The following is a 115,343-nucleotide window of genomic DNA, read 5'->3' as shown; positions in this document are numbered from 1 at the left end:
GGCATGGCGTTATTTTATGGCGACTTCTTCGCGCGGGACTCGAAAAGCGGCGGCGCGTGGATGGGGAATTTTGTCGAGCAATCCACACTCAATGAAACCCGGCCCGTTATATACAATGTTTGTAACTATCAGAAACCGGTTGATGGGCAGCCTGCATTACTGCTTTGGGACGACGTTATTACGCTCTTCCATGAGTTTGGTCATACGTTACATGGTTTGTTTGCCGTCCAGCGCTATGCCACGCTTTCAGGTACCAATACGCCCCGCGACTTTGTCGAGTTTCCCTCCCAGATTAATGAGCATTGGGCGAGCCATCCACGCGTGTTCGAACGCTACGCGCGTCATGTCGACAGCGGTGAAAAAATGCCCGCTGATTTACAGGAAAAAATGCGCAAGGCGAGTTTATTTAATAAAGGTTACGATATGACTGAATTGCTCGGCGCCGCATTGCTGGATATGCGCTGGCATATGCTGGAGGAGAGCGTAGCAGAGCAGTCTGTCGCTGAGTTCGAGCAGCAGGCGCTGGCCGCCGAGCATCTTGATTTACCGGCAGTTCCGCCCCGCTATCGCAGCAGTTATTTTGCCCATATCTTCGGCGGCGGCTACGCAGCGGGATACTACGCCTACCTGTGGACGCAAATGTTAGCGGATGACGGTTATCAATGGTTTGTAGAGCAGGGCGGCCTGACGCGTGAAAACGGGCAACGTTTTCGTGATGCTATCCTTTCCCGGGGGAATAGTACTGATTTAGAAACGCTTTATTCAGCCTGGCGTGGACATGAACCGCATATTGACCCCATGTTGCAATATCGTGGGCTCGATCGGTAAGCTGATACGGTTGTTCGGCACTGTCGAACAACCACCTGAAAATGAATCCTGCACTTCTGATGACAGCCAGTTAAATTTATGGGGTTAAATTGTCTGAATATAAAGAGGGCGTGCATTCGGATTTTTCTACTTATTTCCCCGTGGTGGCTTGATTGCCAAAGATTTATTACCGCTTCGCTGTTGATGTTTTCAAAAAATATATTTTCCGCTATGTGGTGGTATTATGTAAATAATGCAGAAATGAATTTGACACTGCGCACAGGGCGACTAGATTTAGAACTGTATCACATGATATGAGAAGACATATCATATTTAAAACGCAACATCATCATGAGGATTATATTATGGCAGAACATCGCGGCGGTTCCGGTAATTTTGCAGAAGATAAAGAGAAAGCCTCAGAAGCAGGTCGTAAAGGCGGCCAGCATAGCGGTGGGAACTTTAAAAACGACCCACAGCGTGCATCTGAAGCGGGTAAAAAAGGTGGCCAGAACAGCCACAGTGGCGGACGGAAATCCGGCAATTAATTTTACTCCTGATATTTCGTAAATATATTCTGAAATATTGCGCATACGATGCGGGCCATAGGCTCGCATTTTTTATTCTGACCGGGAGTTATTCTGACCGGTCAGATGAAATTATTGTTTATGCTTTCTTCGTTAACAGAAAAAGCAATTCAGCGAGGGCGAAGCGTACGCATTTTTCCAATACTTCCTGACAATCTCCGTTGAAATGTTGTCGGCTTGTAAAAGTTGTATTGTTAATATTCCAGGCAAACCAAACTGTGCCCGCCGGCGTGCCATCTTCGCCGCCTTCCGGACCGCCATAGCCGCTGATCGCTATGCTGATATTGACCTCAGCCTGATCCTTAGCGCCCTGTGCCATTTCAGTAACGACCGCTTCGCTGACGGCGGTATGTTCGGCAAGGCTGTGGCGTTGTACGCGTAAGATTTTTGCTTTGGCTTCATCAGTAAAGGTGACATAACCCACACCGTAAAATGAGGGCGTATCTTCTGCTGCGCACAATGCTGAAGCCAGTTTCCCGCCAGTGCAGGATTCTGCAGTGGTCAGACGGAGTTTCTGGTTAACCAGTAAATCACCAAGTTTTTTTGTCAGGCTATCGACGGATTCGGCTTCATCAAGGGTGACAATATCGTGCTGTTCTAATCTCATCGTTTATTTTTCCGTTACAGAGACAAATGAAATCTGTTCGTTCTTCTCAAGTATGGCATATTTATTTTATGACATTGTCAGTGAATGATTATTTTATCCAGTTACCAACAAACCCGCTGTTGCATAACTTGCTTACTTTCTTGCGGCGATGACTGTCATTGATTATGCGTAAGGCCATTATCCTCAAAAAATAAAGCCGATTATTCTGAATTGCTATCCAGATGTTGATGCATATGACTTCAGCTATGTGGCAAGTTCTCTATTACGCCGTTACGCTTTCGCGCTCACCGGCGCTGATGTCGGTTGCATATTAATCCGGATGGGTTGATTTTATTGCTTAATATTCTGTGGGTAAATTCATGTTTGTAAAAACTAAAAATAGCGGCCAGACTTAATACGTCAAATAGACGTTATTAAGGAGAGAGCATGAAACTACAGGTGGCTGCATTTTTAAGTTTTCTGATAATGCCTTACGCGCTAGCGGATGATCAAGGGGGATTAAAAAAAGACGTGGCACCGCCGCCGCCTCATGCTATTGAGGATGGTTATCGTGGTACGGATGATGCAGAAAAAATGACCATCGAACAGGCAAAAACCCTGCATGATGGCGCGACCGTTTCGCTGCGCGGCAACCTTATTGATCATAAAGGCGACGATCGCTATGTATTTCGTGATAAATCCGGCGAGATTAACGTGATAATTCCTTCCACCGTATTTGATGGGCGGGAAGTTCAGCCGGATCAAATGATCAACATTAACGGTAGTCTGGACAAGAAAGCGAAGGAACCGCTTGTTCGCGTGAACCGACTGCAAAAATAACGCGCGCTAACCGGCAATATCCAGGTCAGCCATACGGGGCATGCGGCTGGCCTGATACCATGGGTCTTGTAAAAGCGCCTGGGGGACAAAAGGTCCCATAATGTCTTATTCAGGTCTGGTTGCGTATCGTTTAAGCTTCATTGATATTGACGGTGCTACAGTCGTTAGCGATCCGTTATCCTCGCAAGAATTTGCCCGGTAGCGTATAAGCAAAACACAAATCTATCCATGCAAGCATTTACCGCTGGTGAACCGGCGGTTTTTTTTGCCTGCCATCCAGACAAAAGCGGCCCCTTGCGCAACGATGCAGCAAGGGGCCGGCTCTGCGAGGGATTATCTCCGTTCATTAATCATCCCATTTGTGACTGAACCAGGCTGCCAGAAATCCGGAAAATAAAATAATTCCTAATACAACGATAAAAAGGTTAATATTGCCTAACATCTCGTTTCTCCTTATTTTAGCGTGCATCCTCTTTTTTTAAAACCTCGTACAGACTATAGTACTAATTTATACTTAAGCAAAGTCTGAATTGCGTATTTATTTTACTGGAAGGGTAAAGCATTAGAATATTTTCGTCAGCGCCCAGGAATATTCCTGAATTATCGCAGTGACAGCAGATAATTAGCCTGCAATATATAGGGTTAACCCGGTGCGCCAGAAACGGCGCACATCACTGGCTGCAGATAATTAGCAGGTGATAGCCTGTTGCGTAGGGGTAATCCGCATTCCTTTTAACATCAGTGCCCAGGCGAACACAATGGCGATTATCAGGACAACGAAAAGCGACCAGGCGGGAAGCGTCGTCAGGATGACGCCGCTGGCCAGCGGGTTTACCGCCGCACCCAGCCAGCCCAGCGATTGCGCTGAAAAATAGCTGGCTTTCATCCCGGCAGGCGCAATGTTGTCAATTAACATATATTCGCCGGGGGCATAAATAATTTCGCCAATCGTGAATACTGCCGCTGAAAGCCCCCAAAAAAACAGATTGTCGCCTGAAAAAATAAATCCGATGAGCCCGGCGATAAAAAAGACGGTGCCGGTCGTCATCATTGGTCGAATATTGACGGCGGTAAGTCGACGGCCCACGGCGTATTGCAAACTGACCACAATAACCGCATTAACCGGCAGGACGACGGCTACCACTTTTTCCGCGAAGCCGCTATCGGCAACGACCATAACGTACTGTGAAATACAGGACGCAAAGGCGCCCCCCACAAAGGAGGCCAGAAATGCCGAAAGCGTAAACCACAATAATGCTTTGTCACGCAGCAGAACGGAGGGAGACCAGATAGCGGCATTTTTCCCCTCGCTGGCGGCAACCGATCGTGTCACCCATACCTGAATAAAGACCAGCGGGAATGCGGAACAGATGGCGGCAAGCCAGAAGGGTAAATTGATGCTTTGCATCACCAGCAGCGTGCCGAGCGGCGGGCCAACCGTCCAGCCGATATTGAGTACGGTATAGTTGAGCGAAAAAATCCGTGTTTTTGTTGTCGCGGTGAGATTATCGGCGAACCAGGCCTTCAGGACGGTAGAAAAAACCGAATAGGCGCAGTTAATAAGCGCAAAAAGCAGGACAACCAGTACGACATTATGCACCATTGGGATGGCGATAAATCCGCAGGCGAAGGCGATAATCGCGAGTAACATGTAGCGCTTTTTATCAAACTTGTCCGCCAGAATCCCAAAGCCAAGACTAAAGACGACGCCAATCGTTAACGCGCTGGTCAGCGCGTAGCCAATCAGATCCACGCCTAAACCGTACTGACGGTTAAGATAGATGGTCATAAAGGGGAGCGTGGCACCGCGTCCAATTGTCAATAACAGCGATGAGGCGAGTAGAGCCAACGTCGAACGTCTCAATCCTGGATTCATTTTTCCTGCCTGAAATGGAGGTTACGTATCGGGACGTTTTAATCTACCGTGCCCGCAAAAGCATGATGTTTATACGCTATAGCGTAGTCTTAACATACCATAACGCAGGATTTTGCCCATCGTGTGTTGTTCAATGCCATGCTCACGGTAAAAAGAAAAGTCCTGTTATGGCGCACTGATTTCCGATAACTTACCTTTTTACAAAATTTTAATAATGACAGGGGCCGATGATGTCGCGTAAAGACGGTTTTTTGGCGTTACTGGTGGTTGTCGTATGGGGGCTCAATTTTGTTGTCATCAAAGTAGGCCTGCACCATATGCCGCCATTATTGCTGGCAGGATTACGATTTTTACTGGTGGCGTTTCCGGCAATTTTCTTTGTCGCCCGGCCTAAAGTCCCGCTTACGCTGTTGCTGGGCTATGGGCTAACGATAAGCTTTGGGCAGTTCGCCTTTCTCTTTTGCGCGATAAAGTTTGGTATGCCCGCAGGACTGGCGTCGTTGGTATTACAGGCGCAGGCCTTTTTTACCATGGCATTGGGGGCGTTTGTTTTTAGCGAGCGGTTACAACGTAAGCAGTTGGCGGGGATCGCCCTGGCGATTATAGGTGTACTGGTATTGATTGAAGCCAGTCTCAACGGACAACATATAGCGATGTCGGGATTTATGCTGACTCTGGCGGCGGCATTTAGCTGGGCCTGCGGCAATATCTTTAATAAAAAAATTATGCAACATAGTCCGCGCCCGGCGGTGATGTCGCTGGTGGTCTGGAGCGCGCTGATCCCGATCCTGCCGTTCCTGCTGTCATCGCTGCTACTGGAGGGGGCGGATCACATTACGCAAAGCCTTATTACCATCGATATGACGACGATATTGTCGCTGCTTTATCTGGCTTTTGTCGCCACTATACTTGGCTACGGCATCTGGGGCACGTTACTGGGGCGCTATGAGACCTGGCGCGTGGCGCCGTTATCATTGCTGGTGCCGGTAGTCGGGCTGGCGAGCGCCGCGGTGTTACTCGGGGAAACGTTGACCGGGATGCAGCTTGCGGGCGCAGTACTGATTATGGCTGGACTCTATATCAATGTGTTTGGATTTCGTGTGCGCCGTACTGCGCGCGTCAGGGGATGAGGCATTATGTTACTAAGAAGACAAGCGCTAATTTCAGACCATGCCGCGAGGTAATAGCGGCGGACTTGTCATCGCCAGATGGTACTAAAAAAATGCCCCGCAAAACGGGGCAAAGAGGTTAAAGGTGTTGGTCGTTATAATAGGGCACGCCTAATTCATCTGACTTATCGCTGTTCACGCTCACGGGGTGAAGGTCATTTGGCGGATCGCCTACACAGGGCAGCAGCATCACATCGCGGCTATTTTGCGCCACAGGTAACAAAGTTTGTTCTGCAATGCCATATCCGGAGGCGATAAGTAACAGACCCGGCAGGGCGGGAAACAGCATTTTCATGGTGCTCTTCGCGTGGCGCATAAACAAACTAGCAGTTGCCATGGTTCAGCGGCAGCATATACCGTGATTCGCCATGCATATTGGTGATCCGGTATTTGTGTGGCGGCACATCAAAATAGTTTTTGAACGTCCGGGTCAATGTTTGCTGTGACTCAAAGCCATAGCGTTCCGCCAGATAGAGAATGGGCTCGTTGCTCTCTTTTAATTTTTGCGCGATTTCCGTCATTTTACGGCTGCGGATGTATTGGCCTAATGAATGACCGGTCTCTTTTTTAAACATCCGTTGCAGGTGCCATTTGGAATATCCTGAACGCTCAGACACTTTTTCCAGTGAGAGCGGCGACTCCAGGTTATCCTCGATCCAGTCCAAAATGCTATGAATAGTAATAGCGTCAGTGTTGCGTCTGGACATCGTCATACCTCTTTTTTGTCTACGGCAGAATTTTCTTGAGCAAATACTCAAGCGTTGCCACTTCGTCCGCCGTTAAGTTTTTTGTTAATTCCTGATGCAGGTCTTGCCCTGGTCGTTGATGACATTGCTCACAAATTGCCGCGCCGTCCGGCGTTAGCTTCACCAGTACGCCGCGTTTGTCATTAGGATTCGGCAGTCTTTCGATCCAGCCTTTGCACAGCAGGCGGTCGAGCATCCGCGTCAATGCGCCGAGATCGACAGACAGCACTTTTTTAAGTTCAACCGGGGTAATACATCCCGCGCAGCGTATCGAGCAAAGCACTTTAAACTGTGTTGCGGTGATATCCAGCGGGGATAAATAGTTATTTAACAGGCGATCTTTTTTTTGATTTACCATGTAGATCAAGCGACCCAGCGGAATGATTTCATTGAACAGATCACTGGTGCTTTTCAAAATGGTTGCCCCGGCAAGTAATTAATTTCGTCAGATACTATTGCCCAGGCAAGTATAAGTCAACTAAATGAATTGGCCGATGCCACGATTTGCTAAAAGGCGTCCGGGGTATTGTGCTGTGATAACTTGTAACTAATTGATAATTACAGGTTATATGTTGTAGAGGATATTAATTTGCACACTGGCGAAATGGCGCGCCTGGGCAATTTCACTTTATACTTCCGGTTCATGAAACGCTGATGGGTAAGAGATAGTATTATGATGGATTTGTTTAAAGCGATTGGATTGGGGCTGGTCGTACTGCTCCCGTTAGCCAATCCGCTGACCACCGTGGCGCTGTTTCTTGGCCTTGCGGGCAATATGAATAGTGCGGAACGCAACCGGCAGTCCTATATGGCTTCGGTTTATGTCTTCGCTATTATGATGGTGGCGTACTATGCCGGGCAGTTAGTCATGAACACCTTCGGTATTTCGATCCCTGGGCTACGGATCGCCGGGGGGTTAATCGTGGCGTTTATCGGCTTCAGAATGCTTTTCCCGCAGCAGAAGGCGCATGAGTCGCCGGAAGCGAAAAGCAAATCGGAGGAACTGGCCGACGAACCGACGGCCAATATTGCGTTTGTTCCACTGGCTATGCCAAGCACCGCAGGACCGGGGACCATCGCAATGATCATCAGTTCCGCTTCCACGGTACGTCATGGCGGTGAGTTTCCCGACTGGGTCATTATGGTCGCGCCGCCGATTATTTTTCTTGCCGTGGCGGTGATTCTGTGGGGATGTTTACGCAGTTCTGGCGCTATTATGCGGCTGGTGGGTAAAGGGGGGATTGAAGCGATTTCCCGCTTAATGGGATTCCTGCTGGTGTGTATGGGCGTGCAATTTATTATCAACGGCGTGTTGGAAATTATTAAAACGTACCACTAAGGCGTATTTTTCGTCTGCCGGAAACCTGTTCCCGGCAGACGAAGGTCTTAATACGGTTGTTCTTCCAGCGTCACTGGCCATTTGCGGAATATGAGCACAGCCCATACCAGTGCGGCACAGGCGGGTATGGTGCCAATATAGCCGATGGCCGACATTGACCAGTGCAAACTCACCTGATTGCCTACCAGCGCGCCAGCGCCAATACCAATATTAAAGATGCCTGAAAATAGCGCCATTGCGACATCGGTCGCGTCCGGGGCCAGCGCCAGTACTTTCACCTGCATACCGAGTCCTATCACCATAATCGCGATGCCCCAGAAAATGCTCAGTATGGCCAGATGCGCTTCGCTATCCGCCGCAGGCAGCAGCAGAAGCAGACAGACAACCAGCAGGGCAATAGCCATACTGACGAGCGACGAGGCATGGCGATTACCCAGTTTACCAAACACGAGGCTGCCGATGATCCCGGCGCCGCCGAGGATCAGTAACAGGACGGTAGCAAAATTCGCACTGAGCCCGGCGACATTCTGAACGAACGGTTCAATATAGCTATAAGCTGTGTAATGCGCAGTCACCACAACGACGGTCAGTACATAGAGGCTCATCAGCGCCGGGCGTCGGAATAGCAAAGGTAAACTTTTTAGTGAGCCGGAATGCTCGCTCGGCAATTTCGGTAGAAGCTTAATCAGACATAGCAGCGTCATTAATGCGCCCATGCCGATGGCAAAAAAGGTGGTGCGCCAGCCAAAATACTGACCAACAACGCGACCTATCGGCAGCCCAAGCACCATGGCCAACGCGGTGCCGGTCGCTATCAGACTTAATGCCTGCGCGCGTTTCCCGGCAGGGGCCAGGCGGATCGCCAGCGAGGCGGTTATCGACCAGAAAATAGCGTGGGCGAAAGCGATGCCAATACGGCTAATGACCAGCACGGTAAAGTTCCATGCCAGGAAGGAGAGCACATGGCTGGCAATAAACAAAACAAACAAACAAATGAGTAGCTTACGGCGCTCCATTTGGCTGGTAAGAAGCATAAAAGGCAGCGACATGACGGCAACTACCCAGGCGTAAATGGTTAGCATGATGCCGACCTGCGCGGTTTGCATATGAAAGCTTTCAGCAATGTCTGACAGCAAACCAACCGGCACAAATTCTGTGGTATTGAAAATAAAAGCGGCAATAGCAAGCGTAACTACCCGTAGCCACGCGACCTTGCGGGAAACTGGATTGATTGTCATAAAAATATTTCGGGTTAGTTGCGAGAAGGTGAGGCCGCGATCTTAAAACGTTTACTGGCGAAAAGACAATCATTTTGTGACCTGCTTCTCATTTACTTCGCAGGCCGTTTCGTCTTCAGTCGACGCTCGCCAGTTGGGCGTTAAGTAACTCGATAAAGGCCTCAAGCTGGCGCGTCATCGCCCCGCGCCGCCACATTAGCCATGTGTTAAGCCAGCGCCACTTCTCCGCCAACGGCCAGGCTTCCACCTGATGATGTCCTGGCATACTGTTGAGCATACTTGCTGGCATCAGCGCAATACCTGCGCCGGCAATTACGCACGCCAACATTCCATGATATGACTCCATTTCGTGAATCGTACCGGGGGTTGCGCCATCGGCATGAAACCAGCTTTCGAAATGCCGTCGGTAAGAACAGTTGGCGCGAAAAGCATAGATGTTATAACCATTCACCTCGCTGGCCCGCGAAACGACGGAATGGCCGTGTGGCGCGACGATCATCATCTCTTCCTGGTAAGCCGGTATACCTTCCAGCCCCGGATGCATTAGCGGGCCATCAATAAAGGCGGCGTTCAGCTTTCCTTCGAGCACGCCATCCAGCATGGCGCCGGAAGGACCGGTCGTTAACGCGAACTGAATTTTAGGGTAACGCTGGTTATAACCCGCCAGCAGCGCGGGGATACGTACGGCGGCAGTACTTTCTAACGCGCCGAGTGAAAACAGTCCTTGCGGTTCCTCTCCGGCAACCACCATACGGGCTTCATCAACCAGCGCCAGGATCTGCTGGCTGTAACGTAAAAAGTTATGCCCGGCTGGTGACAGCCTGAGTCGCTGGTTTTCGCGAATAAACAGAGAGACGCCCAGGTCGGCTTCAAGCTGACGGATACGCGTGGTCAGGTTGGACGGAACGCGGTGTACTTTTGCCGCCGCCTGCGTGATGCTGCCCGTCAGAGCGACAGCGTTAAACATTTCCAGTTGCGTCAGGTCCATGATTTTCTCAATTCGTGAATAGTCTGGTTAATATTATTCATTTTTCAGAAAGGGTAAAGGGCGTCATGATGGTACAACTCCCCTGATAACGAGAGAAAGAACATGACCATGATGACTGCAACACAGGCGTTATCCGTGAATCCTGCGACCGGCCAGACGCTGGCGGCAATGCCCTGGGCTAACGCGCAAGAGATTGAACATGCGCTGAGTCTGGCGGCGAGCGGTTTCAAAAAGTGGAAAATGACATCGGTAGCGCAACGGGCGCAAACATTACGCGATATTGGTCAGGCGCTTCGCGCTCATGCAGAAGAGATGGCGCAATGTATTACGCGTGAAATGGGTAAACCCATAAAGCAGGCGCGTGCGGAAGTGACGAAATCCGCCGCGTTATGCGACTGGTATGCGGAACATGGCCCGGCAATGCTGAATCCTGAGCCTACGCTGGTAGAAAATCAGCAGGCGGTGATTGAATACCGTCCGCTGGGCGTCATCCTGGCGATAATGCCGTGGAATTTTCCTTTATGGCAGGTGTTACGCGGGGCAGTGCCGATACTGTTGGCGGGGAATAGCTACTTGTTAAAACATGCGCCCAATGTCACGGGTTGCGCGCAGATGATAGCCCGAATCTTGACGGAAGCCGGTACTCCTGCTGGCGTCTATGGATGGGTGAACGCCAATAATGAGGGCGTGAGTCAGATGATTAACGATCCGCGAATCGCGGCGGTGACGGTGACCGGTAGCGTGCGCGCCGGCGCGGCGATTGGCGCTCAGGCTGGGGCGGCGCTGAAAAAGTGCGTACTGGAACTGGGTGGCTCGGATCCGTTTATTGTACTCAATGATGCCGATCTCGAGCTGGCGGTAAAAGCCGCGGTTGCCGGACGCTATCAAAACACCGGACAAGTCTGCGCCGCCGCCAAACGTTTTATTGTCGAAGAGGGCATTGCGCAGGCGTTTACCGATCGCTTTGTGGCGGCTGCCGCAGCATTAAAGATGGGTGATCCTCTGGTTGAAGAGAATGACCTGGGGCCGATGGCGCGCTTTGATTTGCGTGATGAACTCCATCAACAGGTGCAGGCTTCCGTCGCCGAAGGCGCACGGCTACTGTTGGGCGGGGAGAAAATCGCCGGGGAGGGCAACTATTATGCCGCGACCGTTCTGGCGGATGTCACACCTGACATGACGGCATTTCGTCAGGAACTTTTTGGGCCTGTTGCCGCCATTACCGTTGCAAGAGATGCGGCGCACGCCCTCGCGCTGGCGAATGACAGTGAGTTTGGCCTGTCGGCGACGATCTTTACCGCCGACGATACGCTGGCCGCGGAGATGGCGGCGCGTCTTGAGTGCGGCGGGGTATTCATTAATGGGTACAGCGCCAGCGATGCGCGTGTGGCATTCGGCGGGGTGAAGAAAAGCGGCTTCGGTCGCGAGCTTTCACACTTTGGTTTACACGAATTTTGTAATGTGCAGACCGTCTGGAAGAACCGCGTCTAATCGCCCTGACGTCGCGTGGCGCCCTCTGCTATACTCGCAGGCCTTTTCAGACCTGCGAGCAAGGAGCATGTTGTGGCCAGGGCCATGGATAATGCAATTTTAGAGACGATTTTACAGCGCGTTCGCCCCCTCATTGGCCAGGGCAAAGTCGCTGACTATATTCCGGCATTAGCGTCCGTCGAAGGTTCAAAGCTGGGGATAGCGATTTGTACCGTGGACGGGCAGCATTATCAGGCGGGCGATGCGCACGAACGCTTCTCTATTCAGTCTATTTCGAAAGTGCTCAGTCTGGTGGTGGCGATGCGTCATTATCCGGAAGAGGAGATCTGGCAGCGCGTCGGAAAAGATCCTTCCGGCTCGCCATTCAATTCGTTGGTTCAGTTAGAGATGGAACAAGGCATCCCGCGTAATCCATTTATTAATGCGGGCGCGCTGGTGGTATGCGACATGTTGCAAGGCCGGCTTAGCGCGCCGCGTCAGCGAATGCTGGAAGTTGTGCGCGCGCTTTGCGGTGTATCGGATATTACATATGACGCTACGGTCGCGCGTTCTGAATTTGAGCATTCCGCCCGTAACGCCGCTATTGCCTGGCTGATGAAATCATTCGGTAATTTTCATCATGATGTGCCTACCGTGTTGCAAAATTACTTCCACTACTGTGCGTTGAAAATGAGCTGCATGGAACTGGCGAGGACGTTTGTCTTTCTGGCGAATCAGGGCGAGGCGTTTCATCTCGACGAGCCGGTAGTTACCCCCATGCAGGCCCGGCAGATTAATGCGCTAATGGCGACCAGCGGGATGTATCAGAATGCCGGAGAGTTTGCCTGGCGGGTGGGATTGCCCGCTAAATCCGGCGTGGGCGGCGGTATTGTCGCCATAGTGCCGCATGAAATGGCGATTGCCGTCTGGAGTCCGGAGCTGGATCCTGCGGGAAACTCTCTGGCAGGTATCGCCGCGCTTGAGCAATTAACACAAACGTTAGGACGTTCGGTATACTGATGAATGCGCTTGAACCGCTCTTTGCCCGCCTGGCGCGATCGACATTTCGTTCGCGTTTTCGTCTCGGGATAAAAGAAAGACAATATTGCTGGGATAAAGGCGCGGAGGTGATTGATAAACACGCCGCCGATTTTATCGCCCAGCGACTGGCGCCAGCTCACCCGGCGAATGATGGTAAGCAAACGCCGATGCGGGGCCATCCGGTATTTATCGCGCAACATGCGACGGCAACCTGCTGTCGCGGGTGCCTGGCGAAGTGGCACCAGATACCTCAGGGAGAACCGCTGAGCGAAGCGCAGCAACAGTATATTGTCAGCGTTATCCATTACTGGCTGGTCATACAAATGAATCAGCGGTAGAGCAGCGCGTCGTTGCTGACGCTTTCCCCGATAAATCACCCTATACCGCTGATAGCAGCCGTTGACCGTCATATATCTCATGTGCTGAAGTGTCTTTTTAGTTACAACATACATTTGGTTGTTTTTTTTCAATACCTGTCAGCACCGTGCAAAAAAATGTTCTACAGGGCAGGGAACCCGTGTATCACCAGAAGCTTGCAACCTTGATCTGGATCACGTTTAATGACAGTGCTTTTTTACCTGCTGAAGATAATCATGATCGTTAGACCACAACAGCACTGGATTCGCCTGATATTTGTCTGGCATGGTTCCGTGTTATCTAAAATCTTTTCACGACTGCTCCTTAACTTTCTTCTTTCTATCGCCGTTATTATCATGCTGCCCTGGTACACAATGCTGGGTATTAAGTTTACCCTTGCGCCGTTTAGCATACTGGGCGTCGCTATCGCCATTTTTCTGGGGTTTCGCAATAATGCCTGTTATGCGCGTTACGTCGAAGCCCGACATTTGTGGGGGCAGTTGATGATCGCTTCACGCTCAATACTGCGTGAGGTGAAAACAACCTTGCCTGATGAACGCGGTATCGAGGATTTTGTTCGGTTACAAATCGCTTTTGCCCACTGTTTGCGTATGGCATTGCGTCGACAGCCTCAAACGCAAGTTCTGGGCAACTATCTTGACCAGGAGGCGTTACAGAAAGTTGTCGCTTCCCATTCCCCCGCTAACCGTATCTTATTGCTGATGGGAGAGTGGCTGGCGATTCGCCGCCGCAGCGGAAAGCTTTCCGATATTTTATTTCATAGCCTCAACAACCGCTTAAATGATATGTCGTCAGTATTGGCCGGCTGTGAGCGCATCGCCAACACGCCGGTGCCTTTTGCCTATACGTTAATTTTGCATCGTACGGTTTATCTTTTCTGCATTATGTTGCCATTTGCACTGGTGGTTGATCTGCACTATATGACGCCGTTTATTTCGGTGCTTATTTCTTATACGTTTATCGCGCTGGATGCGTTGGCGGAAGAGTTGGAAGATCCGTTCGGTACTGAAAATAATGATTTACCGCTGGATGCGATATGCAATGCGATAGAAATCGATTTACTGCAAATGAATGATGAAAGGGATATTCCGGCAAAACGGATACCGGATAAGCACTATCAACTGACCTGAGATCGTCTTAACTGGCGCAGAATGTTCATCTGCGCCATAACCTGAAGAGCAAAGCTTAATAGCCTTCTCCAACGCCGGTTTTGGCTGGACCGGAGTAGTGGACATGAACGATTCGCCATCCTGTGTTTGGTATCTTCGCCCACACCTGGCTTTCGCGGCCTGTCGTGTGTTGAGTCTGCCCATTATCACGGCGTACCGCGGTAAAATGCCAGTCGAACTCTGCAACGGCGGCATTGCCATACACATGAATAGCAGGGGGAGCGTCCAGTTTTAATGTGCGTTTACTGAAAGTTTTACCCATAGTGGTGCCATAAAAATTTTCAGCGATCTGCGACCATCCGCGTTCGTGACCGCGTGGATGAATAAAACTGGTTTCCGGTGAAACATAAAAGAGCTGCTTGCCTAACGTTGGGTCTGCCTTATCTATTGAATAAAGGTAACGGTTAATGCCTTCTGTAATTTCTTGTTTAACGGTCGACGTAGCTTCATTTTGTGCGGCGGTTGGCGTTGCCGCTGATGCCGATGACACCATCAGAGTTAACGTTATCGCGGCGGCCGAAAACAATAGTGACGTTTTTTGCATAATAGTTATACCCATATGGTCTGTTTTTGAGACGCTTTATCTTTCCTGTTACGTTCACTTTTATACTAAAGGAGCATGGCTCACGAACAATAAAAAACATCCTTCTATAAAACTACCCCGAAAAGGGAGTAGTGCAATTAAGAATATCGTATTTGTTTGTAACGACATGACTCAAAATATCAACATTTAGAGTTTCAGTATTGTTGTTGTCCATTGACTTACTTTTATGTTTATTACCGCTGGTAAATAGTTAATCTTATGAATAGTGATATGCAAATGACCGTTTGCGCTATGTGATAATTAACCATAGCAAAAATACACGAAGCGAAGAAGTGCTATTTCAGTAGTACTGATATTTTCATAACGCTAATTTAGAAATAAATGTAAACGTAACAAATTATACACAAAAATAAGAAGGACTGTGGCCTCAACTGACTTGATTATGATTCCGTCTTAACGAATGTCAGCCGAGTGTTCAGTGCCATTCTCGCCCTGGCATCCCCGACCGTAAGCCAGTTCTCTACTGGTAACCCCCTTGTTATTACAGCAGAAAACAGGGCATATCATTGATGTAGTCATGCTTAACTTGCATTTTAACATCACTAATACATAGCAAGCTAATATTACACTTTGAAACTTAACGCACGGTAATTGTTAGTGATATTGTCCTGGACAGTTCCGCGAGCAGGTTTTGCGGAAAGTCCAAAAATAAGACAAATAAGGCATATAAAATGAAAAAAGTAGTGGTGTTATCTGCGGTAGCCGCAGCCGTAATGATGGCTGGAGCCGCCAACGCAGCAGAAATCTATAACAAGGATGGCAATAAGCTGGATTTGTATGGCAAGGTCGACGGCCTGCATTATTTTTCCAGTAATCATAGTACGGATGGCGATCAATCTTATATCCGTATGGGTATTAAAGGCGAGACTCAAATTACCGATCAACTAACCGGTTTTGGACAGTGGGAGTATCAGGTCAACGCCAATCGTCCGGAAGATGGTGACTCCAGCGGTTCCCCGCAAAGCTGGACGCGTCTCGGTTTTGCTGGTTTGGCATTTGCCGATATGGGGTCTGTTGATTATGGTCGTAACTATGGCGTGTTATACGACATTGGTTCATGGACTGACGTACTGCCTGAATTTGGTAATGATTCGTATGAAGCTTCCGATAATTTTATGACCGGACGCGCGAATGGCGTTCTGACTTATCGCAATAATGATTTCTTTGGTCTGGTTGATGGTCTGAATATTGCGTTGCAGTATCAGGGTAAAAATGACGGCCTGTCGAAAGAAGGCGATCCTTTAAGTAATAATGCCAGAAAAAGTATCGCATACCAGAATGGCGATGGTTTCGGGGCATCAGCGACATATGATTTGGGCATGGGGGTGAGTCTGGGGGCAGCCTATACCAGTTCCAAACGCACGCTTGATCAGATGACGCAAGATAAATACGACAATGGTGACCGCGCTGAAGCCTGGACTGGCGGCGTGAAGTATGATGCCAATAATATTTACCTGGCGGCAAACTATACCCGTACTTATGATATGACCTATATGGGCGATACATTGGGCGGCTTTGCACATAAAACCGATAACTGGGAAATGGTAGGGCAATATCAATTTGATAATGGCTTACGCCCGTCACTGGCGTTCCTGCAATCCAGAGCCAATGATGTTAATGGACTGGGTTCGTTCGACCTTGTGAAATATATTGATGTGGGTTCCTATTACTACTTCAATAAAAATATGTCCGCGTATGTTGACTACAAAATCAATCTGCTAAAAGATGGCAACCCATCGAATCCTAATACAGACAACACCGTGGCGCTCGGCTTAGTCTACGAGTTTTGATAAAACTTGCTGATTAAGACAGTTTAGGGATACCCTCCTTTTCCCAAAACTGTGTCACTGCTTAACCTTTATTATTGTTAATTTATTCTTTTATTATTTCAGGACGCTTCTGGCGTCCTTTTTTATTGACTATTCGTTGACTATTCGACTTCGATCTCGCGAATGCGCATTCTGCTACTGTCATCTATCTGCACTTTGCCTGAATGACAAAAGGGACAACAGAGTGTGGATGTTTGAGAGGTAAAGGGTTGATTACAGGACAGACACCAACCTTGCGCCGGTGCGATAGTAATGTGGAAACGCGCATTGTCAGCAAGGGTATGACGAGCGGCGACATCCAGGCCAAAATGCAGCGCCGGCACCTCAACACAGGCCATAACGCCAATCTCCAGCCAGACTTGCTTTACCTTGCTGAACTGGTGATTTACTGCCTGTTCCTCCAGCAATTCGATAATATTTTGCGCCAGGGCTAATTCATGCATGGGCCAGCTCCTTCATTCAACAATATTTACGGCGACACAAGGATCAATTACCTGTAACTGTTGCGACCACAATGAGAGTGGAATAGTGGCCAGTTCGCGAGCAATGACGCCGTCAGATTGGGCGTGACGTGTGGTAGGCGAGATAATACGGTAATCAAGAATATTGCCTGACGTCGTCAGTCTGGCCTGATGAACTAACCATCCTCGCGCGGTTTCCACTACCGCTATTTTCCATTCGCCATCATCAAAACGATTCCAGCGCAGGGTAGGAAGGGCGCTCAAACTTCGGGCGAGCGTAATGCAGCGGGCCAGCAGACGTAGCGCAGTCGTTTTTCCGCTAAGACAACAGGCTGACAGTAGCGGATATTCGATAGCCAGAGGCGAGACATCCAGGGGACCAGGGGTTATTAACGTATGGTCCGGGGACGACGCCATCGGTAGTGTTGGTGTAATGATATTCTGTACTGCCGCCAGCCAGCGGGCGGTTTCAGAACGCTCTTGCAAAAACCAGGCTTCCCAGCCCTTTACGCCAGCGGCAAGCCAGGTCTGAGGATCATCGTCAAAAAAGATTGTGCTTGCCAGCGGGGATAACTCTCCGCGACGTAACAACGCCCATTCTTCAGCGGTTGCCTGTCGGTGGCTAAACAGGGGGAGCCAGTCTGTCAACGCGCGACGGAGCGTTTCTCGCGCCAGCTCTTGTTGTGCGGCCTGCATATCTGGCTTCTTTTCAGGAAACAACAGTAAAGCCGCCGCCGCGCTGTGCGCCTGAGCGCACAACGTAAACAAACGTGAAATAAGCGTTTTTGCGTATACCGGCGTTGCGCCCTGTAACAAACGACCGATCGGCGCCTCCTGCCAGATAATCCGTAGCGGGTGAGAATAGACGGTCAATCTTTGCACGAACTATTACCTTCATCGATCACCATAAACCCGGACTTACTGGTTTCGCAAACCGGACAGCACCAGTAATCAGGTAACTGGCTGAAGGGCACGCCGGGTGGAATTTGCCATACATCATCGCCCAGCGCAGGGTCGTAAACCCACCAACATACTTTGCACTCCATGCGCACCACTGGCTCATTTTCTGTGACTGGGTATTCTTTCAACCATTCCAACGTATTTTTTAGCCCCGCGTAGGCATCTTCGATATCGTCGATGCCTGCAACGGCGATATCAGGAATGTCCGCTATCTCAATCATATCTTGCAGTAATGTGTTCATATCATTGAAATAATTGACCCGCCATACGCCGGGAAAATGCGTGCTTACAATCCGGCATTTACCATATCCGCGTGAAAAAATAGCGCTACACCCTTCGCCTAAAAAATGATCCAGATACTCGCGATCGGCATCGTTTACTGGCAATAGCGTTAAGTTAATGATATGCGGCTCTTTTACCGGCTGTTTTACGCGCTCGGCTATTTCATGCGCGATAAAGGCGCCATTCATCAATCCCGCCGGTTGCGGCGGCAATTCTGGCGTAATCGGCGGCTGCGGATGCGTCTGCCAGATGCTCTCCGGGATCGGGCCAATGATAATTTCATCGGCAACCCGTTGCTGGTCAGCGTTATATTCACGTACACGCCAGACGCCCGTAAAAACCGTCTCCTGAATACGCTGTTCTTTTCCATCGGATAATAGTACCCGGGCGGAGATTTCACCTTCGCCGAGCAGTTGATCCAACAAACCGCTATTCTGTTGCTCAGTGGCATTCAGCTTATAGCTCAGGGGAAAGGGGAGCGTTGCCACCGGGTTATCCATATCGCGAATAAGCGTAGTCAGGATGTGTCTGGCAACACGAAGCTCAGCGGGCAGCGCCTGTTCCGGTAAAACCGGCGTCAGTGGGAGATTAATGCCGGCGGGGATAGGAAGAAAGTTAAAGTCTTCCTCTTCTGGCTGCGAGCCTGGTCCGGCAATATTAACGACTGGAATAGTTCTGGAATGATTCACGTGTGTTACCTTTCATTCTATTGCGTGATAACGGGAATATCCTGACGATAGCCCGGTGTGGTCAGCAATGCGGCCACCCGCTGAGAGTATTCTTGCCAGCTATATAATCCCGCCAGACTGCCGACAAAACGGTGCTGGCGAAAGAAAAGCAGCGCCGGATATTTCAGAATGCGATACTCCCGGGCGATCAGTTCACTCTGTTCGCTATCCGCAAATGCCGCGGTATAAGACGTCGCCGGAAATTGCTTGAGGAGCTCCGGGATGATGACCCAACTGTCGGCGACTTCCGGATGTTTGTTGGGGTCGCTTTGCAGCAAAACCAGCAGAGTCGGATGCGCATTAATCAACGACGGGAGCGTTTGCGCATCGGTAACCAGAAAGCCTTTATCCGCCAGTGGACAAACAGGATTTTGGGGTGAGATAGTCATTTTTTTAAATGCTCCGGTAATTCAGGCGTGCGAGACAATAAATCGGCAAAACCGGTCAGCGGATCGCTTTGCGTGAGCATGGCCTGTTCCAGCGAGTCCAGCGCCGCCAGTACCTCAACGGCTTCCGTTTCGTCCATTTCTCGTCGTGCTGCGCCGCCAAATGTCAGCAGCCATGCGCCTGCTAAGGGGGGAGCCACAAGCCGAATATCAACGTCGATAAGCTCGCCGTGTCGGTCGCGGCATTTGGCGAACCACTGACCGGGTGAAATAACCTGCACAGGAACGCCGATACACATTATGATTTCTCTCTCTGTAGCACCCGAATATCGCCGACCCGGCAAGCGCTTTGCGCATCTGGCCGTTCATCTTCGTAGCGTTCCATACACAGGCTGTAATGATTGAGTCTTTCAGTGGGCAAGGCCGCTGAAGAGGCGGTGATACCCCATTGCGCCAGCACTTCCTGCGCGAGACAGACCGCAGGCATCAGTTGCGCCTTTACCTGCGGCGTAAGACTCCCGCCATAGTCATCCAGACATTCCGGCTGCACGCCAATCAGCACAATCTCCGATAACTGGCCGCCGGTTAATTGCAGCAATGCCAGCACTTCAGAAAAACTGGTCTGATGTAAACTGAGTTTTTTCGCCGTCAGATAGGCGGGAACCTGTTCATCACGAAACATCGCCAGCGAACCTGGCGCCATACCAAAATCGATAGCATCCATGATTAACAGTTTTTCGGTTTGTTGCAGCCAGGGCAGCAGTGCCAGCCCCTGCGTACCGCCATCAACAACGTCAACTTTCTCGTTATCGGCATACTGTTCAAACAGCTTTTCCGCCGCTCTGACGCCAAACCCTTCATCTGCCCAAAGCAGGTTGCCAAGCCCTAAGATTGTTACTTCTGCCATTGTTATCACCTGAACCAGCGCCAGCCGCTTATCATGACGGAAATCACGCTTTGTCGGCTCATAATGTCTTCACGGATAGCGGTATAAACATGCGCAATGACGAAGGCGATAATGAACCACATGCCCAGCCGGTGCCAGAAATGTAGCGCGAGGCTATCGTTGCCAGTCAGGCGAATCATCCAGCCAAACCATTGATACGCCCAACTGTCTGTTCCAAGCCCTTCGCCATAGAGCGCAAAGCCGCTACACACCATCAGTACGGACATCCAGAAATAGAACATTACCGCCAGTCCCGCTACCGGATTATGTCCATAGTAACGATGGGCCTCTTTTTCGAGGAAAAAATACCAGCGGATTTCGCTGATAACGCCTTTGCGCCAGGCGCGGCGCCAGAACGGAACCAGAAACATCTCCCTGGCGTACTCATTGCCGACACATGCCCAGTAAATACGAAACAGCAGCGCGACAGTAAAAATATACGCCGTGGTAAAATGGATCAGTCGTATCCAGCCCATCCAAAACATAAAGGTCGCTTCACCTTGAATCGATGGCAGGGGGCGGCCAATGAAATATCCTGTAACAGCCAGGACGACAATGGATAACGCCGTGATCCAGTGCCATAAACGGACCGGCGCTTCATAGATATAGTACCCCTGGCTGGTTATTTCTTTGAGATGCATTGAGACCTCCGAATCGTCGTCATCGTACCTGAACCCTGACCAGCTCCCCTCCATGATTATCAATAACATGGGTGGAGCAGGCCAGGCAGGGATCGAAGCTGTGCAGAGTACGTAAAATCTCCAATGGTTGATCGGGAACGGCGAGTTTAGTCCCCATTAACGCCGCTTCGTACGCGCCAATTTGACCTTTATCGTCACGTGGTCCGGCATTCCAGGTTGTCGGTACCACACACTGATAGCTGTCGATTTTCTGATTTTCAATTTTTATCCAGTGCCCCAGCGCGCCGCGCGGCGCCTCGCTGAAACCAACGCCTTTTGCCGATGTAGGCCAGGTATCGGGTTCCCAGAGCGTGACGTTTGCCGTCGCCGTATCGCCGGACTTGAGGTTACGCATCAGACGATCGAAGAAATATTGCAGCGTATTGCCTGCCCATACGGATTCCAGCGCACGCGCGGCAGTACGCCCTAATGTAGAAAAGAGCGCTTCTTTAGGCAGCTTTAATACACTAAGCAGTTGATCCACAGGTTCTTTAAATTCCGGTTTATTTTGATGATATCCAATCAGATAACGCGCCAGCGGACCTACCTCCATCGCATGTCCCTTCCAGCGCGGCGATTTAATCCATGAATATTTAGCGGACTCATCCACCTGTTCGATAAAGGTTTTTGTGCCTTTATAGTGTTCGCCCATGACCAGTTGCGGTTCGGTCAGACCATCCCACGGATGCAGGCCCTTATCGTTATTGCCGTTACCATAGGTATACCAGGAGTGAGTGACAAACTCCTGAATTTCATCGGGGGCGGTTAAATCGACAGGATGAATTTCGTCGAAACGACCGTTAATGATAGCCCCACGCGGAAGCAGAAGATTACTGGCGGAATAATCGTTAGGGTTATCCGGAAACTCGCCATAAGCCAGCAGGTTCATGCTCGATAACCCGCCGCCGATTTTTGCCCAGTCTTTGTAATAACTGGCAATCAGCAAGACGTCCGGAAGATAAACCTGTTCGCAGAACTGGCGAGCTTTTTGGATGATGGAACTGACAAGGTTCAGGCGTTCCATATTCACTGCGCCGACCGCGCCCGTTTCGTCAAGGTTGATGGCGCAAGGAACGCCGCCCACCAGCCAGTTAGGGTGCGGGTTTTTACCACCGAAAACGGTGTGAATTTTTACGATCTCTTTTTGAAAATCGAGCGCTTCAAGATAGTGGGCGACCGCCAGCAAATTGGCTTCCGGCGGAAGTTTCATCGCCGGATGTCCCCAGTAGCCATTACGGAAAGGGCCAAGTTGACCGGACTCGATAAACCGCTTCAGTCGATTTTGCAAATCGCGGAAATATCCCGGCGAGGATAGCGGCCATGCGGAAAGGCTTTGCGCGATGGCGGAGGTCTGATGCGGGTCGGCTTTCAGGGCGGCAACTACATCAACCCAGTCCAGCGCGTGCAGATGATAAAAATGCACCAGGTGATCGTGAACGTGTAACGTAGCCTGCATCATATTACGGATACAGTTTGCGTTGTCCGGAATCGCGATTCCCAGCGCATTTTCTACGGCACGGATTGAGGTCAGAGCGTGTGTACCGGTGCAGACGCCGCAAATGCGTTCAACGAATGCCCAGGCGTCTCGCGGATCGCGACCTTTCAGGATAACCTCCAGGCCGCGCCACATGGTGCCGGTCGACACGGCGTTAGTAATGACATTATTACTGTCGATATTCACTTCGCAACGCATATGCCCTTCGATGCGAGTAACCGGATCGACCACAATTCGCCGTCCGCTATTGTCCAGCGTAAAACCCTGAGTCTGATAAGGATATGCCATAATTATTTTTTCTCTTCCGGAGCGTTTTCTGATGACGTGTTGTTTTTATTGCGGGCATGTTTTATGGCGCTCACCGTGGCGTGAGCGATGGCGGCAGCGCCCGCGACGCCGGCAACGCCCAGTCCGATTTTATCGGCGGTAGCCTCAATGCCGGTTTGCGGAATGCCCGTTGCCCGGCTGTAAAAAGAACCGTAATCCCAGAATCCATCTTCCGAACATCCGAGGCATCCATGACCCGACTGGATAGGAAAAGAAACACCATCATTCCAGCGAACGGTTGAACAGGCGTTATAGGTGGTCGGGCCTTTACAGCCCATCTTGTACAGGCAATACCCTTTTCTGGCGCCTTCGTCATCCCACGCTTCCACAAACTGACCGGCGTCGAAATGCGCGCGTCGGTAGCATTTGTCATGAATTCGCTGGCCATAAAACATTTTTGGTCGTCCAAGACGATCAAGGGGAGGGATGCGATCAAATGCCAGCATATAGGTGATAACGGCGGACATCACTTCAGGTATAGGCGGGCAGCCTGGCACTTTAATAATGGGTTTATCGGTAATTAATTTGTGAACCGGCGTGGCTTTAGTTGGGTTGGGACGGGCTGCCTGCACGCAGCCCCATGATGCGCAGGACCCCCAGGCGATAATCGCTTTAGCATCCGCGCTGACGCGTTTTAACTTCTCCAGGAACGGCTCGCCAGCCAGTATGCAAAACATCCCATCTTCATTCAGCGGCGCGTTACCTTCCACGGCAACGATATAATTTCCTTTGTACTCACGCATCACATCCGCCAACGCCTGCTCGGCTTGTTGCCCTGCGGCGGCCATAATGGTGTCGTCATAATCCAGGGAAATGAGCGACAAAATGGCATCTTTTGCCAACGGGTGCGCAGAGCGAATGAAAGATTCGGTACAGCAGGTACATTCAAGACCATGCAGCCATATCACTGGCGTACGCGGTTTATTCTCCAGGGCATAAGCTATCTGAGGAATCATCGAACTGCTCAGGCCTAAAGACGTTGCGGTAAGGCTGCAAAACTTGAGGAAGCTACGCCTTGTCACGCCGTGTCTACGCATAACTTGATAAAATGTATCTTGTGTTTGCATAACGTTTATCCCAAACCACTATAGTTAGTGTGGGCATCATATGTTGCATTTCTTGTCTTTCTCAACGTGTTTTAGTAGCAATTATGTTTCTAATTCGTAACAACTGATTACATGTGTGCTACTCACATTACTCAAAAACATAAATTAATTTAATGTTATTGGTGATGTTGAGTAAATATAGCGTTGTGATGGTATCTGTTAATGTTGATAAGATTTATTTATAACATGATGGGATTTTTTAAAATGGTCACACGGATAACGCGTTTCATGTTAGTTCGCTGTGTTTAACTCTCCTTTAAACCCGTCAGTTAAATTTATTAGCTTGTAAAATAAGATCACAATTAATTACGTGCTGCATAACCATTGATAGGTTTAATTTAATATATTCATCCAATCCATTTTACAAACAAGGAGAGCATGATGAAAAAAAGTAAAGCAATGTTATTTATCGCTCCGGCGCTGTTTTCATACGCCATGGCTGCACAGGCCTGCACAACCCTTGCTATTCAGGATAAACAAGGCGATATTTTTCATGGGCGTACGCTGGAATATATGCAGGATTTACCCTCATGGTTAACGTATTACCCGGCGGGAACACAGTTTGATAAAAAAACGCCGGATGGCAGCCAGGGGATAAGCTATCAGGCGAAGTATCCGATACTGGCCATTACTTCCACCATTACTAATGGCGATAGCAGAGACATACTTGAAGGCATGAATAGCGCGGGATTGTCATTTAGTGAAAACATGATCATGAATGCGCAGTTGCCGCCATTGCCCGCGAGTGAATATAAACAGGCAATTCCTGTCACCTCGTTGGGAGAATGGGCGCTGGCCCGTTTTGCTACTGTCGGCGAGGTAAAACAGGCAATAAAAGAGGGCAAATTCTGGTCACCGGAACTGCATCGGTTTGGCGATCTGAAATCGCCATTTCATTATGCGTTTTACGACAAGAAAGGAGGAAGCATTGTCGTTGAAGTGGAAAATGGCAAATTCCATGTCTATGACAATCCCACTCGCGTGATGACAAATGGTCCCGCATTCCCCTGGCATCTGACAAATCTGAATAATTATACGCAATTAACCAATGTGGACCGCTCTTCAGGCACATTGGGCGGGATAAAAGTGATGCAGCCTGATAGCGGGATTGCTATTGCAGACTTGCCATCGTCCGATACGTCGGTTTCCCGTTTTATACGCGGCGTTTATTACACCACATATGCGCCGCAAGCGACATCTGCCCACGATGCAATGAATACGCTTGCGCATATTATGAGCCGTTTCGATCGTCCGAAAAATATTACGGTTGATTATATGGGGAGTGAAGGGGAAGGCAACGCCACCCGCAAACCGGTCTCAGAATATACGGTCTGGACAACGCTGTCTGACTTAACACACGGTGAGATGATGGTGCGCGGCTACAATGATATCAACTATAAAACCTGGTCTCTTTCTCAGTTTAAGAACGCGACTGCGCCCGTGTTCGAGAAAATCAACGTCAAAGGATAAATAGCTCATCTCGGTTTAGTTTCCCCGGTAGGCTCGGCGAAGGTAATAGAGACTACCGGCGGTTGCTTCTCTTTATCATGCACGGTAATTAATTATCACGATCACCAGCGCCAGGATGGTATGCTAAATCCATTCAAAATCCCCTGGATATGGATTGGAGGGCGCATGGTTATACCTGAGGTCAGGCAGGAGAGGCTCTATCAGAAGATAGCCAACCTCATCATTAAGCTGATCAATGATAATATTTTTCCACCGGGAACTTTTTTACCGCCAGAACGCGAACTGGCAAAACAGCTTGGCGTGAGCCGCGCCTCCTTGCGAGAAGCCCTTATTGTACTGGAGATCTCGGGATGGATCGTGATTCAGTCCGGTAATGGGGTTATCGTTTCAGATAAAAAACACCTTGCCAGCGACTATACCATCGAAGAAATTCTCTCTACTCGCGAGCTGGTCGATAGCCATTGTGCGCGCTTAGCCGCACAAAACGATAACGTTGACGTCATCAATCAAATAGAGGCGATTTATCATCGTATGGATCAAGCCATTAACGATAATAACGTCCACGGCTTTTACTCGCTGGATAAAGAGTTTCACCTTGCGATCTCTGAGGCCAGCCGTAACCGGGTGTTGTTCGATATGTCCCGTATGTTATGGGAACAACGGATTAATATCCCTTATGCCGGGCTTGATGAGCAGTCTGGAGACAGAAATGTTTTACTTAATCTCAACAAACAACATAAAGCGATAGTGGATGCGATGCGACAGTCTGATGCTGACAGCGCCTATGAGGGATCGCTGGAACATTTACGCTATGTGAGAAAGATTGTCGGCGGCTAATTTTGTCGATGAATAACACCGCATGGCGGTCATGCCATGCGGTGGAGCTTGCCGTAAATCAATGGAAAACAGCATTAATCTTTAAGTAGCGCTCCGGATAGCGATCAAGTTCTTTAACTGCATCAGGGATCTCATCAAGATTGACGACCTTACTGACAACATCTTGCGGATTAATCTCCAGCGTTGACAGCATGCGTAATGCCTCATCAAATTCACCGGCACTGGTGCGGGAGCCGCGTAAATCCAGTTCTTTGTAGGTGATCAGGTTCGTCGGCAGCGACGTTTCCTGTTTTGGCCATCCGGTAAACGAAATACGACCAGCAAACGATGCTAAATCAAGCGTATTTCGAATAGCGCTATTTGCGCCGGAGGCTTCTATCACGACCTGCGCCATGGTGCCGTGGGTGATATTTTTAATAGCATCGATAACCTGATCGTCAGCGGCGTTCAGTACATAAGGAACGCCAAGCTTTTGCGCATAGCGTAGCCTTTCTTCCACAATATCGATCAGAATAGGCGTTGCCTTGTAATGACGCGCGCTTAATGCCGCCATAAGACCAATGGCCCCCGCGCCGATGATGGCAACATATTCCCCGGCCTTAACGTTTGCCCGGTGCAGCGCGTGCAGAGCGATGGTCAGCGGTTCTGCCAGCGGCGCCATTTCAGAAGGCACATTATCTGGTATTTTATGAATTAAATGTGCGGGATGAGTAACCACCTCCTGCATTGCGCCATCGACATGCACGCCAATGACGTTTAAATTTTCACAACAATTAGTTCTGCCGACAGAGCAAGGGTAGCAGTGACCACAATAAATATAAGGGTCAACAATCACGCGGTCGCCTTTTTTAATATTGCCCGGCATTCCGGTACCTTCCTGAAGAACAATTCCGGTCACTTCATGCCCAATAATTCTTGGGTAAGTAACCAGTGGGTTCGTTCCACGAAAAGCCCCGATATCCGATCCGCAAATGCCTGCAGCATCAACCTTAATTAATACTTCATTTTCTTTCTTATGGGGATAATCCACCCAGCGGGTTTCAACTTCACCAGGCTTATTAATGAACACAGCTTTGACTTTCATTGGCTTTGAATCCTTTACTTTTTACAAATACGAAGACCAACAGGCTTGAAACGATAGCGATAGCACCAGCCAGATAGAACGCATAGTCATATTTACCGCTAAATTGAACGATAAAACCGGTGACAAGCGGACCGATAATGCCGGATATATTAGCCAGGCCATGCATGGCTCCGCCGACGCTCCCTACCTTATCTTTATGAACAACATCCTGAATAACCGCCCAATAAATTGGGCCCGTTAAATAGAGCAGGAAGAGTGAAACTGACATGAGCGTAATTGCGCTACCGATAGTGCTAACAGTACCGGAAACGGCAACACATACCGCTGCGCCTGCCAGACATACGCCCAGAATAAGTCGACGTGAGAGCAGAGCATTACCGGTAATCCGATAAATTACATCAGAACAGACGCCGCCGAGCACCATACCAATGGCGCCGATGACCCAGGGAATTACCGTGGCGATACTAATTTCTTTAATATCGAGATGTAACGAATGGTTCAGGTAACTTGGGAACCAGGTCAGGAAGAAAAAAAGAATATAGTTGTAGCTGAAAAAAGCCAGAGTTGTCGCCCATACCATTGGTTGTTTCATGTAATAGCCGAGTGAAGGCGTAGCCCGGCCATCATCAGATAAAATAACGTCCTCATGATTTTCAAAATCAATGCGTTCTTCCGGCGCCAGGCGTTTACTCATTGTTGGCTTATCGCTAACGATAAAGTACCAGAGCAGTACCCAGGCCAGGCCAAATAAGAAAATAATGCCAAATGCGGGGCGCCAGCCTAAGGATAACGCCAGCAGGCCCACTATAGGCCCGGACACCGCGCCGCCGAGCGGGGAACCGGCGCTAAAAATTCCGATCGCCGTGGCAGACTCCTTTCGGGAAATCCAGTTATTGATGATTTTATTTCCGGCAGCGCTGACCGGTCCTTCAGCCATACCGAAAAGAACGCGCACGATAAGCATTGTCCACAATCCGGTGACCAAACCAGTTAAGCCACAAAATACAGACCATAGTAACGCTGCGATGAGAAAAACCGTTTTTGGCCCAACTTTATCGCTGGCCCAGCCACCAATAAAATTAAACAGGGCGTATCCGATAAAAAATGCGCTGAAGATCATTCCCATCTCCGCGGCGTTAAATCCTAACTCCTTTTCGATCAAGGGGGCAGTTATCGACAATGCTGAACGATCCATATAGTTGAGCATGTAAACTATAAATAGAAGAAAAACGATAAGCCATCCCATTGTTTTTCTTTTCATGATTAATCCTCTTATTGTGGTCTAGCGGCCTGACCACAATATTTTAAGGTTATTTTCAAATCACCTCTCTTGTGGTTAGAACGTGATCAATATAACAAAAATTTATCGCAGAGGATTTTTATCCATCGCAAGCGTGATGGATAAAGTTATTTAAAATAAGACAATTACTTGAAAATTCAATCGAGACTATCGTTTTCCCCTAATCCACGCCCCGGTAACGTTTGACATGCAGCGTTAACAGAAGATGGCGCTGTCAGTGGGTATTTTTCATCGGGCGTAATATAAACCTGACTCGTGGCGACATAGCCATCATTAAAAGTGGCTTCGATATAGGTAGCTTCCCAACCTGTCTTCGGTTCATTTAACGTAATACTGATCTTATTGTTGGCGGGAATATCTATTGTAAGCGGCTGATAGCGGATGCCACAGGCATAACGAAAATCACGCGCATTTGGATTGTTGGCTGTCCAGCGAACGACTTTTACCGGCGCTTCTGAGAAATAGACCGTAAGAAGATGGTGGTGAATAAGGCCGATCAACTGTGGTAATGTTTTTTTACTTTGAAACCTATTAATAAATGGAACGAGGCTTTCTTCAGCGAACTGGTTAATTGAGTAGTGGTTCATATTAGGCACTATACGTAATGATTTTACGCCAGGAAGTTTGCTATAATAAAAGCGAGTGTTGTCTGGTACGAAAAAATCATCGCCACTTGCATTAATAATATATTTCGGTATTGCAAGGCGGGGTTGATAAATAGTATTGAGATATCTTAACGGATCTATTATTTGCCTTAGTTGGGTAAATGTGGGGGATTTTATTTTCTCATCTATGCCTTGCTGGTAGTAGGGGTAGAATGTAATGGGCCAATTTCCACCGTATGATTGATAAATATGCTCAAGTGAAGCATCAATATCAAGTAGATCAATGGCGAAGGGAACAATTGCTTCAACATCAGGATCGGCGATAGCTGACAACCAGGTGGTCCACCCACGCTTTGAAATACCTGTAATGATAAAGGAATTTATATTCCATTGCGTTAACTCCTTTTTTGCTAATCTCATCGCTTGCGATAGGGCAGTGACCATAGGAATATTTAAAGGCATTAACTTACGTTGCTCCGGCGCTTCCATAAATAATGCCCAGCTTCGGGAAACGCTTTCGTCCTCTTTCAGTGGTTTTTTATCATCCTGAAAGGTTAAATATTGGTTAGGTATATCACTCACTGATATTACGATGGTATTCGTATCACGGGAGATGCTTGCCAGTGTTTCCTGGGGGAAATCACCGGGTTTACCAGTGATTTGTACGCCTTTATCATAATTAATTCCGTTGTTTACAACCACCAAAGCATGGTGCTCTTTTGCCGTTTCAGGGATATAAATATCAACGTTATGTCGCCATTGCGCAGGGGTTACCATGTCATCTGGCGACCAGTGTTGCGATAATAATTCATAGTGTCTGACTACCACCTGTGCTAATGGAGCGGTATTAATCAAGGTATATTTTAGCGGTGTGCCTGAAATCTGCTCCCGGTAGTCGGGGAGAACATGAGACAAATCACACTCCGGGCTGTTTCGACAAAAGAAGATGTTGTTATGAAGTAGTGTATAAACTTTTGTAGAAATGAAAAACAGTACGATAACAACGAGATATATTTTTTTCATGCTTTCCCCGCGCGTTACAAGGGCAAATGCCAGCCAGCATAATTTCCATAAATACCTCTTAAACATTCAATATAAGTACAATACTTTTGATAAATAAGGGAAGAAGGGAACAATAATGTTTGTGACGTTGTCACATTATTCTGTTTCTGGTTTCACTATTAGCACTGAACTTTTTGAAAGGTAAATCATTGCCGTCACCAGACCAATAATGGCGACAGAGATAGCTATACCGATCCAGACGCCATACAGAGCATAACCCAGGACAAATCCGCCCAATACGGGGGATATAAAATCAGCGATTGCGATTAATGCCTGCGCCGTTCCGATGACGATACCTTGTCGGGCAGGCGATACATGGACGGACAAGGCGGCAAGATAAGTGGGTTTGGCTAGCGCATCAGCGATGCTAATACAAACGATAGCAAAAACAAGCACAGGTATGGTCGTGGCGATACCCGCAGTGAGAAATCCAGTACAAAGAAGGGCGAAGATGAGGATAATTAGCTTTCGCTCCGAAAAATATTGGCTCACCCAACCTAACAGAAATAGCTGAACGAAAATATTAATAACCCCGTCCGCCATTAACAGGTAGCTTAACGCTTTTGGCCCAAAGGGAAGCCCATTCCAGATGAAGGTGTCAGAAAGAAAAACAGGTAATTGTGAAGAGTACATGCCATAGGCGAAGAAATGACAAAGCATTACGATGATTAAGACGCGAAGGACTGGCATCTTTAAAATAGCGCGGGCAGAGAACGACGCTATTTTATCTGTGGTACGTGATGTTGTGGAAGGGTCTTTTAACCCCCAAATCGCGACCAGGGCAGACCCAAGGACAAGTATAAAGGCGGCGTAGATCGGCGCGCCCAGACTGATACGCGATAGCCACCCGGAAACGCCTGCCCCGACAATACCGCCTAAACCAATACAGCCTGTGAGGATACCGATTGCCTGGCGCCGATTTCTGACGTGCGTACAATCGGCAATATAGGCTGCGGCGGCTGACAAATTCCCGGCGCTAATGCCAAAAAGCGTGCGGGCGAGCAGGATAAACAGGATACATTGCGCGTTGGCGAGTAATAGTAAACTTATCGCCGCAATAGCCAGAGTGACAATCAGTATTCGCTTGCGGCCAACGCGATCGGAAAGGTGGCCAATCAGGGGCGCCGCACAAAATTGGCTAAAAGCCTCAGTGGCGATGATAATTCCAATGATAAGCGGCGAACCGCCCATCTCGCGGATATAAAAAGGCAGTACCGACATTACAGCCGCTGTACTGGCGGCGTAAAGGCCGACAAGCAGGAAAACAGGCAAAATACGCCGCTTGTTGAGCGGGGTGATAGTTTCGCTGTCGGTGTTCTCATAGACATTAGTATTCATCTTTGATCCCCATGGCAAAACGAGAGAGATAATTTTCAATATCGTTGCTCTGTTTGCCGTGAAAGAATGCGCCGACATAGCCATCGGGTCGGATCAGCACGCATTGACCCGGGGCCAGATGATAGGACTCCCGGAAGTGCCCCAGGGTATCGATGAGCTCGTCCTGCTCGCCAATGTGATGAATACGCAGACCTCGCCGCGCATCGATGACCTTACCGTGGGTTTCGTAGGCCAACAGATTCCAGTCCGGACCTTGTAGTAACTGAAATAATCGTAATGATTGGCCGCCAGCGCCCAAAAGAGGAGCATCCGGAGCTCTTTCTCCCGCTTGTAACCCATGCTGACGTTCGGGCAACGTGTGGGCTAAGGGGGAGTTGGTATACTGGATGTCAAGTTGTTGAACGTCGCGTTCTCGTTTGATGCCACCCTGTTTTTGAGAGTCAAGTAATCGGGTAGAAAGGTGGAGCAGTGATTCGGCTACCGGGCGGCGTTCCTGTTCATAGCTATCGAGAAGCTCTTCTCCTGCGCCCCGCAGCAAGGCTGCCATTTTCCATCCCAGGTTATAGGCATCCTGGATGCTGGTATTTAACCCTTGCCCACCCGTCGGCGGATGCACATGAGCGGCATCACCGGCTAAAAATACCTTACCCACACGGTAATGTTCCGCTATGCGCGCATTCATCTGGTACTTCGATAGCCAGGGAATCGAATGGATGCGAACATCCGTCCGCCCGATTCGCTCAGTAAGAAAAGCCGTGAGCACGTCGGCTGAGAAATTCTGCGAGTCGTCCGGGGCCAACAACGCCTGGATTTGAAAGAGCTGCGTGCCGGCGAGAGGGCAAATCGTTATCATCCGCGCCATATCGCCATCGTTAAAATGGTGCCATACATCCCGGTTCAGACCGGAAAGTGAAGCGTCAGCCACAAGCGCATGGATTCCCAACGTACGGCCGGGAAAGCTGACGCCTAATTTTTTTCTGACAAAGCTTCCGCCGCCATCCGCGCCTATCAAATAATGCGCGATGATGACCTCTTCTCCAGCCGGCCCGGCAACATACGCGGTGACCGTGCGTGGGGTTTGCGCAAAATGTCGTAACTCGCAGCCGAACTCCACCCGATGTCCCCATGCTTTTAATTGCTCGCGCATAATCGTTTCTGTCACGTTCTGTGGAACCATCAATGGCAGATGGTAGGGTTCGGCGTGGGTCGGTTTTGTATGATGCGCAATATCTGAATCTACATAGCTTCCGTCGTGACGGTAGGTTCGTAGTCGGGGATAGAGCCCGCCGGCGGCGACCACTTTATTGAGTATTCCAAGATCCTCGAAGATTTCTTGCGTTCGCGGCTGAATACCTTTACCGCGGGAGCCGATAAAAGGCGTCGTTCTTTTCTCAATCAGGCGAAATGAGACCCCGTGACGCGCCAGTTCGATGGCTAAAGTAAGCCCGGTAACGCCAGCGCCGCAGATCAGTACATCTGTAGTGGTGTATCTTGTCATCGTCTCTCCGATATGTGTATTATGCACATAAGAGGAGACATGCTATGTCAGAAAATAAAAATGTGCAAGATACACATATTTCCGAGCAAATGAAGGCGCTTCACGGTGCGTTGATTCGCGTGGTGAGCGCGCTTAACCGGCCTCGTAATGATGAGAAATTAATTGCAGAGGCGGGGATACAACTCGATCGTGCGCTATTTTCGATCCTTATTAGTATCGAACGTTTAGGGCCGATTGGCGTTGTTGAGTTAGCCGAACGTGCCGGTCGTGATTATACGACGGTAAGCCGACAGGTCGCCAAACTGGAGAAGCTGGGGTTGATAATACGGCAGCATAATGCCATCGATCGTCGTATACGCGAGGCCGTTATCTCCCGTACAGGAAAGGCGATGACGGAGCGTATAGATGCTGCGCGAGAGCAAATGGGCAAAGTTGTTTTTAAAGACTGGCCTCAGGATGAACTTGATGTCTTTGTTCGGCTAATGCAAAAGTTTGCCGATGCAATGGATAGCGATGCTTCAATGCCGGAATAAGCAAAAGAAAAGGGCGGTCAAATCCGATCGTCCAGGCTAATATCGGTATCTGACATTGATTAAATAGCCAGCAAAGTAAATATAACAACAACATTTATTGAGTTAATTTTCACCCTTTGAAAGACCAACGTATACTGCAGAATACGGCTATATAACAATCGCCGTATCAATGGTTTTTCAAAGGGTAAATATATGCTTACCGAAAAATATGATTTTCGCATTACCGATCAGATGACTATCCCACTCAGACCTCATTGGATAGCCAATGATTCATACAGGGAAAAGTGTAAAATGCTTGTCCTCAACCGGAGTAAAGGGGAAATTCATAAGGTAGACTTTAGTAAATTAACAGATTATATCAAAGAAGGTGATGTAATCTGTTTTAACGACAGTACTATAATAAACCATATGTTTATCTGTAAAACAAGACAGAATAGGTTAATTAAAATTGTTTTAGAGGGATTTTTACCAAATAATAGAGTAATTATTTCCGGACTTTTAAAAGAAAGGCTTAACGCGAATGATGTTTTCTATTTGGTTGATAACCCTGAAATTTCCATTAAGGTAGAGCAAAAGTTTAGCGAAGAGAGTCAGTACCGAGCCGTCGTGGAAAATCATGAGGCCTTAATTTGCTATTTAGCCAGTCATGGTGAGCGTCTTGATGAGTATGTGGACTCCAGCTTGTTTTATAAATATCCAGATGCTTACCGTTCCGTTTTTTCTAAAAAGTATGGTTCTTTGGAAATACCTTCTGCCGGCATTCATTTTACCTGGGATCTTATCCAAAGAATCAAAGATAAAGGTGGGTTAATATCCTTCATCACTTTACATGTTGCATCAACAGAAATGTTGTCCAACAGAAAAATACAAACAAAATGTGTAGAGGAAGTGACTATCAACGAAGAATACTACGAGGTTCCACAAGCAACAGCGGATATCATTAATACTGCGAAGCAAAATGGCGGACGTATTTTTGCCGTAGGAACTACCGTTACACGATGCCTGGAGTCCGCGTATTCGAGGGAGCACAATTGCCTCAAAGCAAGTTCTGGCTGGACTGCGCTTTATATACATCCAGGTTATCAACTGAAAGTGGTTGACTGCCTGCTAACGAACTTACATCAGCCAAAAACGACGCATATGGTGTTAACTGGTCAGTTTGCTGGGGTTGATCTACTCATGAAGGCCTATGCCTCAGAAGATATCCAGTCATGTCAGTTCGATATGTTTGGTGATTGCATGTTAATCATACAGGATGAAGGGCAGGGATGAATAAAATAAAACCGGTACAATGCTACCGGTTTTACCGAGAATAAGCATCAGGGGATTCGGGCAATAACCTTTATTTCGAAATCAAAGCCGGCCAGCCAGGTAACGCCAACAGCGGTCCAGTTAGGATAAGGGGGATGGGCAAATATCTTCTGTTTCACCGCCATCACGTCGTTAAGTTGTTGCTCTGGATCGGTATGGAAGGTGGTGACATCCACTATGTCATCGAATGTGCATCCTGCTGCAGTCAGTGTTGCTTTCAGGTTTTCAAAAGCAAGCCTCACTTGTTTTTGAAAATCAGGCTCCGGCGTTCCGTCTGTGTGACTGCCTACCTGGCCTGAAATAAACAGTAAATCACCAGAACGGATGGCTGCGGAATACCCATGTTCCTCATACAGAGAATGGCGGTCAGCAGGAAAAACCGCGATACGTTGCGTCATAATGTTATCCTCAGATAGCGTAAACACTTCGGGCGGGAATAAAATGAATGTCACATACACAACGTAGGTCATAGTTTCATATACGTGGCATATGTCAAGGTGCCGTCACATAAAAGAACTGAGCCTGTTTGTCGTATCGCTTGACGGGAAAGAGAGCATTTCCTGAGTGATTAGCTTCTGTGTCGTGTCATTTTGTAGACGGCATCATTTTCACGCTTTCCAACACCAATGACAGTTACCGTGATAATTTCATCTTCGACGCTGTACACCAGTCTGTATCCTGCACCACGCAGCTTAATTTTGTACTGATCCTTTCTTCCATGTAATTGAGAAGCCGGAACCCGAGGGTTTTCAAGCCGTTCCCTTAGCTTTTTTTTAAACTGTTCCTGTATGGTATGACCCAGTTTTTTCCACTCTTTTAGTGCTGATTCGTTAAATGCCAGCTTATAAGTCATCAATGTTGACCTCAATGACGCGTTCATTCGCACGCTCATCGATAATACGACCGAGTTCTTCATCCTCAAGAATATCCATAAGATGAGCATAAAGTGCCGGAGGCACACAGTAAAAAGCCGGTTCATTACGGTTAAGAATGGCAACTGGAGCGCCCTCTCCGGCATTGAAAGTTCCCATTGGATCACGTTTCAGTTCTGTAATGCTTGCTGCAGTAGTCGTTAAAATTTGAAATGCCATAATTTACCTCCTGGTTGATGACTAAATATAGCACCTTTAATAGTACTAATAAAAGCATCCTTCACGAAGGGGATTCAGCTCCAGCCCGGTCAGTGATGCGGGCAGCTGACGGTTTTTTCAAGGCTAATTTCAGATGTCCAGAACCTAACTTGTGACCACTGAAACCGGCGTTAATAACTCGCCAACCCTTATCAAGCGTGATGTAACAACCGAAGTCAGCCTTGCAGATGGTGATATTATTTTACTTGGTGGCCTTGCTGAACAGTCGGATGGATTATTCTGGCCTCTGACGTGTCGCAGATTGCATATCGTACAGGCAGGGATTACAACCGTATTGCCAGAGGAAGCGATAAAATATGGTAAGTGATGCTCTTGAACAGCGGATTTATGAACTGGTAAGAAGCCATGATGGAATTTACCTCTTTAAGAAAAAAGAACTGACACCGTCAACAGATTTGGATTCAGATTTACGGTTGGAAGATGATGAAGCACTGGCATTGATGGATGATTTTTTTACGACATTCAATGTAGATAAAGGGAATTTCTCGATCACAACATACTATCCGCCAGAACCACCGCTAAAGCATTTGCTTAATCCGTTTCGCAAAAACGATATTCCTCAGGTGCCGGAGTTCACGATAGGTATGCTCATTGCGTCTGCCAGGTCTGGTCGCTGGTTGTATGACTGATTCACGCTGGGGGGCTGCTTTTCGCCCTCTGCTATTCTAATGCGCATAATGTATATTATGTTAAATTCACCAGAACATTTAAAAGACATGTTAAAGCGGCTGGATTCGTGTATGTCAAAAAACTTCTGGCCCATAAGTTTGATCCCTTCCCTGCCGTGACGCTGCGCGAATTCTGTTGATTTGCACCCGCTTATCCTGCACACGATTTCACGCAGCACACGCCACGCAGGCATAAAAAAACCGGCCACTGTGACCGGTTCGTCGCGCAGGTTTTTGGCTCAGTGGGTTTTACCCTGGTCCGCTGCTTTTTCTGACTGATGTTCTGCAGCTCTGACAACGGCGATAAACGCTTTGATACCCGGATCCACATCCGGCGACAACATGCGCATTGTTGATTTGGCATTCCTGCCGAACCTCGTCAAAAATCGCAGGATAACCGAACGTGACTTTAATCAGTGTGCGCAGCATCCCTTTGGCGACTTCCATTTCACCCGCCAGAATTAATTCGTGTATCTCCTGGATAATCTGAACCCGCGGCCCGATGTCCTTTTCGATGTCATACGCGGCCATGTTTTTTACTCCTCAGATAATCAGCACGATATTTTTCGACGGCACCCAGGTCGTTATGATACTGACAATACACTGGAAAATCTGACGGTCAAAGCAGCAACCGGGGAAAAACAGTGGCCAGTTAGCACAGCGTTTGCATGAACTGGTGGATAGTTCGGGGAATCAGCGGAAGACCCCCTATTCTCAACCATCTCCTCATAGGCTTTCCTGAACAATGTGATTGTTTGAGTAACTTTACGACAATTGCTTCAAAAACTATCAAATGCCAGACTTCCGCTACCAGACGGTATACACAGTATTACTATTTCTTTTTATATGCCCCATACAAAAGCGATACGGGTGTTTTTTCTAATATCTGGATTTCATTTTTATGTGCTTTATGTTCACTAAAAATATCTGCCAGACTTTTACCTCCAAAGGCCAGGCCAATTCCCGTTGCTGCTGCTGAAAGTAATGTCAATTGCGGCATGGCAAGTGAAGCTATACCTAACGTGGCTGTTCCTGCAAAAATTAATCCAGATGAGATCTTTTTTTTCTTTGAATTCTTAATGGCTGATTCATGCGACTTTCCATACTCTTCGACCACATTGATTAAATGTTTTGAAAAATTATTTGCCGCATCTTGCATTTGATCTGGTGTTTTTCCTTGCAAGTCATGCCTTGAGATTCTTAGTTCATGCCTTAAGGATTCCAGTTGACCTCTTTCTCTAATCTTTTTTAATTCCAGATCGGAAAGCGCAGTAAGGAATTTTACTTCCGCGGCTGAAAGGCCCATTGTAATCGCTTGCTCTTCAGAAGAAAGAGGATTTAATTTACCATAATCCTTGACTAACTGCTCCGTAGTCCATTCATGTAAAAACATATGGTTACTATAAATAACCGGATCAATGCCTAATAGTGTTGCCGATAATTGAGTTGATCGTTGTGCATAAATTGCACCTTCAACCTTACCCAGTAAGGTTGCTATAGCTGACGGCAGATCGTAATCCAGAAGATCTACCTCTCTTGTTGTAAAACTCTTTAAATCTGTATCGTAAACCCAGACTTCTTTTTCGATGTTATTGAAATTATTAAGCAATGTTTTTAATAATTCTTTATTTGTTAGGATCTTCTGGAATGTTTCTTCATTTCTCCCAAAGTGCTCAAGAAACGCTAAATAAGTAGCGTAATCCATTTTTCTATCTTTAAAAAAGAGCTGGCTTAGAAAAGCGGCAGATTGTTCATGATTGCGTTCTTTATCAAAATCCAGTAATTCAGGAACGATTAGAAAAATTGGATAATCATCATCAATAGTCATAAATGGGATGGCGCGAAATAGATTGGAAACATGTTCAAGTAATACCAACCTGCGCATGCGGACATAACTATTATCTGGTGGCAATGACAAAAATGAATGCAGAGAGCTAAGAGAAGGAAAATGTAATGGATCAACCATTATGATGCTATCAAAATAAATCCCCAGAGATCTAAGGTGATTAGATATGTTATAACCAAAGCGTTGAATCGGAAGTAATAATCGATAACTTTTAGACGCCCGCACTTCTGTTATAAGCGCCGCGGCGTGAGTATCCCAAAATTTATTTAGCAACACGATTAGGTTTGTAAGTTGATTATCTAACTCGGGAGAGCTAATTAGCTCTTTTAGGATGAATCTACGTAATTCTTTTAGTTCTAAATTTCTGAATGCATATTTATATTTTTCAGAAAAAGCGTTTTCCATCAATAAAACATATTCATTCTGTATGCTTTTTGTAATACTACTCATCATCTATCTCCGAACCACCACGCAACGATTTCCCAGTGTAGTGGTTCTTATCATGTGTATATTGTTAGTCATGTTATCGTAGAAAATTCAGTGGTCAATAACTCATTGAGGTAGCTACTAATATTTGCAGTTACCAGGATTTAGGATGATTTTAAAAATGTTTATAAATTCAGGCTGCGCCGCAGTGATTGCACTGATTTCCACGTAACATGATAATCAATGGCTTTGATACCCTTTAAACGAACAAATATGAGCTTAACATGGCGACAATAAAGGATGTTGCATCTTTGGCCGGTGTATCAACCGCGACTGTATCACGTGTCATTAACCAGACCGCGTGGGTTGAACCCGTCACGCGCGAACGTGTAGAGAAAGCCATGCGCGATCTCAATTATCGCCGGAATGCCGCCGCTATCGCGCTGGCGAAACGTAGCGGCGATATGCTCGGATTGTTAACCGGCAATCTGGCTGATCCTTTTTTTGCCCACCTTGCTCGCGGCGTAGAAGATGTTTCTCGTAAGCAGCAGTATCGCCTGATGGTATGTAGCGGCGGCCACGACGAAGAAATGGAAAAAGCGGGACTGGATTTTCTGGTTAATCAAGGTTGTGAGGCTATTGTTGTACACGCCAGCCGATTACCGGATAAAGAGCTGCTGCGCTACGCAGCCCACTTTCCAGCGCTGGTTGTTGTGAATCGTTATATCGCCGGTATGGCCAACCGGTGTATCTGGCTGGAAAATCGCAGCGCCGCCAGGGAAGCGACCCGATATCTCCTGGCGAACGGGCATCGGCGCATTGCCTGTGTGACATCTGACTTGCCAATTATTGATCGTCAGGAACGCCTTGATGGTTACCGTGAGGCGCTGGAAGAATATGGTATTTCTCCAGACCCTCGCTGGGTGATTAGCGTTCCGTTTAACGAAGAAGGCGGCGAGCGGGCCGCGCATCAACTTATTAATAGCGGGCTTCCCCTTACGGCAGCGGTCACGTTTAACGATGTGATGGCCGCTGGCATTATGCGTATTCTTCATCAACGCGGCGTTCACCTTCCGCAACAGCTCTCTATTGTCGGCTTTGATGATGTGGTGCTGGCCCGGTATCTTTATCCGGCGTTAACAACAATGCATTATCCGGTCGAACAAATGGCGCGTTGTGCTGCGCAACTGGCGATACAGTTATACCAGGGCATTACGCCGCCGCCCAGCAGCAATCATTTCAATGCCGAACTGGTGATCCGCGATTCTGTCGCGCCCTATTTTTCACGATGAATGCGTCGTCAACAGTAAAAACTGTGATGACTATCAAATTAACCCTTCTCATGTAATCGGTTACATGGACGAAAGTAATGGATCACAGTAGTGAGAAGCGTATCCCCCTACCCTTGAGCTACCTTACTGACCGGAGCTCCATTATGAGTGCATCACAAAACAAGAAGAAAACGCTGTCATTGGGTTTAGCGCTAATCCCAGTCATCTCCATGTTGTTATTGTTGATTATCGGTTACGGCATCATGGGGCTACGTATCGAACCGCTCCTTCTGTGCTCTGCGGCGGTAGCGGCAGGCATTGCATGGTGGCAAGGATACTGTTGGGAAGACATCATCAACTCAGTGGTGGATAAGCTGGCTAAAGCAATGCCGGTTATCATGATCCTGATCTGCGTGGGCGGTTTGATTGGCACCTGGATGTTTAGTGGCACCATTCCCTACATGGTGTACTGGGGGCTAAAACTCATAAGCCCGGAATATATTTTGATTGCAGCCTTCTTTTTAACCAGCGTGGTCTCCGTCTGTACCGGTACATCATGGGGATCCGCCGGGACGGTTGGCGTTGCGTTAATGGGGGTTGCCGCCGGGCTGGACGTGTCTCTTGCAGCAGCAGCTGGCGCCGTCGTTTCTGGCGCTTATTTCGGCGACAAAATCTCACCCTTGTCCGACTCGACTAACTTTGCCGCGATTGTCGCAGACACTACTCTGTTTGAGCATATTCAGCATTTACTTTGGACGACCCTGCCAAGTTTCCTGCTTGCCGCCGTGGTTTATCTTATCGCCGGACACAGTAATATGCTGGGCGAGGTGGCCACGCCGCAGCGCGTTACGGACATCATCCACTCGCTGGAGTCGCTATACCATTTTAATATTGTTCTTATTTTGCCGCCGGTGATCGTACTGTGGGGCGCAATTCGCAAGAAGCCTGTCATCCCATTAATGTTAAGCGCCTGCGTACTTGCCTTGTTCCTCGGCGTCATCATGCAGGGACTGAGCATCAAACAGGGACTGGACGCTTTCATTGATGGATTTGATATCGCCATGTTCCCACAAGGCGCAGAAGGTGTCGTGGCCGATGTTCCGCGACTGCTAAACCGGGGCGGAATGTTCTCGATGATGGGAACAATACTGTTAGTTTTCTGCGCTTTTTCATTTGCCGGAGCGCTAACGTTAACCGGCGCGTTAACGATCATCATTAACCGGCTGCTGACTATTATTCATAGCGTTGGTCAGCTCATTGCCGCCACTATCGGCACCACAATTTTGGTCACAGGAGCGACCAGCGACGGTAAACTGGCATTGTTAGTTCCCGCCGAACTGTTTAAAGATGCCTATCGTCGTATGGGGCTGGATACTAAAAACCTTTCACGGACGATAGAAGATGCCGGTACCGTTATCGAACCTCTCCTGCCGTGGACCTCGGCTGGCGTCTACATGGCAACCACGCTGGGCGTTAGCACGCTTGATCTTCTGCCCTGGGCTATCCAGTGCTATGCGGCAATCTTCTTCGCATTAATTTATGGTTTTAGCGGAATTGGTATTGCCAGAACTGCCTCCGCCTCAGAAAAGTCGCCGCAATCGTCAGTGACGGAATAATAAGGAAACAAGATGGATTTTAACCAGATTATCAATCGCAACAATACTGGTTCGGTAAAGTGGGATTTTATTGAGCGTCACTTTGGCGATGGCGCAGGGAAACTGCTGCCGATGTGGGTTTCTGATTTCGATTTTGCCTGCCCGCCTGAGGTTCAGGCGGCATTGCATCAGCGAATCGAGCACGGCGTATTTGGCTATAGTGAACGTGATGAGGCCTATTTTAACGCCCTGCTTCACTGGTTTTCGTCACGCCACCAGCTCACGTTAAAACAGGAATGGGTATGCAGCGTGGAAGGCGTCGTACCAGGGTTGGCGCTCTTAGTGCAAATGTTGACGCATCCAGGCGACGGCGTAGTGGTACAGGGACCATACTATGGCTCCTTCGCCAAAATAATCACGCTTAATGGTAGAAAACTGCTGGAGAATCCCCTTAGCGAGTCGCCGGACGACGGCTACCAGATGGATTTTTGCCAACTGGAAAGGCTGTTTCGCCATGAGCGCCCTCCGCTGATGATTTTGTGTAATCCACATAATCCAACCGGGCGTTGCTGGTCGGCCAACGAGCTGGAGCAACTGCTTTTATTATGTGAAGCTTATGATGTCACTCTCATCTCGGATGAAATATGGGCCGATCTATTGCTGCCCGGCGAAACCTTTACCTCGGTACTGCATTTAGGGGAGCGCTGGCATAAACGGGTCATCTCCGCCACTGCGGCCAGCAAAACGTTTGGCTTATCGTCGTTGCGAATTTCTAATTTTCTCATTCCCGATCCTACGCTTCGCCAGCGTTTCCTGTCTCGTCTGGACGCTCATGGGCTGGATGTCTTTAACGCCCTCTCCGTTCAGGCGGCGACTACCGCATGGAATGAAAGCAGACAGTGGCTGGATTCGCTACTGGATTACCTGGCGGAAAACCGCCGCTGGTTTGTTGAACAGGCGACAGAGCACCTTCCCTGGGCAAGAATTGTCCCGGCGCAGGGAACCTATTTATTATGGATGGATTGTAAAAAACTGGGACTGGATGACGAACAGCTAAAATGGGTAATGGCGGATGTCGCGGGTATTGCTCCTTCAATGGGCAGCGGCTTTGGCCCGGCGGGCAGCGGATTTATCCGTTTAAATCTGGGATGTCCACGTACCTACCTTGAAATGGCAATAGACGGCCTGAAGCGAATATCGGTGAAGACAATCAAAGGAATACCAACAGGCGGATGAATTTTTCGGGCGGTAAACTGACAACGGTGTTATTTCTGCGACATGATATCGCCTGAGCGCCAGTAAAAAAACCGGCCATCAAGGCCGGTTGGGTCCGGAGCGCGGTTTTACTATCAGGGGCGTCTGAATAATACGATGCTGCGCCCGGCCAGATCGAAATCCATTTCTTCGGTAATCCGCATTCCCTGCTGCGCGTTATCGGCAGTCGTCAGTTCAAGTACCCAGCCGCCTTCTCCCCACATCGGAATACGGAACGGTACGCTGCCTTCAAACGGATTGAAAAGCAGTAAGGCGTCATGCCAGATCCCCGCTTCCGGCTGGAGATCGGGACGACTAATGCATACGCCTATGGTCGATCCCTCATCCCATTGTTCGGATTGCTGCGCCCCTCCGCCGGCGTTAAACCAGCGGATCTCCAGACCGTCACGCCAGCTCTCCCGGCGCAGCAACGGTTGCGTGGCGCGCAGTTGAATCAGATGACGGGTAAACTCCCGTAGCGCATTGGCGGTTTCCGGCAAATTATCCCAGTGGACCCACGATATTTCACTGTCCTGACAGTAGCCATTATTATTGCCCATCTGACTGCGGCCAAACTCATCGCCCGCTAATAACATCGGCGTGCCGTGCGAGAAAAGCAAGGTGGTCAGGAAATTGCGTTTCTGTTGCTCGCGTATCGCATTGATGCCTTCGTCGTCGGTTGGCCCTTCTGCGCCATAGTTACAGGAGCGGTTATCATTATGCCCGTCATTATTATCTTCGCCATTGGCTTCATTATGTTTGTCGTTATAAGACACCAGATCGTTCAGCGTGAAGCCGTCATGGGCAGTAATAAAGTTAACGCTTGACCAGGGGCGACGGCCGCGCAAATCATAGAGATCGCCGGAACCCAGCAGGCGTGCGGCGAAATCATTTGTGACGTTGTCACCTTTCCAGTATTCGCGCACCGTATCGCGGTATTTATCATTCCATTCGCCCCACCCTGGTGGAAAGCCGCCAACCTGATAGCCGCCCGGTCCGATATCCCAGGGTTCGCCAATCAGTTTCAGTTTTGCCAGCACCGGGTCTTGCGTTACCGCATCAAAAAAGCCGCCTCTCTGATCAAAGCCTTCCGGCTCACGACCAAGAATGGTGCCCAAATCAAAACGAAAGCCGTCGACATGCATTGACTCCGCCCAATAGCGAAGGGAATCCATCACCATTTGCAGTACCCGTGGATGAGAGGTATTGACGGTATTACCTGTCCCTGTATCGTTAATGTAATAGCGATGCTGATCGGGCATGGTGCGATAGTAAGAGAAGTTATCGATACCTTTAAATGACAGCGTGGGGCCAAGCTCATTCCCTTCTGCCGTATGGTTATAGACCACATCCAGTATCACTTCGATGCCGGCATCATGGAAAGCGCGCACCATATCGCGGAATCCCTGAATACCTTTTGGACCATAGTAGCGCGTCGCCGGCGCAAAAAAGCCCAGCGAGTTGTATCCCCAGAAATTTTTCAGTCCTTTATCGAGCAGATGCTGATCGTCCGGGAACCAGTGAACGGGTAAAAGCTCGACGGAGGTAATACCCAGACTTTTAATGTAATCCACGCTGGCTTTATGTCCCATGCCCTCAAACGTACCGCGTAGAGGCTCAGGGATCGCGGAATTAAGCTGGGTAAAGCCTTTTACATGCGTTTCATAAATAATGGCGTTCGACCACGGTATGGAAGGCCGTTGTCTATCCTCCCAATTCGCCTCAGCCGGATCAATCACCCGGCATTTAGGCGTAAATGGCGCGCTATCCTGGTCATCAAAGGTCAAATCTTTATCGTCATGAAGTAATTGATACGCGAAATGCGCATCGTTCCACTGAATATCGCCCACCAGCTCACGGGCATAAGGGTCAATAAGCAGCTTATTGGGGTTAAAACGATGACCATTTTCCGGGTCATAAGGACCGTAAACGCGGTACCCATACAGCGCGCCGGGCTGCAACTTCGGGACATAGCCGTGCCATATTTCGTCGGTATATTCCGGTAACTCCAGACGAGCGATTTCATGCTCCCCGCTCGGATCGTAAAGGCAAAGCTCGACGCGTTCCGCATGGGCGGAAAAAATAGCGAAATTCACACCTTCGCCGTCATAATTTGCGCCAAGCGTATGGTTGTATCCTGATCTGATTTCAAAAGCCCTGTTTGTTGTCATTCTCTTTCTCCACCCACGGTAAACGTTGTCCTGTCACGGCACATCAACACATAAACTCAGTCGCTCATTAAAACCAGTACGCCGCCCTGATGTGAGGCCAACGACAGGTGTTCACCAGCCATTAACCTCTCCTGGGTAAGCACATTGCGATAACGATGCTGATTAAGCTGTCCGGGTATAATAATGTCGGTTCCTGCCCAGAAACCGCTATGCGATTGTGACAATAAGCCGTCACATTCGGCGAACACCAGTCGGGGCGCAACAACAATCAGCGCATCATCATGATTGACTCTGGCGTAAGCGATGACCTTGTCGGCACGCTGACCAACAGCCCGCAGCGGTATATAGTCGCCAAAACGGAAGAGCTCATGATTCTGCTGACGCAAACGCAGTAATGCAGCGGTGACATACTGATTCACCTGCCCGTTCAGCCAACTCTCTTCGCGCGAGAAAACTCCCGGCGTTAGTTGGTCTAACTGCTGCGCCAGCGTGGCGAAATCCGGTTCGCGGCGGTTGTCGGGATCGACAAGACTAAAATTTAACGCCTCGCTCCCCTGATAGATATCAGGTACCCCCGGCGCGGTTAATTTGATAACGGTCTGCGTCAGGCTGTTAACCAGCCCTGCGCGGATGAAGGGTTGCAAGGAACGATAATAATCCTGCAAAAATGTCTGGTTATCCGGTGCCAGTAAATAACGGGCGTAATCAAGCATTGCCGTTTCGTAAGCCTCATTACTGTCCACCCAATCGGTACGTAGCTTCGCTTCGCGTAGCGCTTTCTCCACAAAGGCTTCAAAGCGTGTTTTCAGCGCGTTTAAACCTGTTTCGTCCTGTGGTTGTAGCATCGGGGGCCAGACGCCGGTCAGCGCCTGATATAACATCCACGTATCCGCCGATTTTGGCGCAGTGCCATCATTCAAAAATTTGACATGGGTCTGGTTCATCTGCCGCCAGCGGGCAAGGCATTCGCTCCACTGTTCCGGCGCTTCGGTAAGCGTATACAGGCGTGCTCGCGCATCCTCGCCTCGCTTGGTATCGTGGGTCGACGTACCGGATAACGCATCAGGCTGTTGCGCTTGTCGGGTTTTCATCTCATGGTGAAAGCGTTCGATGGAGAAGTGATGCGTGACGGGCTCGGCGCCAACTTCATTTAACGCCAGTCCCATGTTTTGACGAAAGAAAAGCGTATCCTCTACCGATTTCGCCATCAGCGGACCGGTGAGTTGTTGGAACCGAACGCGAAACTGTGTCGCCTCCTCCTGGCTGCAGGCGGGAACATCGCCGGTAAGAAGACGGCTCAGAAATGTAAGCGCTTCTGGCTGCGGAGGATTTTCAAGCGTCTTTACCCGTTCCACAATACGGTGTAACAGGCAAATATCGGTCGGCGGTAGCCCTTCTGCCGTGCCGTAAGTGCGATATACGGGAAAGGCAATTAATAACTCGCGTAACGCCTGCCGAACGACGCTCTCTTCCTGTGCGATCTGTAGCTCGCTGGCAATCGACAGCGCAAGCGCGAGCAGCCGGGTAAATTCCCCCTCGAAATTGCGATCGACCATCAGCAATTTAGCCGCCCGTAATTCCGCCCGCATATCCACTGGCGCGCCTTTAACGGTCTCGTAAGCCTGACGCAGATTGTCTATCTGCTCATCGTCAACCAGCACCTCCGCCAGCGAGGCGATAAATTCATAGCCTGTGGTGCCGGAAACCGGCCAGTCATCAGGAAGTTGCTCGCCTTTAGCGAGAATTTTTTCCACGGTGATATAGCACGCCGGCCCCACTTCCTGACGTAAACGCGCAAGATAGGCTTTCGGATCGGCAAGGCCGTCGATATGATCGATACGTAAACCGTCAACCGCCCCCGTTCTGACCAGCTCCAGAATCAGCCGATGTGTATCGTCGAAGACGGTTTTATCTTCCACCCGCATTCCCACCAGCCCTGTGACCTCAAAGAAACGCCGATATGAAAGCGAGCGAGCGGCATCGCGCCAGGACATTAATTTCCACGGCTGGCGCTCATGCAAATCAGCAATGGCGGCTTTATCGGTAAGCGCCAGTATTTCGGCCTCGCGCCCCTGCCACGTCGCCGGCGCAAGCGGATAATAGTTATCATAATAGGCGAACGCGGGTTTACCCGTAGCGGGATCGGGCTTGATCGCAATTTCTCCGTTTTCCAGCACGGCGTCAAACGTGTCGCCTAAAAAAGGCAGCGTCAGTCGGCGCGACCAGTCAATATCGAAATGGCGCGCGTAACGGCTCTCCTTGCCATATTCAAGCACGTCGCGCCACCAGGCGTTTTCCAGCGAGCTGGCCATGTGATTAGGCACAATATCGATGATCAATCCCAGACCTTGCGCTTTAAGTTCAGCCACCAGTCTTTCAAATCCTTCGCGCCCGCCAATAGAGGGCTCAATCTCATTCGCATCGGTGACATCATAACCATGCGTTGACGCTTTGGTGGCGGTAAAGATGGGTGAGGCATAAAGATGGCTGATACCCAGATTTTTAAGGTAAGGCACCAGCGCCGCAGCGCGATCGAAGGTCATGCCATTGCGAAACTGAAGACGATACGTTGCAGTTGGGATCATGATGCAGACTCTCCCTGGGCTAAGCGGACAATAAGAGAATGTTGGGAAAGCGACCCGGTGGATTCATTCGGCCAGGCGAAGAGAGTCTTACCCGGTAAATCGGGCAGCAATACCGTCGTGGCGCTAATATTCAGCGCCAGTGACAGTGTTCCTCCCGGAAAACGCCAGCTAACGGCAATAAACCCGGGCGCGGTTTGCAATACCGTTCCTGAGCTCTCACGGGCAGCGGACAACAGCGGCACGATATGCTTCTGGCGCAAAAGCAGTAGTTCGCGGGTAAACGCCAGCCACGCTTTACCCTCTTCACTGTGCTGTTGCTTCCAGTTAAGTTTTGAGCGTTGAAAGGTCTCTGGCGCATTCGGGTCCGGAACATTCTCCCCTGCATGATCGGCAAACTCTTTTGCGCGACCTTCACGAACGGCGCGGGCTAAATCCCCATGGAAATCGGTAAAAAAAAGAAAAGGACGGCTTTCGCCATACTCTTCGCCCATAAAAAGCAGCGGAATATGCGGTGAAAGCAGCAACGTGGCGAGCAATACTTTTGTTCGTTCAGCGCCAGCCAGGGTTATCAGTCTGTCGCCCTGGGCGCGGTTACCGACCTGATCGTGGTTCTGAATAAAATCCACAAAGGCGACCGGGGGTTGTCCGGTACTTTTTACGCCGCGAGGTTCGCCGGTTTGTGGTGAAATTTCTCCCTGATAAGCGAATCCTTCGGCCAGCGCTCTTGCGAGGTGTTTTTCCGGGGCATCAGCAAAATCATTGTAGTAGGCCTGGGTCTCTCCGGTCGCAAAAACGTGGACGGCATTATGAAAATCGTCATTCCATTCGGCGGTAAACAGCGGCGCATTGCCATCCTGATCTCGGGGATGCAGAGAAATAATATTGCGGCTATCTTCGGTGGTCAGATGAATGGGTCTGTCGGTAATGTCTTCCCGAATACGTTGTGCGATTTCAACCAGCACATGCCTGGCGCTACTGTCCTCAATCTGATCGATAGCGTCAAAGCGTAAGCCGTCGAGATGGTATTCTGTCAGCCAGTATAACGGCGCCTCGATGATATAGCGCCGCACGGCGTCGACATCATAGGCGATACCATTTCCCCACGGCGTCATGCGATCTTTGTGGAAAAACGCCGGCGCCAATAGCGGTAAATAATTTCCCTCCGGGCCGAAATGGTTCAGCACAATATCCAGGACGACGGAAAGACCATACCCATGCGCGGCGTCAATAAACGCTTTGAAATCATCCGGCGTCCCATAGGCAGAATGCGGCGCGTAAAGCAGTACGCCGTCATAGCCCCAGCCGCGCTCGCCGCCAAATTGCGCAACGGGCATCACTTCAATAACGGTAACGCCGAGTTCAGCGAGATAAGGCAGCTTCGCTATTGCGGCGCGGAAAGTGCCTTCCGGAGTGAACGTGCCTGTATGCATCTCGTACACCACGGCCTGCTCCCAACGGCTACCTTTCCACCCGGTGTTGCGCCACGCGTAGCTGCCTGGATCAACCACATATGACGGACCGTTGACGTCAGTTTTTTGGGCGCGGGAAGCCGGATCGGGGACCACCATGCCATCGCTGAGTACAAAGTTATACTCCGTACCTGGCGTCACCCCGGAGACGTCCAGCGTAAACCAGCCGTCACCGTTCGCCTGCATTTCCTGGTCTTTACCCGCAAGCCTGAGCATAACCTTTTGCTGACCGGTGGCCCAAAGACGAAAGCGGACAACATCAGCGGCGATATATTCAGCCCCCCAGCTTTTGCAAAAAATTTTTGAACTCATTTGTCGCTCCGTTTAACCCATAACCTCTACAACATCCGAAGAACAAGCATAGACTATGGGGCTAATCTTTACGTGACACTGTCACTTAACAGGCATTCTTTTTCATATCTGCGTGTAAAACCGTGGAATTATTGTCGGGATTGCTCAGATGTACCGAAGTGCGCGGTATCGCCTCGCCCGTGTTCGCCAGAGCCCTGAACACGCTGTAGCTGGATAACCTCCCCCTGCTCCCAGGCGTTAGCCCCCTTAACAATGGGATGTTCAGGCAGATCCTGCCGCTCGCGTTTAATGGCCTGGGTATCAATTCCCAGACGGCGATCCCGATCGGCCAGCAGCGCGGGGTCAAGCTGCCCGTCGCCAGTAAAGCCCATCATCAGCGCAGGGATACCCATTGGCAGGGTTTTATCCCGGTCGGTATGCCAGGTGTGCCAGGTCTTGCCATAAGTATTAACAATCTTACTCATCAACGCTTTATCAGCGACCTGCGGTAAGCCAGGCGCCACCAGGCTACCGGATTTCACCTCGTACTGGTGGCTGTGCCACAGTTTTTTCTCCTCGGGAGGAAGCGTTTTAAATAAACGTTCGCTGATAATGTACTCCACCCCCATCAGGCGCGCGTTTTTCGTATTGCCGTCGTAAATCACCGCCTGCATGACATCTTCGTTCAGGACGGTAACGTAATGGTGCGCTTCCATCTGTCCGTTTTTATCACCGCTATAAAAATGGAACCCGTCAAGGTAGGTACTGATGGCATCGACAGGTGGTCTGGATTGAATAGCCGCCGCGCCTGTTTCCAGGGTACGTAATTTGGCAGATGTTTTTTCCCCGGGAATAGGCGTTTGCGGCGGCGTATTATTGGCGCCGCATCCGGCCAGAAAAGGAATGATAAAGAGTGCCAGCGGTAAAATTTTCATTAGGTCTCCATATAGTGAAAGGGCTCTAATGAAAATAGTGCAATACCACGTGATTGGTAGAAGAAATGGAAGATGTTATTTGTGACGGCGTCACAAATAGTAAAACCCGACACACAGGCCGGGTTTTGATATCAGTTTACTCTTATTTTGAGAGTTCTTTCTTGATTTCGTCTTTTATTTTGCTTAATTCACTCTGCGGGTTTTTCTTACAAAGCTCAACGGCTAGCGGCACTGCTGTCGTCTCAGTTTCCTGGAAATCAACGTAGTCCCCGCCTTTAAAATCTTCATCTTCATTCAGCACCCAGAAAGCGACTGGCGCCATCGTCTGCGGATTGAGGTCAACAAACTCCTGGCAGCTCATACCTTTAGGCGTAACGTTTGTTTTAGTAGTATCTGTTGCCGCATTCACGCTAACACTGGTTACCAGCGCTGCCACGATAATACCTGCTGTAGCAAGGGAGAATTTATTCATTGTTGTTGCTCCAATAATTATATAAATAACCTCTACATCTGCGCGTTAACCCGTTAATGTAGAACACAGAAAATAATACCCCTCCTCTCTCAGGAATAAAGATCACCCTCCGTGATATGGCTATTATTGATATTTACGTTGACTGATTTTGATGTTTGATGAATAAAGCAACATGGCGAGCAGATTTTAGGGCGAAAAAGTAGGCCACGACAATAGCCACTGACGTGGTCTACGGCGCGTTGAGGTGATAGAAATGCGGCAGGCATTCAGATAGACCGGGAGCGAGCCCTCCGTCTGAATGTATATTCATCAGCCCGATCAACCCATCGTTACCGGGCTGGCGAGGTTATCAGGCGTTAAGCTGGTAGTCGAGGGTGATTTCCGCATTCAGAACCTGCGATACCGGGCACCCGGCTTTTGCTTTCTGGATGATTTGATCGAAAGTTGAAGCATCAATATCTGCTACCGCAACTTTGCTTTGTAGCGCAATTTTGGTAATGGCGAAGCCCGCCTCCACCTTATCAAGCGATACGTCAGCGGTTGTGTCAATGGATGTCGGCGTAAATCCAGCCTCTCCCAGCATGAGTGATAGCGCCATGGAGAAACAGGCCGCATGTGCGGCGCCAATTAACTCTTCCGGGTTGGTTCCCTGCGCGCCTTCGAACCGGGTATTGAATCCATACGGTTGTTGATTAAGCACGCCGCTTTCTGTTGATACAGTGCCTTTACCTCGTTTGATATCGCCTTCCCAGTGTGCCTGACCTTTCTTATGGATTGTCATTTTTGCTCTCCTGTTGGCTCAAAAAATAAAGTATAGACCATGCTGCTAATCTGCGTTGTCCATGCCGATGGAGGTAGCATGTTGTCGATTACCCGCACTTCAGATATAGAAAATAGTTGTATGCTTTTTCAGTGATGAATATTAAACCAACAGGCCTCCCTTTCTTTAAAGAATATATCCTTCTTTTTATCCTTACTTTTTCTTCCGGAGGAGTATTCCATTATGTATATTTTCATTTAAATTAAGATTTGTCTTATCTCGTTGTAATAAAGGATAAAAATCGCAATAAGTAGCCTTTTGAATGTATATTAATTGACCACTACTAGTATGAGGATATGTAATTGGCAAACGTAATATATTTTCTTCTGGGGTAAGCAATTAGAGCTCCGCCTTGCGTTAAAATAACTCCAGGACTAATCTTAACCACAGCCGCAAAATTATTTGCCATGCTGAATACGAATTAATTTTCTGCGAGCCGTACTAAATAAATACATGTTCACGGAGGCATTATATGTTTACTTATCACTCAGCAAATACCTCAGCAGCACAACCGGCCCTGGTCAACGCGATTGAGCAAGGATTACGCGCGGAGTTAGGCGTTGTCACTGAAGATGATATTTTAATGGAGCTGACCAAATGGGTTGAGGCTTCCGACAATGACATCCTCAGTGACATCTACCAGCAGACCATCAACTATGTGGTAAGCGGGCAGCACCCGACTCTGTAAAACCTGCTATGCTGTATCGGCAACCTTAGGGGTTACGTTTCTTTCGCGTAAGCGAATTTGTCCTTAAAACTAGCAACAGGATTGAGGAGTTAACATGAAATCGAACCGTCAGGCTCGTCATATACTTGGACTGGATTACAGAATTTCCAACCAGCGTAAGGTTGTTACTGAAGGCGACACCAGCAGCGTGGTGAATAACCCAACCGGCAGAAAGCGCCGCGCCGATAGCCAAAAGTAATCGTACAGTCCTGAAATGACGTTAAACACCATTGCATCTGCAATGGTGTTTTTGTTTATAGGAATGACCTTAACGTCTCACAATGCTTTATACTCAGGGTCGGTTCCCTGGTGGAAGGCAATATATGATGATAAACGACGGTGCCAGGGACAGTTATTCGAAAAAGAGTGAGTAACATGGAAACTACAACCAAGAAAGCACGTTCCCTTTATATCCCTTACGCTGGCCCTGTATTGCTGGAATTCCCCCTGTTAAACAAAGGCAGCGCTTTTAGCGTAGAAGAGCGCCGCAACTTCAATTTGTCAGGGCTCCTGCCAGAGGTCGTCGAGTCGATTGAAGAACAGGCCGAACGCGCCTGGCTCCAGTATCAGGGGTTTAAAACAGAAATTGATAAGCATATTTACCTGCGTAACATCCAGGATACCAACGAAACGCTCTTTTATCGACTGGTGCAAAACCATCTTGAAGAGATGATGCCGGTTATCTATACCCCGACCGTGGGCGCGGCCTGTGAGCGCTTCTCTGAGATTTATCGCCGGGCGCGCGGCGTATTTATCTCTTATCCGAACCGTCACAATATGGACGACATTTTGCAGAATGTGCCTAACCACAACATTAAAGTTATTGTGGTGACGGATGGCGAGCGGATTCTGGGGCTTGGCGATCAGGGCATCGGCGGGATGGGGATCCCTATCGGTAAGCTGTCATTATACACCGCCTGCGGCGGCATTAGTCCGGCCTATACCCTTCCCGTTGTGCTGGATGTCGGCACCAACAATCAACAGTTACTCAACGATCCGCTTTACATGGGCTGGCGTCATCCGCGCATTACCGACGATGAGTATTATGCGTTTGTCGATGAGTTTATTCAGGCCGTTAAGCAGCGCTGGCCAGATATCCTGCTACAGTTTGAAGATTTCGCGCAGAAAAACGCAATGCCGCTGTTGACGCGCTATCGTGATGAGATTTGCTCCTTTAACGATGATATTCAGGGCACCGCAGCCGTGACCGTTGGTACGTTGATCGCCGCCAGCCGCGCTGCCGGCAGTCAGCTTAGCGAGCAGAAAATCGTTTTTCTCGGCGCGGGTTCCGCCGGATGTGGGATTGCTGAACAAATCATCGCGCAGACTCAGCGTGAAGGTTTAAGCGAAGATGCCGCCCGACAGAACGTTTTTATGGTCGATCGCTTCGGCCTGTTGACGGACCGGATGCCTAATTTATTGCCGTTCCAGGCAAAACTGGTGCAGAAATGCGACAATCTTCAGAACTGGGATACCGAAAATGACGTGCTGTCGCTGCTGGATGTGGTGCGTAACGTGAAGCCGGATATTCTGATCGGGGTTTCCGGCCAGACCGGGCTCTTTACTGAAGAGATCATCCGCGAGATGCATAAGCATTGCCCTCGCCCGATCGTCATGCCGCTCTCTAATCCCACCTCTCGCGTGGAGGCCACGCCACAGGACATTATCGCCTGGACGGAAGGCAACGCGCTGGTGGCAACCGGCAGCCCATTCTCGCCGGTCATCTGGAAAGATAAGGTTTATCCGATCGCACAATGTAATAACGCCTATATTTTCCCCGGCATCGGTCTGGGGGTTATCGCTTCCGGCGCATCGCGCATTACTGATGAAATGCTGATGTCAGCCAGTGAGACGCTGGCGAAACATTCTCCGCTGGTCAATAACGGCGAAGGATTAGTGTTGCCAGCGCTTAAAGACATCCAGGTTGTGTCGCGCGCTATCGCTTTTGCCGTAGGCAAAATGGCGCAGCAACAAGGCGTAGCGGTGAAAACCTCTGCGGAAGCGCTGCAACAGGCGATTGACGATAACTTCTGGAAACCGGAATACCGCGACTACCGTCGGACTTCCATTTAATACGTACCCGGCGGTGAATGCCGCCGGATATCACTTTCTTCTTTAGTTTTGGCGAGTCTGTCGACACACCTGAATTCCTTTCCCTGCTTATTTGTCAAGCTACTAATATTAGCCACCTTTATGTATTGAACGGGGATTTATCAGGATAATCCTGGCTAAACTATTACATTGTATTTCTGCCGCCTTGCATAACTCATCAGAAATATTAATCCTAAAGAGGTAATAGCACCTTACCTGCTATTACCTGCTATGCAGTTCACTATTAATAAAAGGAGAAGGTTATGAAAGCTGCTGTTGTCACACAAGATCATCAGGTTGATGTTACTGAGAAAACGCTGCGTCCCCTTCGCCACGGTGAAGCTTTGCTAAAAATGGAGTGCTGCGGCGTATGCCATACCGATCTACACGTGAAAAACGGAGATTTCGGTGACAAAACCGGCGTCATTCTGGGACACGAAGGCATTGGCGTCGTGGCGGAAGTCGGTCCCGGTGTCACCTCGCTGAAACCCGGCGATCGCGCGAGTGTCGCGTGGTTTTATGAAGGATGCGGACACTGTGAGTATTGCAATACGGGCAATGAAACCTTATGCCGCAACGTGAAAAATGCCGGTTACACGGTAGATGGCGGCATGGCCGAAGAGTGTATTGTCGTCGCGGATTATGCGGTGAAAGTACCGGAAGGTCTGGACTCTGCGGCGGCAAGTAGTATTACCTGCGCGGGCGTTACCACCTATAAAGCGGTGAAGATTTCTCATATTAAACCTGGCCAGTGGATTGCCATCTACGGTCTGGGCGGTCTGGGTAATCTGGCCTTGCAGTACGCGAAAAACGTTTTCAATGCGAAAGTGATCGCCATTGATGTCAATGATGGACAACTGAAACTGGCCGAGGAAATGGGCGCAGATCTGACCATTAATTCACGTACGGAAGATGCGGCTAAAATTGTGCAGGAAAAAACCGGTGGCGCGCACGCAGCGGTGGTTACCGCGGTCGCTAAGGCTGCGTTTAATTCCGCAGTAGATGCCGTTCGCGCCGGAGGCCGCGTGGTGGCAGTCGGGCTACCGCCAGAAGCCATGAACCTTGATATCCCTCGCCTGGTGCTGGATGGCATTCAGGTTGTCGGTTCGTTGGTGGGGACACGCCAGGATCTGACCGAAGCCTTCCAGTTCGCGGCGGAAGGAAAAGTCGTGCCAAAAGTCGCTTTACGTCCGCTTGAAGATATCAACGCTATTTTTAAAGAGATGGAACAGGGACAAATTCGTGGCCGTATGGTCATCGATTTCCGTCGTTAAACGATTTGCTGTGGTCGTCTGAGTAGTTTTCATAACAGACAGCAGATGAAAACAAGGCGCTACGAGGATAGCGCCTTGTTTATCAGATCGCGAAAGAATTACTGAATACCTTTTTCGCTCTCTTTTTTTGCTTCCGCCTTCTCGATTTCACGATACCAGCGTGGGTGATGTTTCTTCGCCCAGCGACGGCTGACCTTCCCTTCGATCATGCCTTTAATCGAGCCTTTCACCCAAAACGCCATATACATATGGATGAGGATCGCGTGCATTAAAATAATGCCCGCCGCCGCATGAATTAACAGGCTATAACGCACCACCTGCATGGGGAAATACTGCGCGAAATACGGACGCCAGATAATCACGCCAGTCACCAGCAGCACAAAAATCATGCTCATAATGGACCAGAACATCATCTTCTGTCCGGCATTGTATTTGCCGACATCCGCCACCTTATGCTCATTGCCTTTCAATACTTCGACAATATTTTTCAGCCACGGAATATCTTTTTTATCCGGGATGTTGTGGTGGACGAAACGCACGAACATAAACATCAGCGCGATGAAGATGGCAATACCGAAGAACGGGTGCAAAATACGTCCCATCTGCGGCGTGCCAAAGGTTTGCGTCAGCCATTGTAGCGTCGGGAAGAAAAACGAAATCCCCGACAGCGCTACCAGGAAGAAGCAGATCACCACCGTCCAGTGACAGGCGCGGTCGACAAATTTCGTGCGCACAATCATTTTCGACTTACTCATGATGATCCTCCTCATCGTCGTCCGTTTCTTTATTCGGGCCAATACCGATGTAGTGGTAAATCAGACCGGCGAAAGTGGCGATAAAGCCCGCTGCGGCCAGCGGTTTTAGCGCCCCTTTCCACAGATTGATTGAGGTATCGATCTGCGGATCTTTCGGCAAGCCGTGGTACAACTCCGGCTGATTGGCATGGTGCAGCACATACATGACGTGCGTACCGCCAACGCCCTGCGGGTTGTAGATACCGGCATGTTCAAAGCCGCGCGCTTTTAACTTCTCCACGCGTTGCTCACCCAGTTCCAGCATCTCTTTTTTGGTGCCGAAGTGAATAGCCCCGGTCGGACAAGTTTTGACGCAGGCCGGTTCCTGGCCCACGCTGACGCGATCGACGCAGAGCGTACATTTATAAACGCGGTTGTCCTCTTTGTTGAGGCGCGGAATATTAAACGGACACCCGGCGATACAGTAACCACAGCCGATACAGTGTTCAGATTGAAAATCAACAATCCCGTTCGCGTACTGGATGATAGCCCCGGCAGATGGACAGGCTTTAAGACAGCCTGGATCTTCACAGTGCATACAACCATCTTTACGAATCAGCCACTCCAGCTTGCCGTTCTGCTCGGTTTCGGTAAAGCGCATCACCGTCCAGGACTTGGCGCTGAGATCGGCAGGGTTATCGTACACCCCGACACAATGACCAACGTTATCGCGAATATCGTTCCATTCAGAACAGGCTACCTGGCAGGCTTTACAGCCGACACAGGAGGAGACGTCGATCAGTTTCGCGACTTCGGCTTTGTAATCACGCGCCTGCGGAGGCGGCGTGATGGCGTTTGTTGCGGACCGTTTAATAATGTCCTGCGTTTCCATAGACATATGTTCGCCTCCCTTACGCCTTCTCGATGTTAACTAAAAACGCTTTGTATTCCGGCGTTTGCGAGTTGGCATCACCGACATTTGGCGTCAGAGTATTGGCGATATAGCCTTTGCGCGCGACACCCTCAAAGCCCCAGTGAATCGGGATCCCCACCGTTTCAACCTGCTGACCGTTGACATGCAGGGTACGAAGGCGACGAGTTACCACCGCGACCGCGCGAATAAACCCGCGTTTACTGCTCACCTTCACATAGTCGCCGTTAGCAATACCTTTCGCTGCCGCCAGCGTCTCACTGATCTCCACAAACTGTTCCGGCTGAGCGATAGCGTTAAGTAGCGCATGTTTGGTCCAGGTATGGAAATGCTCTGTGAGGCGGTAAGTCGTGCCCACGTACGGAAACTGCTCCTTCTTACCCATGCGCAGCGCATCTTCTTCATACAGACGCGCCGCCGGGTTCGAGACCACATTCGGGTGCAGCGGGTTAGTGCCCAGCGGCGTTTCCATCGGCTCGTAGTGTTCAGGGAACGGCCCTTCCGCCATTTTATCAATAGCAAACAGACGTCCCAGCCCTTCCGGCTGCATGATAAACGGATTGGTCCCGCTCCCCGGCGCCGCGTTGTTAAAGTCCGGAATATCGTTCCCTGTCCACTTCGCGCCGTTCCACTGGATCAGCATCCGTTTTGGATCCCATGGTTTACCCTGCGGGTCCGCCGAAGCGCGGTTATACAATACGCGACGGTTTAGCGGCCACGCCCACGCCCAACCCAGTGTATTGCCAAGCCCTGACGGGTCGGCGTTATCACGTCTGGACATCTGGTTGCCCTGCTCCGTCCAGCTACCGGTATAAATCCAGCAGGAGGAGGATGTCGTACCGTCATCGCGCAGTAATGCAAAACTGCTCAACAACTGGCCTTTCCTGGCAAGCAGTGTACCGTTGGCGTCATAGAGATCTTCCAGCGCATAGCCGTTGTTCTCTTTCGCCACTTCTTCCGAATGCGGTTCATCCGGCTGCTTGTAGTTCCAGCTCATCTTCAATAGTGGTTCGGCGCCTTTACCGCCTTCTGCGCGATACATTTCACGCAGACGATGGTAAATACCGGCCAGAATCTCGCCGTCGTTACGCGCTTCGCCCGGCGCGTCCTGACCTTTCCAGTGCCACTGTAACCAGCGACCGGAGTTAGCGATAGAGCCATCCTCTTCCGCAAAACAGGTAGACGGCAGACGGAAGACTTCGGTCTGAATCGTTGTCGGATCGACATCATTAGATTCGCCGTGGTTCTGCCAGAACGTTGACGTTTCAGTCACCAGCGGATCGATAACGACCAGATACTTCAGTTTGCTTAAGCTTTGCACCACTTTGTTTTTGTCCGGGAAGGACGCCACCGGGTTAAAGCCCTGACAGAAATAGCCGGTGACTTTCCCGCTATCCATCATGTTGAAATATTTGATCACGTCATAGGACTGATCCCACTTAGGCAGCCAGGCAAAGCCCCAGTCATTCTCTTTCTGCGCCGCATCGCCATAGAAAGATTTCATCAGGCTGACGAAGAACTTAGGATAATTACCCCAGTAGTTGACCTGATCGGCCAGCGTCGCTTTGGGGGTATTCGCTGCCAGATAAGTTTGCAGATCGGCCTGTTTTTCCGATGGCAGCGTCAGGTAGCCCGGCAGGCTGGTGGAGAGCAGTCCTAAATCCGTTAAACCCTGAATATTAGAGTGGCCGCGCAAAGCGTTCACACCGCCGCCAGCCATCCCCATATTGCCGAGCAGCAACTGGATCATCGCCATGGTACGGATGTTCTGCGCCCCGACGGTATGTTGCGTCCAGCCCAGCGCATACAGGAAGGTGGTAGTGCGATCCGGAACGCTGGTAGAGGCCAACACCTCACACACCTTCAGGAAGTCTGCTTTCGGCGTACCGCAAATGTTTTCCACGACGTCCGGCGTATAGCGCGAAACGTGCTGCTTCAGCAGATTCCACACACAGCGTGGGTGCGTCAACGTTTCATCACGTTTGGCATAGCCGTTTTCATCGAACTGGTAGTTCCAGGAGGATTTATCGTACTGACGCTTTTGGGCGTCATAGCCGCTGAAAAGACCGTCATCAAAGGCAAAATCATCCCGCACCAGCAGGCTGGCGTTGGTGTAATGCTTAACGTATTCAGCGTTGATTTTGTTATTTTCGATCAGGTACAGCAAAACGCCGGACAGAAAGGTAATGTCTGTACCGGAACGTATTGGCGCATAGATATCCGCCACCGACGCCGTACGCGTAAAGCGTGGATCAACGACAATCAGCGTCGCATCGTTATTATTTTTCGCTTCCATCGCCCAGCGGAAACCCACCGGATGCGCTTCTGCGGCATTGCCGCCCATCACCATCACGACGTTGGCGTTTTTAATATCCACCCAGTGGTTGGTCATCGCACCGCGACCAAATGTTGGAGCAAGACTTGCTACCGTTGGTCCGTGTCAGACGCGCGCCTGGTTATCTACCGCCAGCATACCGAGAGAACGCGCAAACTTCTGCGTCAGCATACCCGTTTCATTGCTGGCCGCCGAGGCGCACAGCATCCCGGTAGAGAGCCAGCGGTTAACCGTGACGCCCTGCTCATTCTTTTCAATAAAGTTGGCGTCGCGGTCGGCTTTCATTAATTTAGCAATACGAGTGAAAGCGTCATCCCAGCTAATGCGCTGCCACTTGTCGGAACCCGGCGCGCGGTATTCCGGATAGCGTAGGCGATCTTCACTGTGAACATAGTCCAGCAAACCGGCCCCTTTCGGGCACAGCGCGCCACGGCTTACCGGATGATCCGGGTCGCCTTCAATATGGTAAATCGCTTCTTTCGCGTTTTTTGCCCCATCTCCCAGGCTATACATTAATAGCCCGCAACCTACGGAACAGTATGTGCAGGAGTTACGGATCTCTTTTGCGCGCAACAGCTTATAGTTTCGCGCCTGAGCCAGGGCCATTTTAGGGGTAAAACCCAGTGCGGCCACCGTTGTTCCCGCCATACCGCCCGCGCAGATTTTAAAAAATTGTCTGCGGCTGACGTCCATTGCTTTCCTCTTTTTTCCACGGATGCACGCCTCCTTCGAACTGCAGCAAAACCTCAGCCCAGGATGCGTGTATAACTTCGCGAGGAAACTAACAGCAAAATCGATAACTTTTTTGCGTCAAATCAATATTGAAACGGTTCCGCTATTAAATAGCCCTATTTTTAAACTGCAATAACTCCAGGGAGGTACTAAAAAATGACACTGCATGGCATCGCCCTCGGAAAAAGTGCTATAAGTGGCAGTTTATTTTGCGCGGTATTCAGGACAGTCACAAAGCATGACATCACAAAAAGCAACGCTAATAGGGCTTGTTGCCATCGTTCTGTGGAGCACGATGGTTGGGTTAATTCGCGGCGTCAGCGAAGGTCTCGGACCGGTAGGCGGCGCAGCCATGATCTATTCATTAAGCGGCCTGCTGCTGATTTTTACCGTCGGATTACCTGATATCCGCCGTTTCCCGGGGCGATACCTCATCGCAGGCAGCGTACTGTTTGTCAGTTATGAAATATGCCTGGCGCTTTCTCTCGGTTATGCCGCCACTCGCCATCAGGCTATCGAAGTCGGCATGGTTAACTATTTATGGCCCAGCCTGACCATTCTGTTTGCCATTCTTTTTAATGGGCAAAAAACTAACTGGCTTATTGTTCCTGGATTGCTTATTGCACTTACTGGCGTTTGCTGGGTTCTGGGGGGCGAGAATGGTCTTAATCCCGGAGAAATTATCAGCAATGTCGCCACCAGTCCGCTAAGTTATTTACTGGCATTTTTTGGGGCGTTTATATGGGCGACGTACTGCACGGTCACCAATAAATATGCGCGTGGTTTTAACGGTATCACCGTCTTTGTGTTACTCACCGCCCTGGCGCTGTGGTTACACTATTTTCTTACGCCGCAACCTGCCATGATATTTAGCCTACCGGTGATTGCTAAACTTTTTACCGCGGCATTAACGTTAGGGTTTGCCTACGCCGCATGGAATGTGGGCATACTTCATGGCAATGTGACTATCATGGCCGTAGGGTCTTATTTTACCCCCGTCATGTCCTCTGCTCTGGCAGCGCTGTTACTCAGCTCACCACTGTCATTCTCCTTCTGGCAAGGCGCAGTCATGGTTTGCGTAGGTTCACTACTTTGTTGGCTGGCAACGCGGCGGCGCTAATAGCGACGGGCGGGCCGATATTGATATTAAATCGACCCGCTGTACCTTGACACCCTTCACAACACAACTACGCTTTTATCTATCGCCTGTGTGTATTTGACGATTTTCCATTTTCACGAGCTCCCCCTGCGCCATACCAGGATTGCGCTGGTAAAAATGGATTTTATAAAATCGTTAAATATGTTAATGCAATGATATAATCATATTAACAAATATATAATTAACGCTAGCTGGCAACTGTATTAGTGCATATAATAATCAGTGGTTACTACCAAAAATAAAACCATAAACAGCCCAATAGTCCCCTCCGAAAATATATCTTATTAGACAGTCCCTATTTGAATTAATACTCTCAAATGTATTAAGGAGATCTCGATCACACAAATTAAAATAATTTGTAATCTTATGAAACTTATTATTGAACTTATGCCACTCCGTCATTTAAAAATAGTCTGCCATTGACAAACGCCTCGTTTAACAATGGTTGAGGAAACACGCTAAGAAAATTATAAGGATTATTAAAATGAAACTTAAGTTAGTGGCAGTGGCAGTGACTTCCCTGTTGGCAGCAGGCGTTGTAAATGCAGCCGAGGTATATAACAAAGACGGCAATAAACTGGATCTGTACGGTAAAGTTCACGCTCAGCATTATTTCTCTGATGATAACGGAAGTGATGGTGACAAAACTTACGCGCGTCTGGGCTTTAAAGGCGAAACGCAGATCAACGATCAGTTAACCGGTTTTGGCCAGTGGGAATATGAATTCAAAGGCAACCGTACTGAAAGCCAGGGCGCTGACAAAGACAAAACCCGTCTGGCGTTTGCTGGTCTGAAATTCGCTGACTACGGTTCTTTCGACTACGGTCGTAACTACGGCGTTGCTTACGACATCGGCGCATGGACCGACGTTCTGCCAGAGTTTGGTGGCGATACCTGGACTCAGACTGACGTCTTCATGACTGGCCGTACTACTGGTGTTGCCACCTACCGTAACACTGACTTCTTTGGCCTGGTTGAAGGTCTGAACTTTGCCGCGCAGTACCAGGGCAAAAACGACCGTGACGGCGCGTACGAGTCTAACGGCGACGGTTTCGGTCTGTCCGCAACGTATGAGTACGAAGGTTTTGGCGTAGGTGCGGCCTATGCGAAGTCTGACCGTACTAACAACCAGGTGAAAGCAGCGAGCAACCTGAATGCTGCGGGTAAAAACGCTGAAGTCTGGGCTGCTGGTCTGAAATATGATGCGAACAACATCTACCTGGCGACCACCTACTCCGAAACGCTGAACATGACCACCTTTGGTGAAGATTCAGCGGGTGATGCGTTTATCGCGAATAAAACCCAGAACTTTGAAGCAGTTGCTCAGTATCAGTTCGACTTCGGTCTGCGTCCGTCCATCGCTTACCTGAAATCCAAAGGTAAAAACCTGGGTACTTACGGCGACCAGGATCTGGTTGAGTACATCGATGTCGGTGCTACCTACTACTTCAACAAAAACATGTCCACCTTCGTTGATTACAAAATCAACCTGCTGGACGACAGCGACTTCACCAAAGCGGCTAAAGTGTCTACCGACAACATCGTTGCTGTTGGTCTGAACTACCAGTTCTAATTTTGTTGTAGTCTGAATACAAAGCCAGTCCTTTCAGGGCTGGCTTTTTCTCTTGATGTAGACTCGGTCATAAGGAGTATGCCGTGCAGACGTTCACTGGTCGTTGTCTTTGCGGACAGAGCCATTTTACCGTTGACGTCGAAATGCTGGATGTCTATGCCTGCCATTGTACGCTGTGTCAAAAATGGTCGGGTGGAATAGCCATGTATCTGGAAGCCTGCGGGCAACCACAGCTAGCCCCCCTTTCCCCGGAACCGCCATACTTTTCATCCTCTTCGCGCGGCGAACGCTACTTCTGTTCCGGCTGCGGGTGTCCGCTGTGGTTTCGGCTTACCGATACCGATCGCTATTTTATTCCCTGGACCTTACTGGAACTGAACGAAGTTGATCGCCGTCGGCTGATTCTGGCTGCGGAAATTTATACCGAAACCCAGCCTGCCTTCTGGCGACTGACGGGGCAATACGCACGCCTCAGCGGTAAAGAGGTTGAGGAAATGGACTCCCCCTGCCAGCTAGCGCATTAAGCGCTTATCTCACCAGGCGTTATGTTATCGGCGTTGGGCTTTTGCCAGGCTGAACCACATCCCTACCGCCAGCAAAAGAAGCATACTCCCGGCGCTGCTTAACGCCACGCTATGCGACCAGATAAAGGCGTGTCTGGCGGCGTCCAGTATTGCCTGCCCCTGCGTGGGCGGTAGGCTATTCGCCAACTGCACGGCTTCTCCCATTGAAGATGACGCTCTGGCAATCTCTTGCGCCTCAAGCCCGGCAGGCAGACGGATAGACGCGGAGAAGCTACGGCTTAACAACAGACCGAAAATGGCAATGCCCAGTCCCGCGCCCAGTTCATAAGCCATCGTTTCTATCGCGCCGGCCGCCGCCGCTTTTTCTGCCGGCGCAGCGGCCATAATTGCCGACGTGGAAGCCAGCAATGCGCTGGCGGCGCTAAATCCCAGCAGCGCCATCAGCCCCCAGGCCTGCCATTGTTGGGTGCTGAAATCCGTCATCGCCAGGCCATAAAAACTCAGCGCGCTTAACGCCATGCCGCCCGTCGCGACCAGCCGTAGTCCCAGACGCGAGACCAGCGCGCCCGCAATCGGCCCGCTGAATCCACTGGCGACCATCACCGGCAGCATAAATACCCCGGCCTCATAAGGCGATAGTCCGTGAACAAACTGCAGCTCTTGCGCCATCAGCAGCTCAAAACCCACCAGCGTGATCATCGCGGTCATCGCCATCACGACGCCGCTCAGGATAATGCGATGGGTAAATAGTCGCATATCAATCATCGGACGCGATGTCGCAAGCTGTGTGCGGATAAAGAGTCCCAGGAGCAGCGCGCCGGTAAGCAGGGTAAGCGAGATGACCCACAGCGACAGATGTCCTTTCAGCGCGGTTTTAGCGCTATAGACCAACAGCAAAATGGCAATAATCAGCATCACCGCATGGCCAAGATTGAGCGGTTGATCGCGACGGCCCGCCTGGCGAGGAACATAGCGGGCGGTTAAGCCCATGACGACCAGCACAATCGGCACGTTGATCAGGAAAACCGATCCCCAGTAAAAATGCTCTAATAATATGCCGCCGATGAGCGGCCCAAACGCCGCTCCGCCTGAACCTACCGCTGCCCAGACGCCCAGCGCCATGTTGCGATGCTTCTCTTCACAAAAGGTGGCGCGTATCCCGGCCAGCGTCGCCGGTACAATCATCGCCGCGCCAATAGCCAGTAATACCCTGGTGGCGATAAGCCAACTGGCGGTATGCGAAAACGCCGCCGCCAGTGACGCCAGGCCAAAGAGCGTCCCGCCCAGCATCAGCAGGCGTTTAAAACCGATACGATCGCCAAGCGCGCCCATCGGCAACACCATGCCAGCCATGACCAAAGAATAAATATCAATGATCCACAGCAGCTCGTTGCCGCTGGCCCCCAGTGTCATACTCAGTGTCGGCGCAGCGACATGCAAGACCGTGGCATCAATGGCGACAGGAATATAGACCAGCACAATAATGACTAACGTTAACCACTGACGAAACATAACTCTCCCTTCAAAAATTCAAATTTGGACGCTCGTCCAGTTTCAGGATCCTACGGTAAGTTGAACGAATGTCCAGCTTTTTGTTACACTGCGCGCATTGGCTAATGTGGGGAAAATATGAGTTACCTTAACCGGGATGAACGCCGCGAAGTGATCCTGCAAGCGGCGATGCGCGTGGCGCTGGCAGAGGGGTTTGCCGCCATGACGGTGCGACGAATCGCATCAGAAGCCGATGTCGCCGCCGGCCAGGTGCATCACCACTTCAGCTCGGCGGGTGAGCTCAAAGCGCTGGCCTTTGTCCATTTGATCCGCACCCTGCTTGATGCCGGGCAAGTTCCGCCGCCTGCCACCTGGCGTGCACGGCTTCACGCTATGTTGGGTAGCGAAGACGGCGGCTTTGAGCCTTACATAAAATTGTGGCGAGAGGCGCAAATTCTGGCCGATCGGGATCCGCACATCAGAGATGCTTATCTCCTCACGATGCAGATGTGGCATGAGGAAACGGTCACAATTATCGAGCAGGGCAAACAGGCAGGAGAATTTACGTTTACTGCTAACGCCACGGATATCGCCTGGCGGCTTATCGCACTGGTGTGCGGGCTGGACGGTATGTATGTGCTGGGTATTCCGGAAATGGCCGATCCCGCGTTTAAATACCATCTGGATCGTATGATTACGCTTGAACTCTTTGCGTAAAGTTACAAATAATTTAATAAAAATCACTTTTAGTTTACAAATAGTAACAATTAAGAAACATCATATCTCCTCTTCGCGCCGCGCTGGCCTGGTTTTTTATCTATTCTTTCACTCAATATTCTAAAAAAACTTCAATAAGTTCTCAAAAGAGCGCGTGACGCTCTGTCTCTTTTTTGTGTTTTTTTCAAATGATATGCGCATGTGAGGGGTAAAATGACACGACAAAACGAGAATTATAACCGTTATCTCTTGAGTGACTGGCGACCCGAAAATCCAGCCTTCTGGGAGAATAAAGGGAAAGGCATCGCCAGAAGAAACTTATGGATTTCAGTAAGTTGTTTGCTCCTGGCATTTTGCGTCTGGATGTTGTTTAGTGCTGTTGCCGTCAACCTCAATAAAATTGGATTTAATTTTACCACCGACCAACTCTTTTTATTAACCGCATTACCTTCTCTTTCCGGCGCAATATTACGCGTTCCCTACTCCTTTATGGTGCCACTGTTTGGTGGTCGTAAATGGACCGTATTAAGCACCGTAATATTGATTATTCCCTGCGCCTGGTTGGGATTCGCCGTGCAAAATCCAGCCACCCCTTTCGGGGTATTTATGCTCATCGCTCTGTTGTGCGGTTTTGCGGGGGCAAACTTCGCGTCCAGTATGGGCAACATCAGTTTTTTCTTTCCAAAAGCCAGACAAGGTAGCGCGTTGGGTATTAACGGCGGACTGGGAAATCTTGGCGTCAGTGTGATGCAGTTGATTGCGCCGCTGGTTATTTTTCTGCCGATATTTACTTTTTTAGGCGTCCAGGGCGTGCCGCAACCTGATGGCTCCCTGCTCGCCCTCACTAACGCCGCCTGGATCTGGGTGCCGTTACTGGCTGTCGCGACGCTTGCCGCCTGGTTTGGTATGAACGATATCGGCAGTTCAAAAGCGTCTGTCGCTTCGCAATTGCCGGTGCTAAAACGTCTGCACCTGTGGCTGCTTAGCCTGCTGTACCTGGCGACATTCGGGTCATTCATCGGCTTTTCCGCAGGTTTCGCCATGCTCGCCAAAACGCAATTTCCCGACGTAAACATTCTGCAACTGGCGTTCTTTGGCCCTTTTATCGGCGCGCTGGCGCGATCGGCAGGCGGCGTGATCTCCGATAAATTCGGCGGCGTTCGCGTAACGCTCATTAATTTTATCTTTATGGCGCTGTTTACCGCCCTGCTATTCCTCACGCTGCCAGGCTCCGGCGCAGGCAGCTTTAGCGCGTTCTATCTTGTTTTTATGGGCCTGTTTTTGACAGCGGGTCTCGGCAGCGGTTCTACCTTCCAGATGATTGCGGTGATCTTCCGTCAGATCACGCTCTACAACGTCAAACTGCGCGGCGGGAGCGATGAGCAGGCGCAGCGCGAAGCGGTGACGGATACCGCCGCCGCGCTCGGTTTTATCTCCGCTATTGGCGCTGTGGGCGGCTTCTTTATTCCAAAAGCGTTTGGCACCTCTTTGGCCTTGACCGGCTCGCCGGTGGGCGCCATGAAAATCTTTTTGCTGTTTTACATCGCTTGCGTCCTGCTGACCTGGCTGGTCTACGGGCGTCGTAAGCCTAAACAACAATAACAACATACACACCTGTAGGACGGCCATCCGGCAATGGTTTAACGCCAAATCGACAGGATGGCGGAAAATTTATCGAAGCAGGAGAAATGTCATGAGTAAACTGTTGGATCGCTTTCGTTACTTTAAACAAAAAGGCGATACCTTTGCCGACGGCCATGGTCAGGTGATGTATACCAACCGCGATTGGGAAGACAGTTATCGCCAGCGCTGGCAGTTTGATAAGATCGTGCGCTCAACCCACGGCGTCAACTGCACGGGCTCCTGTAGCTGGAAAATTTATGTCAAAAACGGTCTGGTGACGTGGGAAACTCAGCAAACCGACTACCCGCGCACGCGTCCTGATTTGCCGAACCATGAACCGCGCGGCTGCCCGCGCGGCGCCAGCTACTCCTGGTATCTCTATAGCGCCAATCGTCTGAAATACCCTCTGGTGCGTAAGCGGCTGATAGAACTGTGGCGCGAGGCCCTTTCCCGGCACAGCGATCCGGTACTGGCATGGGAATCTATAATGAACGACCCGCAAAAATGCCAAAGTTACAAACAGGTGCGCGGACATGGCGGCTTTATTCGTTCGAACTGGAAAGAGCTGAATCAGCTCATTGCCGCCGCTAACGTCTGGACAATCAAAACCTATGGCCCGGATCGTGTGGCGGGATTTTCACCTATTCCGGCGATGTCGATGGTTTCTTACGCCGCCGGAACACGTTATCTGTCATTGCTTGGCGGTACTTGCCTGAGCTTCTATGACTGGTATTGCGATCTTCCGCCCGCGTCGCCAATGACCTGGGGCGAGCAGACTGACGTGCCGGAGTCCGCCGACTGGTATAACTCAGCCTACATTATTGCCTGGGGCTCTAACGTGCCGCAGACGCGTACCCCGGACGCCCACTTCTTTACCGAAGTGCGCTACAAAGGCACCAAGACGATCGCCATCACCCCGGACTATTCCGAAGTCGCTAAACTGTGCGATCAGTGGCTGGCGCCAAAGCAAGGTACCGACAGCGCGCTGGCGATGGCCATGGGTCACGTCATTTTGAAAGAGTTTCATCTCGATAATCCCAGCGACTATTTTCTTAACTATTGCCGCCGTTATACCGACATGCCAATGCTGGTCCTGTTGGATGAGCGCGCAGACGGTAGTTATGTACCGGGGCGTATGATGCGCGCGTCGGATCTGGTGGATGGACTGGGAGAAGCCAATAATCCGGAATGGAAAACCGTCGCGTTCAACAGTACGGGCGAACTGGTCGCGCCCAACGGTTCTATCGGTTTTCGCTGGGGAGAAAAGGGAAAATGGAACCTGGAACCGGTGGCGGCAGGCGTCGAAACTGAACTGTCGCTCTCTTTACTCGGTCAGCATGATGACGTGGCGGGTGTCGCTTTCCCCTATTTTGGCGGCAACGAAAACCCACATTTTCGCAGCGTGCGGCAGGAACCGGTACTGGTACGTCAGTTACCGGTGAAACGCCTGGATCTGGCGGACGGTAGCGAGCGGATGGTCGTCAGCGTTTACGATCTGGTGCTGGCGAATTATGGGCTGGATCGTGGTCTGGATGACTGCCATAGCGTCAATAATTATAACGACGTAAAAGCCTACACGCCGGCCTGGGGCGAACAGATTACCGGCGTGCCGCGTCGACATATCGAAACTATTGCGCGTGAATTTGCCGAGACCGCCCATAAAACTCACGGTCGTTCGATGATCATCCTCGGCGCGGGAGTGAATCACTGGTATCACATGGATATGAATTACCGTGGGATGATTAACATGCTGGTGTTCTGCGGCTGTGTTGGACAAACCGGCGGCGGCTGGGCGCACTATGTCGGCCAGGAGAAGCTGCGGCCGCAAACCGGCTGGCTGCCGCTGGCCTTCGCGCTGGACTGGAATCGCCCGCCGCGTCAGATGAACAGTACCTCGTTTTTCTACAACCATGCCAGCCAGTGGCGCTATGAAAAACTGACTGCGCAAGAGTTGCTGTCGCCGCTGGCCGATCCGGCTAAATTTTCCGGACACCTGATCGATTTCAACGTGCGCGCGGAACGTATGGGCTGGCTACCCTCGGCGCCGCAGCTTAATCTTAACCCGCTCAGCGTGAAAGCGAGCGCCGATAAAGCCGGGCTGTCTGCGGCGGATTATACCGTGCAGGCGTTGAAATCAGGCGCTATCCGTTTTGCCTGCGAACAGCCTGACAGTGGTCATAATCACCCGCGAAATTTATTTGTCTGGCGCTCTAACCTGCTCGGCTCCTCCGGGAAAGGTCATGAGTACATGCTCAAATATCTGCTGGGCACAGACAGCGGTATCCAGGGCGAAGCGCTGGGCTCCAGCGAAGGAATTAAGCCTGAAGAGGTGGAATGGCAGTCCGCCGCGATTGAGGGCAAGCTCGATCTGTTGGTCACGCTTGATTTCCGTATGTCCAGTACCTGTCTGTTTTCCGATATCGTCTTGCCGACCGCCACCTGGTATGAAAAAGACGATATGAATACCTCGGATATGCATCCGTTTATCCACCCCCTTTCCGCCGCGGTCGATCCTGCCTGGGAATCCAAAAGCGACTGGGAGATCTACAAAGGCATCGCCAGCGCCTTTTCTGAAGTGTGTGTCGGACACCTCGGACAGGAAACCGATGTGGTGTTACACCCGCTCCAGCATGATTCCCCGGCGGAACTGGCGCAGCCATTTGATATTCTCGACTGGCGTAAAGGCGAGTGCGAACTTATTCCGGGCAAAACCGCCCCCAATATCGTCGTGGTTGAACGCGATTATCCGGCCACCTATGAACGTTTTACCTCGCTGGGTCCCCTGCTGGATAAATTGGGCAACGGCGGTAAGGGTATTGCCTGGAATACGCAAGATGAAGTCGATTTCCTCGGTAAGCTCAATTACACCAAACACGATGGCCCGGCGAAAGGACGTCCGCGGATCGACACCGCGCTGGATGCCTCGGAAGTGATTCTTGCCTTAGCGCCGGAAACTAACGGCCAGGTGGCGGTGAAAGCCTGGCAGGCGTTGGGCGAGATGACCGGGCGCGAGCACACCCATCTGGCCATCAATAAAGAAGATGAGAAAATTCGCTTTCGTGATATCCAGGCGCAACCGCGCAAAATTATCTCCAGCCCGACCTGGTCAGGACTGGAAAGCGAACATGTCTCTTATAACGCCGGCTATACCAACGTACATGAACTGATCCCGTGGCGCACGTTGTCGGGGCGGCAACAACTCTATCAGGATCATGCGTGGATGCGCGCTTTTGGCGAAAGCCTGGTGGCATATCGTCCGCCGATTGATACCCGCAGCGTCAGCAAAATGCGAGAAATTCCGCCCAACGGTTTCCCGGAAAAAGCGCTTAACTTCCTGACGCCGCACCAGAAATGGGGAATTCACTCCACCTACAGCGAAAACCTGCTGATGCTGACCTTGTCGCGCGGCGGGCCGATTGTCTGGATCAGCGAAGCCGATGCCCGTGAATTGGGTATTGAAGATAACGACTGGATTGAAGCCTTCAACGCTAATGGCGCCCTTACCGCTCGTGCGGTGGTCAGCCAGCGCGTTCCGCCGGGTATGACCATGATGTACCACGCCCAGGAGCGAATTATGAATATTCCGGGCTCGGAAGTGACCGGGATGCGCGGCGGGATCCATAACTCCGTGACCCGGGTCTGTCCAAAACCGACGCATATGATCGGCGGCTATGCGCAACTGGCTTACGGCTTCAACTATTACGGAACCGTGGGTTCGAATCGCGATGAATTCATCATGATCAGGAAGATGAAAAACATTAACTGGCTGGATGATGAGGGCCGGGATCAGGTACAGGAGGCGAAAAAATGAAAATACGCTCACAGGTTGGGATGGTACTGAATCTCGATAAATGTATTGGCTGTCACACCTGCTCCGTCACCTGTAAAAACGTCTGGACCGGACGTGAAGGGATGGAATACGCATGGTTCAATAACGTCGAAACTAAACCGGGCATCGGCTATCCCAAAAACTGGGAAGACCAGCAGGAGTGGCAAGGCGGTTGGGTTCGTGATGTTAATGGCAAGATAAGGCCCCGTCTGGGCGGCAAAATGGGGGTAATTAGCAAAATTTTCGCCAACCCGGTGATTCCGCAAATCGATGATTACTACGAACCCTTTACCTTCGATTATCAGCATTTACATCATGCGCCGGAGAGTAAGCATCAGCCCACTGCCCGTCCTCGTTCACTGATTGACGGAAAACGGATGGACAAGGTGATCTGGGGGCCAAACTGGGAAGAGCTGCTCGGCGGCGAGTTTGAAAAACGCGCCCGCGACCGTAACTTCGACAACATACAAAAAGAGATGTACGGTCAGTTCGAAAACACCTTCATGATGTACCTGCCGCGCCTGTGCGAACACTGCCTGAACCCCAGTTGTGTCGCCACCTGCCCAAGTGGCGCTATTTATAAGCGTGAAGAAGACGGCATCGTGCTAATCGACCAGGATAAATGCCGGGGCTGGCGTTTGTGTATCAGCGGCTGCCCGTACAAAAAAATCTACTTTAACTGGAAGAGCGGCAAGTCTGAGAAGTGCATATTTTGCTATCCGCGTATTGAATCCGGCCAGCCGACCGTTTGTTCGGAAACCTGCGTCGGGCGCATCCGTTATCTTGGCGTTCTGCTCTACGACGCCGACAGGATTGAAGAAGCGGCCAGTACCGAACACGAGACAGATTTGTATGAACGTCAGTGCGATGTGTTTCTCAATCCGCACGATCCGGCGGTCATTGAAGAGGCGCTTAAACAGGGCATCCCGCAAAACGTCATCGACGCCGCCCAACGGTCGCCGGTGTACAAAATGGCGATGGACTGGAAGCTGGCGCTTCCGCTGCACCCGGAATACCGTACCCTGCCGATGGTCTGGTACGTACCGCCGCTGTCGCCCATCCAGTCATACGCCGACGCGGGCGGGTTGCCGCACAATGGCAATATTCTGCCGGCGGTGGAGACGCTGCGTATTCCGGTCCAGTACCTGGCCAATATGCTCAGCGCGGGCGATACCGGTCCGGTCATTCGGGCGCTAAAGCGGATGATGGCGATGCGCCACTACATGCGCTCGCAGACGGTTGAAGGCGTCACGGATACCCGCGCCATTGACGAAGTGGGTCTGAGCGTACAACAGGTTGAAGAGATGTATCGCTACCTGGCGATTGCCAATTATGAAGATCGTTTTGTCATTCCCACCAGCCACCGGGAAATGGCGCGCGATGCCTTTCCGGAGCGCAACGGCTGCGGCTTTACTTTTGGCGACGGTTGCCACGGGTCGGATACCAAATTCAACCTGTTCAACAGTAGCCGTATTGATGCCATCAATATCACCGAAGTACGTGATAAAGCGGAGGGGGAATAATGCAAATCCTCAAAGCGATTGGCCTGTTGATGGAGTATCCGGACGACGAGTTGTGGGAATGTCGGGATGAAGCGCTTGCCCTTATCCAACACGATGCGCCAATGCTGGCCGACTTCACTCGCGAGCTGCTTTATGCGCCGTTACTGGATAAACAAGCAGAATGGTGCGAAGTGTTTGACCGCGGGCGCGCCACTTCATTGCTGTTATTCGAGCATGTTCATGCGGAGTCCCGCGATCGCGGCCAGGCGATGGTCGATTTGTTAAGCCAGTATGAAACCGTGGGCCTGCAGCTCAACTGCCGCGAACTACCGGATCACCTGCCGCTCTATCTGGAGTACTTAAGCGTGTTGCCGGAAGCGGAAGCTCGCGAGGGATTACAGAATATTGCCCCTATTCTGGCGCTGCTGGGCGGTCGTCTGAAACAGCGAGGAGCGCCGTGGTATCAACTGTTTGACGCCCTGCTGACGCTGGCGGGCAGTACGCTTACAAGTGACAGTGTCACCAAGCAAATTGTTCAGGAATCGCGGGATGATACCTGTCAGGCACTGGATGCCGTCTGGGAAGAAGAGCAGGTGAAGTTTATCGAAGATAACGCCACGACCTGTGACAGTTCACCGTTACACCATTATCAACGACGCTTTAGCCAGGACGCGGCGCCGCAGTACGTCGACGTCAGCGCGGGAGGCCCGAAATGATACAGTACCTGAACGTCTTTTTTTACGACATCTACCCCTATATTTGCGCCACGGTATTCTTCCTCGGCAGTTGGCTGCGCTATGACTACGGACAATATACCTGGCGCGCGTCGTCCAGCCAGATGCTGGATAAGCGTGGGATGGTGATATGGTCGAATCTGTTCCATATTGGCATTCTGGGGATCTTTTTTGGCCATCTGTTTGGGATGCTGACGCCACACTGGATGTATGCCTGGTTCCTGCCGATTGCGGTAAAACAGCAGATGGCGATGATCCTCGGCGGCGTGTGCGGCGTATTAACGTTGATCGGCGGCGCGGGATTACTGTGGCGTCGTCTGACCAATCAGCGTGTGCGGGCGACATCCACTACACCAGATATTATCATCATGAGCATTTTGCTCATTCAGTGCCTGCTTGGCCTGAGCACTATTCCGTTTTCGGCGCAATATCCGGATGGCAGCGAAATGATGAAGTTGGTGGGCTGGGCGCAAAGTATTGTCACCTTCCGCGGCGGGTCTTCGGAAATGCTGAGTGGTGTGGCGTTTGTTTTCCGCGTTCATCTGGTGCTGGGAATGACTATTTTCCTGCTCTTCCCGTTCACCCGTCTGGTTCATGTCTGGAGCGCGCCGTTTGAGTATTTCACCCGTCGCTACCAGATTGTTCGTACCCGCCGCTAATTCTCTTTGCCCGGGGGTACGCTTACCGGGCAAAGAAAACACATGGGCGTCGTCATTCGGCAACGCACAGGCTATGATGATTCTTCAGTCAAAGGAGAACATCAATGAAACCGCAGATTTACCATGTTGACGCCTTCACCAGCGAACCCTTTCGCGGCAACTCTGCTGGCGTTGTCTTACATGCGGATACGCTAAGAGACGCGCAGATGCAGCTGATTGCCCGTGAACTTCGTCACTCGGAAACCGCCTTTTTGCTAAAAAGCGAAGAGAGTGATGTGCGCATACGCTACTTTACACCGACAGTAGAAGTCCCCATCTGTGGTCATGCCACCGTGGCCGCGCATTATGTTCGGGCAACGGTACTGGGGTTGGGAAACACCACCGTCTGGCAAACCTCGTTAGCGGGCCGTCATCGCGTTGAAATTCATGCCGAACACAACGACTATCGCATCACGCTGGAACAAGGTCAGCCCTCTTTTGAACCACCGTTAGTCGGAGAGATTCGGGCTGCCATTATCACCGCGCTGAACCTGACTGAAGATGATATCGTGCCGGGAGCGCCAATTCAGGTGGCTTCAACAGGACATGAAAAAGTGATGATCCTGCTCAAACCAGACGTTGATATTGATGCCCTTTCTCCGAATCTGGCAGCCCTGACGGCAATCAGCCAGCAAATTGGCTGTAACGGCTTTTTTCCTTTCCAGATTCGTCCGGGAAAAAACGAAACCGATGGGCGAATGTTTTCCCCGGCGATAGGAATTGTGGAAGATCCGGTAACGGGAAACGCCAATGGCCCGATGGGGGCATGGCTCGTCCATCATGGCCTGATGGCGCATGACGGTAAAACGCTGCAGATTCAAGGCCATCAGGGGCGCGCTTTAGGCAAAGAGGGTACTGTTGATGTTACCGTCACCATTCGCGATAACCAGCCGGAAAACGTCACCATCTCCGGCCAGGCGGTCATTCTGTTTCATGCCGAATGGGCCATTACTTTTTAATCTTTGTCAGGCCCGCAAACCCTCGCGGCAAAAAATTATTTTCCCGCCTCCGGATGGGTATCAAATGCAGCCATTACCGCGGCCAGCTCCGCCTCGGTAAAACCGTGCTTTACATCATTTACGCCGAGACCAAACTGCTGCTGAAGTAACTGATACAACGACGGTACATCCGGTACATTGACCTGTTCAACGGCATGTCCCTGGTGGTAACGCGTGAAGTGGAAATTCGTTAATGTCAGCTTGCCGCCATCAGGCAAATGGCGGCACATCAACAAATGATGACGAAAATGGGATTGCGGCCAGTGAGCCGACCAGAAATTGCCCATCACATGATCGCTCTGCTGCTGCACCCCCAGATCAAAACAGTACATCGACTGCCAGTGCTCATGGTGGCGGAATTGTAAAATCCATGTGCTCCCCTCCTGCATCAGACGGTATTCGCCATGCGGCGTTTGCTGAGCAATTTCAGCCTGCAGACGAAGCGGCGCGGTTAGCGTTTGGCCGCCAAACCCCACGTCAGCGATCCACTGCTCATCCTCAACATCAACCAGCAGCAAACGGTGCGTGCGCGGCGGTAAACTGGCAGGATGAGACAGAATGACCCGCCCCAATAAGCTTCGGACGTTAAAACCGATGTCGCGTAACGCACGTTCAAACAGGCCATTCAGTTCAAAACAGTATCCACCGCGTCGGGCATAAAGCAGTTTCTCCTCTAATGCCGTCTCATCGAGCTGTATTTCACGAGGCAGTAGCACATCCAGATTTTCAAAAGGAATCGCGCAGTTGTGCGCTAAGTGAAGCGTTCTGAGCGCTTCAACCGTAGGAACCTCCAACGGCTGACAATGTAATCGCGTAAAATAAGCATGTAAAAAAGAGGTCATCTGAGGCTTCCATTAACATTAATGCTTGCGTTCGGCACACAGGCTGAGGCGGATATCGCTGCGCAACAGGATACCCTATCCGTGGAATAGCGTTGGATACTTTTGAAAAAAATAAGACAGGCCGGCTGTCGCGCCGGAGGTACGTGGAATTTTGGCGTACAAACGGAAATCGGGTTCTGAGAATCTCTTTGCGACACGCCGCCAAAATAGCGGCGTGTTAAAATTTTTAACGCCGGCTCAGCGAGTCTGATTTCTAACAAAACTGGCTAAACATAAACGCTTTTTAATAATTGTCCAAATAGTTATGGTAGCGAGCTTTTATGTCGGCCGCCCATTGCGCTTTCGCCTCCTGCATGTTGCTGGCCCGAGCGATATAATATTCTAAACACGGAATGGCGCCTAATGCCTGAGGTAAGGCATTATATGCTGCCATTCGCTCTCTGACGGTTTTATATTTTTCATCAATATCATAATCATAGTACGCTGGCGCTTCAAAAAAGCCCTCTTCCAGTCTCATACAAATCTCTTCAAAGGACCCCTTAACCTCAACGGTATGTTCGCCATCCGATATCCTGACGATTGGCTCACGTCCAGCCATCAGCGAGAGTTGTTCGAATGTTAACCTCCGACCATCAGAAAGGTCGACATCTATAGTATACAGCCCATCACACACAGCATCAGCAAGGTGATTATGGATATTCCCTGCATTGGCACAGAACTCATCAACTTTAGGCGTAACATTGCAATAATGTTCAATTACTCGCGTAAATCCGTAGGCCAGTCCTGCGGTAAGCACAAACAAGATGCCTTTCATGATTTTTGTTGATAATTTATTTTCATAATCTCCTGCAGCAACATGAGGTAGCTTATTTCCTGATAAAGCTCTGGCATAGGTAGAAACTGATGTATGTGGCATATCCTGCTCCTTCAAATTTTGCTCAATAGCTTTATATGTCCTACTCCTCTCTCATTATGACGATATGTCAATCAACAAAATTGCTCAAAGGCATACATTTTCAGGAGAAAAGGAGAATAACAGGCGCAACGGCCTTATTTATGCTGCTTCAATATCGTCAGGTGGTTTACCGTACGAGGTCATATCTATGACCATAAATCCCCGCAGGGATTAACGCTGATTAATTATTGCGCAACGCAATCACTGCGGATTTGTGCTGGCGTCTTATCTGGCTGAATCGTGACCACACCGCACCACATCTGACCACACAAATAAACTCGACATCCTCATTTTGTTCTTTCCGTATGTTTTGCGTCATTTAACAATTGCAGGTAGGATGCTCCGCCGGCGGTTTTATCCCTGTCACAGAATCAGGGAAAAGCGGCATTCGCCATTGCAGGCAATCGATTGGTGAGCGCCCGTCGCGGCATAAGGAATTTTTCTGTCAGGACAGGCTATAACAGGTAACGTAATGAAAACACAGACTACGCACGCCGCAGAACAACATGCGGCGAAACGACGCTGGCTGAACGCCCATGAAGAGGGGTATCACAAAGCGATGGGGAATCGTCAGGTTCAGATGATTGCTATCGGCGGCGCGATTGGCACCGGTTTATTTTTAGGTGCAGGCGCCCGATTGCAAATGGCCGGACCGGCACTGGCGCTGGTCTATCTGATATGCGGTATTTTTTCTTTTTTCATTTTACGCGCGCTGGGCGAACTGGTATTGCACCGTCCTTCCAGCGGGAGCTTCGTCTCCTACGCCCGTGAATTTTTGGGTGAAAAAGCGGCCTACGTCGCAGGCTGGATGTACTTTATTAACTGGGCGATGACCGGGATCGTCGATATCACCGCAGTGGCGTTATATATGCACTACTGGGGCGCATTTGGCGACGTTCCGCAATGGGTGTTCGCGCTCGGTGCGTTAACCATTGTCGGTACCATGAACATGATCGGCGTAAAATGGTTTGCCGAAATGGAGTTCTGGTTCGCGCTGATAAAAGTACTCGCCATTGTTATCTTCCTGGTGGTAGGCACGATTTTTCTCGGTACCGGTCAACCGCTTGAGGGTAATGCCACCGGTTTTCACCTGATTACAGATAATGGCGGCTTTTTCCCGCACGGTCTGTTGCCCGCGCTGGTACTGATTCAGGGCGTAGTGTTCGCTTTTGCTTCGATTGAACTGGTCGGTACCGCCGCTGGGGAGTGCAAAGATCCACAGACGATGGTGCCAAAAGCCATCAATAGCGTGATCTGGCGTATTGGTCTTTTCTATGTAGGATCGGTCGTATTGCTGGTTTTGCTGCTGCCGTGGAACGCCTACCAGGCGGGGCAAAGTCCGTTTGTCACCTTCTTTTCTAAACTTGGCGTGCCTTATATCGGCAGTATTATGAATATCGTGGTGTTAACCGCCGCGCTTTCCAGCCTGAACTCCGGGCTTTACTGTACGGGGAGAATTTTACGTTCAATGTCGATGGGGGGTTCCGCGCCGAAATTCATGGCGAAAATGAGCCGTCAGCATGTGCCCTATGCGGGTATTCTGGCGACTCTGGTGGTTTACGTGGTCGGCGTGTTCCTGAATTACCTGGTCCCCTCCCGCGTGTTTGAGATCGTTCTTAATTTTGCCTCGCTCGGCATTATCGCGTCGTGGGCGTTTATCATGGTGTGCCAGATGCGTTTACGCCAGGCGATAAAAGAAGGCAAAGCCGCAGACGTCAGTTTTAAACTGCCCGGCGCGCCTTTTACCTCCTGGCTAACGCTGCTGTTTTTACTAAGCGTGCTGGTACTCATGGCGTTTGACTACCCGAATGGAACTTACACTATCGCCTCGTTGCCGCTGATCGCCATTCTGCTGGTCGCCGGCTGGTTTGGCGTGCGACGTCGTGTGGCGGAGATCCATCGCACTGCGCCAGTGACGGCGGATTCGACAGAGAGTGTCGTATTGAAAGAAGAAGCAGCGACATAACATTCCCCCTCCCCGGCAGCCCCAGGCCTGCCGGGTTTAATGCGCGTTGCCGCCAACACCGCATCGCGCCCAATGCTTAGTCAGCCTTAATCAACTGCGCCACATCATTGCTGTTAATTTCCCGCTGGTTGCCTTCCTGATCGGTATAACTGGTCATCCCCGTCTCTTTATCTAACTGTGGCTTACCCTGAGTTACGATCGTTTGCCCATTCTTCGTCGTCATCACATAGTTGGTTGTGCAACCCGCAAGCATAAAAAACATCATGCCCAAACCTGAGCATATAAATAACTTTTTCATATTTTCCTCGTGAATATAATGAGTTAACTACAGCAAAAAGGCAGTGTAATTCTCACAGAATCATCAGGCTATCGGCGGGGTGTAACGAGGCGTATCGGTGCGTTTAAAGAGATGACTGGAGGGGTTTCCCCCTCCATACCCTATTTACAGAGCAATGCGAATAACATCATCCGGCTGCGTCGCTTCCTGTTCACGTGTCGATTTCTGCTTCACGCTGACGTAGAGCGTTTTACCATCTGCCGATAGGGCCAGGCTATTCGGGTACGTCGGCGTATCGAACGTTTTAACAACGTTATAGGTCTTCGCATCGATCACGCTGACCTGCCCTGCCTGACGATGCGTCACGTAAGCCTCGTTACGTGTCGGATTATACAGGACGGCCAAAGAGGCAGGCGCCGCGATTTTGGCAAGAATATTGCCATTACGGGTATCGACAACCAGGACTTCAGTCGCCTTCGAGTCGGTGATAAACGCGCGATGACCTGCGGTATCGAGACTCAGGTTAATAAAGAAGTGTTCTTTACCGTCATCCAGCAACTTCTTACGACTGAGAATTTTATTGCTGGCGGTATCGATGGTGATAAATTCACCATCCGCATTGGTGGTGTACAGGCGTTGCGCTTTACTGTCGAGCGCCAGACCCGTACTCATTTTGCCGGTATTTTCGATCGTCGTTTTCAGTTTGATGGTTTCGCCATCCACTACCCAAATAGCACTCTCTTTACCAACACCGCTAATGTAGATCGTGTTGGTCGCCGCATCGGCAACCAGCTCACGGGGCTGTAACGGACGAACCTCTTCAGTACGTTTGCGCTCATCAAGTACCAGACGACCTTTTACATCACCCGTTTTGGCATCAATTGCGGTAACAGCGCTGTTAATGGTATTGCCAAACCACAGCGTTTGGGTCGCGGCATTGATGGTGGCGCCGAACGGCTTGAGATCGTTATGAATCGCTTGCGTGATTTCCAGCGTCACCGGGTCGAGACGATAAACTACGCCGCCTTTATCCAGTTTACGGCTTTGCGATGTAGCCAGCCAGAGCGCGTTTTCTTGCTGACTCCAGGCCATCTCATAAGCGCCTTTGCCTACCGCTTTACGCAGCATGTCTTCCGCCGCCAGCGTGCTAAATGAGGATGCGACGAGGAGCGAACCTAACAATAAAGAACCACGCAGGCGCGGCGAAAAAAGATGACGTAAGTGCATGACGACTCCCTTTGATAAAAACGTGTATAGCTGCTTCACACTACTTCGCTGCGCGGGATCTTCGTTCCGCACTTATTATAAGTTGAGAATAATAATCATTATTTATCAGAAAGTGGAGCTTTTCCTCGCCTGCGAATGTCATGGCTCTTAAATACCGCACATTTTCTTAACTTAATGTGCGATTAAAATTTCAAAACTTTACATATTGACTACCCTTAATGTCACGTTTTCCGTTGATACGCTTACATTTATCCGGCATTTTCATGAAAATTATTTCCGTTAGACAGCGACTTTATCCCGCCCTCTTATTGCCTCTGACCTTCTCCCCGGTCCTTCAGGCCGCCAGCGCGCCCAATGAACAAACCATGATAGTCACCGCAACGCCGCAAACCGTATCCGAACTGGATACACCTGCCGCCGTTAGCGTCATTGAGGGAGAAGACATGCGTCTGGCGACGCCGCGCGTTAATTTATCTGAGACTTTAACCAGCGTCCCGGGATTGCAGGTGCAGAACCGGCAGAACTACGCGCAGGATCTGCAAATCTCTATCCGTGGATTTGGCTCGCGTTCCGCCTTTGGCGTGCGCGGCATTCGTCTGTATGTTGATGGCATTCCCGCCACCATGCCGGATGGACAAGGCCAGATTTCGAATATTGATATTAACAGCATACAAGACGTTGAAGTGTTACGCGGCCCCTTCTCAGCGCTATACGGCAATGCTTCCGGCGGCGTGATAAATGTCACCACCGAAACCGGGAGACAGCCGCCCACCCTTGAGGCCAGCAGCTACTACGGCAGTTATGGAAGCTGGCGCTATGGGCTAAAAGCCACGGGCGCGATGGGTGACGGCACACAGCCTGGCGACGTGGATTACACGGTATCAACTACCCGTTTCACCACCCACGGCTACCGCGATCACAGCGGCGCGCGAAAAAATCTGGCTAATGCCAAACTGGGCGTGCGCCTTGACGATGTCAGTAAACTCTCGCTGATTTTTAATAGTGTGGACATTAAGGCGGACGATCCCGGCGGACTTACCGAATTTGAATGGAAAGCCGATCCGCAACAGGCGCCCCGCGCTGAACAGTACAATACGCGTAAAACCATCAAACAAACTCAGGCAGGATTGCGTTATGAACGTCAGCTCAGCGCGCAGGATGATATCAGCGTGATGGCCTACGCCGGAGAGCGGGAAACCACGCAATACCAGTCTATTCCCCTGGTGGCACAGCTAAAACCGGCTCAGGCTGGCGGCGTAATTACACTGCAACGCCACTATCAGGGCATTGATTCCCGCTGGACTCACCGGGGAGAATTAGGTGTGCCGGTTACCTTCACTGGCGGAGTAAACTATGAAAACATGAGCGAAAACCGCAAGGGTTACAATAATTTCCGTCTCAACAACGGCACCCCTGAGTTCGGGCATAAAGGCGATTTACGGCGGGATGAGCGTAACCTGATGTGGAATGTCGATCCTTATCTGCAAACCCAGTGGCAGCTTACGCAAAAACTCTCGCTGGATGCTGGCGTGCGCTACAGTTCCGTGTGGTTCGATTCTAACGATCACTATATCGCGCCCGGCAATGGCGATGACAGCGGCGACGCCAGCTATCACCACTGGCTACCCGCCGGATCGCTAAAATATGCGTTAACTGACGCCTGGAATCTCTATCTTGCTGCCGGTCGCGGATTTGAAACTCCCACTATCAATGAACTTTCTTATCGCGCTGACGGCCAAAGCGGGTTCAACTTTGACCTCAAACCGTCGACCAATGATACGGTGGAAGTCGGCAGTAAAACGCGGATTGGCAATGGCTTGTTGACCGCCGCGTTATTTCAAACCGATACCGATGATGAAATTGTTGTCGCCAGCAGTATGGGAGGACGCACTACCTACAAAAACGCGGGCAAAACGCGCCGCCAGGGCGCAGAGCTCGCGTTGGACCAGCGCTTCGCCGGCGACTGGCGGGTGAAAGCATCATGGACCTGGCTGGATGCGACCTATCGCAGTAACGTTTGTCAGGGGCAAAACTGTGATGGAAACCGGATGCCCGGCATCGCCCGTAATATGGGATTCGCCTCATTAGGTTTTATCCCGGATGAGGGGTGGTACGCCGGAACAGACGTTCGGTATATGGGCGATATCATGGCCAATGATGAAAATACCGCCAAAGCGCCTTCGTATACCGTTGTTGGACTAAATACAGGGTATAAATTTAATTACAGTCAGCTTACCGTCGATATTTTTGGGCGGGTAGATAATCTATTTGATAAAGAATATATCGGTTCGGTGATCGTTAATGAATCTAATGGCCGATATTATGAGCCAGCGCCAGGGCGTAACTATGGCGTGGGGATTAATCTGGCATGGCAATTTGAATAAATATCCGGCAAATATCCGGCAATAGCGGGGAATCCCCGCTATTGATAAGTCATAGTTTCATGAAGGTTACATGAAGTACTGATTTTTAATCGTCGCTACGTTTTGTTGCAAAACGTTCTGTAGGCAGTGGCGACTGGCTTCTTTATCACCAGTCACTAACGCATTAAGCAATTTTCTGTACAGATTAACGCCGTTTTGATAATCATCAAGTTTAAAATTATCATATAAAAAATGCAGGCTTGGCCCCAGGCGTACCCATAATTGCTCGATCATGGCATACAGCGTTGGCATATCCGCGTAGTGGTAGATCTCAAAGCGGAATGCGCGGTTGGCCAAAAGAATTTTCTCCATAACGCCACTTTCCAGCGCCTGTTGAAATTCATCTAATAGCGCATTCAGCGTCTGCTCGCGATCCGGAGTAATCTTACCCGCAGCGGCGACCACCGCCATCTCCTCCAGGGCAGTACGAATCGTATTAATTTCCAGCAAACTTTCCAGCGAGATCTCCGGCACCATAAACGCCTGTGCTGGCGCCACCGCCAAAGCACTGGAAGAGACCAGCCTTAACAGGGCCTCACGCACCGGCGTAATACTGACGCCTAACTCTTGAGCGATATTTTTAGTGATAAGCCTTGCGCCTGGTTTTAATGCGCCAATAGACAATTGATGCTTTAACCGATTTTCAACCTGTGTGGTCAGGCTTATATGTTGTGTTTTTTCCGTACCCGGCATTTTCCTTCCTTCACCTCTTGGCAGAACAACATCGCAATCGAGTCCCGAAGAAGTTTCGGAACTTAATTGTAAAAAAGATAATCCAGACCTGAACGGCCAAATAAATAAAAGTGATAATTTACTTGCGTGATATTCTCATCTTTTACAACAATACAGGTTTCTTTATGGCAACCGTTTTATCTCCGTCATTCCTTCATGTATCGAGATTTTTGACCGGTTCAGGCCGCTGAGGGAGATAAGCTGCCCCACCGCGATCTGAATGATGAATATAAGTAAAGCCGGAATTTTAAAATTTGCACATTTTTATGGCGACATAATGCCGCCATTTTTTCTTTACGCATCGTCCGCTAAACGTATCACGACTTTGCCAAAGTTCTTCCCCGCCAGCAGCCCCATAAACGCTTCTGGCGCATTTTCCAGCCCATCAGTAATCTGCTCCCGGTAATGTATTTTCCCTTCTTTGATCCAACGCCCCATTTCTTGCTGAAACTCATGTATCCGGTGACCATAGTCCTGGTTGATGATAAAACCTTGCAGGCGAATACGCTTTTTAAGTAATGTCGCCATCAGCAGTGGCAGTCTGTCTGGACCGTCCGGCAACGTTGTCGCATTGTAGCCGCTGACCAGACCGCAGAGCGGAATCCGCGCCGACGTATTCAGTAGCGGTAAGACGGCGTCAAAGACTTTACCACCGACATTCTCATAATAGATATCGATACCCTGCGGGCAGGCCTGCGCAAGCTGTTGTGGGAAATTATCAGCGTGATGATCAAGGCACAGATCAAATCCCAAAACGTCTGTCGCATGACGGCATTTTTCCGCGCCGCCGGCAATACCCACGACCCGGCAGCCCTTCAGCTTGCCAATTTGCCCAACCGTTGCGCCTACGGGGCCGGTGGCGGCGGCGACAACCAGCGTTTCGCCCTCTTTCGGCTGGCCGATATCCAGTAACCCCATATAGGCGGTAAACCCCGGCATTCCTAAAATACCCAATGACCAGGAAGGATGTTGCGGATTATCACCCAGCTTTACCAACCCTTCGCCATCTGAAATGTCATAATCCTGCCAACCATTGTAACTCAACACCCATTCGTCTGGTCGGTAATCAGGATGGTTTGACGCGACAACGCGACTGACCGTACCGCCAACCATAACGCAGCCAGGTTCAACTGGCGGCGCATAAGAGGGTTCATCGCTCATGCGGCCACGCATATAAGGGTCGAGTGATAAAAAAACGGTACGCAATAGCACCTGCCCTTCACCGGGCGTCGCGACGTCATCTTCTTCGAGGCGGAAGTTATCCATCTGCGGCGTGCCGTGGGGACGCGAGGCCAAAACCCAACGACGATTTCGGTTGGTCTGTTGCTTCATTCTATTCTCCTCATGCCTGGCATAATCCATCAATAATAGTCGAACATTAGCTTTCTGAGGGAGTTAAACACTCTCAGATATCAGGCTGTGCGCTTTTATGAACGACTTTCTTTCCCCTCTCGCTAAATATGAATTCTTGCGCTAATTCGTTGATTTATGCCGCCTTCAATAGTATTTCTAACACTATCGTAAACATTCCCTGGGGTTCCCTATGACGATTCGCTTTGCCGATAAAGCAGACTGCGCCGCGATTACCGAAATCTATAACCATGCGGTATTACATACTGCGGCCATCTGGAACGATCGGACGGTCGATACGGATAATCGCCTTGCCTGGTATGAGGCCCGTCAATTACTGGGCTATCCGGTGCTGGTAAGCGAAGAAAATGGCGTGGTGACTGGCTATGCATCATTTGGCGATTGGCGCAGTTTCGACGGTTTTCGCTATACCGTCGAGCACTCGGTTTATGTTCATCCGGCGCACCTGGGGAAAGGACTGGGGCGAAAGCTGCTCAGCAGACTGATCGACGAAGCCCGACGCTGCGGCAAGCATGTGATGGTGGCCGGTATTGAGTCACAGAATGCCGCCTCGATACGCCTGCATCATTCGCTGGGATTTACCGTTACCGCGCAAATGCCGCAGGTCGGCGTAAAATTTGGCCGTTGGTTAGATCTTACGTTTATGCAGCTCCAGCTTGATGAACACGCTGCGCCGGACGCCTGCTGATGAACCAGTCGCTGACGCTTATCTTTTTGATCGCCGCCGGCGTCGGGCTGGTGGTACAGAACAGTATTATGGTGCGTATTACGCAGACATCATCGACGATTCTGATCGCTATGCTGTTGAACTCGCTGGTAGGGATCGTTTTATTTGTGACGATATTGTGGTTTAAGCAAGGCGCTACGGGCTTCGGCGAGCTGGTCGCCAGCGTGCGCTGGTGGACATTGATCCCCGGTCTGCTGGGGTCATTTTTTGTATTTGCCAGCATTAGCGGGTATCAGAACGTTGGCGCCGCGACGACTATCGCGGTACTGGTCGCCAGCCAGTTAATCGGCGGACTGGCGCTGGATATCGCGCGTAGCCACGGCGTCACGTTACGCGCAATGGTCGGGCCGGCGTTTGGCGCGCTGTTGCTGGTCATTGGCGCATGGCTGATTGCGAAGCGCCAGTTTTAATGGGTTACAGGATCGTGCCGCCTTTGGTGAGCTGCTCGCGGCGCGCGTCCCGATCTTCTTGATATTGCCTGCCGTGATGCGCGATAGCCGTGCGTAAACGCTGCTGCTGCACATAACGATCTTCGCGACGTAATTCAGCGTCATCGCTCAAGGCAATCAGCAATTCATTCATATGGGCAATTACGCTCTCCGCGATGGCGGCATCCACGCGGGCGCTCACTTCCTCCAGGTGCGACATAAGCTCTCCTACTCTTTATTCTGTAACAGCATGATTCGCCTATTATACGCGTTATTGTCGCCCGATGCGGTAATTCGCCGCCGCCACCCTGATTTAACTTACGTCAAGTGGAAACACGGGGCTTAATAGACCGAGAATTCGCGCCTTTTTGCCTTTCTTCCGCCGTTTGCTTGCGTATAGACCCCGTAAAGTAGACGCGTGAAGAAGTCTAAGGGATAACAACGTGGCAAAATCTCTCTTGCGCAGCGGCAATCTGGATGATTATCAGGCCGTGGGCGGCGGCGGTCAGGCCGTATTTGAATCAGCATTGCAAATTCGCGAAACGCTTCGTCTGCGTAAACAGCAGGCGATGGTTGACTGTCTGGCGATTCCGCAACTTAACGATAATGGCGATCGGGTTGACTGGTATTCGCCGATTGAAGGTCAGGCGATAGCGTGGAAAGCGGCTGACGAAGAGACACGTTCTCTGGCTTTACGTTATTTAGCCAGCACTTTTGAAAGCGCGGCTGCACTCAGTCGCAAAAGTCTGCAATCCGGTAAAACAGCGCTTCAGCTATTTGGATCGCTACTTGAGAAGGCGACGCAATTTCCCGGCGAAAATCATGTTTTCCTGGTTAACGGCAAACCGGTTATCACCTTCTGGGGATTCGTTAATCTCAACGAAAATACACGCGATGATGTGCTGGACTGCCTGCGGATAACCGAGGCAATCCCTGACATCCCGCTGGTCGAGCCGGAGCCGGAACCCGAAGCAAAGCCGCTGGTAGAGGCGGCATTTAGTCAGGCGGATGAACCTTTGTTAACGTCTGTCATTGAGCCGCCGAAAATGCCGGAGGAACCTGTTGCGCCGCCCGTTATCGTTAGCGAGCCGAAGCCGGCCACACCCATCCCGGTCGCTGAGGCGAAAAGAGCTCACCGTCTACCGCTGTGGAGCTTACCTGTCGCTGCCGTGGTTATCGCCGCCGTCGCCACGCCTTTTTTCTGGCCATCTTCATCCGTTGACGGGTCCTCTCCTGTTCGCGCCGCGCCTGTCGCTACCGCGAAAACTGACGTTACCCCCTTGCCTGAACTCACCGCGCATTTGCCGCTGCATCGCGCTGAGGTGACGCCCGCCCCCAAAGCGGCGCCGCTGCCGGAAGCGCCTGTTATCATTGCCGCTATCCCCAAAGACGCGCTGGTGATGGACAGTACGCAGATGAAGCTTGGAACCACGCGCTTTTTAAACGGTAGCTGGCGGGTCAGCGTGGATGTCAAAGATCCGATTACCGGCAAGCCGCCCTCTCTGCGTTATCAGATCCAAAATAACAAAGGTATCGCGCGCGTAGTACATGGCGATAACGTGGTTTGTCGGGCGGAAATTTTCTCTGGTCTGCATCAAACGGGCGAGCTGATGATTAAAAGTCGCGGCAATGCGCGCTGCACCGACGGCTCACGTTATTCGATGCCGGAAATTACCTGTAAAGCAGGCGTCAATGACGTCGCAACCTGTACCGCCCGTTATGGCGACCACGCGGCAATTCCGTTGACGTTTAAAAAGATAGGTGCCTGATTTTATGTTGGTCAATCTGTGTGATTACAAACAGAGCGTCACGCTCATTGCAAACAGCGGCGTCCAGTTTCTTGATTTTGGCTTAACGCCGCAAGAGTCGGCCCACTACGGACGTTTTGTGCGCAAAACGGCAAACGGCCCGCTACTGCGCCTCGATTTTGATCTGACCAGCGGGCGCTACACGTTGCCTGGACGTGCTGGCGGCCAACCCGAAGTCGTGAAACCGGAAAGCACTCAGACGCTGCACTATTCTCTGGATGTACTCGACGGAATCTGGCTTCCCCTGCCGTTCCTGCGTTTTAATCCGCCGCGTACCTTTATTGACGGGCCGGATAACTGGGCGCGCATTCAGGTACGTAAACTCAGCGAGCCAGATAGCGCCGGAAACACACACCGCATCACCCTCGCCTTCGACAGTCAACTGGCAAAAAATATGCCTGCGGCGTTGGCGCCTTGCGAAAACGATCTGCTCAATGGCACACGTTTTGCGCTCGCCTGGCGCGATGAAGAAGTTGCCGATTTTCTTGACCAGACATGGATTGACGGCTGGCTGCGCGAGTCGTTTCTTCAGTATGCCTCACAGGTGGAAAACCGTTCGGAACAGGCCATACAACAAGCGCTGCGTAGCTTTGAGTATCAGGCGCACTGGTTGAATTTACTGACGCTGTTAGGGGAACAGCTTACGGTGCCGGAAGTAAAGTTTGTGACACATACGTTAAGCACGCCCGCAATCCCGGTCGATCTGATTCTGGATGTCGGCAATACGCATACCTGCGGCGTCTTGATCGAGGATCATGGCGATGCGAATGACGGGTTACGCCAGACAGCAGAGCTTCAGGTGCGTTCTTTAAGCGAGCCGCAGTATCTGAACGATCCTTTATTTACCAGCCGGGTAGAATTCTCGGAAGCGCGCTTTGGCAAGCAACACTTTTCTGTCGAAAGCGGACGAGACGACGCCTTTGTCTGGCCTTCCATTGTGCGTGTGGGCGACGAGGCTCGCGCCCTTGCTATGCAGCGTGTGGGCACCGAAGGCAGCAGCGGTATCTCCAGCCCGCGCCGCTACCTGTGGGATGAAACCCCCGCCTTGCAGGACTGGCGCTTTAGCCAGATCCACGGTAAAACGCAGCGCGAACCGCTTGCCACCGCGTTTCCGCTGATGAATCTGATGAACGATGACGGACAGCCGTTATTCCGCCTGCCGCATGAAGAAAGGCTACCGGTTTTTTCGCCGCAATACAGCCGTAGCACCTTGATGACGCATATGTTGTGCGAAATTCTGGCTCAGGCGCTGGGGCAAATTAACAGCGTCGCCACCCGGCTGCGGCTCGGCTTTCCCGCCTCGCCGCGCCAGCTACGCACCCTGATTTTAACGCTGCCTTCCGCCATGCCGAAACAGGAGCGAGAAATTTTCCGCCAGCGAATGTTTGAAGCGCTGGCGCTGGTCTGGAAAGCCATGGGCTGGCATCCGCAGGATGAGGATTTCACCACGCCTAAGCAGCGTGAAAAAAGCGTGGTGCCGGTACCAGAAATACAGATGGAATGGGACGAAGCAAGTTGCGGCCAACTGGTATGGCTTTATAACGAAGCCATTTCGCATTACGCCGGGCGTACCGAATCCTTTTTTAATGCGCTCGCCAGACCGGATCGCCAGCCTGAACCCGGCGTCGTCCCCGGACGCGCGTTGCGCGTGGCATCGATTGATATCGGCGGCGGCACGACGGATATGGCGATCGTTCACTATCAGTTAGATGACGGCGTGGGGGCCAATGTAAAAATTACGCCTCAGCTCCTGTTTCGCGAAGGTTTTAAAGTCGCCGGGGACGATCTGCTATTGGATATCATTCAGCGTTGCGTACTCCCTTCCCTGCAAACGGCGTTGCAACGGGCAGGCGTTACGGATGCCGCCGCCCTGCTGGCGACCTTATTTGGCGATTCGGGACGAATTGATACTCAGGCCATTTTGCGCCAGCAAACGGCGCTGCAATTATTTATGCCGCTGGGCCATGCGGTACTTTCCGCCTGGGAGCAAAGCGACATTAACGATCCGTTTGCCGGTTTACATGCGACATTTGGCGATCTGCTGATCCGCCGCCCAACAAGCAACGTGATGAACTATATCCAGCAGGCGATCGATCATGCCTTACCGTCTGGTTCGCCGACATTTGATATATTCAATGTGCCGTTGCAAATCCAGTTTAGCCAGCTTCAGGAGGCTCTGCTGGCCGGTCAGTTTACGCTGACAACGCCGCTTCATGCAGTCTGCGAAGCGATCTCCCACTATCACTGCGATATCTTGCTGGTGACGGGGAGACCGACCTGTTTACCCGGCGTACAGGCGCTCATCCGGCACTTACAACCGGTGCCGGTTAATCGCATTGTGTGGATGGATAAGTATCAGGTACATGAATGGTATCCCTTCAGTCAACAAGGGCGTATCGGTAATCCAAAATCCACTGCCGCGGTGGGCGCGATGTTATGCAGCCTGGCGCTGGACTTACGTCTGCCGCGTTTCAATTTTAAAGCGGCTGATATCGGCGCGTATTCGACTGTGCGTTATCTTGGCGTACTGGATAATACCGTTAATACCCTTCGCGATGAAAACATCTGGTATCACGAGATCGATTTGGATAAACCCGGCGCGACGCTGGACGCTCGCCTGCATTTTCCGCTACGCGGCAACGTGACGTTGGGCTTTCGTCAACTGGCGAACAGTCGCTGGCCGGCAACCCCACTCTATTGCCTGAGCATTAATTCCGCCGAACTGGCGAAAACCATCGCTGGCGACGGCGTACTGAATGTGCGACTGAAATTACGCGGCAGTAGCAAAGATAGCGCCCCGGAATCGTTCATATTAAGTGATGCCTGGCTCCAGGACGGGACGCCGGTCGCCGCCGATGCGCTGACATTAAAATTGAATACGCTGGCTGACCGTCGCCACAGCGGCAGCCACTACTGGATAGATAGCGGGAGTGTATACCTGAAATGACAAAACCGTTAAACGCCACCCAGGCTGTTATCGAGTGGGTTAACAACACGCGCCGTTACGCAACGCGACTGGATGACGAAGCCGACGCTCTGCTGGCGCAACTTACGCTTGCCGCGGCGGATGAGTCAGCGCTCAACGCCGCCTGCGCATCACATGGCTGCGTCGGTCTGTACGGGTATGCGCAATCCGCAAAAGCGCATCTGCTAACGACGCTATGCGGTAACGAGAATGGCAAGCTGGAAATTATCACGCCGGACCGTGACTATGATTATTTCAGCCACATCAATCCGGGTCATGCGCCAGCGAATATGGCTATTCGCTTTACGCGCGACATTTTTTCAAACGAGAACGGCTGGCCGTTGCGCCTGCGCTTGATCAGTGAAGCCGAACTGGTGCAGATCTTTATTGCCTGGACCAGCGCGTCCCCCATTTGTCGCCAGGTCGAAAAATCCATTATCACATCACGCCTGGAGAAATGGCAATCGCTTCGCCAACCGCAGCCCGTCCCCGGCGTTACCGCTGAAGAGGTAGCGACCATCGCGAGTTTCTGGCGCTCTTGCCTGCCGTCCGCCAGACAACATATTGATGATGCGACATGGCAACACTTTGCCTCGCTCTTGCCTGCACTGGATCTCACGACACGGGCGCACGCCTGGGCATTACTGTGGGGAGAGCAGCCGGAGATCACCCAGCAATGGCTGGCGCTGGCGCATATGTTGCAACAAACCGGCCATGCCGGGGAACTGGCGGCGCCGCTCAGCCTGCTGGTCGATCATTTTGGCTTACCGGCGGAAAACTTCCTGACGCAAATGGCGCTAACCGCCAGCGATACGCAAAGCGATGTGGTGGTGCATCCGGTTAAGGAAGGCCGACTGCTCAATGCGGTCAGCCTTTCGCTTGATTCTCTGGCGCTGCTTACCCGCGAACTGGTGCTAAGCGTTGAAAATAGCGTACTGGATAACGTTGATTTACTGGATATTCCGGTCGCGCCAGACAGTCATCCTCATCCGTTATGGCGGGCGAAATTAGGCTGGATGCTGGCCCATTGCCGTCAGCAGATACAGCCCGATGTTCTGGTGATTTGCAATGCTCTGGCATCTCGCTCGCAAACGTCCACTGCCGCCCGTCACTTACTGGAGTGGGTTAACGCCACGCAGCCGCAGCATGAATCAGCGTTACCCGGCGTCGTCTGGGCTATTACTCCACAGGATGCCCGATTTGCCACCCAGCAAAATCTGGATGAGGCCGTCCAGCAGTTGATGGGTAAACCTGGCGTGCATTGGGGAACGTTGCAGGCGCTGGATAAACACAGTATGCAGCGTTTGGTGGAGTGGTTATCGCAGGCGACATCGGCACCACAGCGACAGGCGCGCTTACAGGCGTTACGCGAACAACTGCGAGGCCGCGTGCGCGATCTGTTACCGATGTTTGATGACGCGCGGCTACCGGTTGAAACCGTGATCCGGCGTCTTCAGGCCCAGGCCGCCAGACATGGCGACCTGCTGGCCGGGCTGTTACCGCCGGTACAGAACTTCGAAGCGTTGCTGCGCACCCGACAGTCGCGAGAAGAACAGGTCAGCGGTTTATTTAATGACGCGATCGATCTCTTTGCCGACGAACCAACGCGCGCTTCAGCGTCAGAAGGTCACGAAACGGGCTATCAGGCGCACAAAATGTGGATCAATCATCTGCGCCAGTGGGCCCACTGCCGGGATAATGCGCAACGTCTGGGACTGGAACCGCAGATGCTCAACGCCGTGGCGGAGATTTTAATTACCGCCAGCTATCGCCTCGGTTTACCTCAGCAGTTACAGAAAACCATGCAGCGCGAGGAGGTGAGCAGCGCGCAGCTTCATGCCATCATTGGTAACTTCATCGCCTGGCTCGGCTACGCCAATATCGAGGAGGCCCAACGCCCGGCCAGCCGCGTTCAGAAAGGCGCAGCCATTTTCGCCGTAACGCCGCGTTCGACAATGTTGCGTCTAACAAAGCTTGACGAACAGCCCGTTCACGCCGCCAGCCGCTATGTCTATGACTGGCTTGTTGCGCTGTATACCCTGGCCAATGAGAACGCAGGATATCGGCATCCGCAGGACGTTACCGACGTAGACAGAGCGCAATTAATTGCCCTGATAGCCTGACCTGGCGGAAAAACCATGCCCGGTAACCTGTATCGGGCTTGAGGTCAGAAAAGCGAAAACAGCAATGCGACGGGGAAACTTATCGGCCATGTCGCGCCAACCAAAAAGGCGCTCAGGAAACGAATTCGTTTTTTGTCATGAGTCAAAAACCAGGTGATCAGGAATGATATCACCGCCATGACGGCGTAAAAAATTAATATCTTTTGAAAGAGGGTCATATCAGGCATCCGCGCCAACCAGAGGAAAAAACGCGCGCAATATGCTCTTTTTATTTGACACACATCAAGGTTTATCAGCCTTGACAGCAAAACGTTCTCAATGCACGGCTCCGCTCACAGAATATCCTGTTTACGTATTATTGCGGATCTCGCCAACCCGTACTATACCCATAGGGGTTATGATGAAAGGTGGCGAAAATGAATGTTTCCAGTAAAACCGTCGTGCTGATTAATGTCTTTGCTGCTGCAGGACTTTTGGGTCTGATCTCGTTGAGATTCGGCTGGTTTGCTTGAGGTGTTCAACCTTTGAGTACTTGCTGCGCATGTTGGCGGGGAGGTCCCCCTCTCCGCCGACACCCGCCTATTTTTTCACGATTTTTCTGAACAGTAAATGATCCTTAATGCTTAACCATGATGTGGCGGACAAGGGTGTAGTCTTCCAGACCATACAATGACATATCTTTGCCGTATCCCGACTGTTTTTGCCCTCCATGCGGCATTTCGCTAACCAACATGAAATGGGTATTAATCCAGGTACAGCCATACTGCAATCTGGCGCTAAGCCGGTGCGCCCGCCCGACGTCCTGAGTCCAGACGGAGGATGCCAGACCATAGTGAGAATCGTTGGCCCACCTCAGAACCTGATCTTCATCATCAAAGACGGTTATACTGACCACCGGGCCGAAGACCTCGCGTTGCACGATGGCATCTTCCTGTTTTGCGTCTGCCAGCAACGTCGGAGCGAAATAGTAACCTTTACCTTCCGTTTGACTTCCACCAGTAATCACACGGATATGGCTGAGGGCCTTCGCCTCCTCTACAGCCGCTGTGACGCGCTTCAGGTGCGCCAGCGAACTTAACGGCCCCAGCTCTGTCGACTCATCCTCCGGCGCGCCCATTTTCAGGCTGCTCACCGCGTTCCCCAGCTTTTCGACCAGCGCATCATAGATACCGCGCTGCGCGTATATACGGCACGCCGCAGTACAATCCTGTCCGGCATTATAGAAACCGAAAGTCCGGACGCCCTGCGCCACCGCATCCAGATCGGCGTCATCAAAAACAATTACCGGGGCTTTACCACCGAGTTCCATATGCGTACGTTTTATCGCTGGCGCAGTATGGCGCAGAATATGCTCCCCGGTCGAGATAGAACCGGTTAAAGAGACCATGCGTACTTTTTCATGACCGGTCAATACATCGCCAACAGTCTGCCCTCGTCCGAACAGGACATTGAGCACCCCCGGCGGAAAGATATCCTTCGCCAGCGCGGCAAGTTTAAGCGCCGTCAGCGGCGTAATTTCAGAAGGCTTAATCACCACGCAGTTACCTGCCGCCAGCGCTGGCGCCAGCTTCCAGGCCGCCATCATGAGCGGATAATTCCACGGCGCGATAGAGGCAACCACGCCAATCGGATCCCGGCGGATCATCGACGTATGTCCTTCCAGATATTCGCCCGCCGCCAGCCCACTCAAACAACGGGCCGCGCCGGCAAAAAAGCGAAAGACATCCACGATTGCCGGAATTTCATCATTAATTACGCAGTGCAAAGGCTTACCGCAGTTTTGCGATTCAAGCCGGGCGAACTCAAGGGCGTTTTGCTCGATGCTGTCCGCCAGTTTTAACAGACATTCCGCCCGTGCTTTGGGTGTGGTCTGCCCCCATTCGGCAAACGCGCTATCGGCGGCCAGCACTGCGGCGTCAACCTGCGCGGGCGACGCTTCCGCAATCTCAAGTATGACCTCGCCTGTCGCCGGGTTATAAACAGACTGCCTTTCTCCCTCGCCGTCCACCAGCACGCCATTAATCAGTAATTGATATTGCATAGCATTTTCCCATATCGTCATTAATCGATTTCCGGCGAACGGGCCGCCGCTTTCCTAAAAATAGACGGCGCGCCAGATGCTCACCCGGCACACTCGGGAAATTTAGTCAGGTTGTGAGCTGACACGCATTCCACCTCACACAAGGCTTTTAGCGCTCAGCATCTCGCGAATCAGGCTGCCAAGCTGTTTTACGGCCTGTTCTTCCCGTTCTCCCCAATGCCATGCGGTGTTAAAACGAAAGAAACGCGTCCAGGCGCCGGACGTTGAAAACATTTTCCCCGGCGCGATACTGATAAGGTGTTCAAGCGCTTTGGCGCTAAGTTCACCGGCATCAAGCTGCTCAGGTAGCTCCAGCCAAAGAAAATAACCGCTATCGTTATGGTGAATTTTTACTTCCGCCGGGAGATGGCGCAAAAGGGTTTGCCAGGCTTGCTGTTTACGTTCGGCAAGCTGCCTTCGCAATCGGCGCAGATGCGTGTCATATCGACGTGTCGAGAGATAATCCACTAACGCCAATTGCATGGGGGAACTGGTGGATAATGTGCTCATTAACTGCAAACGCTGAATTTGTCTGGCATGGCTTCCTCCCGCAACCCAGCCAATGCGAAAACCGGGAACCAGACATTTGGAAAAAGACGAACAATGCAACACGGTATCGTCGCGATCCCATGCTTTGGCAGGCAGAGGTTTCTCGCGGCCAAAGTAGAGTTCGCTATAAACATCGTCTTCAATTAGCGTCACGTTATGGGGCGTGAGTAACGCGACCAGCCGCGCTTTTTTCTCAGCACTCAGCGTGAACCCTAATGGATTCTGACTGTTGGTCATTAACCAGCACGCTTTCACCGGATATTCCTGTAACGCCTGTTCCAGCGCCATAAGATCGATACCTTCTTTAACATCGGTGGGTATCGACAACGCTTTCAGGCGCAATCGCTCCAGGGCCTGTAGCGCACCGTAGAAACAGGGGTTCTCCACCACCACCCAGTCTCCCGGCGCCGTCACCGCCTGTAAACTAAGATTCAACGCTTCCAGCGCGCCGGCGGTAATGACAATCTCGTCAGGAGAAACGGTAATCCCCTGCTGCGCGTAACGGCGTGCTATCGCATAGCGCAATTCTGCATTACCTGGCGGCAAATTTTCGATGACGCTCATTGCCGTCGCGGTTTTACTGACCTGCGCCAGAGAGCGGTTCAATTGCGGCAAGGGAAACAGACGCGGATCGGGAAACGCTGAGGCAAAGGGCACCACTGAGGTATCACGGCTGGCCTGCAGCATCTCAAAAATATAGGTATTGATATCTACGGCTTCATCCCGAATAACGTGCGCTGCCGTCGCGACTGACCGACAAACCGGATGCGGCGCGACATAATAACCGGATTGCGGACGGGCGATAATCCGTCCCTGACTTTCCAGCAACTGGTACGCATGACCGACAGTCATAAAACTCATGCCGCTACTGGCGACCTGCTCCCTCAGCGAGGGTAATCGATCGCCGGGTTGCCAAACGCCAGAGGCGATTTGTTCTCTAATTTGCTCCGCCAGACGTTGATATTTTTTCATTATTCGTTCTCATTGAGCGCTGCTTGCAGGTGGCAACCGCAGTGTATATCAGTTGTTAAAATTAACAATGATTTGCTAACTGTTATGGTGCTTTCCAACAGGCGTAATGATTAGATTTCGCAACAAAACGCCGTTTCAGGGTCTCTGCTTAACGGGAAAGTCAAACCAGGTGTTCGGGTATGGTTCATGAGTAAGGGAGAAGTGCCACCATTCGGTATCCAGTGGCGTAAAACCCGCATCACGCATCAATGTTTGTAATAACAACCTATTTGCGCGTTGCTGAGCAGTAAGCATGACATTATCGGGATGGGATAACGGACTAAAACAGTCAAAGCCGGTACCAAAATCCAGACTATTATCTGGCGAGCGTTGCGCCGCGGACGCAGTACAATTCACCAGTGGTCGTCCGGGATCGTATATTGGTATTTTACTGTCAAGTGGAACAATCGTTAGATCAAGCGTACTTCCCCGACTGTGGCCGGATCTGGCGGCAAGATAACCTTCATCAAACAGACGCTTTTTCTCTACCAGCGGATAAAATTCGTTTTTCATTTGGTTTTGAGAAGGATCTTTGGCCCACGCGATAAAGTCGTTCACTGCGCTTTGCGGACGGTAGCAATCATATATTTTTAAGGTAAGTCCGAAGGGGCGTAAACGATCGGCGACCTGCTTCACTGCGTTTGCGGCTGGTCGTGTTAACAGGCAAACAGGCGCGTTATAGCCTTTAATGGGGCGACCAATAAAGTTATGGGAACTGAAGTATCGCATGTCTACCTGTACGTCGGGGGCGACCGTAGTAATATCGACAAAGTCTTTTGGCTGGTGGAGATCAATATGGTTTTCAGCTGACATTGCCTGAACGGACAACAGGCTGAACAGGAGGAAAGAAGATACGCATTTTACCATATGTTACACCTCGCGAGAGTCACAGGGGTGATTATGTATTTGAGCAGGTAAAGATTAGCGGACACCGCTTAAACAGATGGTTAAAATAAACATCATTCCCCCTGTAATCTGTGCCTTATCACAAACGGAGAGTTTATATTTTGCTTATACGACCACTGCGCCTCCTGTTCTATACCCAAAATAATTCGAGTTGCGTAAAGGCGGCAAGGGAGTGAGTCTCAGGAGCACAGATAACGATGTGTTTTCACAAAGGCGAGTCTACCTGACCAGAAAGGTCATTTGATAATCAGTAGTACAGTTGTTGTCGCCTTCCATAACTAAATAACATTGTTTCGCCAAAGATAAGACCACTATATAGTCAGGAAGGCAATTAGTGAGGAACACGTCGATTGTCGGCGATAATGCACTGAAATTACGATTCACTGCAGTTGTGCAAACACATAGAATCCCCCTCGAACCGAGATAATTCGGTCTGCTGGTCATAGCCATTATTCAGTAAGACCGCAGGTTGCAGCGGCGGATCACGGGCGTGAAGAAAAATCCTGTGCCCCAAATTTTTTGGACAAGCGCTGAACCTGCCGTATACTTTTACTTAACGTACACTCCGCCATAAAAATAAACCCTGCGATGATACCGTAATGCCATAGGCATAACTTAAGGATATGCCATAAATCAAGCGAAGCATGATTTAACTTCTCAGTAATTGCGATAGTCTGTACAAATATTATGGGGTGAAATAATAAGATGCCTAACAAAAATACCCCTGCCACGATCATGGCAAGTAACTGAAAAAAAGCCCATCCGATAACGAAACGGTAAAGTAACAGCAATAATAGCCGTCCACATTTCCTTAGCCATTCTGACTGCAAAATGCCCCAGGATGCTGTCTTTTCGTGAATTTCACCATCTGATTTCTTCATTTTGAGCCTCCTCGCAGGTTTTTATAATTTTATCGCCCAACTGGAAATAAAGCCGTCAGCTAATCGTTACAACAAATATAATTAAGACAAAAACTAAAGAGTAAGGTATTTATATCATAAGCACTATCAGTATTGGCCTTCTGCCCTACCGCTAAACATCTCATTGTTGTTAGCCTAATAATACTTTTAGTTTAACTTCTTATAAGACAATTTCTACACGGTTGAGCAACTATTTACTTTCTCTAAAAATAATATAGTGCGTAATTAATCATTACTCATAGTACATGATGATGTGATAATTAAGAAAACCGTTTTACTTTCATTCGTTTTATCTGACATATTTCATGGCCAGGAGGCGTGGGCATGACTAAAGCTACGGGTCGATTTGAACAATTGAACAATAATATTGACGGTTCAGGACAAAGCAAAAATCAGGTGTTTCACCGACAGGCAAACCGATGGGCAACATGGGATAATATTTCGAATACCACCTATTCCAGTAATGAAGTATCATATAATCACTTGTGGTCTACATTATGCCAATTACTATCGGGAGAGGGTTTTTAAAGAGTGAGATGTTTTCTCAAAGTGCCATCTCTCAACGCTCCTTCTTTACGTTGCTATGGGAAAAGATTAAAGATTTTTTCTGTAGCACGCGAAGATCCGCTGCCGATCAATATATAAAGGAATTATGTGATGTTGCCTCTCCGCCTGACGCGCAACGTTTATTTGATTTATTTTGCGCGTTATATGAATTATCATCACCATCATGCAGAGGAAATTTCCATTTTCAGCATTATAAAGATGCTGAGTGTCAGTATACAAATCTCTGTATTAAAGATGGCGAAGATATTCCGTTATGCATTATGATACGTCAGGATCACTACTATTATGAGATAATGAATAGAACAGTGCTCTGTGTTGATACTCAGTCTGCCCACCTGAAAAGATATTCTGATATTAATATAAAAGCTAGCACTTATGTTTGTGAACCGCTATGTTGCTTGTTCCCTGAGCGGTTACAACTCTCGCTATCCGGCGGTATAACATTTCCCGTTGACCTAAAAAATATAGAAGAGACGCTTATCACCATGGCAGAAAAGGGTAATTTATGTGACTGGAAGGAACAGGAAAGAAAAGCCGCCATCTCCTCCAGGATTAATCTGGGCATCGCCCAGGCAGGTGTACCACCTATTGACGACGCTATTAAAAACAAAATAGCCGCAAAGGTTATTAAGAATACTAACTTAAAGAATGCAACATTTCATGCAAATCATACACAAAGCTCAGTTACTCAACTAGTTTATTCATGTTTGTTTAAGAATGAGATATTAATGAATATGCTTGAGGAAAATTCCTCTCATGACCTGCTATGTTTAAACGACCTTGTTGAATATGTAGCGTTACAAGTTCATAACAGCCTTTTTTCTGAAGATTTATCTGCACTCGTTGAAACAACAAAAAATGAGGCTCATCACCAGAGTTGACCACACCATAAATAGTATGGCTTACAATCCCCTGGCAATACCAAAACCATCTAATACAACACCTTTAAAATACACTTCCAGGAAATAATGAATTTCGCATGGAACGAATTGGCTCGTTATTTTTATAATTGAGATACTGAGTATAAGTATATTTTCTCATACAACTTATCGCACTTATTGACAAACCGTTTTCGCTAATTTGAAGTGTTGAATAATAACTCAAAGAAATTATTGGCATCATAGCCTCACGACGTAACTGGAAGGTGGCATGATGCTTACAAAAACGTTATCAGTAGTTTTACTGACCTGTGCGCTGTTTTCAGGCCAGTTACTGGCGAAACAGCAAGACCACGCATTCGTATGGTTTGCGACGGGAGGGCACCAGCTTAGACACGAAGCCGACAGTGATGAATTACGGGCGGCAGCGGAAGAATCCGCGGAAGGCTTGCGCGAGCACCACAACTGGCAGAAATCGCGCAAACCAGAGAGCTATTTTCGTTAATTAAACGCCCCTACGCTTCGGCAGCGTTTTCATCAGCGCTTCAGGGCTCACTGAAGCGACAACGCTGCCGGGCTGGGGCATTTTTAAGATGTGGTTTTTAATTTTGCCAATGACATGCATTTCGCAAGGGCGGCAGTCGAATTTTAGCGTCAGTACCTCATCGCCATGCACCAACTGCATCGGCGTGGCTTTCCAGCTCTTAATATTTCCTTTCGCCTGCTTTGGACAAAGGTTGAACGCAAAACGCAGGCAGTGTTTGGTGATCATGACCGGTACCTCGCCCTTCTCCTGATGCGCCTCATAGGCCGCATCAATCAATTGTACGCCGTAACGGTGATAAAATTCCCGTGCTTTGTGGTTGTAGACATTAGCGAGAAAGCTGAGATGCGTTTGCGGATAGACCGGCGCAGGCTGCGCCACGGGTTTCCGACGACCTCGTTGATAATGGGCCAGCCGCGCCGCGTCAAGCATATCAATCGCCTCCCGACGGAACTGATTGAGCAGGCTATTTGGCACGAACAACGCCGCCGGTAATGTCACCTGCATATCACGCGCGTAGTAAGGCGTCTGTCCCAGCTTCGCCAGTCCGGCTTTTAGGTTATTCAACGCTTTTTCAGAGTTGTTGGCTTCCTCAAATACCCCGTCAAGCGTATGCGTGATGCAGACACCGTCTTCACTGGTCAGCGTCAGAATAAGCTGTTCCTGCCAGCCGCCCAGCATGATATCAACCGCCACACGGCGCTCACTGGAGGTTTTTGTCAGCGCTTGCTGCCAGTTATGGTCCAGATTACGATTCAACGGATGATGCGGACGGACTTTATGCAGGTCGGCAGGCATATCATTTGGCCAAACGCGGTAGCGGTTATGACCGGTTTTCTCCACCGTATTGGCGCGAAAACCCACCACTTCACGCTTAATCAACACGTTCAGACCATCGCCATTCGCCAACGGCTCCGTCGCTTCTACGTCGAGATAATCCTTCGCCACATTCAGCACCTCGCCTACCGGCAAGCCAATAAATTTTGGTGAATCAAATGCGCCAATATCACCTTTACGCGCGTTAACAAAATAGTCGGTGCTGCCGCGATGGAAGGTTTTTTCCGTGGAGGGAACAAAAAAATGCTCGGTCCGACCAACCGATGCACGCGCCAGATCGCCACGTTGCTCGATAATCGCGTCCAGCATCTGACGATAATGCGCGGTGATGTTTTTGACATAGCTCATGTCTTTATAGCGCCCTTCAATCTTGAAGGAACGTACGCCTGCATCGATCAACGCGCCGAGGTTAGCCGTTTGGTCGTTATCTTTCATCGATAGCAAATGTTTTTCGTAAGAGACCACCCGCCCCTGATCGTCTTTTAACGTATACGGTAAGCGACAGGCTTGCGAACAGTCGCCCCGATTGGCGCTGCGCCCGGTTTGCGCATGAGAGATATAACACTGCCCAGAATAAGCGACACACAGCGCGCCATGAATGAAGAACTCAATCGTGGCGTCAGTAGCCTGATGAATAGCCGCTATCTGACTCAAATTAAGCTCGCGCGCCAGTACAATCTGTGAAAAACCGACATCGGCAAGAAACTTCGCTTTTTCCACGCTGCGAATATCACACTGTGTACTGGCGTGAAGCTCAATCGGCGGGATATCCAGTTCCAGAATGCCCATATCCTGCACAATCAGCGCATCCACCCCGGTGTTGTACAAATCGGTGATTAACCGCTGCGCGGGCTCCAGCTCATCATCATGCAGAATAGTATTCAGCGTGACAAAAATCCTGGCGCCGTAACGGTGAGCAAACGGAACCAGATCGGCGATATCGCGCAGACTGTTACTGGCGTTATGACGTGCGCCAAAACCGGGTCCGCCGATGTAGACGGCATCTGCGCCATGCAAAATCGCTTCGCGAGCAATTGCGGCGTCACGGGCCGGACTTAACAATTCGAGATAGTGAGGTTGCTGGCGCATATAGTCTTTCTTATCCAATAGCAGCGAAATGGCGGCTATTGTAGTCAGAAGCGCAAACTAACGAAATAGTTTTCCCGCTTAATCACGCGGGTAATGGATCAGCGAGTGAAAATGAACCGTCTGGTCACTGCTGTTGCGATAGGTATGCGCCGTATCGCCGGCAAAACGCAAACCTTTACCGGCGTCTATGGTTTGCCATACCCCACCAGTACACATGTCCAGCCGACCCTGAATCACCACCACATGTTCGATAACACCGGCTTTATGCGGCGCTGATTCGCTGCACGCGCCAGGCGCCAGCAATAGAGAAAAATAGTCAAAACAGAGTTCAGGGTCCCACGGAAACAGCGGTGTAATTACCATCGCTTGCTGCTGGGGATCGAAGGTTGGCGGAAATTCGGCCTGCGGCGGCGAAATAAACATTGAGAATGGAACGTTCAGGCCCGTCGCAATTTTCCACAGCGTTGCGACTGTCGGACTGGATTCATTACGCTCTATCTGCCCCAACATGGCTTTTGAGACGCCGGAGATCTCCGCCAGACGCGATAAACTCCAGCCTCGCTGATGGCGTAACATTCTTAACGTGGTCGCCAGATAGTGTGTCAGGTTATCCATTTTCCCCCCCCAGTAAGGCCATAGCGTATCACTTGTACGCTATAACGCACAATGCTACATTGACTGACCGTTATAACGCACAAGAGGCGATCATGCGTCTGTTATCACTGCCGTTACCTACTGTATTATCCGGTCTGGTCGCCGTTCTGGTCGGCTATGCAAGTTCCGCCGCCATTATCTGGCAGGCGGCGCTTGCCGCTGGCGCAACACCCGCAGAGATCGCCGGCTGGATGACCGCCCTCGGTATAGCCATGGGCATAAGCACACTAACGTTAACCTTGTGGTATCGTGCGCCGGTTTTAACCGCCTGGTCAACGCCTGGCGCCGCTCTGTTGGTAACAGGGCTTCAGGGATTATCGTTGCCAGACGCGGTGGGCATATTCATTGTCGCCAATGCCCTGATTGTGCTGTGCGGCGTCACGGGATTGTTTGCGCGTTTGATGCGGATAATCCCCCATTCTCTTGCCGCCGCAATGCTGGCGGGAATACTGCTACGCTTCGGCCTGCAGGCGTTCGGGACGCTCAACGGAGAGTTTGTCATGTGCGGCGGTATGCTATTGGCGTGGCTACTCTTTAAAGTATTCGCGCCCCGCTATGCCGTTATTGCTGCCATGGTAATGGGAATAACGGTGGCGCTCATCCAGGGTAAGGTGGCGATGAGCGGTATTCATTGCGCGCCGGTGTGGCCCACCTTCGTTTCCCCCCACTTTTCATTCGCTCAAAGCCTGAGCGTCGCGGTACCGCTCTTCCTGGTGACGATGGCATCGCAAAACGCCCCCGGCGTCGCCACAATGAAGGCGTCTGGCTATCAGCTTCCTGTCTCTCCGTTAATGATTTTTACCGGGTTGCTGGCGCTGCTGCTTTCGCCATTTGGCGTTTATTCTATCTGCATTGCCGCCATTACAGCCGCCATTTGTCAAAGCCCGGACGCGCACCCCGATCCAACGCGTCGCTGGTTAGCGGCCGCCGCCGCAGGCGTTTTTTATTTACTTGCCGGGTGGTTTGGCGGTTCGATAACCGCGCTGATGGTCGCCCTGCCGGTTAGCTGGGTGCAAATGCTGGCTGGTCTGGCACTGTTAAGTACGATTAGCGGTAGTCTGTATCAGGCGCTTACTCACGAAAGTGAGCGTGACGCGGCAGTTATCGCATTTCTCGTCACCGCCAGTGGGCTAACGCTGATGGGCATCGGATCGGCATTCTGGGGGTTGATCGCTGGCGGGATAGGCTACGCAGTATTAACGAGAACGCGCCGCCCATCGTTGTCTGGCTGATGGTGACCGCTAATCTGCCGGGGTTTGCGCCATCTTGCGATGGCGCCGCAGAATTATTTTTTGTTAACGTCAAACATAGAGGTATCCGTCGCCATATCATCCACGACCTGTTTCAACGTCTCAAACGCCATTGGCGTACTGGAATTGCTCAGGTCTTTACCTTCACCCTGACGTACTACCTTGACGACCGGCTTGTTGGTCGCGGCATCTATCAGCTCACCCTCAAAATAGAGGTGGGTATCCATGGTCCGGTGGCCTGTCGCCATTTGCGTGCCCGCCACAATCAGCGCTACAGGGATCACCTCATAGAATTGCAGCCCTTCTTTGCTGGTATCCACGCCCGTAATCGCCCCGCGGAAAATCAAACTGCGCGGCCCTGGCGTCGTGACCAGCGGTTTGCGCTGTTCAATTGCTGATTTTACTTTAGTGTTCGTATAAGCCAGCAGTTTATCAAGAACTTGCTGCCCGACCTGGGTCGTTGGTTTGGGGACGGGATAATATGTTATCGGATTGTAAACAATACTATCATAGTTAGAGTCATTGAAATGTGGATCTACCCAGCGCAACACCGGTTTTCCCGTGGCGGAGGTAGTTTCCTGCAGGTCCGAATAATTTTTTAAGAATCCAGAATACTTATCCGGCTGTGTGACTTTGGACGCACAGCCGGATAACGCCAGCAAGCCAGTAAGCACTGCAACTTTAAATAAAGTATGAGTACGCATGAAACGATCCCTTTAGTCTTCGCAATGATGCAAAGGAAATAATAGCAAAACGAAATCATTCTGGATGCACTAAAAATGGTAACGACAGCACAATTTGAACGCGGCGCCCGACAAAAAAATGCCGAACGCTGCGAGACTTACAGAACTTGCATCGCTCAGGCCGTTTTTCTCGCCAGCATCGTAGCAAAGCGCAGTTTGATACGGTTGCCGTTTTCGTCCGTGCGGTGAAGCTCGCCGACATCTTCGTTGTATTTCAGCATGTCCCATCCTTCGTAATAGCGGCGTAATTCGCCTTCTTTAAAAGCGAACGGGAATCCCACCGTACAGGGAAAGTCCGGCGTATCCATTGCCGCAACAATCAAATTATACCCGCCGGTTTTTGTGCAGCGTTGCATATTGGCAATTAAACCGGGAATGGTTTGCGCCTCAAGAAACATCATAACCACTGTCGAGAGAATAAAATCGTACTCGCCGTCAAAGGTCAGTGTATTCAGATCGACAATGTCGGTTTGCAGATTATCCAGCCCCTCTGCCGCTTTAATACGCTCAAGGTTAGCCATACTGGCCGGATTTTTATCCCACGCGGTAACGTCATAACCGTTCGCGGCCAGATACAGACTATTGCGGCCATTGCCACATCCCAAATCCAGCGTTCGGCCCGGCGCGACAACCTTTGCCGCCGCCAGCACATCCGAATGCGTGCGGGTTAATCCGTATTTCTCAGTAAAATAATTTTCGTCACGAACGGTCATTTTTTTCCTCCGTTTTCAACAGTGCAGCGCGCTCAGTGCGAATAAGCAACGTCCCCTGCACCAGCAATAGAAATGTACGAACCAGCAATAAGGCGATAATAGCGTTAGTGAAAATAAACAGCGGGACGGCCAGAATATGGAAAAGCCCTGATTCACTACCGTGACCAAGATGTAACCCCGTGGTCGCCAGCGCGGAAACGCCGAACGAAAAACTCCAGAAGGAAGCATTAAACGGTTGTGATAAATACCAGGGCATTAATCGCAGCATAAATAAAAGTTGTAACAGACCGTAGCCGAATAGCATTTTCGCCAGCGTGTCGCCCTCCCCGCCATTGACGCTCAGCCAGGCGCTACAGGCGACCAGCGCGGGCGCCAGTTGGATACCCAGCGACGTACGCAGCACCGCCGGTAATTCGCCGCAGCTACGCAGTCGCTGCAAAATAACCGGCTCCAGACTTAACCACGAAAAGACGCCTGCGCCTAAAAACACCAGTCCGGCATCATTGTAACCGAGCGCTCCACAGGCCATAGCGCTGATAAAATTATTCGCTACCGTGGGCAGATAAAGTCCTGGGGTTGTCGCTTCTTCCGGATGCGCTCCGCGCCAAAGTCCCGCCGTCTGCCAGGCGGCATACGCCAGTTGTATGACGACCCCCACGCTGAATAGCGCAACGGCCAACGGGCGATACCAGGGAACGAAACCGATCGCGACCAGCATCGTGGTGGCGGGAAACAGGCTGACAAAACTGCTCATTACCGGATGTCGCACTTCAGCCATCACGCTATGGGGAAAGCGCACCAGACGGCTAAGGAACGCCAGGGTCAAGAGTGCCCAAATAATCATCGCCAGGATCACCATGATGTCGCCGGGCCAGTGGCTTATTGCCCATATCTGGCTGGCATAACGCCAGGCGAATCCCATACCGATAGTGCCAAGGACGATGCCAAAATAGCCCGCAGGCAGATTGAGCACGCGATCGCTCTGCTTGTGATTACGCATTTTGTTTAATTTATAAAGTATATTTGAAATGCATTTTATGGAATTTCTGGTTGTTTCGCCAGTACCTTTGCTACGGTTATCTTAATCGTTCACACGGAATTTCCCTATGACCAAATATCGACTGAGTGAAGAACCTCGTGCTTTTACTTATCAGGTAGACGGTGAGAAGAAAAGCGTCTTATTACGACAAGTTATTGCCGTAACGGATTTTAACGATGTTAAAGCCGGAACCTCCGGCGGCTGGGTTGATGCCGATAATGTGCTGTCACAACAGGGGGATTGCTGGATTTATGATGAAAACGCGATGGCCTTTGCGGGCACGGAAATTACGGGGAACGCGCGTATCACGCAGCCATGCACGTTCTACAATAACGTGCGAATAGGCGATAACGTCTGGATTGATCGCGCTGATATCAGCGATGGCGCGCGGATAAGTGACAACGTCACCATTCAGTCCTCTTCCGTGCGCGGAGAGTGTGCGATTTATGGCGATGCCCGCGTGTTAAACCAGTCAGAAATTCTCGCCGTTCAGGGACTAACGCATGAACATGCGCAGATTTTACAAATTTACGATCGCGCCACCGTGAACCATTCGCGGATTGTCCATCAGGTACAGCTTTATGGCGACGCCACTATCACACACGCTTTTATTGAGCACCGGGCGGAGGTCTTTGATTTCGCGCTCATCGAAGGCAACAAAGACAATAATGTCTGGATCTGTGACTGCGCCAAAGTCTATGGCCATGCGCGGGTTATCGCCGGTACAGAGGAAGATGCGATCCCTACCCTTCGCTACAGCTCGCAGGTAGCGGAACATGCGTTAATCGAAGGCAACTGTGTGTTAAAACATCATGTGCTGGTAGGCGGACATGCTGAGGTACGCGGAGGCCCGATTTTACTGGACGACCGCGTGCTGATTGAAGGCCATGCCTGTATACAGGGCGAAATTCTGATTGAGCACCAGGTCGAGATTAGCGGACGGGCGGCGGTGATAGCCTTTGACGGCAATACTATTCACCTGCGCGGCCCAAAAGTGATCAATGGCGAGGATCGTATTACGCGTACCCCCTTAGTCGGTTCCCTTTAATCCGCATCAATAATGCGGGCATACATATTAACGTCGTGATAGTCGCCGTTAAGATATTCCGCCTGCTTCATACAGCCTTCCAGCGTAAAATGGTTGCGCCGTGCGACTGCGTTACTGGCCTGATTATCAACGCGGCATTTAATGACGAAGCGCCGAATATCGCCGCGCCGGGCATAATGTGTCATCAGCGCCTGTAATGATTGCGACATTATCCCTTGTCCCTGGAGGGACTCATCCAGCCAGTAACCGATATAGGCGGCTTTGTTTATCGGTTCGATGGCATTAAATGAGAGTACGCCCGCCATCTCATTCTGGCAGAAAATCAGGTACATTTTGGCGTAACCACGCTGGTGCAACAGCATATTACCCTGCACATGCTTACGCGTTTCCTCCTGCGACGTGACATATTGCGGCCAGTCGAGCGACTGTTGTAGCCACGCTTTGTTTTTGAGTACCAGTTGGTGCAGCGCCGGAACATGACTTTCATCTGCCGCTCTCAGTTCCAGCGTCGTGCTAACAGGAATAATTTCCACCATCGCGTTGCCCTTCTTCGTTGTTGGTCGTAATCACATAAATAGCCTGGTTTACCGATAACCCGCAGGTGATATGAGCGTTTTTATTGTATCGCCATCACATTATTTTTTATTGGCCATATTTAGCGTATTTCCGCGTGACACATTTCACACTTATCCAACCATTCTCCGCCTATAAAACGCTCAACGACTGATTGTTTTATCACCACGGAGACGCCAATGACCTTTTCTGTGCAGGAAACGCTTTTTTCTTTACTGCGGCTAAACGGGATTTCAGGACATGAAAGCAGTATTGCAAACGTTATGCAGCACGCGTTTGAACAGCAGGCCAAAGACGTCTGGCGGGATCGCTTAGGCAATGTCGTCGCCCGTTATGGCAGCGATAAACCCGACGCGCTTCGCCTGATGATTTTTGCGCATATGGATGAAGTGGGTTTTATGGTACGCAAGATCGAACCCTCCGGTTTTTTACGTTTTGAACGCGTGGGCGGCCCGGCGCAAATTACTATGCCCGGTTCGATTGTGACGCTTGCCGGACGTTCAGGCGATATCATGGGCTGTATCGGTATTAAAGCATATCACTTCGCGAAGGGTGACGAGCGCACCCAGCCACCCGCTCTCGATAAACTCTGGATTGATATCGGCGCAAAAGATAAAGCGGATGCCGAACGAATGGGTATTCAGGTGGGGACGCCAGTAACCCTTTACAACCCGCCGCACTGTCTGGGCAACGACCTGGTGTGCAGTAAGGCGCTGGATGACAGGCTGGGGTGTACGGCGCTACTGGGCGTCGCCGAGGCCCTCGCCTCCACACCGCTCGATATCGCGGTATTCCTGGTCGCGTCGGTACAGGAAGAGTTCAATATTCGCGGTATTGTTCCCGTTTTACGACGCGTGCGCCCCGACCTGGCGATTGGTATTGATATCACCCCCTCCTGCGACACGCCTGACCTGCAGGATTACTCTGATGTGCGGGTCAACCACGGCGTCGGCATCACCTGTCTGAACTATCACGGACGCGGTACGTTGGCGGGACTGATTACGCCGCCGCGTTTGCTGCGGATGCTGGAGACCACCGCGCACGAAAATAATATTCCCGTACAGCGAGAAGTCGCGCCAGGCGTCATCACCGAAACCGGCTACATTCAGGTTGAACTGGACGGTATTCCCTGCGCCAGTCTTTCTATTCCCTGCCGCTATACCCACTCGCCAGCCGAAGTCGCCAGCCTGCGCGACCTGGCTGATTGTATCCGTTTACTGACTGCGCTGGCTAACATGTCGCCAGAACAGTTTCCCATTGAGCCTGAAACAGGCGCTACACAAGAGGCACGACCATGATGAAGAAGATCCTTGTGGCATGTGGTACCGGCATGTCGACATCAACCATGATTGCACAAAAACTGCAGGACTTTCTTGCGGAGCAAGGCATTGCGGCAACCACGGCGCAATGTTGTCTGAATGAGATCCCGTTGAACTGTAACGGTATGGATCTCATCGTAACGTCCATGCGTACGCACAGTGACTATGGCATCCCGACGCTCAACGGCGCCGCCCTGCTGACAGGCATCAACGACGACGCATTAAAACAAGAAATCAAGGCGCTGTTAACACAATAAAGGGGGCATTATGTTTGATTACATCCTGTCTCTCGGCGGCACCGTTTTTGTGCCCATCATTATGATTATCATCGGCTTAATCTTTCGTATTCCCTGGCTGCAGGCGGTGAAAGCCGGGGTGACGGTCGGCATCGGTTTTGTCGGCATGGGGTTGGTGATCGTCATGGCGATCGACAGTCTCAGTCCGCCGATTAAAGTGATGATTGAGCGTTTTGGCCTGACGCTGCATGTGTTTGACGTCGGTGCCGGGCCCGCATCCGGCGTCGGCTATGCGACGGCCATCGGCGCGATGATCATTCCCGTTATCTTTCTGCTCAACGTCGGTATGCTGGTGACTCGTCTGACCAAAACCATGAACGTTGATATTTATAACTACTGGCACTACGCCATTACCGGAACGGTCGTCCAGTTGATGACCGGCAGTCTGATTTATGGCGTACTGGGCGCGATTTGCCACGCCGCCTTGTCGTTGAAAATGGCCGACTGGACGGCGAAACGAGTACAGAACATTGTGGGTCTGGAAGGGATTTCTATTCCGCAAGGGTATGGCTCCAGTTCCGTGCCGTTGTTCGTATTGCTGGATGCGATATACGAAAAAATACCGTTTATGAAAGGACGCAATATTGATGCTCAGGAGATCCAAAAACGGTATGGGATGGTCGGCGACCCGGTGATCATTGGCGTTGTTCTCGGGCTGATCTTCGGACTTGCCGCAGGCGAAGGCTTTAAAGGGTGCGCAACCTTAATGATTACCGTAGCGGCGATTATGGTGCTGTTTCCGCGCATGATTCGCCTTATCGTTGAGGGATTAATGCCCATTTCCGACGGCGCGCGTAAGTTCTTCCAGAAACACTTTAAAGGGCGCGAAGTCTTTATCGGTCTGGATACCGCAGTGACGTTAGGCCACCCGACCACCATCGCGGTTGGACTGCTGTTAATTCCCATCATGTTAATTCTGGCGAGCATACTGCCGGGCAATAAAGTCCTGCCGCTGGCTGATTTACCGGTCGCGCCATTTTTTATCTGCATGGCCACGGTTATTCATCGCGGCGATCTGATTCGTACTCTGCTCAGCGGCATCATTGTCATGATTACCATTTTGCTGATCGCCACCCAGTTCGCGCCGTACTTTACCGATATGGCGCTCAAAGGCGGCTTTAGCTTCGCCGCTGAAAACGCGCAAATTACCGCGCTGTCGGTGGGAAATATGTTTGGCTGGTCAATATCTGAATTGATGTCGCTGGGCATGATTGGCGTGGTTATTGTGGTCGGCATTGTCGCCAGCATCATACTTGTCTTACGTAAACGTGAACTACCGGAATAAGGAGCAACCCAGAATGAGTTGGCTAAAAGAGGTAATAGGAACAGAAAAAGCCGTTATCGCCATGTGCCATTTACGGGCGTTGCCGGGCGATCCCGGGTTCGATACCAGGAAAGGCATGAACTGGGTAATTGACCGCGCCCATGACGATTTAATGGCGCTACAAAATGGCGGCGTGGATGCGGTGATGTTCTCCAACGAATTTAGTCTGCCTTATTTAACGAAAGTCAGACCGGAAACGACCACCGCGATGGCAAGAATCATCGGTCAGTTAATGAGTGAAATTCGCGTACCGTTTGGGGTAAACGTGTTGTGGGACCCTGTGGCCTCGTTTGATTTGGCAATGGCGACCGACGCAAAATTTATTCGCGAAATTTTCACCGGCGCTTACGCCAGCGATTTTGGCGTCTGGGATACGAATGTCGGCGAAACCATTCGCCATCAGCATCGCATCGGCGCAGGCCACGTGAAAACGCTGTTTAACATCGTGCCGGAAGCGGCGGTGTATCTGGGAAACCGGGATGTCTGTTCAATTGCGAAATCGACCGTATTTAACAATAACCCCGATGCCCTGTGCGTCTCGGGGCTGACGGCGGGCGCCCGCACGGATAGCGCCATACTGAAGCGGGTAAAAGAGACCGTTCCCGACACGGTCGTGCTGGCGAATACCGGGGTGTGTCTGGAAAACGTCGAGGAGCAGCTCTGCATTGCCGACGGATGCGTAACGGCAACCACGTTTAAAAAAGACGGCGTCTTCGCCAACTTTGTCGACCAGGCGCGCGTGGCGAAGTTTATGGAGAAAGTACGCCATATCCGACAATAAAATGGGGATAAGCAAAACGCTTATCCCCTGCAGAGAGCGATAACTCTTCTGCCGATCTCCGTCGCCTTCGCCAAAAGACACGCCGGGGATCGGTTTCAGAGTAACCCGAACCGGCAAGGAGTCAACGATCGATGATTAATGATGTTAAGTGGGTTCAGGCGCAACGCCATGCCAGCGACTGGCGACACGCGCTGGATATCGCCGTTCGTCCGCTGATTACCTTCGGCGCGGCGGCCCCCTGCTACCTGGACGGTATTATTGAGAACACCCTTAAATGGGGGCCATATTATCTTATCGCGCCGGGGATTGCGCTGCCTCATGCCAGACCGGAGCAAGGCGCTAACCATAATCAAATCAGCGTCACTACGCTATCAACGCCAGTAGCTTTCGGTAATGCGGATTGCGATCCCATCTGGCTGTTGCTTTGCGCCAGCGCCACGGATGCCGAAGCACATATTCGCACCATTCAACGCATCAGCCAGTGGCTCGACTCGCCGGAAAGCGTCGCGATGCTGCAAGATGCGCCAAATGACGCCGCGCTTTTCGCGCAATTAACCGCATTGCGCTGATGGAGGTTCCGATGATCCTGCACCCTTCACTGGCCTCCGCCGATCCGCTGCGCTATGCCGAGGCGTTGACCGCTTTACACGATGTGCCTCTCGGCTCGCTGCATCTGGATATCGAAGATACCAGTTTCATCAACAATATTACCTTCGGTATGAAAACCATTCAGGCAGTCGCACAATACACTCGCCATCCGCTCTCATTTCACCTGATGGTCTCATCACCGCAACGCTGGTTACCCTGGCTTGCAGCTATCCGCCCCGGCTGGATTTTCATTCATGCCGAAAGCGTGCAAAACCCCTCGGAGATTCTGGCGGATATTCGCGCTATCGGGGCGAAAGCAGGACTGGCGCTTAACCCGGCAACGCCGCTATTGCCCTATCGTTATCTGGCATTGCAACTGGATGCGCTGATGATCATGACCAGCGAACCCGACGGGCGCGGGCAGCAATTTATCGCCGCGATGTGTGAAAAAGTGAGCCAAAGCAGAGAGCATTTCCCTGCTGCGGAATGCTGGGCGGACGGCGGTATTACACTTCGCGCCGCACGGCTGCTTGCCGCCGCAGGCGCACAGCATCTGGTGATTGGCCGGGCGTTATTCACGACGGCGAACTATGATGTGACGTTGTCACAATTCACCGCGCTATAAAGGAGTCATATGCTGATGAGCCAACAGCGCCCTGACCGTATCAAACAGATGTTGCATTACCTTTGGCAACACAGGCACCTCTCAACACAGCAAGCTATTGAGCTTTTTGGCTATGCAGAGGCAACCGTGCGCCGGGATTTTCACTATATTGCCAGCCGTTATCCCGGTATGGTTCGCGGCCATGGTTGTATTGACTTCGACGACAGTACGGAAGATAAAGAATATGTTTTCGACGTTAAGCGAACGTTACAAAGCGAGGCGAAACGCGAAATCGCTGCCCTCGCCCGCACGTTCATAAAGGATGGAGACTGCTTTTTTCTCGACTCCGGCTCCACCTGTCTGGAACTGGCAAAATGTCTGGTCGACGCCAAAGTAAAAGTCATTTGCAATGACATCAAAATCGCTAATGAACTGGGTGGCTTCCCACACGTAGAGAGCTACATTATTGGCGGACTGATTCGCCCCGGTTACTTTTCGGTGGGCGAGAGTCTGGCGCTGGAGATGATTAACGCCTTTGCCGTTGAACGCGCCTTTATCTCCTGCGATGCGCTGTCGATTGAAACGGGCATCACCAACGCTACGATGTTTGAAGTGGGCGTTAAAACGCGCATTATTCAGCGCTCACGCGAGGTCATATTGATGGCCGATCACTCAAAGTTTGATACTGTAGAACCCCATGCGGTGGCGACGCTGTCCTGTATTACTACCATTCTTAGCGACAGTGCGCTCCCGTCTGCTATCGCCCGACGTTATCAGCAAGCGGGATGCCGTCTCATCATGTCAGACCCCTCATCAGGAGCGCGCTAATGGACATCAGGCAAATGAACAGAACCCATCTGGAGCACTGGCGCGGATTGCGAAAACAGCTCTGGCCTGGTCACCCGGATGACGCCCATCTGGCGGACGGCGAAGAAATTCTGCAAACCGATCATCTGGCATCATTTATTGCGATGGCAGACGGGGTGGCGATTGGCTTTGCGGATGCCTCAATCCGCCACGATTATGTCAATGGCTGTGACAGTTCGCCCGTGGCTTTCCTTGAAGGTATTTTTGTTCTCCCCTCATTCCGTCAACGCGGCGTAGCGAAACAATTGATTGCAGCGGTGCAACGATGGGGAACGAATAAAGGGTGTCGGGAAATGGCCTCCGATACCTCGCCGGAAAATACAATTTCCCAGAAAGTTCACCAGGCGTTAGGATTTGAGGAAACAGAGCGCGTCATTTTCTACCGGAAGCGTTGTTGAGGGAAATATTCAGGCTCCTTATAGAGAAGTGGTCACTGATTAAAAAGCAGCCTCAATATACAATAATTCCTGTTTCTAAAACGGAGTCCATCAGGACGTCGGGAATAAATATCCTCCGGCATGAGAGCGTTCAGAATTCTGTGTCACGTTAAAAATTCTACAGCGTCATCACATTATTCAGCCGCCCTTCAAAATAAATCGCCAACTGCGACAATGTCA

General features: G+C 50.6%; 109 protein-coding genes and 2 pseudogenes (1 of these 111 running past the window's edge). 54 read left to right on the top strand and 57 right to left on the bottom strand.

Features of this window, described 5'->3' with window-relative positions:
- Nucleotides 1–828, top strand: the 3' end of a protein-coding gene (gene dcp, locus ACLJR2_RS07015; protein WP_001534059.1) for a peptidyl-dipeptidase Dcp. The gene continues 1,215 nt to the left of window position 1, outside the view; only the last 828 of its 2,043 coding nucleotides appear in the window; its start codon lies beyond the left edge, outside the window; it ends in the stop codon at nt 826–828.
- A gap of 344 nt (nt 829–1,172) precedes the next feature.
- Nucleotides 1,173–1,355 carry a general stress protein gene (locus tag ACLJR2_RS07010; protein ID WP_000807642.1) on the top strand — a complete coding sequence of 61 codons (183 nt, stop codon included), beginning with the start codon at nt 1,173–1,175 and terminating at the stop codon, nt 1,353–1,355.
- Nucleotides 1,356–1,473: 118 nt separating this feature from the next.
- On the opposite strand, the gene ACLJR2_RS07005 is transcribed toward ACLJR2_RS07010, so the two are convergent.
- Nucleotides 1,474–2,001 (bottom strand): 2-oxo-tetronate isomerase, encoded by a 528-nt coding sequence (locus ACLJR2_RS07005; RefSeq protein ID WP_001235357.1) that lies wholly within the window; start codon nt 1,999–2,001, stop codon nt 1,474–1,476.
- A gap of 426 nt (nt 2,002–2,427) precedes the next feature.
- Here ACLJR2_RS07005 and ACLJR2_RS07000 point away from each other — a divergent pair, with 426 nt between their 5' ends.
- Nucleotides 2,428–2,820, top strand: a complete 393-nt coding sequence (locus ACLJR2_RS07000) for a YdeI family stress tolerance OB fold protein (RefSeq protein WP_000776350.1) — start codon at nt 2,428–2,430, stop codon at nt 2,818–2,820.
- Nucleotides 2,821–3,166: 346 nt separating this feature from the next.
- Here ACLJR2_RS07000 and mgtS read toward each other — a convergent pair whose 3' ends face one another.
- The gene (gene mgtS, locus ACLJR2_RS06995) at nt 3,167–3,262 is read right to left on the bottom strand and encodes a protein MgtS (protein ID WP_000901355.1); all 96 of its coding nucleotides are present in this window, start codon (nt 3,260–3,262) and stop codon (nt 3,167–3,169) included.
- A gap of 246 nt (nt 3,263–3,508) precedes the next feature.
- On the bottom strand, nt 3,509–4,696 hold the full coding sequence (gene ydeE / locus ACLJR2_RS06990) for an efflux MFS transporter YdeE (protein ID WP_001068056.1): 1,188 nt from the start codon (nt 4,694–4,696) through the stop codon (nt 3,509–3,511).
- Between the two features lie 227 nt (nt 4,697–4,923).
- Here ydeE and eamA point away from each other — a divergent pair, with 227 nt between their 5' ends.
- A complete protein-coding gene (eamA, locus tag ACLJR2_RS06985) occupies nt 4,924–5,826 on the top strand; it encodes an O-acetylserine/cysteine exporter (RefSeq protein WP_000987753.1) in 903 nt (300 codons plus the stop codon).
- A 118-nt stretch (nt 5,827–5,944) separates the two neighbouring features.
- Here the strand turns inward: eamA and marB are convergent, their stop codons facing one another.
- From marB to marR, 3 genes are read right to left on the bottom strand one after another with little or no spacing between them, the layout of a single operon-like run.
- Entirely contained in the window at nt 5,945–6,160 is a 216-nt protein-coding gene (gene marB / locus ACLJR2_RS06980; protein WP_000783049.1) for a multiple antibiotic resistance protein MarB, read from the bottom strand.
- 28 nt (nt 6,161–6,188) lie between these two features.
- Complete coding sequence (marA, locus tag ACLJR2_RS06975) at nt 6,189–6,572, bottom strand: MDR efflux pump AcrAB transcriptional activator MarA (RefSeq protein WP_000091193.1); 384 nt, start codon at nt 6,570–6,572, stop codon at nt 6,189–6,191.
- Nucleotides 6,573–6,591: 19 nt separating this feature from the next.
- Entirely contained in the window at nt 6,592–7,026 is a 435-nt protein-coding gene (gene marR, locus ACLJR2_RS06970) for a multiple antibiotic resistance transcriptional regulator MarR (RefSeq protein ID WP_000843434.1), read from the bottom strand.
- A gap of 258 nt (nt 7,027–7,284) precedes the next feature.
- On the opposite strand from marR, the gene ACLJR2_RS06965 reads away from it, so the two are divergent.
- A complete protein-coding gene (locus ACLJR2_RS06965) occupies nt 7,285–7,950 on the top strand; it encodes a MarC family NAAT transporter (protein WP_000968968.1) in 666 nt (221 codons plus the stop codon).
- Nucleotides 7,951–7,997: 47 nt separating this feature from the next.
- On the opposite strand, the gene ACLJR2_RS06960 is transcribed toward ACLJR2_RS06965, so the two are convergent.
- Nucleotides 7,998–9,188, bottom strand: coding sequence for a sugar transporter (locus ACLJR2_RS06960; RefSeq protein WP_000154622.1), 1,191 nt, complete (start codon nt 9,186–9,188; stop codon nt 7,998–8,000).
- A 115-nt stretch (nt 9,189–9,303) separates the two neighbouring features.
- On the bottom strand, nt 9,304–10,176 hold the full coding sequence (gene ptrR, locus ACLJR2_RS06955) for a putrescine utilization regulator PtrR (protein WP_000366539.1): 873 nt from the start codon (nt 10,174–10,176) through the stop codon (nt 9,304–9,306).
- Between the two features lie 102 nt (nt 10,177–10,278).
- Between ptrR and sad the strand changes: the two genes are divergently transcribed.
- From sad to ACLJR2_RS06935, 4 genes are all read left to right on the top strand, one after another.
- Nucleotides 10,279–11,667 carry a succinate-semialdehyde dehydrogenase gene (gene sad / locus ACLJR2_RS06950; protein WP_000178413.1) on the top strand — a complete coding sequence of 463 codons (1,389 nt, stop codon included), beginning with the start codon at nt 10,279–10,281 and terminating at the stop codon, nt 11,665–11,667.
- A 72-nt stretch (nt 11,668–11,739) separates the two neighbouring features.
- Nucleotides 11,740–12,666: a glutaminase B gene (gene glsB, locus ACLJR2_RS06945; protein WP_000090081.1), complete on the top strand. Its 927-nt coding sequence runs from the start codon at nt 11,740–11,742 to the stop codon at nt 12,664–12,666.
- Entirely contained in the window at nt 12,666–13,025 is a 360-nt protein-coding gene (locus tag ACLJR2_RS06940; protein WP_000992449.1) for a DUF4186 domain-containing protein, read from the top strand. Before glsB ends, ACLJR2_RS06940 begins: the two co-directional genes overlap by 1 nt.
- A 255-nt stretch (nt 13,026–13,280) precedes the next feature.
- Entirely contained in the window at nt 13,281–14,195 is a 915-nt protein-coding gene (locus tag ACLJR2_RS06935) for a bestrophin family protein (protein WP_024134149.1), read from the top strand.
- 55 nt (nt 14,196–14,250) lie between these two features.
- Here ACLJR2_RS06935 and ACLJR2_RS06930 read toward each other — a convergent pair whose 3' ends face one another.
- A complete protein-coding gene (locus tag ACLJR2_RS06930; protein ID WP_000513126.1) occupies nt 14,251–14,793 on the bottom strand; it encodes a YybH family protein in 543 nt (180 codons plus the stop codon).
- Nucleotides 14,794–15,509: 716 nt separating this feature from the next.
- Between ACLJR2_RS06930 and ompC the strand changes: the two genes are divergently transcribed.
- Complete coding sequence (ompC, locus tag ACLJR2_RS06925; RefSeq protein WP_000758336.1) at nt 15,510–16,628, top strand: porin OmpC; 1,119 nt, start codon at nt 15,510–15,512, stop codon at nt 16,626–16,628.
- A gap of 140 nt (nt 16,629–16,768) precedes the next feature.
- Here ompC and hypA read toward each other — a convergent pair whose 3' ends face one another.
- The 9 genes from hypA to ACLJR2_RS06880 are packed head-to-tail and all read right to left on the bottom strand — an operon-like array spanning nt 16,769 to nt 23,999.
- A complete protein-coding gene (gene hypA, locus ACLJR2_RS06920; protein WP_000544772.1) occupies nt 16,769–17,110 on the bottom strand; it encodes a hydrogenase maturation nickel metallochaperone HypA in 342 nt (113 codons plus the stop codon).
- Nucleotides 17,111–17,122: 12 nt separating this feature from the next.
- Complete coding sequence (locus ACLJR2_RS06915; protein WP_001189403.1) at nt 17,123–18,010, bottom strand: hypothetical protein; 888 nt, start codon at nt 18,008–18,010, stop codon at nt 17,123–17,125.
- Nucleotides 17,998–19,059, bottom strand: a complete 1,062-nt coding sequence (locus tag ACLJR2_RS06910) for a hydrogenase expression/formation C-terminal domain-containing protein (protein WP_001016746.1) — start codon at nt 19,057–19,059, stop codon at nt 17,998–18,000. Before ACLJR2_RS06910 ends, ACLJR2_RS06915 begins: the two co-directional genes overlap by 13 nt.
- A gap of 17 nt (nt 19,060–19,076) precedes the next feature.
- Nucleotides 19,077–19,487, bottom strand: coding sequence for a hydrogenase (locus ACLJR2_RS06905; RefSeq protein ID WP_000155981.1), 411 nt, complete (start codon nt 19,485–19,487; stop codon nt 19,077–19,079).
- Nucleotides 19,484–19,783 carry a HypC/HybG/HupF family hydrogenase formation chaperone gene (gene hypC, locus ACLJR2_RS06900; RefSeq protein WP_000334910.1) on the bottom strand — a complete coding sequence of 100 codons (300 nt, stop codon included), beginning with the start codon at nt 19,781–19,783 and terminating at the stop codon, nt 19,484–19,486. The genes ACLJR2_RS06905 and hypC overlap by 4 nt, the downstream gene beginning before the upstream one ends.
- The gene (hybD, locus tag ACLJR2_RS06895; protein ID WP_000852663.1) at nt 19,783–20,391 is read right to left on the bottom strand and encodes a HyaD/HybD family hydrogenase maturation endopeptidase; all 609 of its coding nucleotides are present in this window, start codon (nt 20,389–20,391) and stop codon (nt 19,783–19,785) included. The genes hypC and hybD overlap by 1 nt, the downstream gene beginning before the upstream one ends.
- Nucleotides 20,392–20,396: 5 nt before the next feature.
- Complete coding sequence (gene cybH / locus ACLJR2_RS06890; protein ID WP_000924456.1) at nt 20,397–21,140, bottom strand: Ni/Fe-hydrogenase, b-type cytochrome subunit; 744 nt, start codon at nt 21,138–21,140, stop codon at nt 20,397–20,399.
- Entirely contained in the window at nt 21,091–22,893 is a 1,803-nt protein-coding gene (locus ACLJR2_RS06885; RefSeq protein ID WP_000331200.1) for a nickel-dependent hydrogenase large subunit, read from the bottom strand. The genes cybH and ACLJR2_RS06885 overlap by 50 nt, the downstream gene beginning before the upstream one ends.
- Before the next feature lie 2 nt (nt 22,894–22,895).
- A complete protein-coding gene (locus ACLJR2_RS06880) occupies nt 22,896–23,999 on the bottom strand; it encodes a hydrogenase small subunit (protein ID WP_001194448.1) in 1,104 nt (367 codons plus the stop codon).
- Nucleotides 24,000–24,416: 417 nt separating this feature from the next.
- Here ACLJR2_RS06880 and ACLJR2_RS06875 point away from each other — a divergent pair, with 417 nt between their 5' ends.
- Nucleotides 24,417–25,508, top strand: a complete 1,092-nt coding sequence (locus ACLJR2_RS06875; RefSeq protein ID WP_000976509.1) for a choloylglycine hydrolase family protein — start codon at nt 24,417–24,419, stop codon at nt 25,506–25,508.
- 45 nt (nt 25,509–25,553) lie between these two features.
- A complete protein-coding gene (locus ACLJR2_RS06870) occupies nt 25,554–26,345 on the top strand; it encodes a FadR/GntR family transcriptional regulator (RefSeq protein WP_001518759.1) in 792 nt (263 codons plus the stop codon).
- A 58-nt stretch (nt 26,346–26,403) separates the two neighbouring features.
- Here ACLJR2_RS06870 and ACLJR2_RS06865 read toward each other — a convergent pair whose 3' ends face one another.
- The 5 genes from ACLJR2_RS06865 to ACLJR2_RS06845 all read right to left on the bottom strand — a co-directional run bounded on the left by ACLJR2_RS06865 (nt 26,404) and on the right by ACLJR2_RS06845 (nt 33,232).
- The gene (locus ACLJR2_RS06865) at nt 26,404–27,429 is read right to left on the bottom strand and encodes a zinc-binding alcohol dehydrogenase family protein (RefSeq protein ID WP_000864936.1); all 1,026 of its coding nucleotides are present in this window, start codon (nt 27,427–27,429) and stop codon (nt 26,404–26,406) included.
- On the bottom strand, nt 27,404–28,690 hold the full coding sequence (locus ACLJR2_RS06860; RefSeq protein ID WP_000824236.1) for an MFS transporter: 1,287 nt from the start codon (nt 28,688–28,690) through the stop codon (nt 27,404–27,406). Before ACLJR2_RS06860 ends, ACLJR2_RS06865 begins: the two co-directional genes overlap by 26 nt.
- A gap of 176 nt (nt 28,691–28,866) precedes the next feature.
- On the bottom strand, nt 28,867–30,423 hold the full coding sequence (locus ACLJR2_RS06855; RefSeq protein WP_072141782.1) for a PhoPQ-activated pathogenicity-related family protein: 1,557 nt from the start codon (nt 30,421–30,423) through the stop codon (nt 28,867–28,869).
- Between the two features lie 69 nt (nt 30,424–30,492).
- The gene (locus ACLJR2_RS06850) at nt 30,493–31,734 is read right to left on the bottom strand and encodes an MFS transporter (RefSeq protein ID WP_001095731.1); all 1,242 of its coding nucleotides are present in this window, start codon (nt 31,732–31,734) and stop codon (nt 30,493–30,495) included.
- Nucleotides 31,724–33,232 (bottom strand): FAD-dependent oxidoreductase, encoded by a 1,509-nt coding sequence (locus ACLJR2_RS06845; protein WP_000199407.1) that lies wholly within the window; start codon nt 33,230–33,232, stop codon nt 31,724–31,726. Before ACLJR2_RS06845 ends, ACLJR2_RS06850 begins: the two co-directional genes overlap by 11 nt.
- Nucleotides 33,233–33,276: 44 nt before the next feature.
- On the opposite strand from ACLJR2_RS06845, the gene ACLJR2_RS06840 reads away from it, so the two are divergent.
- Both ACLJR2_RS06840 and ACLJR2_RS06835 read left to right on the top strand, forming a co-directional pair.
- Complete coding sequence (locus ACLJR2_RS06840; RefSeq protein WP_001293634.1) at nt 33,277–33,765, top strand: MarR family winged helix-turn-helix transcriptional regulator; 489 nt, start codon at nt 33,277–33,279, stop codon at nt 33,763–33,765.
- A gap of 192 nt (nt 33,766–33,957) precedes the next feature.
- Complete coding sequence (locus tag ACLJR2_RS06835) at nt 33,958–35,037, top strand: S-adenosylmethionine:tRNA ribosyltransferase-isomerase (protein WP_001534056.1); 1,080 nt, start codon at nt 33,958–33,960, stop codon at nt 35,035–35,037.
- Nucleotides 35,038–35,084: 47 nt separating this feature from the next.
- Here ACLJR2_RS06835 and ACLJR2_RS06830 read toward each other — a convergent pair whose 3' ends face one another.
- The 3 genes from ACLJR2_RS06830 to ACLJR2_RS06820 all read right to left on the bottom strand — a co-directional run bounded on the left by ACLJR2_RS06830 (nt 35,085) and on the right by ACLJR2_RS06820 (nt 36,167).
- Complete coding sequence (locus ACLJR2_RS06830) at nt 35,085–35,474, bottom strand: RidA family protein (protein WP_001534128.1); 390 nt, start codon at nt 35,472–35,474, stop codon at nt 35,085–35,087.
- Nucleotides 35,475–35,644: 170 nt separating this feature from the next.
- Nucleotides 35,645–35,929: a type II toxin-antitoxin system RelE family toxin gene (locus tag ACLJR2_RS06825; RefSeq protein WP_000221343.1), complete on the bottom strand. Its 285-nt coding sequence runs from the start codon at nt 35,927–35,929 to the stop codon at nt 35,645–35,647.
- A complete protein-coding gene (locus ACLJR2_RS06820; protein WP_000885426.1) occupies nt 35,919–36,167 on the bottom strand; it encodes a type II toxin-antitoxin system Phd/YefM family antitoxin in 249 nt (82 codons plus the stop codon). Before ACLJR2_RS06820 ends, ACLJR2_RS06825 begins: the two co-directional genes overlap by 11 nt.
- A gap of 151 nt (nt 36,168–36,318) precedes the next feature.
- Between ACLJR2_RS06820 and ACLJR2_RS06815 the strand changes: the two are divergent.
- From ACLJR2_RS06815 to ACLJR2_RS06805, 3 genes and pseudogenes are all read left to right on the top strand, one after another.
- Nucleotides 36,319–36,438, top strand: a pseudogene (locus ACLJR2_RS06815) (type II and III secretion system); the annotation flags it as partial.
- Nucleotides 36,432–36,530, top strand: a pseudogene (locus tag ACLJR2_RS06810) (STM2901 family protein); the annotation flags it as partial. The pseudogenes ACLJR2_RS06815 and ACLJR2_RS06810, both read left to right, overlap by 7 nt.
- The gene (locus ACLJR2_RS06805; RefSeq protein WP_000253078.1) at nt 36,524–36,856 is read left to right on the top strand and encodes a DUF1493 family protein; all 333 of its coding nucleotides are present in this window, start codon (nt 36,524–36,526) and stop codon (nt 36,854–36,856) included. The pseudogene ACLJR2_RS06810 and the gene ACLJR2_RS06805, both read left to right, overlap by 7 nt.
- A 288-nt stretch (nt 36,857–37,144) precedes the next feature.
- Here ACLJR2_RS06805 and ACLJR2_RS06800 read toward each other — a convergent pair whose 3' ends face one another.
- Both ACLJR2_RS06800 and ACLJR2_RS06795 read right to left on the bottom strand, forming a co-directional pair.
- On the bottom strand, nt 37,145–37,426 hold the full coding sequence (locus tag ACLJR2_RS06800) for a hypothetical protein (protein ID WP_000742000.1): 282 nt from the start codon (nt 37,424–37,426) through the stop codon (nt 37,145–37,147).
- A gap of 301 nt (nt 37,427–37,727) precedes the next feature.
- On the bottom strand, nt 37,728–39,194 hold the full coding sequence (locus ACLJR2_RS06795; RefSeq protein WP_000987828.1) for a hypothetical protein: 1,467 nt from the start codon (nt 39,192–39,194) through the stop codon (nt 37,728–37,730).
- Between the two features lie 257 nt (nt 39,195–39,451).
- Here ACLJR2_RS06795 and ACLJR2_RS06790 point away from each other — a divergent pair, with 257 nt between their 5' ends.
- From ACLJR2_RS06790 to ACLJR2_RS06780, 3 genes are all read left to right on the top strand, one after another.
- Complete coding sequence (locus ACLJR2_RS06790; RefSeq protein WP_001534111.1) at nt 39,452–40,459, top strand: LacI family DNA-binding transcriptional regulator; 1,008 nt, start codon at nt 39,452–39,454, stop codon at nt 40,457–40,459.
- Between the two features lie 143 nt (nt 40,460–40,602).
- Nucleotides 40,603–42,054, top strand: a complete 1,452-nt coding sequence (gene nhaC / locus ACLJR2_RS06785) for a Na+/H+ antiporter NhaC (RefSeq protein WP_001276631.1) — start codon at nt 40,603–40,605, stop codon at nt 42,052–42,054.
- A 12-nt stretch (nt 42,055–42,066) separates the two neighbouring features.
- A complete protein-coding gene (locus ACLJR2_RS06780) occupies nt 42,067–43,269 on the top strand; it encodes a MalY/PatB family protein (RefSeq protein WP_000347156.1) in 1,203 nt (400 codons plus the stop codon).
- 113 nt (nt 43,270–43,382) lie between these two features.
- Here ACLJR2_RS06780 and glgX read toward each other — a convergent pair whose 3' ends face one another.
- The 6 genes from glgX to ACLJR2_RS06750 all read right to left on the bottom strand — a co-directional run bounded on the left by glgX (nt 43,383) and on the right by ACLJR2_RS06750 (nt 51,991).
- Nucleotides 43,383–45,458, bottom strand: a complete 2,076-nt coding sequence (glgX, locus tag ACLJR2_RS06775) for a glycogen debranching protein GlgX (protein ID WP_000210582.1) — start codon at nt 45,456–45,458, stop codon at nt 43,383–43,385.
- 56 nt (nt 45,459–45,514) lie between these two features.
- Nucleotides 45,515–48,043, bottom strand: coding sequence for a malto-oligosyltrehalose synthase (gene treY, locus ACLJR2_RS06770; protein WP_000613140.1), 2,529 nt, complete (start codon nt 48,041–48,043; stop codon nt 45,515–45,517).
- On the bottom strand, nt 48,040–49,824 hold the full coding sequence (treZ, locus tag ACLJR2_RS06765; RefSeq protein ID WP_000095535.1) for a malto-oligosyltrehalose trehalohydrolase: 1,785 nt from the start codon (nt 49,822–49,824) through the stop codon (nt 48,040–48,042). The genes treY and treZ overlap by 4 nt, the downstream gene beginning before the upstream one ends.
- Nucleotides 49,825–49,952: 128 nt before the next feature.
- On the bottom strand, nt 49,953–50,738 hold the full coding sequence (locus ACLJR2_RS06760; RefSeq protein WP_000698594.1) for an OBAP family protein: 786 nt from the start codon (nt 50,736–50,738) through the stop codon (nt 49,953–49,955).
- A gap of 142 nt (nt 50,739–50,880) precedes the next feature.
- Nucleotides 50,881–51,210 (bottom strand): acid-activated periplasmic chaperone HdeB, encoded by a 330-nt coding sequence (hdeB, locus tag ACLJR2_RS06755; RefSeq protein WP_001032161.1) that lies wholly within the window; start codon nt 51,208–51,210, stop codon nt 50,881–50,883.
- 349 nt (nt 51,211–51,559) lie between these two features.
- Nucleotides 51,560–51,991, bottom strand: a complete 432-nt coding sequence (locus tag ACLJR2_RS06750) for an OsmC family protein (protein ID WP_000152297.1) — start codon at nt 51,989–51,991, stop codon at nt 51,560–51,562.
- Between the two features lie 511 nt (nt 51,992–52,502).
- Between ACLJR2_RS06750 and bdm the strand changes: the two genes are divergently transcribed.
- The 4 genes from bdm to adhP all read left to right on the top strand — a co-directional run bounded on the left by bdm (nt 52,503) and on the right by adhP (nt 56,122).
- A complete protein-coding gene (gene bdm / locus ACLJR2_RS06745) occupies nt 52,503–52,718 on the top strand; it encodes a biofilm-dependent modulation protein (protein ID WP_000495700.1) in 216 nt (71 codons plus the stop codon).
- Nucleotides 52,719–52,812: 94 nt separating this feature from the next.
- Nucleotides 52,813–52,956, top strand: a complete 144-nt coding sequence (gene sra, locus ACLJR2_RS06740) for a stationary-phase-induced ribosome-associated protein (protein WP_000841559.1) — start codon at nt 52,813–52,815, stop codon at nt 52,954–52,956.
- 176 nt (nt 52,957–53,132) lie between these two features.
- Complete coding sequence (locus ACLJR2_RS06735) at nt 53,133–54,830, top strand: NAD-dependent malic enzyme (RefSeq protein WP_000450513.1); 1,698 nt, start codon at nt 53,133–53,135, stop codon at nt 54,828–54,830.
- A gap of 281 nt (nt 54,831–55,111) precedes the next feature.
- Complete coding sequence (gene adhP, locus ACLJR2_RS06730; RefSeq protein ID WP_000642446.1) at nt 55,112–56,122, top strand: alcohol dehydrogenase AdhP; 1,011 nt, start codon at nt 55,112–55,114, stop codon at nt 56,120–56,122.
- 98 nt (nt 56,123–56,220) lie between these two features.
- On the opposite strand, the gene fdnI is transcribed toward adhP, so the two are convergent.
- From fdnI to fdnG, 3 genes are read right to left on the bottom strand one after another with little or no spacing between them, the layout of a single operon-like run.
- Nucleotides 56,221–56,877 (bottom strand): formate dehydrogenase-N subunit gamma, encoded by a 657-nt coding sequence (fdnI, locus tag ACLJR2_RS06725; RefSeq protein WP_000045658.1) that lies wholly within the window; start codon nt 56,875–56,877, stop codon nt 56,221–56,223.
- Complete coding sequence (gene fdxH / locus ACLJR2_RS06720) at nt 56,870–57,754, bottom strand: formate dehydrogenase subunit beta (RefSeq protein ID WP_000061599.1); 885 nt, start codon at nt 57,752–57,754, stop codon at nt 56,870–56,872. Before fdxH ends, fdnI begins: the two co-directional genes overlap by 8 nt.
- Nucleotides 57,755–57,767: 13 nt before the next feature.
- Nucleotides 57,768–60,815, bottom strand: coding sequence for a formate dehydrogenase-N subunit alpha (fdnG, locus tag ACLJR2_RS06715; protein ID WP_077684034.1), 3,048 nt, complete (start codon nt 60,813–60,815; stop codon nt 57,768–57,770).
- A 277-nt stretch (nt 60,816–61,092) separates the two neighbouring features.
- Between fdnG and yddG the strand changes: the two genes are divergently transcribed.
- From yddG to ACLJR2_RS06700, 3 genes are all read left to right on the top strand, one after another.
- Nucleotides 61,093–61,974 (top strand): aromatic amino acid efflux DMT transporter YddG, encoded by an 882-nt coding sequence (gene yddG / locus ACLJR2_RS06710; protein ID WP_000203793.1) that lies wholly within the window; start codon nt 61,093–61,095, stop codon nt 61,972–61,974.
- 523 nt (nt 61,975–62,497) lie between these two features.
- Nucleotides 62,498–63,586 carry a porin OmpD gene (gene ompD, locus ACLJR2_RS06705; RefSeq protein ID WP_000769037.1) on the top strand — a complete coding sequence of 363 codons (1,089 nt, stop codon included), beginning with the start codon at nt 62,498–62,500 and terminating at the stop codon, nt 63,584–63,586.
- A gap of 143 nt (nt 63,587–63,729) precedes the next feature.
- The gene (locus ACLJR2_RS06700; protein ID WP_014343841.1) at nt 63,730–64,110 is read left to right on the top strand and encodes a GFA family protein; all 381 of its coding nucleotides are present in this window, start codon (nt 63,730–63,732) and stop codon (nt 64,108–64,110) included.
- 24 nt (nt 64,111–64,134) lie between these two features.
- Here the strand turns inward: ACLJR2_RS06700 and smvA are convergent, their stop codons facing one another.
- Nucleotides 64,135–65,622: a methyl viologen efflux MFS transporter SmvA gene (smvA, locus tag ACLJR2_RS06695; protein ID WP_000489734.1), complete on the bottom strand. Its 1,488-nt coding sequence runs from the start codon at nt 65,620–65,622 to the stop codon at nt 64,135–64,137.
- 117 nt (nt 65,623–65,739) lie between these two features.
- On the opposite strand from smvA, the gene ACLJR2_RS06690 reads away from it, so the two are divergent.
- The 7 genes from ACLJR2_RS06690 to ACLJR2_RS06660 all read left to right on the top strand — a co-directional run bounded on the left by ACLJR2_RS06690 (nt 65,740) and on the right by ACLJR2_RS06660 (nt 75,663).
- The gene (locus ACLJR2_RS06690) at nt 65,740–66,318 is read left to right on the top strand and encodes a TetR family transcriptional regulator (protein ID WP_000121044.1); all 579 of its coding nucleotides are present in this window, start codon (nt 65,740–65,742) and stop codon (nt 66,316–66,318) included.
- Between the two features lie 213 nt (nt 66,319–66,531).
- Nucleotides 66,532–67,920: a NarK family nitrate/nitrite MFS transporter gene (locus tag ACLJR2_RS06685; protein WP_000198250.1), complete on the top strand. Its 1,389-nt coding sequence runs from the start codon at nt 66,532–66,534 to the stop codon at nt 67,918–67,920.
- Between the two features lie 91 nt (nt 67,921–68,011).
- Nucleotides 68,012–71,752, top strand: coding sequence for a nitrate reductase subunit alpha (locus ACLJR2_RS06680; RefSeq protein WP_000040413.1), 3,741 nt, complete (start codon nt 68,012–68,014; stop codon nt 71,750–71,752).
- On the top strand, nt 71,749–73,293 hold the full coding sequence (gene narH / locus ACLJR2_RS06675) for a nitrate reductase subunit beta (RefSeq protein ID WP_000702582.1): 1,545 nt from the start codon (nt 71,749–71,751) through the stop codon (nt 73,291–73,293). Before ACLJR2_RS06680 ends, narH begins: the two co-directional genes overlap by 4 nt.
- Nucleotides 73,293–73,988: a nitrate reductase molybdenum cofactor assembly chaperone gene (narW, locus tag ACLJR2_RS06670; protein WP_001166286.1), complete on the top strand. Its 696-nt coding sequence runs from the start codon at nt 73,293–73,295 to the stop codon at nt 73,986–73,988. Before narH ends, narW begins: the two co-directional genes overlap by 1 nt.
- Nucleotides 73,985–74,665, top strand: coding sequence for a respiratory nitrate reductase subunit gamma (gene narI / locus ACLJR2_RS06665; RefSeq protein ID WP_000617106.1), 681 nt, complete (start codon nt 73,985–73,987; stop codon nt 74,663–74,665). Before narW ends, narI begins: the two co-directional genes overlap by 4 nt.
- 104 nt (nt 74,666–74,769) lie before the next feature.
- Nucleotides 74,770–75,663 (top strand): PhzF family isomerase, encoded by an 894-nt coding sequence (locus ACLJR2_RS06660; protein WP_000804289.1) that lies wholly within the window; start codon nt 74,770–74,772, stop codon nt 75,661–75,663.
- Between the two features lie 35 nt (nt 75,664–75,698).
- Here the strand turns inward: ACLJR2_RS06660 and nhoA are convergent, their stop codons facing one another.
- Together nhoA and steA are read right to left on the bottom strand one after the other, a co-directional pair.
- Nucleotides 75,699–76,544, bottom strand: coding sequence for an N-hydroxyarylamine O-acetyltransferase (nhoA, locus tag ACLJR2_RS06655; RefSeq protein WP_000200321.1), 846 nt, complete (start codon nt 76,542–76,544; stop codon nt 75,699–75,701).
- Between the two features lie 283 nt (nt 76,545–76,827).
- A complete protein-coding gene (gene steA, locus ACLJR2_RS06650) occupies nt 76,828–77,460 on the bottom strand; it encodes a type III secretion system effector SteA (RefSeq protein WP_001534055.1) in 633 nt (210 codons plus the stop codon).
- Between the two features lie 511 nt (nt 77,461–77,971).
- Between steA and ansP the strand changes: the two genes are divergently transcribed.
- A complete protein-coding gene (gene ansP, locus ACLJR2_RS06645) occupies nt 77,972–79,465 on the top strand; it encodes an L-asparagine permease (protein ID WP_000857112.1) in 1,494 nt (497 codons plus the stop codon).
- Nucleotides 79,466–79,541: 76 nt separating this feature from the next.
- Here the strand turns inward: ansP and ACLJR2_RS06640 are convergent, their stop codons facing one another.
- Nucleotides 79,542–79,763: a YgdI/YgdR family lipoprotein gene (locus ACLJR2_RS06640; protein WP_000732362.1), complete on the bottom strand. Its 222-nt coding sequence runs from the start codon at nt 79,761–79,763 to the stop codon at nt 79,542–79,544.
- 144 nt (nt 79,764–79,907) lie between these two features.
- Nucleotides 79,908–80,969 carry a YncE family protein gene (locus tag ACLJR2_RS06635; RefSeq protein WP_000550645.1) on the bottom strand — a complete coding sequence of 354 codons (1,062 nt, stop codon included), beginning with the start codon at nt 80,967–80,969 and terminating at the stop codon, nt 79,908–79,910.
- 263 nt (nt 80,970–81,232) lie between these two features.
- Here ACLJR2_RS06635 and pqqU point away from each other — a divergent pair, with 263 nt between their 5' ends.
- Nucleotides 81,233–83,353, top strand: coding sequence for a TonB-dependent receptor PqqU (gene pqqU, locus ACLJR2_RS06630; RefSeq protein WP_000692048.1), 2,121 nt, complete (start codon nt 81,233–81,235; stop codon nt 83,351–83,353).
- 66 nt (nt 83,354–83,419) lie between these two features.
- Here the strand turns inward: pqqU and mcbR are convergent, their stop codons facing one another.
- Together mcbR and ACLJR2_RS06620 are read right to left on the bottom strand one after the other, a co-directional pair.
- The gene (mcbR, locus tag ACLJR2_RS06625; RefSeq protein ID WP_001119592.1) at nt 83,420–84,085 is read right to left on the bottom strand and encodes a colanic acid/biofilm transcriptional regulator McbR; all 666 of its coding nucleotides are present in this window, start codon (nt 84,083–84,085) and stop codon (nt 83,420–83,422) included.
- Nucleotides 84,086–84,418: 333 nt separating this feature from the next.
- Entirely contained in the window at nt 84,419–85,456 is a 1,038-nt protein-coding gene (locus tag ACLJR2_RS06620) for an NADP-dependent oxidoreductase (protein WP_001534077.1), read from the bottom strand.
- A gap of 211 nt (nt 85,457–85,667) precedes the next feature.
- Here ACLJR2_RS06620 and mddA point away from each other — a divergent pair, with 211 nt between their 5' ends.
- Nucleotides 85,668–86,183, top strand: a complete 516-nt coding sequence (gene mddA, locus ACLJR2_RS06615) for an L-methionine sulfoximine/L-methionine sulfone acetyltransferase (RefSeq protein WP_000155372.1) — start codon at nt 85,668–85,670, stop codon at nt 86,181–86,183.
- Entirely contained in the window at nt 86,183–86,632 is a 450-nt protein-coding gene (locus ACLJR2_RS06610; protein WP_001076571.1) for a DMT family transporter, read from the top strand. The genes mddA and ACLJR2_RS06610 overlap by 1 nt, the downstream gene beginning before the upstream one ends.
- Nucleotides 86,633–86,636: 4 nt before the next feature.
- On the opposite strand, the gene ACLJR2_RS06605 is transcribed toward ACLJR2_RS06610, so the two are convergent.
- Nucleotides 86,637–86,870 carry a YdcY family protein gene (locus tag ACLJR2_RS06605; RefSeq protein ID WP_000018720.1) on the bottom strand — a complete coding sequence of 78 codons (234 nt, stop codon included), beginning with the start codon at nt 86,868–86,870 and terminating at the stop codon, nt 86,637–86,639.
- A gap of 223 nt (nt 86,871–87,093) precedes the next feature.
- Here ACLJR2_RS06605 and srfA point away from each other — a divergent pair, with 223 nt between their 5' ends.
- The 3 genes from srfA to srfC are packed head-to-tail and all read left to right on the top strand — an operon-like array spanning nt 87,094 to nt 93,546.
- Nucleotides 87,094–88,419: a virulence-associated effector SrfA gene (gene srfA / locus ACLJR2_RS06600; protein WP_001534084.1), complete on the top strand. Its 1,326-nt coding sequence runs from the start codon at nt 87,094–87,096 to the stop codon at nt 88,417–88,419.
- Between the two features lie 4 nt (nt 88,420–88,423).
- Entirely contained in the window at nt 88,424–91,405 is a 2,982-nt protein-coding gene (locus ACLJR2_RS06595) for a virulence factor SrfB (protein ID WP_001534102.1), read from the top strand.
- Nucleotides 91,402–93,546: a virulence-associated effector SrfC gene (gene srfC, locus ACLJR2_RS06590; RefSeq protein WP_000165617.1), complete on the top strand. Its 2,145-nt coding sequence runs from the start codon at nt 91,402–91,404 to the stop codon at nt 93,544–93,546. The genes ACLJR2_RS06595 and srfC overlap by 4 nt, the downstream gene beginning before the upstream one ends.
- 44 nt (nt 93,547–93,590) lie before the next feature.
- Here srfC and ACLJR2_RS06585 read toward each other — a convergent pair whose 3' ends face one another.
- A complete protein-coding gene (locus ACLJR2_RS06585; protein WP_001522647.1) occupies nt 93,591–93,764 on the bottom strand; it encodes a GhoT/OrtT family toxin in 174 nt (57 codons plus the stop codon).
- 198 nt (nt 93,765–93,962) lie between these two features.
- On the opposite strand from ACLJR2_RS06585, the gene yncL reads away from it, so the two are divergent.
- Nucleotides 93,963–94,058 carry a stress response membrane protein YncL gene (yncL, locus tag ACLJR2_RS06580; RefSeq protein ID WP_001103198.1) on the top strand — a complete coding sequence of 32 codons (96 nt, stop codon included), beginning with the start codon at nt 93,963–93,965 and terminating at the stop codon, nt 94,056–94,058.
- 104 nt (nt 94,059–94,162) lie between these two features.
- Here yncL and patD read toward each other — a convergent pair whose 3' ends face one another.
- The 5 genes from patD to ACLJR2_RS06555 form a co-directional block, all read right to left on the bottom strand.
- Nucleotides 94,163–95,608 (bottom strand): aminobutyraldehyde dehydrogenase, encoded by a 1,446-nt coding sequence (gene patD / locus ACLJR2_RS06575; RefSeq protein WP_000158098.1) that lies wholly within the window; start codon nt 95,606–95,608, stop codon nt 94,163–94,165.
- Between the two features lie 114 nt (nt 95,609–95,722).
- Nucleotides 95,723–97,147, bottom strand: coding sequence for a GntR family transcriptional regulator YdcR (gene ycdR, locus ACLJR2_RS06570; RefSeq protein ID WP_001534054.1), 1,425 nt, complete (start codon nt 97,145–97,147; stop codon nt 95,723–95,725).
- A gap of 135 nt (nt 97,148–97,282) precedes the next feature.
- On the bottom strand, nt 97,283–98,053 hold the full coding sequence (locus ACLJR2_RS06565) for a M15 family metallopeptidase (RefSeq protein WP_001534045.1): 771 nt from the start codon (nt 98,051–98,053) through the stop codon (nt 97,283–97,285).
- Nucleotides 98,054–98,311: 258 nt separating this feature from the next.
- Nucleotides 98,312–98,542 carry a hypothetical protein gene (locus ACLJR2_RS06560; protein WP_001597849.1) on the bottom strand — a complete coding sequence of 77 codons (231 nt, stop codon included), beginning with the start codon at nt 98,540–98,542 and terminating at the stop codon, nt 98,312–98,314.
- Nucleotides 98,543–98,574: 32 nt separating this feature from the next.
- Complete coding sequence (locus ACLJR2_RS06555; RefSeq protein WP_001534067.1) at nt 98,575–98,973, bottom strand: hypothetical protein; 399 nt, start codon at nt 98,971–98,973, stop codon at nt 98,575–98,577.
- 536 nt (nt 98,974–99,509) lie between these two features.
- Between ACLJR2_RS06555 and sifB the strand changes: the two genes are divergently transcribed.
- Both sifB and ACLJR2_RS06545 read left to right on the top strand, forming a co-directional pair.
- Nucleotides 99,510–100,460, top strand: coding sequence for an SPI-2 type III secretion system effector SifB (gene sifB, locus ACLJR2_RS06550; RefSeq protein ID WP_001122932.1), 951 nt, complete (start codon nt 99,510–99,512; stop codon nt 100,458–100,460).
- A 271-nt stretch (nt 100,461–100,731) separates the two neighbouring features.
- The gene (locus ACLJR2_RS06545; protein ID WP_000956438.1) at nt 100,732–100,962 is read left to right on the top strand and encodes a DUF2554 family protein; all 231 of its coding nucleotides are present in this window, start codon (nt 100,732–100,734) and stop codon (nt 100,960–100,962) included.
- Here ACLJR2_RS06545 and ACLJR2_RS06540 read toward each other — a convergent pair whose 3' ends face one another.
- Entirely contained in the window at nt 100,963–102,927 is a 1,965-nt protein-coding gene (locus ACLJR2_RS06540) for a peptidase U32 family protein (protein ID WP_001249753.1), read from the bottom strand.
- A 78-nt stretch (nt 102,928–103,005) separates the two neighbouring features.
- Nucleotides 103,006–103,542, bottom strand: a complete 537-nt coding sequence (locus tag ACLJR2_RS06535) for a helix-turn-helix domain-containing protein (protein WP_000369536.1) — start codon at nt 103,540–103,542, stop codon at nt 103,006–103,008.
- A 92-nt stretch (nt 103,543–103,634) separates the two neighbouring features.
- On the opposite strand from ACLJR2_RS06535, the gene ACLJR2_RS06530 reads away from it, so the two are divergent.
- Nucleotides 103,635–104,813, top strand: a complete 1,179-nt coding sequence (locus ACLJR2_RS06530; RefSeq protein ID WP_001238498.1) for a benzoate/H(+) symporter BenE family transporter — start codon at nt 103,635–103,637, stop codon at nt 104,811–104,813.
- A 53-nt stretch (nt 104,814–104,866) separates the two neighbouring features.
- On the opposite strand, the gene ACLJR2_RS06525 is transcribed toward ACLJR2_RS06530, so the two are convergent.
- From ACLJR2_RS06525 to tehA, 3 genes are all read right to left on the bottom strand, one after another.
- Complete coding sequence (locus ACLJR2_RS06525; RefSeq protein ID WP_001259025.1) at nt 104,867–105,535, bottom strand: DUF3313 domain-containing protein; 669 nt, start codon at nt 105,533–105,535, stop codon at nt 104,867–104,869.
- 155 nt (nt 105,536–105,690) lie between these two features.
- On the bottom strand, nt 105,691–106,287 hold the full coding sequence (tehB, locus tag ACLJR2_RS06520; RefSeq protein ID WP_000218277.1) for a tellurite resistance methyltransferase TehB: 597 nt from the start codon (nt 106,285–106,287) through the stop codon (nt 105,691–105,693).
- Complete coding sequence (gene tehA, locus ACLJR2_RS06515) at nt 106,274–107,287, bottom strand: dicarboxylate transporter/tellurite-resistance protein TehA (RefSeq protein WP_001243996.1); 1,014 nt, start codon at nt 107,285–107,287, stop codon at nt 106,274–106,276. Before tehA ends, tehB begins: the two co-directional genes overlap by 14 nt.
- Nucleotides 107,288–107,393: 106 nt before the next feature.
- On the opposite strand from tehA, the gene ydcK reads away from it, so the two are divergent.
- Entirely contained in the window at nt 107,394–108,374 is a 981-nt protein-coding gene (gene ydcK, locus ACLJR2_RS06510; protein WP_000170580.1) for a YdcK family protein, read from the top strand.
- On the opposite strand, the gene rimL is transcribed toward ydcK, so the two are convergent.
- A complete protein-coding gene (rimL, locus tag ACLJR2_RS06505) occupies nt 108,371–108,910 on the bottom strand; it encodes a 50S ribosomal protein L7/L12-serine acetyltransferase (protein ID WP_000229311.1) in 540 nt (179 codons plus the stop codon). The genes ydcK and rimL overlap by 4 nt on opposite strands.
- Nucleotides 108,911–109,126: 216 nt before the next feature.
- Here rimL and ACLJR2_RS06500 point away from each other — a divergent pair, with 216 nt between their 5' ends.
- From ACLJR2_RS06500 to aac(6'), 8 genes are all read left to right on the top strand, one after another.
- On the top strand, nt 109,127–110,245 hold the full coding sequence (locus ACLJR2_RS06500) for a M42 family metallopeptidase (RefSeq protein WP_000144621.1): 1,119 nt from the start codon (nt 109,127–109,129) through the stop codon (nt 110,243–110,245).
- Nucleotides 110,242–110,523 (top strand): PTS sugar transporter subunit IIB SgcB, encoded by a 282-nt coding sequence (gene sgcB, locus ACLJR2_RS06495; RefSeq protein ID WP_000976132.1) that lies wholly within the window; start codon nt 110,242–110,244, stop codon nt 110,521–110,523. The genes ACLJR2_RS06500 and sgcB overlap by 4 nt, the downstream gene beginning before the upstream one ends.
- Nucleotides 110,524–110,533: 10 nt before the next feature.
- Nucleotides 110,534–111,847 carry a PTS sugar transporter subunit IIC SgcC gene (gene sgcC / locus ACLJR2_RS06490; protein WP_001534101.1) on the top strand — a complete coding sequence of 438 codons (1,314 nt, stop codon included), beginning with the start codon at nt 110,534–110,536 and terminating at the stop codon, nt 111,845–111,847.
- Between the two features lie 13 nt (nt 111,848–111,860).
- Complete coding sequence (gene sgcQ, locus ACLJR2_RS06485) at nt 111,861–112,667, top strand: BtpA family protein SgcQ (protein ID WP_000118619.1); 807 nt, start codon at nt 111,861–111,863, stop codon at nt 112,665–112,667.
- A gap of 131 nt (nt 112,668–112,798) precedes the next feature.
- On the top strand, nt 112,799–113,236 hold the full coding sequence (gene sgcA, locus ACLJR2_RS06480) for an SgcA family PTS sugar transporter subunit IIA (protein ID WP_000606458.1): 438 nt from the start codon (nt 112,799–112,801) through the stop codon (nt 113,234–113,236).
- 11 nt (nt 113,237–113,247) lie between these two features.
- On the top strand, nt 113,248–113,880 hold the full coding sequence (locus ACLJR2_RS06475) for a ribulose-phosphate 3 epimerase family protein (protein WP_000600620.1): 633 nt from the start codon (nt 113,248–113,250) through the stop codon (nt 113,878–113,880).
- A gap of 15 nt (nt 113,881–113,895) precedes the next feature.
- Nucleotides 113,896–114,687: a DeoR/GlpR family DNA-binding transcription regulator gene (locus ACLJR2_RS06470; protein WP_001670738.1), complete on the top strand. Its 792-nt coding sequence runs from the start codon at nt 113,896–113,898 to the stop codon at nt 114,685–114,687.
- Nucleotides 114,687–115,124: a cryptic aminoglycoside N-acetyltransferase AAC(6')-Iy/Iaa gene (gene aac(6'), locus ACLJR2_RS06465; RefSeq protein WP_000354868.1), complete on the top strand. Its 438-nt coding sequence runs from the start codon at nt 114,687–114,689 to the stop codon at nt 115,122–115,124. The genes ACLJR2_RS06470 and aac(6') overlap by 1 nt, the downstream gene beginning before the upstream one ends.
- Nucleotides 115,125–115,343 lie beyond the last annotated feature (219 nt).

This window comes from Salmonella sp. SAL03688 (assembly GCF_046551895.1).
In the GTDB taxonomy this organism is placed as follows: domain Bacteria; phylum Pseudomonadota; class Gammaproteobacteria; order Enterobacterales; family Enterobacteriaceae; genus Salmonella; species Salmonella enterica.
Note: the sequence above shows the minus strand (reverse complement) of the source record. Positions and strands in the feature narration are given on the sequence as shown.

Bases quoted from the DNA above. Each gene is read 5' to 3' on its own strand.
- tehB (WP_000218277.1), bottom strand. From the start codon at position 106,287: ATGACCGTTCGTGACGAAAATTATTTTACTGAGAAATACGGATTAACC.
- ACLJR2_RS06760 (WP_000698594.1), bottom strand. From the start codon at position 50,738: ATGAAAATTTTACCGCTGGCACTCTTTATCATTCCTTTTCTGGCCGGA.
- ACLJR2_RS06640 (WP_000732362.1), bottom strand. From the start codon at position 79,763: ATGAAAAAGTTATTTATATGCTCAGGTTTGGGCATGATGTTTTTTATG.
- sad (WP_000178413.1), top strand. From the start codon at position 10,279: ATGACCATGATGACTGCAACACAGGCGTTATCCGTGAATCCTGCGACC.
- sgcA (WP_000606458.1), top strand. From the start codon at position 112,799: ATGATTAATGATGTTAAGTGGGTTCAGGCGCAACGCCATGCCAGCGAC.
- ACLJR2_RS07010 (WP_000807642.1), top strand. From the start codon at position 1,173: ATGGCAGAACATCGCGGCGGTTCCGGTAATTTTGCAGAAGATAAAGAG.
- mcbR (WP_001119592.1), bottom strand. From the start codon at position 84,085: ATGCCGGGTACGGAAAAAACACAACATATAAGCCTGACCACACAGGTT.
- fdnI (WP_000045658.1), bottom strand. From the start codon at position 56,877: ATGAGTAAGTCGAAAATGATTGTGCGCACGAAATTTGTCGACCGCGCC.
- ACLJR2_RS06930 (WP_000513126.1), bottom strand. From the start codon at position 14,793: ATGGGTATAACTATTATGCAAAAAACGTCACTATTGTTTTCGGCCGCC.
- ACLJR2_RS06560 (WP_001597849.1), bottom strand. From the start codon at position 98,542: ATGGCTATGACCAGCAGACCGAATTATCTCGGTTCGAGGGGGATTCTA.
- narI (WP_000617106.1), top strand. From the start codon at position 73,985: ATGATACAGTACCTGAACGTCTTTTTTTACGACATCTACCCCTATATT.
- ACLJR2_RS06905 (WP_000155981.1), bottom strand. From the start codon at position 19,487: ATGACTATCTCACCCCAAAATCCTGTTTGTCCACTGGCGGATAAAGGC.
- ACLJR2_RS06535 (WP_000369536.1), bottom strand. From the start codon at position 103,542: ATGGATAACCTGACACACTATCTGGCGACCACGTTAAGAATGTTACGC.
- ACLJR2_RS06660 (WP_000804289.1), top strand. From the start codon at position 74,770: ATGAAACCGCAGATTTACCATGTTGACGCCTTCACCAGCGAACCCTTT.
- ACLJR2_RS06525 (WP_001259025.1), bottom strand. From the start codon at position 105,535: ATGCGTACTCATACTTTATTTAAAGTTGCAGTGCTTACTGGCTTGCTG.
- mgtS (WP_000901355.1), bottom strand. From the start codon at position 3,262: ATGTTAGGCAATATTAACCTTTTTATCGTTGTATTAGGAATTATTTTA.
- steA (WP_001534055.1), bottom strand. From the start codon at position 77,460: ATGCCACATACATCAGTTTCTACCTATGCCAGAGCTTTATCAGGAAAT.
- cybH (WP_000924456.1), bottom strand. From the start codon at position 21,140: ATGTTATTGATAATCATGGAGGGGAGCTGGTCAGGGTTCAGGTACGAT.
- ycdR (WP_001534054.1), bottom strand. From the start codon at position 97,147: ATGAAAAAATATCAACGTCTGGCGGAGCAAATTAGAGAACAAATCGCC.
- ACLJR2_RS06805 (WP_000253078.1), top strand. From the start codon at position 36,524: ATGGTAAGTGATGCTCTTGAACAGCGGATTTATGAACTGGTAAGAAGC.
- ACLJR2_RS06965 (WP_000968968.1), top strand. From the start codon at position 7,285: ATGATGGATTTGTTTAAAGCGATTGGATTGGGGCTGGTCGTACTGCTC.
- nhoA (WP_000200321.1), bottom strand. From the start codon at position 76,544: ATGACCTCTTTTTTACATGCTTATTTTACGCGATTACATTGTCAGCCG.
- ACLJR2_RS06865 (WP_000864936.1), bottom strand. From the start codon at position 27,429: ATGAAAGTCAAAGCTGTGTTCATTAATAAGCCTGGTGAAGTTGAAACC.
- ACLJR2_RS06750 (WP_000152297.1), bottom strand. From the start codon at position 51,991: ATGACAATCCATAAGAAAGGTCAGGCACACTGGGAAGGCGATATCAAA.
- ACLJR2_RS07000 (WP_000776350.1), top strand. From the start codon at position 2,428: ATGAAACTACAGGTGGCTGCATTTTTAAGTTTTCTGATAATGCCTTAC.
- srfC (WP_000165617.1), top strand. From the start codon at position 91,402: ATGACAAAACCGTTAAACGCCACCCAGGCTGTTATCGAGTGGGTTAAC.
- mddA (WP_000155372.1), top strand. From the start codon at position 85,668: ATGACGATTCGCTTTGCCGATAAAGCAGACTGCGCCGCGATTACCGAA.
- ansP (WP_000857112.1), top strand. From the start codon at position 77,972: ATGAAAACACAGACTACGCACGCCGCAGAACAACATGCGGCGAAACGA.
- narH (WP_000702582.1), top strand. From the start codon at position 71,749: ATGAAAATACGCTCACAGGTTGGGATGGTACTGAATCTCGATAAATGT.
- ACLJR2_RS06845 (WP_000199407.1), bottom strand. From the start codon at position 33,232: ATGACAAGATACACCACTACAGATGTACTGATCTGCGGCGCTGGCGTT.
- patD (WP_000158098.1), bottom strand. From the start codon at position 95,608: ATGACGATATGGGAAAATGCTATGCAATATCAATTACTGATTAATGGC.
- sgcQ (WP_000118619.1), top strand. From the start codon at position 111,861: ATGAGTTGGCTAAAAGAGGTAATAGGAACAGAAAAAGCCGTTATCGCC.
- ACLJR2_RS06940 (WP_000992449.1), top strand. From the start codon at position 12,666: ATGAATGCGCTTGAACCGCTCTTTGCCCGCCTGGCGCGATCGACATTT.
- ACLJR2_RS06700 (WP_014343841.1), top strand. From the start codon at position 63,730: ATGCTGGATGTCTATGCCTGCCATTGTACGCTGTGTCAAAAATGGTCG.
- ACLJR2_RS06800 (WP_000742000.1), bottom strand. From the start codon at position 37,426: ATGGCCGCGTATGACATCGAAAAGGACATCGGGCCGCGGGTTCAGATT.
- ACLJR2_RS06735 (WP_000450513.1), top strand. From the start codon at position 53,133: ATGGAAACTACAACCAAGAAAGCACGTTCCCTTTATATCCCTTACGCT.
- ACLJR2_RS06835 (WP_001534056.1), top strand. From the start codon at position 33,958: ATGCTTACCGAAAAATATGATTTTCGCATTACCGATCAGATGACTATC.
- ACLJR2_RS06685 (WP_000198250.1), top strand. From the start codon at position 66,532: ATGACACGACAAAACGAGAATTATAACCGTTATCTCTTGAGTGACTGG.
- ydcK (WP_000170580.1), top strand. From the start codon at position 107,394: ATGACCAAATATCGACTGAGTGAAGAACCTCGTGCTTTTACTTATCAG.
- ACLJR2_RS06690 (WP_000121044.1), top strand. From the start codon at position 65,740: ATGAGTTACCTTAACCGGGATGAACGCCGCGAAGTGATCCTGCAAGCG.
- ACLJR2_RS06855 (WP_072141782.1), bottom strand. From the start codon at position 30,423: ATGTTTAAGAGGTATTTATGGAAATTATGCTGGCTGGCATTTGCCCTT.
- ydeE (WP_001068056.1), bottom strand. From the start codon at position 4,696: ATGAATCCAGGATTGAGACGTTCGACGTTGGCTCTACTCGCCTCATCG.
- ACLJR2_RS06620 (WP_001534077.1), bottom strand. From the start codon at position 85,456: ATGAAGCAACAGACCAACCGAAATCGTCGTTGGGTTTTGGCCTCGCGT.
- nhaC (WP_001276631.1), top strand. From the start codon at position 40,603: ATGAGTGCATCACAAAACAAGAAGAAAACGCTGTCATTGGGTTTAGCG.
- ACLJR2_RS06840 (WP_001293634.1), top strand. From the start codon at position 33,277: ATGTCAGAAAATAAAAATGTGCAAGATACACATATTTCCGAGCAAATG.
- pqqU (WP_000692048.1), top strand. From the start codon at position 81,233: ATGAAAATTATTTCCGTTAGACAGCGACTTTATCCCGCCCTCTTATTG.
- bdm (WP_000495700.1), top strand. From the start codon at position 52,503: ATGTTTACTTATCACTCAGCAAATACCTCAGCAGCACAACCGGCCCTG.
- narW (WP_001166286.1), top strand. From the start codon at position 73,293: ATGCAAATCCTCAAAGCGATTGGCCTGTTGATGGAGTATCCGGACGAC.
- ACLJR2_RS06850 (WP_001095731.1), bottom strand. From the start codon at position 31,734: ATGAATACTAATGTCTATGAGAACACCGACAGCGAAACTATCACCCCG.
- smvA (WP_000489734.1), bottom strand. From the start codon at position 65,622: ATGTTTCGTCAGTGGTTAACGTTAGTCATTATTGTGCTGGTCTATATT.
- ACLJR2_RS06595 (WP_001534102.1), top strand. From the start codon at position 88,424: ATGTTGGTCAATCTGTGTGATTACAAACAGAGCGTCACGCTCATTGCA.
- hypC (WP_000334910.1), bottom strand. From the start codon at position 19,783: ATGTGTATCGGCGTTCCTGTGCAGGTTATTTCACCCGGTCAGTGGTTC.
- yncL (WP_001103198.1), top strand. From the start codon at position 93,963: ATGAATGTTTCCAGTAAAACCGTCGTGCTGATTAATGTCTTTGCTGCT.
- ACLJR2_RS06635 (WP_000550645.1), bottom strand. From the start codon at position 80,969: ATGCACTTACGTCATCTTTTTTCGCCGCGCCTGCGTGGTTCTTTATTG.
- ACLJR2_RS06500 (WP_000144621.1), top strand. From the start codon at position 109,127: ATGACCTTTTCTGTGCAGGAAACGCTTTTTTCTTTACTGCGGCTAAAC.
- ompC (WP_000758336.1), top strand. From the start codon at position 15,510: ATGAAAAAAGTAGTGGTGTTATCTGCGGTAGCCGCAGCCGTAATGATG.
- sra (WP_000841559.1), top strand. From the start codon at position 52,813: ATGAAATCGAACCGTCAGGCTCGTCATATACTTGGACTGGATTACAGA.
- ACLJR2_RS06780 (WP_000347156.1), top strand. From the start codon at position 42,067: ATGGATTTTAACCAGATTATCAATCGCAACAATACTGGTTCGGTAAAG.
- eamA (WP_000987753.1), top strand. From the start codon at position 4,924: ATGATGTCGCGTAAAGACGGTTTTTTGGCGTTACTGGTGGTTGTCGTA.
- ACLJR2_RS07005 (WP_001235357.1), bottom strand. From the start codon at position 2,001: ATGAGATTAGAACAGCACGATATTGTCACCCTTGATGAAGCCGAATCC.
- sgcC (WP_001534101.1), top strand. From the start codon at position 110,534: ATGTTTGATTACATCCTGTCTCTCGGCGGCACCGTTTTTGTGCCCATC.
- yddG (WP_000203793.1), top strand. From the start codon at position 61,093: ATGACATCACAAAAAGCAACGCTAATAGGGCTTGTTGCCATCGTTCTG.
- ACLJR2_RS06555 (WP_001534067.1), bottom strand. From the start codon at position 98,973: ATGAAGAAATCAGATGGTGAAATTCACGAAAAGACAGCATCCTGGGGC.
- marB (WP_000783049.1), bottom strand. From the start codon at position 6,160: ATGAAAATGCTGTTTCCCGCCCTGCCGGGTCTGTTACTTATCGCCTCC.
- ompD (WP_000769037.1), top strand. From the start codon at position 62,498: ATGAAACTTAAGTTAGTGGCAGTGGCAGTGACTTCCCTGTTGGCAGCA.
- ACLJR2_RS06610 (WP_001076571.1), top strand. From the start codon at position 86,183: ATGAACCAGTCGCTGACGCTTATCTTTTTGATCGCCGCCGGCGTCGGG.
- ACLJR2_RS06585 (WP_001522647.1), bottom strand. From the start codon at position 93,764: ATGACCCTCTTTCAAAAGATATTAATTTTTTACGCCGTCATGGCGGTG.
- sifB (WP_001122932.1), top strand. From the start codon at position 99,510: ATGCCAATTACTATCGGGAGAGGGTTTTTAAAGAGTGAGATGTTTTCT.
- ACLJR2_RS06820 (WP_000885426.1), bottom strand. From the start codon at position 36,167: ATGGCATTTCAAATTTTAACGACTACTGCAGCAAGCATTACAGAACTG.
- ACLJR2_RS06470 (WP_001670738.1), top strand. From the start codon at position 113,896: ATGAGCCAACAGCGCCCTGACCGTATCAAACAGATGTTGCATTACCTT.
- ptrR (WP_000366539.1), bottom strand. From the start codon at position 10,176: ATGGACCTGACGCAACTGGAAATGTTTAACGCTGTCGCTCTGACGGGC.
- ACLJR2_RS06935 (WP_024134149.1), top strand. From the start codon at position 13,281: ATGATCGTTAGACCACAACAGCACTGGATTCGCCTGATATTTGTCTGG.
- rimL (WP_000229311.1), bottom strand. From the start codon at position 108,910: ATGGTGGAAATTATTCCTGTTAGCACGACGCTGGAACTGAGAGCGGCA.
- treY (WP_000613140.1), bottom strand. From the start codon at position 48,043: ATGATCCCAACTGCAACGTATCGTCTTCAGTTTCGCAATGGCATGACC.
- ACLJR2_RS06885 (WP_000331200.1), bottom strand. From the start codon at position 22,893: ATGGCATATCCTTATCAGACTCAGGGTTTTACGCTGGACAATAGCGGA.
- ACLJR2_RS06565 (WP_001534045.1), bottom strand. From the start codon at position 98,053: ATGGTAAAATGCGTATCTTCTTTCCTCCTGTTCAGCCTGTTGTCCGTT.
- ACLJR2_RS06605 (WP_000018720.1), bottom strand. From the start codon at position 86,870: ATGTCGCACCTGGAGGAAGTGAGCGCCCGCGTGGATGCCGCCATCGCG.
- hypA (WP_000544772.1), bottom strand. From the start codon at position 17,110: ATGCATGAATTAGCCCTGGCGCAAAATATTATCGAATTGCTGGAGGAA.
- tehA (WP_001243996.1), bottom strand. From the start codon at position 107,287: ATGCGTAATCACAAGCAGAGCGATCGCGTGCTCAATCTGCCTGCGGGC.
- ACLJR2_RS06875 (WP_000976509.1), top strand. From the start codon at position 24,417: ATGATGAAAAAAAGTAAAGCAATGTTATTTATCGCTCCGGCGCTGTTT.
- ACLJR2_RS06680 (WP_000040413.1), top strand. From the start codon at position 68,012: ATGAGTAAACTGTTGGATCGCTTTCGTTACTTTAAACAAAAAGGCGAT.
- ACLJR2_RS06475 (WP_000600620.1), top strand. From the start codon at position 113,248: ATGATCCTGCACCCTTCACTGGCCTCCGCCGATCCGCTGCGCTATGCC.
- ACLJR2_RS06830 (WP_001534128.1), bottom strand. From the start codon at position 35,474: ATGACGCAACGTATCGCGGTTTTTCCTGCTGACCGCCATTCTCTGTAT.
- fdxH (WP_000061599.1), bottom strand. From the start codon at position 57,754: ATGTCTATGGAAACGCAGGACATTATTAAACGGTCCGCAACAAACGCC.
- ACLJR2_RS06795 (WP_000987828.1), bottom strand. From the start codon at position 39,194: ATGATGAGTAGTATTACAAAAAGCATACAGAATGAATATGTTTTATTG.
- ACLJR2_RS06825 (WP_000221343.1), bottom strand. From the start codon at position 35,929: ATGACTTATAAGCTGGCATTTAACGAATCAGCACTAAAAGAGTGGAAA.
- ACLJR2_RS06790 (WP_001534111.1), top strand. From the start codon at position 39,452: ATGGCGACAATAAAGGATGTTGCATCTTTGGCCGGTGTATCAACCGCG.
- ACLJR2_RS06545 (WP_000956438.1), top strand. From the start codon at position 100,732: ATGCTTACAAAAACGTTATCAGTAGTTTTACTGACCTGTGCGCTGTTT.
- hybD (WP_000852663.1), bottom strand. From the start codon at position 20,391: ATGGCAGAAGTAACAATCTTAGGGCTTGGCAACCTGCTTTGGGCAGAT.
- sgcB (WP_000976132.1), top strand. From the start codon at position 110,242: ATGATGAAGAAGATCCTTGTGGCATGTGGTACCGGCATGTCGACATCA.
- ACLJR2_RS06960 (WP_000154622.1), bottom strand. From the start codon at position 9,188: ATGACAATCAATCCAGTTTCCCGCAAGGTCGCGTGGCTACGGGTAGTT.
- hdeB (WP_001032161.1), bottom strand. From the start codon at position 51,210: ATGAATAAATTCTCCCTTGCTACAGCAGGTATTATCGTGGCAGCGCTG.
- treZ (WP_000095535.1), bottom strand. From the start codon at position 49,824: ATGAGTTCAAAAATTTTTTGCAAAAGCTGGGGGGCTGAATATATCGCC.
- ACLJR2_RS06530 (WP_001238498.1), top strand. From the start codon at position 103,635: ATGCGTCTGTTATCACTGCCGTTACCTACTGTATTATCCGGTCTGGTC.
- ACLJR2_RS06880 (WP_001194448.1), bottom strand. From the start codon at position 23,999: ATGCAAACACAAGATACATTTTATCAAGTTATGCGTAGACACGGCGTG.
- adhP (WP_000642446.1), top strand. From the start codon at position 55,112: ATGAAAGCTGCTGTTGTCACACAAGATCATCAGGTTGATGTTACTGAG.
- glgX (WP_000210582.1), bottom strand. From the start codon at position 45,458: ATGACAACAAACAGGGCTTTTGAAATCAGATCAGGATACAACCATACG.
- marA (WP_000091193.1), bottom strand. From the start codon at position 6,572: ATGTCCAGACGCAACACTGACGCTATTACTATTCATAGCATTTTGGAC.
- ACLJR2_RS06540 (WP_001249753.1), bottom strand. From the start codon at position 102,927: ATGCGCCAGCAACCTCACTATCTCGAATTGTTAAGTCCGGCCCGTGAC.
- ACLJR2_RS06860 (WP_000824236.1), bottom strand. From the start codon at position 28,690: ATGAAAAGAAAAACAATGGGATGGCTTATCGTTTTTCTTCTATTTATA.